This window comes from Paraburkholderia caledonica (assembly GCF_000383275.1).
In the GTDB taxonomy this organism is placed as follows: domain Bacteria; phylum Pseudomonadota; class Gammaproteobacteria; order Burkholderiales; family Burkholderiaceae; genus Paraburkholderia; species Paraburkholderia caledonica.
The window spans coordinates 1-115,343 of record NZ_KB911044.1 but is presented as its reverse complement, the minus strand read 5'-3'; the positions used below and the strand labels follow the sequence as shown (position 1 = coordinate 115,343).

Sequence of the window (115,343 nt, the reverse complement as noted above, 5' to 3'; positions counted from 1 at the left end):
GTGCGGCAGGAGAACGTCATTCTTTTCGGCCTTGCACTCGTCCCGCGCGCGCAGGCGGGACGTACATGTAGGGACGCACTTCGCCAGGATACGCAAGCACGCACGCTGGCATTGCAAAAACAAAAAGCCCACGACATTGCTGCCGTGGGCTTTCTGAACCTCGGCGGATCCTCACGCCGAAGCACGAACCTTAAACCGTCACCGCGCTCAACGCGTCTTCGGTCAGCCAGAGCGACTCCGTCAGATCCTGCTCGTTCAGATTCAGGCCCTCTCCGCCACGATCCACGACAATGAAGTCGCTCACGTCGCCCAACGCAATCAGCGGATGGTGCCACACGCCCTTCGCGTAGTTGACGCCTTGCCAGCCGCTCGTGACGAAGGCACGGATTTTCGATTCGTCGAGCTCGCCGGCCGGCGCGACCACCACCAGATACGGCTTGTCGTTCAGCGGGACGAACGCCTGGCTGCCGAGCGGATGGCGTTCGAGCATCTTCACCTCGAACGGCAGCACGCGCGGCTGTCCACGAAACAGGTTCACGAGCGCGCGGCCGTTCTCGTCGGTCACGTCCACGTTGGCCAGATCGTGATAACGGATCGTCGTGCCGAGGTTGATCGGAATCTGCTTCGCGCCTTCGAGTTCGATCACATCGCCGAAGGCGGCAAACGATTCTTTCGTCAGCGGTTCGATTGCAAGCGTCTTCATGATGCGAGCGTGCCCCACAGGCGCAAACGCGACACGCCGCCGTCCGGAATGATGTTGAAGCGCACGTGTGTGACCGGCCCGAGCGCGGCGATCTCGCTTTCGAAATAATGCTGCTTGTCCATTTGCAGCTTTTGCTCGCCGAGCAGCACAGGCCAGAACATCGCTTGCGTGATCAGCGAACTGTCGGTGCCGCCGGTCACATATGCGGCCTGAATTGAGCAGCGGTCAGGATAATTGCCCTTGAAGTGTGCGGTGTCGACTTCGATCTTCGAAATGACGCCCGGTTGTGCAAGCGCGACGATCGCCCAATCGTTGCCGGGTTCGCGGCGGCGCCGCGTTTCCCAGCCGTCGCCCATGTTGACGCCGCGGCCTGGCATCAGAATGGTCGATGCAGCGCCGAAGTGCTGATTATTCGCCGCGACCAGGTACGCGCCGTTTTCCATCGCGGCGAGGTCGAACTGTTCCGTGCGGCTCGCGCCGGCCCAGTCGACTTGCGGCTGACCGTACACGCGCAGACGCGCAATGCCGCCGTCCGGGTAGATGTTCACGCGCAAGTGCGTATAGGCGTTTGCGTCGCTCACGTCGAGGTAGTGGTGGCTGTTGCCTTGCAAGGTAGTGGACGGAACGATCTCGGTCCATTGCGTCGACTGGTTCGGCACGCCGTCCACCACGCGCGCCGCTTCCACCGACGCCGCCGGCGGAAAGTTACCCGTGAAATGGCTCGTGTCGAGGTCGAGCCCCTTGATCACGCCGGGGCGCGCCAGCTTGACGATGCACCAATCGTAGCCGCTCACGCGTTTGCGGCGTGTTTCCCAACCGTCCATCCACTTGCCGTGTTCGTCGTACTTGCCCGGAATGAAGACGGCCGGCTCCGGGTTCAGCATGCGCTCCTTCGGGGCGAAGAAGTCGTCGCTGGCCTCGAGCGCCTGCGCGCCCAGGCGCGGGTCCGCCAGGTTCACGTAGCGGCGCGTGAATTCGGGTGCGTTGGGGTCGAGAATCGGGAGTGCCATCTGTGTCTTCCTTGATGTTTGTTAGTGCCAGAAATTTCCCGGCGAAGCCGCAGCGCAAAGCTGCAACGTAATGCCGAAGCTCGAAGCGCGGCGGCGATCGTCAGTTCATCACGCGTTCACTGCGCTTTCATTGCGCGTTCGTCACGCGCCAATCAGGTCTTCCAGCCGGAAACGCGCGATACGGTAGATCTGATCGAGGCTCGCGCGTAGCTCGTCGGCGCGGCTATTGTTCACGCGCGCCTCGAAGTTCGCGATGATGCCGTGACGGTCGTAGCCGCGCACCGCGAGAATGAACGGAAAGCCGAACTTCTCGCGATACGCGGCATTCAGCGCGAGCAGCTTGTCGAACTCTTCCTGCGTGCACTGCGATAGACCGGCGCCGCTCTGCTCACGCGTCGATTCCGCCGTGAGTTCGCCGCGGACCGCGGCCTTGCCCGCCAGCTCCGGGTGCGCGTTGATCAACGCAAGCTGCTTCTCTTCGCCCGCCGTCTCGACGATCTTAGACATCTTGCGATGCAGTTCGTCGATGCTCGCAAACGGCCGCTCATGCGCCGCAATTTCCGCGACCCAGGGCGAGTGCTCGAAGATACCCGACAGAGCCGCGACGAACGCGTCGGTCGAAACGGTGTTGAGTTGGTCCAGTGTGTATTGCATCGCCTTCATGCCGCAGCCCCGCGGTTATGTTGCTGATAGGGATGATGTTCGCGCCAGTGCCGCGCGATATCGACGCGCCGGGTCACCCACACGCGATCGTGCTGCTCGATATGATCGAGAAAGCGCTGCAGCGCGCGAAAACGCCCGGGGCGTCCGAGCAGCCGGCAGTGCATGCCGATGGACAGCATTTTCGGCGCTTCGTCGCCTTCTTCGTAAAGCACGTCGAACGCGTCGCGCAGATACGTGAAGAAATGGTCTGCCGTGTTGAAGCCCTGGGGGCTCGCGAAGCGCATGTCGTTCGTGTCGAGCGTGTACGGCACGATCAGTTGAGGCACAGTCGTGCCGCCTGTCACTTCAACGTCCATCCAGAACGGCAGGTCGTCGCCGTAGTAGTCGGAGTCGTACAGAAAGCCGCCATATTCGGCGACCAGCCGATGCGTGTTGGGACTGTCGCGGCCCGTGTACCAGCCAAGCGGCCGCTCACCCGTGACACGTTCGATGGCTTGCATGCCGAGCCGCATATGCTCGGCTTCCTTTTCCGGCGATACGTCCTGATAGTGAATCCAGCGATAGCCGTGACACGCGATCTCATGACCGAGTTCGACGAATGCGCGCGCGAGTTCGGGATGCCGTTCAATCGCCATGCCGACGCCGAAAACCGTAAGCGGCAACCCGCGCTTTTCGAATTCGCGAAGAATGCGCCATACGCCTGCACGCGAGCCATATTCGTAGATCGACTCCATGCTCATGTGACGCGCCGGATACGCCGCTGCGCCGACAATCTCCGACAGGAACTGCTCCGAGCCAGGATCCCCGTGCAGCACGCAGTTCTCACCGCCCTCCTCGTAATTGAGGACGAATTGCACTGCGACGCGCGCTCGCCCTGGCCAGTTCGCTTGCACCGGGTGGCGGCCGTAGCCGATCAGATCGCGTGGATAGTTGGGGTCGAGTGCCATGGTTTGACGAATGCGTAGTGACGATACGTTGTGCTGGCAAGGTGCGTTGTGAAAGCTGCCGGAGGCCGTGCTTCGTGTTATAGCGGCAATAGCCGGGCAGCGTCGGAAAACACGTCGGGCAGCCCGCGCCGAGTTGGACCAGTGTAGCGAAAACGCCCGGGTGCGCCCATACACCCGGGCAGATAGTGCGTGTCAGACTGAATGTATGTGCGGCTCGGATTCGCTGGTGTTTACCCGCAGCGAATCTGCATTGACGACACGCGGCGGCGCAGGATTCGGATCCGACGCGCCAGGACTGAACCATTCGAGCGCGCCGTCATAGCGCTTGGGCAAGGGCCGCGCGTAGTCGCCGCGCTTGGCCGTCGAAAGACGTAGCGAGATCAGCGCCTCGGTCCATTTGACGGCCGCCGTCACGCCTTCGATTACCGGCGCGCCGAGCGCGTCCTCGATCTCCGCGCACAGCTCGGCCATGCCCGCGCAACCAAGCACGATCGCGTCGGAGCCGTCCTCGGCTAGCGCGCGCCGGCACTCGTCGAGAATGATGCGGCGCGCCGCCGAGCCGGGCTTGTCGAGGTCGAGCACCGCGACGTCGGTCGCCCGCACGTTGCGGCAGAAACGCCGCATGCCGTAGCGCTCGGCCAGATGCCACGCCATCCCACAAGTGCGCGCGAGCGTCGTCACCACCGAGAAACCGGGTGCCAGCACGCTCGCCGCGTGCATGGCCGCCTCCGCGATGCCGATCACCGGCCCGCGTGCGAGCTCGCGTGCGGCGTACAGTCCCGGATCACCAAAACAGGCGATCACATAGCCGTCGCAGTGCTCGCGCTCTCCCGCCATCACTTCGGCGAGCAGACCGGGCGTGGCAAGGGCTTCATCGTAATAGCCTTCGATGGACGGCGGCCCCATCGTCGGACTGACCGCAATCACTTCGGTACCCGGCGCGGCTACTTCTCGCGCGCAACGGCCCATTGCGTCGGTCATGCGTTGGGTCGTGTTCGGGTTAATCAGTTTGATGCGCATCTCGTCTCCTTTTCGACTGCAATGACGGCGGCGTCGTCACCGTCGGCCACTACCTGTCACTGCTGTCACAGCATGGCCCGCGCCTTGATGCTCAGCGAGCGAGCACGCGATAGAACAGTGCCCCGAGGCCCGCGCCAATGAACCATGAAAAATTCGCCATACCGTCGAGCGACGGCACCATTACGCACAGCACCGCGATGACCGCAGCCGGCAGCAATGCAGCAACCGCGCGATAGTTCACGCCGTTGCGATACCAGTAAGTTCCCGTCGGCGCCACGGTGTACAGATCGTCGAGGACGATTTTCTGGCGCTTCACCAGGTAGTAATCGACGATCAGGATTCCGTACAAAGGTCCGATGAAGCTGCCGAGCACGTCGAGCGTGTAGTGAATCACTGCCGGGTTGTTGAACAGATTCCACGGCGTGATGAAGATCGAAGCGACCGCCGCGAGCATGCCACCCGCACGCCAGCTGATGAGCTTCGGCGCCACGTTCGAGAAGTCGAAAGCCGGCGACACGAAATTCGCGACGATATTGATGCCGATGGTCGCAATCGTGAACGTCAGCGCGCCGAGAATCACCGCGGTCGGATAGTCGATGCGCCCCACCGTCTCCACCGGGTCCGTAATCAGTTGGCCGAACACCGGCAGCGTGGCCGCGGTCGTGATCACCGTCACGAGCGAAAACGCCAGGAAGTTGACCGGCAGCCCCCAGAAATTGCCGCGCTGTACGCTGCGAAAGCTCTTGCCATAGCGCGAAAAGTCGCCGAAATTCAGCATCGGCCCGGAGAAGTACGAGACGACCAGCGAGGTCGCCGTGATCATCACCGGCAATACCTGCAAGCCGTGATACTTGACGCCGCCCAGGTTGATGCCGATGTTGCGCCAGCCGGCCCGATACACCATGTAGCCGGCCAGAATGAACATCACGACATAAACGGCCGGACCCGCGAAGTCGATGAACTTCTTGATCGTCTCCATGCCGTGCCAGAAGACCAGCGCCTGCAGCACCCACAGCAACATGAAGCCGCACCAGCCAAGCGTAGACAGGCCCATGAAGCCGTGTCGATGAACGTCCGCATAGGGCAGCAACTGCGGGACGAACTTCAGCACGACGATCACCAGCGCGCTCGAGGCCAGGTACGTCTGAATGCCGTACCACGCGACCGCGATCAGACCGCGAATCACCGCGGGAACATTGGCGCCGAGCACACCGAAAGTCGCACGGCACGCAACCGGATACGGCACGCCGTTGGCCTGGCTCGGCTTCGCGATCATGTTGCACAACAGGTTGACGATCCCAATGCCCACCAGCAGCGCAATCAGCACTTGCCAGCTCGTCAACCCGAGGGCGAAGAGACTGCCGGCGAACACATAACCGCCGACGCTGTGCACGTCCGACATCCAGAACGCAAAGATGTTGTAGGCGCCCCAGGTCTGGTGACGAAGCGGCGCCAGGTCCTTGTTGTATAACCGCTCGCTGTAACCGGCCGGCATGGACACATCGCCGGTTGCGTCACCGTCTGCATAAGGGGGGATTGCGGGACTGCCGGGCGCTGCGCTGAACTGAGCCATGATTCCTCCTTGTGATGGAACCGTCGATTGCGAATCGAAGGGCATTGCATTGGCCATGCCAGTCGCGGCTCTGGCGTCTCGCTCGCGCTTCGCGTCGTTCTGGACGAACGAGGCTCGAGCCGCCGCCATGGCCACGCCGCGGTTGTCTCCGTACTGAAGTACTTGTGGTTATCGCATTGCCGCCCTTCCGCGGATGTCCGGCAATGCGTTACTGCATTCGGGGCCCGTCGCGCAGGCGACGGACGTGCGCGCGCATGCCGGCAGCGCCCGCGCAGGGCCGCCTTGCAACGCTCGATCAATCCGTTCAGTTCAGTGCGGTGCGCACCAGCAACGGGCGCACGCCGGCCGCTTGCCTCAGCTTGGCGCGGACCTGGCTTTGAGTGATGCTTTAGATGATGCTTTTGATGACTCTTTAGTTGACTCTTCAGGCGAGTCTTTAGATGACGCCTTGCCGGCGCCGTTAAGCGCGCCGAATACCTCGTGCAGATCGGCTGCGCCACGCGCGGGCCGCTCCAGCATCTTCAACTCGACGCTTTGCAAATGGCGCGACATGAGCGCCGCCGCCTCTTTTGCATCGCCGGCGTCGAGCGCGGCGAGAATCGCTTCATGGTCTTCGAACGAACACGGGCTTCGCCCCAATGACTCGTACAACGCTGAAATCAGCGTGGAGCGCGCCACGAGTCCGTTCAGGCAGTCGCACAGCACCGTGTTGCCGGTCAGCTGAGCGAGTTCCGTGTGAAACTCGCCGGACAGACGAATCCACGACGAAAAGTCGCGTGTTTCGAACGCCTTGCGTTCGCGGCCGATCATGCTGCCGATGCTCTTCAACCGCCGCATGCCATGTCCGCCGCAGATCTTTTCGACGACTGCCAACTCGATGATGCGGCGCATCTCGAACACCTCATGCACCTCCTGAAGCGACGGGCTCGCGACAAACGCGCCGCGGTTCGGTTCGAGATCCACCAGATGATCGGTCGCGAGTTGCGCTAGCGCTTGCCGGATTGGCCCACGCTTCACACCGAACACTTCGCACAACTGCGCTTCGGTCAGCTTCGCGCCCGGCGCCAGCCGATGCTCGAGAATCGCGGCGCGAATGCGCTCGGCAATTGCTTCGGGCTTCGAACTATTTGCGTTGACTGATTCGGTGTCGGACATGATATGTGTCTCGGTATGAAGGTCATAATAGGATGGACATAAAGATTGTCAACAATTTTTGTTGGCATCATCGACAATCTTTGCGGCACGGCGTGCGGCGACGACAGGCTGCCTGGCTGGAAGCCCTGCAGCGACTGGGGAGCTGGATTCGATATGACGATTGGCGTCGCTGGCGCGGCGCATTTTGTCGACAATATAGTCGAGCGCGGTGGTTTTCGGCCTTCACTGAAAAGCCGCAGTTGCCGACCTGGGCTACCCAGAGGGCCGGCGAAAAGGCGGCCTCGCCTGCACCGCTTTGTTAGCGGTCGTTCAACGCAGACAGGGATAATCCGTCAGGGTCAGCTTGAAGCCGTTCGCATCGGCTACCAGGTGCGCGTCGGCGCCCACAGGCAGCGTAAGCATGTCTGGCACGTGACCGAACTGCAAGCCGGTGACGATCGGAATGCCGATCACCGACCTCATCTGATCGATCATGGCTTGCAGGTCATAGCCGTTGTCGTAGTCGTACGACTTACCGCCCGAAAAATCGCCAAGCACGAGCGCCTGCTGCTCGCCGAGAATGCCCGACAGGTGCAGTTGATAAAGCATCCGCTCAATACGAAACGGTTGCTCGTTGACGTCCTCGACAAACAGCACCCCGCCCTGCACCGACGGAATATAAGGCGTGCCGACGAGCGACGTGAGCACCGCCAGATTGCCGCCCCAGAAGGTGCCCGATACGTCCACCGCGTGCGCTTGCGGCACGTTTCTCGCAATGGTTAGCGTCGGCTTTGTCAGCGCGGACCAGAAGTGCTGCATGGTGAAGTCGCTGACATGTTCGGCGCCGAAGTCGCTCATGAGCATCGGGCCGCTGAACGTTTTCAAGCCGGCGCGCGCGAGCAGAGCAAGCTGAATAGCCGTGAAGTCGCTGTGGCCCACCAGCGCAACCGGCTCGCCGCTCAGACGACGTTGCAACCCATCGTAATCGAGGCCATGCAGAATCCGCGCCGCGCCGTACCCGCCGCGCACGGCAAGGACGATGTCCGGCAACGCGCGGGAAGCGTCCGCGAGCCGGTTCAAATCCGCCGCGCGCTCGCCGTCGGTGCCGCCGAAGCGTTGATAACGACGCCGCGTCGCATCTACTCCTTCCACGCGATGCCCTTGTGCGCGCAGGCGCTGCAACGCGCGGTTGAGCACGTCCGCCTCTTGCGGATAGCCGGAAGGCGCAATCAGGTTGAAGGTACGGTGGACGCTCATCGATAGGCTCTGGTCTAAGTGTTCCGCGCGGTTTGGAGAGCGTTGCGATTCAGGGTGTGCCGGACGGGTCTTTTTCCGCGACGACGGCCGCACGTGCCGCCGCGCGTGCTTCGCGGCTCGCGCGCCGCCGCTCCGCAAAGAACGACTTCAGCGCAGCGCCGCATTCGCTTTCGAGCACGCCGCCGGTCACCTGAGTGTGATGATTCAACTGCGGGTTTGCGAATGCGTCGACGACGCTGCCGCATGCGCCCGTTTTCGGATCGCGAGCGCCGAACACCACGCGGGCGATGCGGGCGTGCATGATGGCACCTGCGCACATCAGGCAAGGTTCGAGGGTCACATACAGTTCGCAGCCCGGCAAGCGATAGTTCTGCGCGATCTTTGCCGCGGCACGCAACGCGACCATTTCCGCGTGCGCCGAAGGATCGTGCGCGCCAATCGGATGGTTGAAACCTTTCGCGATCACTTCGTCGCCACGCACGAGCACTGCGCCGACGGGCACTTCACCAGCCGCCCGCGCTTCTTCGGCGGCAGCTTGCGCCAAGGCCATGAACCGGCGGTCGCGGTCGGAGACGGCGGGGTTGGCGGTTGGGTTGGCGGACGGGTTGGCAGCGGCTGCGAGCGGCTCGGGGGGATTCGACGAGGCGATGGGCGACGCGGCAGCGACGCCCGGCTCGCCATTTGCGAAGTCACCGACGATGGTGACAACACCACCGACAGTAACAGGCGGCATTTCCGGCTCCTTTCCTGCCTCGATCCAGTCCAAGTTCGAGCCCAATTTCAAGCCCAAGGCCCCGCGGCCAACGACGGGCTCGCTCACTGTGTCCCCGAGCCGGCGACATTCGCGGGAGAGCCTTCCACCGCGGACATATCGCTGCTGGAAGCCCGCTCGGACAATCGCTCCGCAATCCGGCGGCAATATTCGCGCGGAAGCACCAACGGGCCTCCACGTAACGATTCCAGCGCCATATGGAGCGCCAGCATGCGAGCCTGAAGACGGCACCGCGTAGCCTGATCGCTCACGGCACTCAGTTCGGACTGCAAGTCACGCAACGCGCGCAACTGCTCCATTGCGGGGGGCACAAACCCCGCGTTTTTCAAAATCCGGTTGGCGACGCGCACTTCTTCCGGGACCAAAGCATCGTCGTCCAGGGTGAGCGGCGCGCCTGCGCCCGGCAAATCGTCGAATTCGCCACGTGCGGCGGCGGCGGCAATACGCTGTTCGACTAACGCATCAAGCAATCTCATCTGCAATCCACTACGTTGCGGCCCAAGCATTCTATCAGGGAGCGCACGAGGGTTCCTTCCGCCGGATTCACCCGACCCGCCGGCTTTTCGGATTTTGCGTATTGGAGTCCTGGATGGATGCAAGCTAGCCTTCGACACTTTTTGCGAGTCGCGCTCGCGGCGTGCTTTGGCCGCCTGCTCGGTTCGCTTCGTTTGGCTACCTCGCTCACCTACTTCGCTTCTCTGTTTCCTGCTTTTTTTGCCACCGATCATGCAATTGCAAATGACACACTCACGCGTTGACAACGCAGCACGAATCACTGCTACAAGCACTGCCCCGCAGCCCGCAGTCCGGGCACGCGAGGGCTGCGCTTCAGCGCTCGCGAGCCGCGCCCGCGTTGACAGGCGCTCATTCAATACAACCCTACGCGGTGTATGTGTAGCCGCAGCGATGTCCGCCTTGCTTTCCGGCTGCACAATATTCTGCGGCGGAGCCGGCGGAAGCGGCGGTGGTTTCGGCGGCGTTTGCGCTACTGGTATGCGCTTCTAGACGCACGCCAGATCCCCACAAAATCTAAAGCCACAGATCACGCGTCGCTGCCCACCCTCCTTTCGTGGTCCTGTTCACGACCAACTAATCGTCGCGCCAATGCCACTAGGGCGCGGCCCCTTCAAGCGACCAGCGCGCAAGCACAATATGCCGGGTACGCCCCAATAAGCTGTGTATCAACGCGAAACCACGCACATTCCAGCAAACCGGCTCTACCGGACGCGCGGCGGCCCAAGGCAAGCCGTAAGCCAACGTGACATGCGGCGTATAAGTCACTGCCGCGGAACCGGCGCGGCTTTCAATGCCCTTGACGTGCAGCGCTTCCGCCAATGCGTCATGAAGCCGATGCAGACCCACCACGCCCTCACTCCCCGTCAACACTAACGGGCCCGGCCGCGGTTTCGACGCGAAACTCTCCGCCGTATTGAATTCGACGCTGAACGGCGCCATGCGAACCGCGGCAGCCGCTTGCATTGCGGCCTCCACATGTGTCGGCGGCAGACCGCCCGCGAAATTGCCGAGATGACGCAGCGTGACGTGCAACCGACCGGCGGCAAGCGGCTTACTGCGGGCGCGCGCCTCCCCGCAAAGCTCTTGCGCTAGCTTTGAAATGCTGGCCGCGGTATTCGCATCCGGGAAGACAGCGAAAAAGAGGCCGTCGGTTGGCGTTGGCGGCGCCTCGAGCCCGGGCAACCACAGTTGTTCAGGCATCTTGCTCCTGCGTGCTGAAATCCGGCATCTACACGAATCCCCCTTCACATGAACGAACTGGCGGACGCCAGCGGAAAACCAGCAACGAACAAGCGACGAACAAGCAACCACCAAGCAACCCGGCAGTAACCGCACCGCAAGCCAGCACGCACCCAACCCCGCCGCCGGCCCTGCCAAAAAACGCTTGCGCTTACGAATTGCCCACGTACAATACTGTACATCCATACAGTATCGGCGGCAACGTGGAATTGCAGAAAAAGCTCGAAGTATTGGCCGACGCGGCCAAATACGACGCATCGTGCGCCAGTAGTGGCGCGCCTAAGCGCGCGTCGCGCGGCACGGAAGGTTTGGGCGCCAGCACCGGCGCCGGTATCTGCCATAGCTTCACGCCAGACGGGCGCTGTGTGTCGCTGCTGAAAATCCTGCTCACCAATTTCTGTCTGTATGACTGTCAGTATTGCGTCAACCGGCGTACGAGCAATGTGCCGCGGGCGCGCTTCACGCCTGAGGAGGTCGTGGACCTCACGCTCGACTTTTATCGGCGCAATTACATTGACGGGCTGTTTCTGAGTTCAGGCATCATCCGGTCGTCGAATTACACCATGGAGCAACTGGTGCGGGTAGCGCAGTCGCTGCGCGAAGATCACCAGTTTCGCGGCTACCTTCACCTGAAAACCATCCCCGACGCCGACCCCGAACTCATCGCCAAAGCCGGCCGCTATGCCGACCGTCTGAGCGTGAACATTGAACTGCCGACCGAAGGCAGCCTCGCACGCCTTGCACCGGAGAAAGACGTGCGCACGATCAAGCTCGCCATGGGGTCGATCCGGCTCGCGCAGGAAGAGGCGCTGGGCGACGCAAAAGCGCCCCGGTTCACGCCGGCCGGCCAAAGCACGCAAATGATCGTCGGCGCGGATCAGACGAACGACAGCACCATCCTGCAGACCGCGGAAACGCTGTACGGGTCGTACAAGCTGAAGCGCGTGTATTACTCGGCATTCAGCCCGATCCCTGACAGTCCTTCGGCAGTCCCCGGCGAGGCGCCGCCGCTGCTGCGCGAACATCGTCTGTATCAAGCAGATTTTCTGCTGCGCGGCTACGGTTTCAACGTCGCGGAACTGTTCGAACAGCCAGGCAATCTGCCGCTCGACATGGATCCGAAACTTGCATGGGCGCTCGGGCATCGCGACCAGTTCCCGGTCGACCTGAACCGCGCGCCGCTTCGCATGATCGCGCGGGTGCCGGGCATCGGCATGCGCAATGCCAAGCGGCTGGTCGAGTTGCGACGCTCCCGGCGGGTGCGCTATGAAGATCTGGTGCGCCTGCGGTGTCCGCTGGAAAAGATCAAGCCGTTCGTCGTCACGCAAGACTATCGGGCGGCCATGCACGACGCGTCGTCGGCTCATCTGCGGCGAATCCTGACGCCGCCAATGCAAACGCAGATGCAGTTATGGTGACGTGCCGTGCTTCATTGCATCGAGATCGAAAACCATTTTGCCGCCTGGCGTACAGCCACTCTCGGTGCGCTGGCTCAAGGGCTTGCGCCGGAGTCGATCGAATGGCGCATTAAAGAAGGCGCCGGTGGTCATGGTTCGCTGTCTGGTCAAACGGCGCTCGATTACGGTGACACGTCCGGCAACGCGGCGCTCAGGTCGGACGCCCCGGCAGTCCACGTCTCGAAAGAACTGTCGGCGCTGCTGCATGATGCGGCGCTGTATCGGGAGCCGGACCGGTGGGCATTCCTCTACAAGGTGCTGTGGCGCTGGCAATGCGGTGATCGCGCGGCGGCGTCGCCAGCCGACGTCGACGGCGCCCGGCTCTACCGGATGGCTAAAGCGGTGCGCCGTGCGAAGCACGACATGATTGCGTACGTGCGCTTTCGCAAGCAGAGGCCGGACGCCCAAACCCCAGAGTACGTAGCCTGGTACGAACCGGAGCACGACGTTCTCGCATGGGCCGCGGAACATTTTGCGCAACGCATGGGGCGCTCGTCGTGGATTATCGCGACGCCTCACGGCGCCGCGTTCTGGAACGGCGAGCAACTACATATCGAAGCGCGCCCTGCTCTGCGCCACGAGCATCGCTGCGACACTGAAGACGAGGCCGAGGCGTTGTGGCTCGCGTACTACCGCAGCACATTCAATCCTGCGCGTCTGAACGAAGCTGCGCTCGAACAGCACATGCCGGTGCGGTTCTGGAAAGGGCTGCCTGAAGGCCATCTGATTCCCGCCATGATCAGCGAAGCAAAGAGCGGCGCGCGGCGCGTTGCGCAAGCGAGCGGGGTCGCGGCGCTCGGCGGCAAGTCCATTCCTGTCGAAGCCGAATTCGCTCAGCCTGCCCGCGATCAGCCATCGTCGCTGGACGCCTGCCGGCGCTGCGACCTGTGGCGCAATGCGACGCAAGCCGTGGGCAGTTCGGGGCCTCGTGACGCGCGCATCATGCTGATCGGTGAGCAGCCCGGCGATCAGGAGGATCTGAGCGGCGAACCTTTCATCGGGCCGGCGGGACAGTTGCTAGATCTCGCGATCGTCCGCGCCGACCTGTCGCGTGAGCAGCTTTATTTGACGAACGCGGTCAAGCATTTCAAATGGGAACCTCGCGGCAAGCGCAGGCTGCACAAAACCGCCGCGCAGCGCGAGGTCGAAGCATGTTCGTATTGGCTGGAGCAGGAGTTGCAAACGGTTCGGCCGTCCGTCATCGTCGCGCTGGGCGCAACGGCGCTCAACGCGTTGCTGCGCGAAAAGGCAAGCTTGCGCGACTATATGGGTAAGCCGTTCGAACTCGAAGGCGGTTGGGGAATCGCGACATATCATCCTTCGTTCGCGTTGCGTCAGCAGGACGACGCCGCGCGCGACAAAGTGCTGAGCGCCATCAGCGAGGCACTCGTCGAAGCGCGGAAACTAGCGGCATCGGTGCAAGCGGAACAGCGCAGCGTGCCTTAACTGCTAGACTGCGCCGCACGTTCCGTCATGCGGTTAAGGGGAATCAATGACCGGGGGCAATGACCGGAACGTCAGTGACCGGAAAGTCAAAAGTCAGCGAGCCGGTCCTGAGTGGCGAATCGTCATCGCCCAAACACCCTTGAGACCCTCGCTAGCCAAAAGATATTTGCGACCGCTCGAAGCCCGCGCTCCAGCACGAGGCAAAACGAACAGGACCATTTGATGAAAGACGACGTCGCCCGCGTTCCGCTCTCCACTGCATTCTGGTATTGGCTGCGACTCGGCTTCATGAGCTTTGGCGGTCCGGCCGGGCAGATAGCGCTGATGCACCAGGAACTCGTCGAGAGAAAGCGCTGGATTTCGGAAAAGCGCTTCCTGCATGCGTTGAACTACTGCATGGTGCTTCCCGGGCCCGAGGCGCAGCAACTTGCGACCTACATTGGCTGGCTCATGCATCGCACGTGGGGTGGCGTGATCGCGGGCGGGCTTTTCGTGCTGCCGTCGTTATTTATTCTGATGGGCCTGTCGTGGGTCTATCTGGTGTTCGGCAGCGTGCCGGCTGTGGCCGGCGTGCTGTACGGAATCAAGCCGGCCGTGACTGCGATCGTCGTGTTCGCCGCGTATCGCATTGGCTCGCGCGCGCTTAAGAACGCCTGGCTGTGGTCTATCGCCGCTGCGGCGTTTATTGCCATCTTCGCCGTAAAGGTGCCGTTCCCGTTGATTGTTCTCGTGGCTGGCGTGATCGGTTACGTCGGCGGGAAATATGCGCCCGGCACTTTCGTGATTGGCGGCAAGCACGGCGCCGCTGCGCAGCTTCACGGCCCGGCGCTGATCGACGACGACACGCCGACGCCTCGTCACGCGCTCTTTACCTGGAAGCGCTTTTTCATCGTCCTGGCAAGCTTTGTCCTCATATGGCTGGTGACGATCGGTACGCTAGCCGCTCTTTTCGGATGGAACGGCGCGCTCACGCAAATGGCCTGGTTCTTCACGAAGGCAGCGCTGCTTACATTCGGTGGCGCGTACGCGGTTTTGCCTTACGTCTACCAGGGCGCGGTCGAGCATCAGCATTGGCTCACCGGGCTTCAAATGATCGACGGTCTTGCGCTCGGCGAGACGACGCCCGGCCCGTTGATCATGGTCGTCGCTTTCGTCGGCTTTGTCGGTGGATGGACGCGAGCGATATTCGGTCCGGACGCGCTACTTCTGTCCGCTGTCGTCGCGTCAACGATCGTGACGTTCTTCACGTTTCTGCCTTCGTTCATGTTCATCCTGCTGGGCGGCCCGTTCATCGAGACCACGCACGGCAATCTGAAATTCACCGCGCCGCTCACTGCGATCACGGCCGCGGTCGTCGGCGTAATCGTGAATCTTGCCGTCTTCTTTGCGCTGCACGTTTTATGGCCGCATGGCCTGCATGGAACCTTCGACTGGTTGTCGCTCGTCATCGGGCTGGCGGCTGCGATCGCGCTCTTCCGCTTCAAGGTCGGCGTGATACCAGTAGTGCTGGTGTGCGGCGTGGCAGGGCTTGCGATCCGGTTACTGGTGTGACGCTCAGCAAGTCGTCGGCCTTACCGCGACGCCAGTGAGGACCGTGGTCAGGTATTCGCTATTACCAATTCCTCGGTATTGTTCGGCGGACGCAAGCCATCGCTTCTGTTGGCGAAGTAGCGTTGCGTAAGGTCGGCCGCAGAGACGTGCTGCGCCTGCGCGAAGCCGGCGTCGTGGGCAAGGGCCAGCATCTCGGCCGGCGTGAAGAAACTGAGAAAGGGCGTGCCGTTTTCGCGCGCGCCCTTCTCTGCCATTTTCAGTCCAGGACGCACTTCTGGATCCGCCATGTCTAGCGGCAGCAGAAACGTGGTGGCGAGCGTCGATCCGCGGGCGAAAGCCGCGATCTGGCGCAGCGTGGCCGCATTTGCATCGCGCGTGAGATACATGCTCACGCCCGTCGAGACCACGATTGCCGGCTTCCTGTCGTTGAATCCGTGCGCCATGAGCCGGTCCTGCCATGCTTCGCCAGCCTCGAAATCGACCGCCACAAAGCGCAGCCATGGCGGGATGCCGAAACCAAGCTCGCCGAGCCGCTGACGTTTCCACTCCTGCGGCACCGGCTGATCGACCTCGAATACTGTGAGGCGCGAAGCAATCTCCGGCCTGCGCTGCGCAAAACTGTCGAGCCCCGCCCCAAGAATCACATACTGGCCGATCCCGCGCGCCGTCTGTTCGACCACCAGGTCTTCGATAAAACGTGCGCGTGCCACGATCGACGCACGAAACGGACGCGTGAACAGCGGGTCCATGTCGCCGCGCTGGCGCCAGTCGTCGCCGGGAGCTAGCAGTTCGAGGCCGATCGAGTCGTCGAAAACATGCGGCGCTGCGTCGACTTCCTTGTGCAGCGCCCGCCAGAGTGCAACACGTGCCGCGGTGCTGTCGGGTGCCAGATTTCGCTGATCGTTCATGAGCGCCGGTCCTTGCCGTTCGTGCTGTTTTCAAGCAATGAGGGAAGCGTCGCTGCCTTCGCAAGCACGGAGCAAACGCAAACCAGGCAACGAAAAGAATATCACCGAGCAGACAGACACCGTCAACGGTATCCACGCGGAACACCCCGGATCGGACCGAGCCCGACCACCTGTCCTATGCGATCATCGTATGAACCAGACCAACAACGGAGATCGCCATGAACAGCAAATGGTTTTCGAACTTCGCCAGCTATCTGTCGACAATGACCGGCCGTCCCGGCACTTTCGTCGTGGCTGCGTCGCTCGTGATCGTGTGGGCAATCACGGGGCCGTTCTTTCATTACAGCGACACATGGCAGCTCGTGATCAACACGTCGACCACGATCGTCACGTTCCTGATGGTTTTCCTGATACAAAACACGCAGAACCGCGACACGGCCGCCATGCAGATCAAGCTCGACGAACTGATCCGCGCAATCGAAGGCGCCCATAACGCACTGCTCGATCTGGAAGAACTGGAGGAGAAAGACCTGACGCGCTTTCGCAAGCAGTATGAAAACCTCGCCAAGGAAGCGCGAACCGCGCTGCGCGAAGGCGGCAGCGATACGGATTCACCGTTCGTCGCCAATCGCGAAGTGGGCGACGAAAAACGGCGCGATGCAGACAGCGACGGTGGCGCCCACAACAAGCCGGCAAAACGTGAGCGCAAAGACTAGCTCGGGCCGGTTATCGCTTACAGAGTTTGCAATGATTGGACGCTGGAGTCAGCCGGCAATCGAGGGTGCCATGGCGCGTTGCCGGCCGCCTGGGCAAGTCCGCCAATTCCCTTTAAGATGGAACGGAACGCTCGACGCACTATCCTCGCATCAGCAAGATCCTCGAACCGTTTCCTCAACGCATACGGCCCGCGCATACCGGGAACACGTTGCGGAACACCATACGGGAACACCATGACCATCGATCAAGCCGTTGTCTCGTCGTTCACGCCTGCCGGCAAAGTGCGGGCATCGATCAATCTGGGCAACCCCATTCTCGCTAACCAGGACCCGAAGACGGGCGAGCCGTTCGGCGTATCGGTCGACCTCGCGCGGGCGTTCGCACAAATGCTCGGCGTCGAACTCGAACTGGTGGTGTTCGACGCAGCGGGCAAATCGGTGCAGGCCGTGAGCGAGGAGCGTGCCGACTTCGGCTTCTTCGCTGTCGATCCGTTGCGTGGTGAGACGATTGCATTTACCGCGCCGTACGTGCTGATCGAAGGCTTTTATCTGGTGCGCGACGACTCCCCCGTCCGAACGAACGAGGACGTCGATCAGCCGCATAACCGCGTCGCGGTCGGCAAAGGCAGCGCCTATGACCTCTTCCTCACACGCGAACTGAAGGCCGCCCAGATCGTTCGTGCGCCTACCTCGCCGACGGTCGTGCAGACGTTCCTCGAACAGGGTCTCGAAGTCGCGGCCGGCGTGAAGCAGCAACTCGAAGCCGATGCGCGCAATACATCCGGCTTGCGGCTTCTTGACGAGCGCTTCATGGTCATTCAACAGGCAATGGGCACGCCGAAAAGCCGCGGTGAAGCGGCGGCTTCCGCGCTACGCAGCTTTGTCGAGGAAATGAAGGCGTCCGGGTTCGTGGCCGAATCGCTTGCGCGCCATCGGATTGCGGGCGCATCGGTCGCGCCCGCGGCCTGATCGCGCATGCTCAGCTATACGGGCGGCCTGGTCCTTTTCGCGGCGTTGCTTCACGCAAGCTGGAACGCGTTGCTGCACGGCAATCGCGACCGCTTCCTTTCCATGACGTGGATAAGCATCGCCATCGCGGCGATCGCCACGCTCATCATTCCATTCACGCCGTTGCCGGCGGCCGCGGCATGGCCATATATCGTCGCGTCGGGCCTCGTGCATATCGGCTATAACGCAAGCCTCGTGCGGGCTTACCGCCGTGGCGATCTGGCGCAAGCGTATCCGATCGCCCGCGGCTCGTCACCGCTTCTGGTTACGCTCGGCGCGGCGCTCTTCGCGCACGAGGCGATCGGCCCGTTGCGTGCTATCGGGATCGTGATGATATCCGGCGGCATCATTGCAATCGCGCTCGAAGCGGGAAGCGTGTCGCGCGCCGGCGTGCTGGCCGCGCTCACCACCGGCGCGACGATCGCGCTGTACACCGTGATCGACGGCATCGGCGTGCGCCTGTCGGGCGGCGAAGCGCTTGCCTACACCGCATGGATGTTCCTGTTCTACTGGCTGATGCCCGTGCTGTTCGTCGCGATGCGCGGTGTGTCCGCGCTATGGACGCCGATACGCTCGACGCCAATGGCGGTCGGCTCCTCGCTAATGGGCGGCGTTGTATCGGTCGCGGCATACGGCATCGTCATATGGGCGATGCAGTCGGGCGCGATGGGAACGGTGTCGGCGTTGCGCGAGACCAGCGTGGTGTTCGCGGTGCTGATTGGGCGGATGTTTCTCGGCGAAGCGGTGAGCGGCAAGCGCTGGCTCGCCTGCATGGTCGTGGCGGCCGGCGCGATTTGCCTCGGACTGTGAGCCGGCCCTCGCTGATCGGGCGAGCGGCAATGCGCTTGCGTGGGTGATTCGCCGGGTCGTTTCCCGGAAGTTACCTGCGCTGCTTGCTGGAAGGCCGTACCCGTTGGTGACACACCCAATGCGGCCGGCCCTCCTTACCTGAATGCGCGTTACATCGGCGGTGCAACGCCGTCCTTCTCGACAACCACACGTTGAGCGACATACGTGCCCTGCGACGCCGCCGTTGCCACGATGAACACCTTCTTGCCCGGCGTCAGGTCGGTGCGCGCGGCCGTCGTAAAGGTCACGATAGGTACGTTCGGTGGCACCGTCACCTCGTTATTGCCGCCCTTGTACGACAGCTTCAGGTTCCGGCCGCTCGTGCCCTGAACGACCGTGTCGACGTTCGCATTGGTCATCGTGCTGTTCGGGCCGAGGTCCCAGTCATAGTGGCCTTCGCCCGTGCCGCGCGCGGCTTCCGGGAATACCACCACCTCGGTTGCCGTCAGCTTGCCGTCGGTGCCGGTCGTAGCCGCCGTGCCGACGAACGAACCCGGCTTGATGTCGGAAAGCTGCATCGCCTTGACTGCCGACACGGTAACGGCGGGTTTCAGTTCGATCGACACCGTGTCGCCGCTGCGGCGATGCACCTTGAGGACGTCGCCATCCAGCGCGACGATATCGCCACGGATGCGCGACGGTTTGGCGGCGGGCGTCTGCGCAAGCGCGGCACCGGCAAAAGACAGCGCCGCAAGCGTGACGCCGAGTTTCAGGCGAATAGACATGAATACTCCATGAGAAACGGTTGAGAGGACTGCAAAGCCCTGAACGGGCCAATGAACATCAGGAACCGCCGAACCAGTTGTAGCCCTGGTTCTCCCAGTACCCACCGGGATAATCGTTCGTCACGCTGATCGCGACGATATGCTTCGGATTCTTGTAGCCCAGCTTGGTCGGCATGCGCAGCTTCATGGGGAAGCCGTATTTCGGCGGCAGCGGGCCACCGTCGTAGCCAAGCGTGAGTTGCGTTTGCGGATGAAGCGCCGTCGGCATGTCGATGCTCGTCCAGTAGTTGTCCGCGCAATGCAGCGACACATACTTTGCCGTGATGTCGGCGCCCGCCTGCTTCAGGAACGAGGCAAAGCGCACGCCGTCCCAACGGCCGATCGCACTCCACCCTTCAATGCAGATATGGCGCGTAATCTGGCTTTCCTGCGGCAACGCGTGCAGTTCGTCGAGCGTCCAAACGCGCTTGCCGTTCGCGAGTCCGCTCACCTCCAGCCGGTAGCCGGCGGCGTCGACCTCGGGCACGTCGTCGATATCGTAGAACGCGTTGAACGGGAACGGCCGCGTGATCATCGACTCCGGGTACGTCGGCGCAAGCGTGTTCGGACTGAAGAGCAATGCCTGCACGTCGTCGTTGAAGGACGACATTTTGCGCAGCATCGTATTCACGGATTTGTCGTTGGACAGATCGCAGCCCGACAGCAGCGCAATGCCGCCGAGCGTGAGAATGCGCTGGCCTAGCAGGCGGCGTGTGGGATTCTTGAGTTCGCCGCGCGCATCCTTGATGATCGTCTCTGCATGAGACTGCGCAAACGCGCTGAGTTTTGTGGACTTGTTGCGAAGGGTCATGGTTAGCGTCCCCGAATCATCACGAGCAGCGAGCGCGGCACGAGCGCGACCATCGCAATGTGCACGACGAAGAATGCGACTAGCACACTCATCGCGACGAAATGCACGACTCGTGCGTTGTCGTATCCGCCCATCAGCGTACGCAGCAGCGGAAACTGCACGGACTTCCAGATCGCGAGCCCCGACAGAATGACGAGCGCAATATCGACGATCACCACGAGGTAGGCGAACTTCTGCACCGCGTTGTAGCGTGAAAGGTCTTCATGCTCCAGCTTGCCGCGCAGCGCCGCCGTGAGATCTTTTGCGATCGACCTGATGCTCACCGGCAGCAGTTTGCGACGCAGGCGCCCCGATACGATGTTGAGCCCGACATAGACGAGAAAATTGACGACCAGCAGCCACATGACGGCGAAGTGCCATTGCAAGGCGCCGCCGAGCCAGCCGCCCAAGGTGATCGCGGAAGGAAACTGTAAGCCCGCAAAGATGGGCGATGCGTCATAGATTTGCCAGCCGCTCATCACCATCAGCACGACGGCTAACGCGTTGACCCAGTGTGCGATGCGGACCCAGGCGGGTTGAATCGTGGTGTAACTCAAAGCGGCCTCGTGGTTGGTAGCTGGAAGAAACGAGCGGGTTACCGACGTAAACATCGCCGGCAGGCAGGTATTCCATCGCATGAGAAATTTATTTTTGCGGCGAATGGCTGCCCCGCCCGCCCAAGGCAAGCCAGTGCTTGTGCAGCTACGTCATGGTGAGCGCGCCGTCGGGTTCCTCCGCCACGAAGTCGATGCTGTCGCCCACATTCACCTGAGACAGCATCGCAGGGTCTTTGACCTTGAACACCATGGTCATCGGTCCCATGCCGAGATTCTCGAGGGGCCCATGCCGGATGGTCAGCTTGCCGGCTGCCGCATCCACTTTCCGAACTTCGCCATGCGACATGCTGCTCTTCGCGCCGCTGCGCTCGTGGGCGCCGCCCGTCGTGCTCATGTCGTTCATATCAGGCCGGCGCCACTCAATTCCCTTCCCGACCGACGATGCGCACGAACACACGGACAAAAACTATTGGTTTTCTCTAGAGTTGATGGATCGTCGGCCAATGCGGGCTGACGAAGCCGCGCTGACTCGCAGCGCGGGTCAACCTAAGGAAAATCAAAGGAAAAACAAATGGGAACGTCTCTTTACAACGAAATATCGACCATTGACGACCGGCGCAGCACAACCAGCCTGCCCTCGTCCGGTGCGCCATTGGCGCTCAAACACACGATCCACCCGGAGCAGATTCGCGACAATCTGCCTGCGGGCCAGGGCGGTGTCGGGTTTCTCTTTCACGCTACAGACTGGGATACGCTTTCCTTCTCTTTTCACAACGTAAAAACAAGAAACGAGTCGTTCGAAGAAGAGCTTTGGCGCACCAAGCCGTTCATTGCATCGCCAATCTATTCGGGCTCGCAGATGATCGGCGCGAACATCGCGTGTCCGGTGCCGCTCGAACTCTGGCTGGGCAGCCCTCGCGGCATCAAGCGGTTTCGCGAGACGCAGTTCTTCCCGGCGCTCGAACTGGCGCGTCAGGCAGGCTTGAACATGGTCGCGATGGGAGCGTCGACGCCCTATGCGTGCAACTATGGCGCGCTGCCAAGGCAAACAAAGCCGCCGCATATCACGACCGGCCACGCGGCTACCGCGGCAATGCTCAAAGATTGGGCAATGCACTGCTGCAACGAGCTCGATCTGGAATTTGGCAACACGAAGCTCGCACTCTTCGGCGCGGCCGGACGGCTCGGCACGACGGTCGCCAAGTACCTGCTGTACAAGGAAGCGCCGAAGGAACTCGTGCTGATCGACTTGCCGGACAAGGTCAACCTGCTCGCGGACCAGGCACGCGAGCTGATGGCGGCGGACCTGCTCGGACGCACCAAGGTGTCGGTCCATACGTTCAGCCCCGACACCGCCTTACCGCAGTTCGACGGCGCGATCCTCGCGAGCAGCACCAGCGTGCCGTATCTCACCGCCTCGGACCTCAAGCGGGCGCGCTTCTGGATCGACGACTCGCACCCACGCGCGGCGAGCGTGGAAGCGGAACTCGCGTCTCGCGGACATACGCTATATATTGAATGTTTCGCGCGCGGGCCGGCAGGCCTCGATTCCAGATTCCCGTTCAGGCTGCCGAGCACGCGCGACTGCTATACCTGTTTCGCCGAGGGCTATGCCGCCTGGCAGGAAGGCATCGCTTCCGACTTCATCATCGGCAGCCCGCCTGTGTGGTCGGTCTCCTACACTCACAGCCTGTTGAAAAAGTACGGATTTACGGTCGGACCTTTTCACGGAAAGGACGGCTCGGCGATCAACCTCGATCTCGGTGTGACAGCAACTATGAATTGACGGGCTCGTAAATGTCACTGGAGGCCAGATGCTAATACCGCGCGAAAGCATGCAGGATGTGCTGGAAAGAAGCCGGTTTGCAATTCGATGGGGAGGCGCACTCGGCCTCGTGTGCCACCCCGTCTATTACCTGGTCTGGACTTACATCCTGCCGCAGCCGTACGACAATCTGCCACTGCGTCTGAGCGCGGCGCTCATCTGTGTGCCATTGATCTTTCAGGCGCGCTGGCCGAAGCGGTTCAATCAGTACCTGCTGATCTACTGGCACCTGTGTCTGATCTACGTGCTGCCGTTCGTCTGCACGTTCCTCGCGATCAGGAATTCATTCTCCACCATGTGGATGATGACCGAGGTCATGATGATCTTCATCATGGCGCTGTGCATCGACAATCCATTTCTGCTCATGGGCTGTATCGGCATCGGCATGCTGTCCGGCGGGCTGGCTGCGGTCGCCAGTTCACCGGCTCCAATCGTGCTGAGCACGGCAAATCAGTCGGACCTCGCGGTGCTTCCGGTGGTCGTCCTGTGCAGCATGGCCTTCAGTCATGCGATCAGCAAAGGGCGCATCTTCGTCGAGAAGAACCGCGCATTGCAGGCACTGGCCGGATCCATTGCGCATGAAATGCGCAACCCGCTCAGCCAGTTGAAACACGTTCTGGATCGCGTGGAAGAAACGCTGCCCGCCCTTACCGAACATGGCCGCGCACCCGCGCCGTCGGGTGCGGGCGCAGCGCTGCTTTACCGGCATCTCGCGCACGGGCAGTTGTCGATTGAGCGCGGCCTGCGCGTGATCGCAATGACGCTGGACGAAGTCAGTGCCAAACAGATCCGCTCCGACTCCCTCACTTACCTGAGCGCGGGCGCGACCACGCGCAAGGCGCTCGACGAGTACGGCTTCGCCGACAGGAAGGAACGCGGCAAGGTTCGCCTTGCGGTGCTGGAAGATTTCACCTTCAAGGTCGACGAAACCGTCTACCTGTTCACCCTTTTCAACCTGATCAAGAACGCGCTGCATCACATCGCACCGCTTCCATCTGCCACGCTGACGCTGACGGTGGACCGGCATTGCGTCAGCGTTCGCGATACCGGCAGCGGCATCGCCCCTGAGATACTGCCGCATCTGTTCGAGCCGTTCCGTACCGCCGGCAACTCGGCGGGTACGGGCCTCGGGCTCGCTTACTGTCAGCGTGCCATGCGCGCGTTCGGCGGCAGCATCGCGTGCAGGTCGGAGCTCGGCAAGTTCACGCAGTTCACGCTGCAATTTCCGCCCGTCACCGAGAGCGAGGTAGCGGCGCACGAGCGGGCAATCGTCGAGCGCGCCACGGGCGTGCTCAACGGCAAACGCATCCTTCTCGCCGACGACGACGCCGCTTTGCGCGCCCGCACACGGCGCACGTTGGCAAAAGTGGGCGCCGAGGTGAGCGAAGCCGAAAACGGCGCGGCTGCTCTGGCGATGCTGCGCGAAGCGTCGGCATACGACCTCGTGCTGATGGACGTCAACATGCCGGTGCTCGACGGCTATTCGGCCACCGAGCAACTGCGCGCCGACCGCGATCATCCGAACTGGAATGTGCTGGTTGCCGCCTACACGTCCGAGCCCGGCAACATCGCGCGCGTGCTGGCACGCCGGGCCGGCATGGACGACATGATCAGCAAGTCCTCCAGCGCGATGGAGCTGTTCACGTCGCTGCAGGCGCTTTTCGAGAACGGCAACCGGCGTCATCTGAACCAGCGGTTCGACGACTTTTCCGGTAAGTCGATTCTCGTTGCCGACGACGACAACTACAGCCGGCTCGTTGCCAAGGCCTATCTGGAGCGCTTCGGCGCGAGCGTCGTGGAGGCGGAACATGGTCAGGCCGTGCTGGACCGGCTGGACGAAGAGGTCGTCATCGACGCAATCGTGGTGGACATGAACATGCCGGGAATGGGCGGCCTCGAAACGGCGGCGGCGATTCGCGCCCGCACCGACGGCTACGCGAGCGTGCCGATCATCGCGTTGACGAGCCAGTCGGATATCGGCTCGGTGCAGGCGTGCATCAGCGTGGGCATGAACGAAGTCATGATCAAGCCCGTGCAGGTCGGCGCGCTCTATGCATGCCTGACGAGGCAGTTCGCGCAGCAGCGCAGCGGTAGTGGCATAGGCACCGGCAGTGCGCCGGCCGAGGCGCCGCGCTCGCCGGTGTCGGCAAAGGTGCCATCATCGTCCAGCCCGGCAGGCCCGGCGGCGTCGCCTGCGCAAGCTGCGTCGGCAGGTTCGGGCGGTCTCGCCGCAGTGCGCGAGAACGATCTGCTCGACGCCACTCATCTTGAAGAATTGGCGGCACTCGGCCTGATCGACGAATCGTTCGCAAACGGCATTGAGCAGATCCGCGCGCTGACTTCGCAGCTTCGCGCGAATGCCGCGGACCGCGACATCGACGCCGCGCATGGCGCGTTGCATGTGCTGCTCGGCGCGAGCGGCAACGTCGGAGCGAAGGCGTTGCACCAGTTCACGCGGCACATCTATCCACGCATGCTCGAAGGCGAATGGCCCGCGGAATCGGACTGGCTCGAGCGGATCGATGCGTTGAGCGAGCGTTCGGCTGATGCGCTGTATCGCTATCTGGCGTCTGCAAACGCCGCGCGAGACCAGCCTGAAGGACCGGGCGACACTGCACGTAAGAGCATGAGTACGAGCACAAGCACGACTACACCGACGACCACGCCCGCGAACGGACTCGCCGTGCGCGAGAACTAGCGCTTCCTGCTCACGCGGCGTGACTGTCCGACGCCGCTTCGTTCACGCCGTCATGCACCCGGCCTCTGATGCCGGGAAAACGCATTGTCACGGTAGTGCCCTCACCGACGGTGGATTCGATCCGCAACCCGCCGCCGAACGACTGCATGATGCGGTTGCAAAAGATCATGCCCATGCCGTGGCCGCCACGCCCCGCGTGCGTCGTGACAGGATCGAGCAGCAAGCGCGCCTTGATCTCCGGCGCGATACCCGGGCCATTGTCGTGCAGGCGGATTTCGGGCTCGGGCCCGTTCATCACTTCGATCCGCAACGAAGGCGCCGGGCAACCGTCGAGCGCACGCAACGCATTCGACAGCAGTGAAGAGAGTACGAGCGCCACGCAATTCGGCATAGCGTGAACGACAAAATCGCCTCGCATTTCCAGGCCGATCCATTCGCGCTGCGAACCGGCGAACGGATAGGAGTCGAGTAGCGTGGCGACGAGGCGTGTCGCCCTGACCTCGCGCGCGGCGCTGCCGGTCGCCGGTTGCGGGCCGCCGCTTTTGTGCACCGTCGCCCAGAACGACGAGATCAGCGTCAGGCAATACTGCGCGTTATTGAGCATCGAGGTAGCCGCAGTGCCGATTTCCTGTTGACGCTGCGGGTCGTATTCCTGGGCGACATCGTTTTCGACCGAGCGAGCAAAGAGCGATATCGCCGCCAGCGGCGTGTTGAGTTCGTGAGCGAGGAACGCAAGCGTCTCGTCCATTGCAAGCAGCCTTTGCTGGCGCGTTTCGCGCTCGACGTAGCGCGCCACCGCCTGCTTCAGCACCTCGCGCACCGACTCCATGCGAAGCGGCTTTTCGATGATGCGGAACAGGTCACCGGTATTGAACGTTTGCAGCAGCATGTCCTTGTCGGCATAGGCAGTGACGAGGATGCGCACGGTCTGCGGATACGCCTGTGCAACCTCGCGCAGCAGATGGCCGCCATCGCGCCCCGGCATGCGAAAGTCGGTGACGAGCACGGCGACTTCCGAACCGAATTCCTGCAACAGCGCCATGGCTTCGTCGGCGCCCTGCGCGAGGTGCACGCGGTAATCGTCACGCACGGCGCGCGCAAAGTGGGTGCGCGACATCTCGTCGTCATCAACGAACAGGATGGAAAACGGCGCTTGTATCGTGTCACTCATCGTGTTTCGGGCGGTTCCATTGGCGGACGTCGACAGTCGGGGTTCGCTCGCATTCTACCGTCGCACAAGGCCGGACCGAAACCCGAAAAGCCATCGGCCAGGCGTAAAACGACTAAGTCAATTCGACCGGCATAAAGGCACTCGGCAATAAATCCCATTACAGATTACCGACGCTTCCGCAGACATTCACAATACAATAATTACACTCAACCGACGATTAGCTTCGACCCTGCATTCAGCACGATAATTGCTCCCAGGATTAACACCGACAAAGCTGCGCTCTTTCCTGCAGCCGCTTAACGGTGAGCGTACACTCGCGCTCGAAGCCCATGCCATAGGGCGTACCGGGCACCTCGACATCGACCGCGGGTTATTGGAGACCAGGAGAACATCAATGAACTGGACACGGGAACAGAGAAACGTCACGATTGCCGCCTATCTCGGCTGGACACTCGACGCATTCGATTTCTTTCTAATGGTGTTTGTATTGAAAGATATCGCGGCGGAATTCAATACGAAAATCCCCGAAGTCGCATTCGGCATAATGCTGACGCTGATGATGCGCCCGGTCGGCGCGCTGATTTTCGGCTGGCTCGCGGACCGCTACGGCCGCCGGCCCACGTTGATGGTCAACATCGCGTGCTTCTCTCTACTCGAACTGCTGTCGGGCTTTTCGCCGAACCTGGCCACCCTGCTCGTGTTGCGAGCGCTATTCGGCATCGCGATGGGCGGCGAATGGGGCGTGGGCGGCGCATTGACCATGGAAACCGTGCCGCCGAAATCGCGCGGCATCGTTTCCGGCCTGCTGCAAGCCGGCTATCCGAGCGGCTATCTGCTCGCCTCGGTCGTGTTCGGTGTGTTCTATCAGTACATCGGCTGGCGCGGCATGTTCTTTGTCGGTGTGCTGCCCGCGCTGCTCGTGCTGTACATCCGCGCGCACGTACCGGAATCGCCGGCCTTCAAGACGCTCGAGAAGCAGGCGCGTCCTGGCCTCGTCGCAACGCTGAAGCAGAACGTGAAGCTGTCGCTATACGCAATCGTTCTGATGACCGCGTTCAACTTCTTCTCGCACGGATCACAGGACTTGTATCCGACGTTCCTGCGCGTCCAGCATCAGTTCGACGCACATACGGTGTCGTGGATCACGATCACGCTGAACGTCGGCGCGATCTGCGGCGGGCTCTTTTTCGGCATGTTGTCGGAGAAGATCGGGCGCAAGCGCGCGATCTTCATCGCCGCGCTGATTGCATTTCCGGTGCTCCCGCTGTGGGCTTTTTCGAGCACGCCGGTGCTGCTCGCGCTCGGCGCGTTCCTGATGCAAATCTCGGTGCAAGGCGCATGGGGCGTCATTCCAGTTCATCTGAACGAGATCTCGCCCGACGAAATCCGCGCGACCTTCCCCGGTCTCGTGTATCAGTTGGGCAATCTGATCGCTTCCGTCAACGGTCCGCTGCAGGCGAGCGCCGCCGAAGCGCACGGCAACAACTATGCGCTCGTCATGGCGGTCGTGATCGGCATCGTCGCCGCCGTGATCTGCGCGCTGATTCCGTTTAGCCGGGAGCGCCGCGGCATCGACATGACGCAGTCGGCGAGACATGTCGGCGCCCATCCTGCGCAAGGAAGTGCGGTTGGAGGAGAGGTTTAAGCACTAGAAGCCGACCACAGTTCTTCTTTCACATGAAGCCGTTCCGATTCCTCGGAACGGCTTTTTTATTCCCGTCATGCAAACGCATAGCGAACGCATGACAGGCGCCACGCGTGAAGTCTTCTAGAGGAGTTAATCGACATCCGACCCTTGCCCAACTCGCCCTTCCTTCTTATCCTGAAAAAAACGGCTGTTTCAAATGCCTATTTGAATCGCCTGTTCGCAGAGCGGGCGCCGAGAACTGGGAGACGCAAATGGCAGGTCGCACAACAGGCCGGCACGCCGGCGATACGAAGTCACGCATCCTGGATGCGGCTGAGGCGCTCTTCATCGATTGTGGATACGAGGCCATGTCGCTGCGCCAGATCACTTCGCGCGCCGAGGTCAATCTTGCAGCGGTCAACTATCACTTCGGCAGCAAGGAGTCGTTGATTCACGCGATGCTGTCGCGCCGTCTCGACCGTCTCAACCAGGAGCGTGTGAAGCTGCTCGAACGCTTCGACCGGATGCTCGGCGAACGTCTGACCTGTGAGCATGTGCTCGGCGCGATGTTCATTCCGGCGCTGCGGCTCTCGCGCGATCCGCGCGTCGGCGGCAAAGCTTTTCTGCGCTTGCTCGGGCGCGCCTATACGGACCCCTCTGCTTTCATTCGCGACTTTCTGAGCGCCCACTATGCGTCGGTGGCCGTGCGCTTTTTCGACGCGTTCCAACGCGCGCTGCCGCATCTGCCGCGCGAGGAACTGGGCTGGCGGCTGCACTTCGCCATCGGCGCGCTATCGGGCGTGCTCGCGGGCGCCGACACGGACAGCCTCATTGCCGAGTTCTCGCAAGGCAAGTCGATGAACGATCTGCAACTGATCGCACGGCTTGCCTCGCTAATGGTCGCCGCACTGAAAGCGCCGCTACCCGACGCATCGCAACTGGCGATGTTCGCCGCCGTGCTGGGCGATGCCGACGATACAGGCGCGGACAGCGCGCTCGACGGCAGCACGCATAGCGCAGGCGATGCGCCGAGTGAAGCACACAGCGGCGGCACGATCGAAGCCTGCTCGTTCCAGCAGGCGTTGCACGGCGCGTCGCAAACGTAGCGCAAAGACGCCGGGCCGCTCGCACAACAACGACAACAACGTGAACCGTCCACGCAACGTGGATGCGTTTGCACGCATCATGAAAACAGGGAGGAAACGTCATGCTGTGGTTCATCCTGCTGCTGGTTGCCGGCGCTCTTGCGCTTGTCTACGTAGAGGCGCGCGCATTATCGTGGCTTGCCTTCATGATCGTCTGGGTTGCGGCGGTACGAGTGAGCGGAGCGGCGGGCGTTGCTGCAACCACGCTTTGGGCCATCGTGCTGGTCCTCCCTGCCATCGTGTTCGCCGTCAAGCCGCTGCGCCGCGCATGGCTCACGAAGCCGGTGCTCGACGTGTTTCGCAAGATCCTGCCGGAGATGTCGCCGACCGAGCGCGACGCGATCGAAGCCGGTACGGTCTGGTGGGACGCCGAACTTTTCTCCGGACGGCCTCATTGGGACAAGCTGCTCGGCTACGGCCCCGCGACATTGACGGCGGAAGAACAGGCGTTCCTCGATAACGAATGCGAGCAGTTGTGCGATCTCGCGAACGACTGGGAAACCACCATGGTGTGGCAGGACCTGTCGCCGCAAGCATGGCAGTTCGTCAAGGAGCGCGGCTTTCTCGGCATGATCATTCCGAAGCGATACGGCGGCAAACAGTTCTCCGCATACGCGCATTCGCAGGTCATCATGAAGCTGGCCACGCGCTGCTCCGCGGCAGCCGTTTCGGTGATGGTGCCGAACTCGCTCGGTCCGGCCGAACTGTTGATGCACTACGGCACCGAAGAGCAGAAGAACCACTATCTGCCGCGTCTCGCGCGTGGCGAGGAAATCCCATGCTTTGCGCTGACGAGCCCGTACGCCGGTTCGGACGCCGCCGCGATTCCCGATGTCGGCATCGTTTGCAAGGGCATGTTCGACGGACGCGAGACGCTCGGCTTTCGCGTGACATGGGATAAGCGCTATATCACGCTCGGCCCGATCGCGACCGTGCTCGGCCTTGCGTTCCGGGCGCTCGATCCCGAGCATCTTCTCGGCTCGACCGATGAACCCGGCATTACCTGCGCATTGATTCCAACCGATCATCCGGGCGTGAACATCGGTCGTCGTCATTGGCAGCTTAACGCCGTGTTCCAGAACGGCCCGAACTCCGGCAAGGACGTCTTCATTCCGCTCGACTGGGTGATCGGCGGACGCGCTCAAGTCGGCAACGGTTGGCGCATGCTGATGGAATGCCTCGCGGCGGGCCGCGCGATCTCGCTGCCGTCGTCGAATGTCGGCATGGCGAAGCTCGCCGTGCGCGGCACGGGAGCGTACGCGGCGGTTCGTCGCCAGTTCCGCACGGCTGTGGGCAAATTCGAGGGCGTGCAGGAAGCGCTTGGACGCATGGGCGGCAATCTCTATGTGATGGATGCCGCGCGCCGCCTGTCCGCACATGCGGTCGATCTCGGCGAAAAGCCTTCGGTGATTTCGGCAATCGCCAAGTATCACATCACCGAACGTGCCCGCATGGTGATCAACGACGCGATGGACGTCGCCGCCGGCAAGGGAATCTGCATGGGGCCGTCTAACTTTCTGGCGCGCGCGTATCAGCAGGTGCCGATTGCGATCACCGTGGAAGGCGCGAACATTCTCACGCGCTGCCTGATCATTTTCGGCCAGGGCGCGATTCGCTGCCATCCGTATGTGCTGAAGGAGATGAGCGCGACCCGCGAGACGGACGGCGCTAAAGCGCTGCGCGATTTCGACGACGCGTTCTTCGGCCACGTCGCTTTCACGCTTTCGAACGTGGTACGCAGCTTCGTCTACGGCATCACGGGCGGCGCATTCATTGCGAAGCCCCGCGCCGCGCATGCGCCGCTTCATGCGTATTACCGCGCGGCCACTCGGCTTGCCACCGTTTTCGCGCTGCTCGCGGATGTCTCCATGTTCGTGCTCGGCGGCGACCTGAAGCGCCGTGAACGCATTTCGGCGCGCCTTGGCGACCTGCTCTCGCAGCTCTATCTGATCTCCGCAACGCTCAAGCGTTTCGAGGACGAAGGCCGTCAGGAAGACGATCTGCCGCTCGTGCGCTGGGGCGTCGAAGATTCGCTCTATCGCGCGCAACAGGCGCTCGACGGCGTGCTCGCGAACTACCCGAACCGCTTCGCCGCCGGCCTCGTGCGTGCGCTGGCGTTCCCGTTGGGACTGCCGCATCGCGAACCGTCCGACCGCCTCGGCAGCGAGATCGCCGAATTGATGCAGACGCCTGGCGCCGCGCGCAACCGCCTGGTGTCGGACTCCTACGTGCCGCACCCGGACGTCGACGCGCTCGGCTACGGCGAACTCGTGTTCGAGCTGAATCCGCGCTTTACGCAAATCGAGCAGAAGCTGCGCGAAGCGGTGAAGGCGCGGCGGCTCGAGCCAATGCCGCAGAGCGTCGTGCAACTCGCCGCGTGGGCCGACGCCGCGCTGCAACAAGGCCTGATCGACGCCGACGAGCGGCGTGTACTCGGCGACTACGCGCGCTATGCCGCACAGGTCGTTAAAGTGGACGATTTCCCCGCCGATTTCGACATCCTCGCCAAACTGCAACAACGCAAGGAGACGCTCGAAAAGGTGGTGGAAGCGGCGCTGTGATTCCAATGGACGCCTGTGCGACCGCATGAAAAAACCTCGCTTCGCGACACGCCGATGCACCAAACTCAGTGCACACTGACAGACGTGCGGGCGTGTCCAGCGGAGCAACGAACAATATGAACGACTCTTACCTGAACTTCGTCAATTCGCCGTTCGGCGCGCGCGTTGCGCGTTCTCTGGGCCTTCCGAAGCCCGAGGTGCTGCGCCGTTATCGCGCTGACGAGCCCGAGTTCGGCGGCCTGGTCGCGATTGGCGCCGGGCGCGAGCCGCATCTGCTCGATTCGCTGGCGGACCTGGTGGCGAGCATCGGCGTGACGAGCGTCGCGCATGAAAGCGCCGGACTGTGGATGCCCCTCGCACATCGTCACGGTCTGCTGACGGGGCGCTTCGAACCCGCGGAGTCGGGCTCGGCCGCGCGCGTCGGCGCATTGATCTTCGACGCGAGCGGTATCGACGACAGCACTCAGATGGAACCGCTGCACGCGTTCTTTCACGACACGCTGCGCTCGCTTGGGAAATGCGGGCGTATCGTCGTGTTGGGACGGCCGCCCGAAGCATGCGCGAGTCCGCGTCAATGGACTGCGCAACGTGCGCTGGAAGGACTCGCGCGTTCGCTTGGCAAGGAAGCGCGGCGCGGCATCACGGCGAATCTGGTCTATGTCGGCGAAGGCGCCGAGCATGGGATGGAAGCCACGCTGCGCTTCTTTCTGTCACCGCGTTCGGCGTATGTGTCGGGCCAGGTGGTGCGAATCGCCGCAGACGGTCTGCATGGCGTCGTGAATCGCGTTGCCGTAACCCATGAGGGCGGTAACGCCGCATCGCCGTTCGACTGGAACCTGCCGCTCGCGAACCGGCGCGCGGTCGTGACCGGCGCCGCGCGCGGCATCGGCGCGTCGATTGCAAGCGTGCTCGCGGCGCAGGGCGCGCACGTGATCGGCATCGACATTCCGTCCGCGCGCGACGCGCTCGAAGCCACCATGCGCCAGTTGAACGGCACCGCTCTCGCCTTCGACATTGCGGCGCCCGAAGCGCCCGCGCAGATCGCCGCCGCGCTCGACGATCACGGCGTGGATATCGTCGTGCACAACGCCGGCATCACAAAAGACAAAACCATCGCGAAGATGACAGGCGGCGCGTGGCAAAGCGTGATCGACATCAACCTGTGCGCGCAGGAGCGCATCGACAACGCGCTGCTCGCGGCAGGCATCTTGCGCGACGGCGGGCGGATCGTCGGCGTGTCGTCGATCAGCGGGATCGCGGGCAATCCCGGCCAGACCAATTACGCGACGTCGAAAGCCGGGGTGATTGGCCGCGTGCAAAGCATGGCGCCGCTGCTGCGCCCGCGCGGCATCACGATCAACGCAGTCGCGCCGGGTTTCATCGAAACGCAGATGACCGCGAAGATGCCGCTGACCCTTCGCGAGGCAGGCCGCCGGATGAATTCGCTCGGCCAGGGCGGCCTGCCGGTCGACGTCGCCCAGACCATCGCGTGGCTCGCGCATCCAGGATCGGCCGGCATCAGCGGCCAGGTCGTGCGCGTGTGCGGACAAAGCCTGATCGGAGCATAAGCATGGATGAACCCGGGGATCCGTTTGGCGGGAATCATGCATCGCAGCTCGCGCCGCACAATGCGGTGCGGCCCAGAACTGTCGTCGTCGAAACCTTGCCGACGCCGGCGAAGCTCTATGCGCGAGCTTTGTCGGGCATCGTCAAACGCGCACGCCCGACGCAGTTGCCCGCATTGCGCCTCGTGCGCCCCGCTGTCGCGCTCGACCCCGGGCCCGCGTGGCGTTATGCACGCGTGTGCGGATTCATCCCGGAACATGGCGTGCCTCTCACGTATCCGCATCTGCTCGCGTTCCCCTTGCATCTGCTGATGCTGACCGACCCGGCGTTCCCGTGGCCCGCGGTCGGCCTGCTGCATCTGGCCAATCATGTGCGTCTGCGCCGGCCGCTCGCGTACAAGGACCTGCTGCGCGTGGAGGTCGAGTTCGGCGCGCTGCTGCGTCACGACAAGGGCCAGGCGTTTTTGCTGCATACCCGCATTTACCGGCGCGGCGAAGCGGTGTGGGACGGCGACAGCGTTTATCTGAAGCGCGGCGTGGCCGCGAGCGGCGCGCAACTCGAACCGCTTCAGGTCGATTCGGCAGCGCTGCAACGCATCGCGCGCTGGCAGCTTGCCTCGCAACTCGGCCGCGATTACGCGAGCGTGTCGGGCGACTACAACCCGATCCATCTGAGCGCGCTCTCTGCCAAAGCATTCGGTTTTCCGCGCGCGATCGCACACGGCATGTGGACGCTCGCGCGCGCGGCATCGTCCTTGCAGCCGCCCAAGCCGCTGGCCGAAGCGACGCTCAGTGCCGAATTCAAGCTGCCGATGCTGCTGCCCGGCGAAGCGTCGTTGTGGAGCGCGTCGTCTTCGTTGATCGAACGGGATATCGAGGTGCGCGACATCGCCGGAGAAAAGCCGCATTTGCGCGGCCGCATGCAATGGAGATTGCAATGAAGCGCGCGCCGTTTGCCCGATAACCGCGCGCGCACTCGTTCCACCGACCATGAAACATACGCAACCAGAAGGAGCCAGGCATGTCCCACCCGCTGCCACCCGTGCGCCGCGTCGCGATAATCGGCGGTAACCGGATTCCGTTCGCACGCTCGAACACCGCGTATGCGAGCGCGTCGAATCAGGACATGCTGACCTTCACACTGCAAGGACTGATCGACCGCTTTGGCCTGCACGGCGAACGTCTCGGCGAAGTTGCGGCGGGCGCCGTCATCAAGCATTCGCGCGACTTCAATCTGACGCGCGAATCTGTGCTGTCCACCACACTCGCGAAGGAAACGCCCGCGTACGATGTTCAACAGGCCTGCGGTACGGGGCTCGAAGCCGCCATACTCGTCGCCAACAAGATCGCGTTGGGTCAGATCGAAGCGGGTATCGCGGGCGGCGTCGATACGACATCGGATGCGCCTATCGGCGTCAACGAAAAGATGCGCAAGATTCTGCTCGAAGCGAATCGCGGCAGGAGTACGGGCGAGCGAGTGGGCGCGCTCGCGAAGCTGCGGCCCGCCATGTTTTTCAAGCCGCTCCTGCCGCGCAACGGCGAACCGCGCACCGGCCTTTCGATGGGCGAGCACTGCGAACTGATGGCCAAGCGCTGGAACATCTCGCGCGAAGCGCAGGACGTGCTGGCTTACGAGAGTCACCGCAAGCTGGCCGAAGCTTACGCGCGCGGTTTCGTCAACGATCTGATGACGCCGTATCGCGGCCTCGCGCGCGACAACAATCTGCGCTCGGACCTCACGCTCGACAAGCTCGCCGCGCTCTCGCCCGCCTTCGATCGCGACGCGGGCACGCTGACCGCAGGCAATTCGACACCGCTCACCGACGGCGCCTCCGCGGTACTGCTTGCAAGCGAGGAGTGGGCCGCGCGCCACGGGTTGCCGGTGCTCGCCTATCTGAGCTGGTCGGAAACCGCGGCAGTCGACTTTTTCGACAAGAAAGAAGGCCTTTTGATGGCGCCCGCCTACGCGGTGCCGCGCATGCTCGCGCGAGCCGGACTCACGCTGCGGGACTTCGATTTCTACGAGATCCACGAAGCGTTCGCGGCGCAGGTGCTGTGCACGCTCGCGGCGTGGCAGGATGACGAATACTGCCGCACGCAGCTTGGCCTCGACGGGCCGCTCGGTTCGATCGACAGCGCGAAGCTCAACGTGAACGGCGGATCCCTCGCAACCGGGCATCCGTTCGCGGCGACGGGCGGGCGCATCGTTGCGGGTCTGGCGAAAATGCTCGCTCAACTCGACAAGCCGGCGGGCACGGCGCGAGGACTGATTTCGATCTGCGCGGCGGGCGGCCAGGGCGTGGTGGCGATAATCGAGCGCTGAGATTCATGGTGGCCGTAGCAAATGCAGCAACATGCTGGACCGCTTCAACCAGCACACAAACCATTGAAGCCAAGGCTTCAGGAGACGACCGATGACCCAGCCCACTCAAGCCTCGCTCTCGCCCGCCGCTGCGAATCAGGCAACCGGGCCCGCTCACGCAGATGCGGCGGCAACGCCTCATGCAATGCAAGACGCAACGGGGCACACTAACCACGCCCCCAACACCGACGGCATCTGGTACGCGTCGTATCCCGCCGACGTGCCGCATGAGATCGACGTCGGCAAATACGAATCTGTCGTGCATTTCTTCGACGAATGCATTGCGCAATTCCGTGAGCGCGTTGCGTACGTCAGCGTCGGCGCGAGCATGACCTATGGCGAACTCGGCCGCAAGGCGACCGCCTTCGCCGCGTATCTGCAAAGCATCGGCGTGAAACCGGGCGCGCGCGTCGCGATCATGCTGCCCAATACGTTTCAATACCCGGTGTCGCTGTTCGGCGTACTGAAAGCCGGCGCGGTGGTGGTCAACGTCAATCCGCTTTACACCGTGCGCGAACTCGCGCATCAGTTGAAGGACAGCGGCGCGCAGACCATCATCGTTTTCGAGAACTTTGCGAAGACGGTGCAAGACGCGTTGCCGGGCAGCAAAGTGCAGAACGTGATCGTGACAGGACTCGGCGACCTGCTCGCCGACGGCCTGAATCTGAAGGGACGTGTGCTCAATTTCATGCTGCGCCACGTGAAGAAGATGGTGCCCGCGTACAGTCTGCCCAATGCCGTTCCGTTGCTGAAGGCGCTTGCCATTGGTTATACGCGGCCGCTCACGCCTGTTCGGCCGACGCATCACGATATCGCGTTTCTTCAGTACACCGGCGGAACGACCGGCGTCGCGAAGGGCGCGATGCTCACGCACCGGAACATCATCGCCAATCTGCTGCAGGCAAAGGCATGGGCCGAAGGTCAGTTGAGCGGAGAAGTGGAAACGGTACTCACACCGCTGCCGCTCTATCACATCTATTCGCTGACGGTGAACGCGCTGATTTTCATGGGTCTCGGCGGACGCAACATTCTGATCGCCAATCCGCGCGACATGAAGCGCGTAATGATGATCATCCGTCACGAGAAATTCACCGGCATGACGGCGGTCAACACGCTCTACAACGCGTTTCTCGAGAACGAGGAATTCTGCAAGCGCGATTTCTCCGACCTGAAACTGGCAATGGCGGGCGGCATGGCAACGCAGCGGTCGGTAGCCGAGCGCTTCAAGGCCGTCACCGGCAAGCCGATTATCGAAGGCTACGGCTTGACCGAATGCTCGCCCATCGTGTCGATGAACCCCGTCGACATCTCGAACCTGCGCGACTTCGAAGGCTCGATCGGCCTGCCCGCGCCCTCCACGCAAGTCCGCTTCAGAAAAGACGACGGCAGTTGGGCCAACATCGGCGAAGCGGGCGAATTGTGCGTGAAGGGGCCGCAGGTCATGAAAGGCTACTGGAACCGGCCGGAAGAAACGGCGAAGGTGATCGACGACGAAGGTTGGCTTGCGACCGGCGACATTGGCGTGATGGATTCGCGCGGCTTCATCCGGCTGATCGACCGCAAGAAAGACATGATTCTGGTCTCGGGCTTCAACGTCTATCCGAACGAGATCGAAGATGTCATCGCGGCGCACCCGGACGTGCGCGAGGTGGCTGCAATCGGTGTGCCCGACGACGCCCAGGGCGAACGCGTGAAAGTGTTCATCGTGAAGCGCAATCCGTCGCTGACCGCCGAGCAGGTGATCGCACATTGCCGCAAGAATCTGACGGGCTACAAGGTGCCGAAGGTGGTCGAGTTTCGCGACGAGCTGCCGCAAACCAACGTCGGCAAGATTCTGCGCCGTGCGCTACGGGACGAGGAACTCGCGAAGCAAAAGACTGCCTGAGAGGCAAGGCGCTTGCATGATGTCTTGCGCCACCCTTTCGGAGAGTTCGATGACGCACCGCCTGTTCGCACGTCAGCGCATTGCCCGTTTCGTGCGGCCCGACGCTCACGTTATCGCCGACGGTACCGCGTCGGCGCTCGCAGCGTCTCACAGTGCATCGCACCGGTCCGGTTTTAGCAGGCTGCTGCTGGGCGCGTTGATGGCCGGCGCAGCGAGCACCGCGACAGTGCCCGCGTTCGCGCAAAACGACGACAAGCCGCCGCCGCTCGAAGCCGCGAGCGCTGTCAAGGCGCCATCCACGCCTGCGTCGCAGGTCGGCAAGCTGACGCTCGATCAGCAGGTCAAATGGCTGCGCGCCGCGCAACAAAGCGGCGCGCTCGAAGCGCTCGGCGACGCGCAACTTGTCGCGCTCTTCAAGTCGCTCGATCCGCTCGCGCTGCCGCGCTATATCAAGGAAGGGCCGAACGGCTACGCGTCGTATGAAATGACGATGTCGCGTTCGGAACGCATTCGCGGCCAGTGGCCCGACAAGCCGGACCATATGCTCGTGCGGGTCGCGCACGACCCGCTTCGCATCTACGCGAAGTGGCTGCCCGACGGTGCGCACGCTGGCCAGGAAATCCTCTACGACGAGTCCAAACGCGCGGACGAAATGTACGGACATCTGGGCGGCATCATGAACGTGATGCCGTTATGGACGTCGTTGAACGGCGCCCTCGCCCGCTCGCAATCGAATCACGACGTGCGCGATCTCGGGACCGAATACATTGCAGAGCAATACCTCGCCGAGGGCAAAAAATTTACCGAAGCCGGCCTGCCCCGCTCGACGCAGATCGAAGTGAAGACGATCGACGGTGTGCGTGTAGTCGCGTTCACGTTCGAGACGCCCACCGGCCAGCCGCAGTTCTACGCAAAGCGGGAAACGCTCGGGCTCGATTTGCGGCATCCGTATTTCCGCACTGTCGAGTCCTATGACAACGACGGCCGCATCTTCGAGAAGATCGTGTTCGAAACGATCACGCCGAAAACTTTCGACGATTCCACTTTCGATCCCAAGAACAAGGCATATAAGTTCTAACGCGGCGCAAAGACGAAGCTAACGTGGGCTGACTGCGTGCCTTGCTCGTCGCTCCGTTCGTGGCCGTGCTCAATGCGATGCGTTGCATGCGTGGCGAGTTCTTTGAGCACGAAATAGTCTGATGCGCGCGTTACGCCGATTAGCCACGGCGTCGGCTGCTCGCTAGTCGAGGCCCGCAGCATCGGTGCAAGCGCCGTGTGCCATAACAGGCCGATGTCGTCGCCGGTTTCGAATACCGGCAACTTCATCGCCGCCGCGTAGCGGGCAAACGCAGCGCTGAACGTGAGCGTGGAATCGGCAATCGCCAACGTGTCGCGACGCGCGGCGGCGTGCGTGAGCCATGGCCACGCAGAACCTGCCGTGGTGGAAAGCCATGCGCTCGTCATCATGAAGGTGCGCCGGTCCATGTGCTGGTCCGCCTCCTGGTTTGGTCAGCGAGCGCAATGCTCGCCGGACAGTTGCGCCATGCCCGTCAGACGTCGCCTGACGCTCATGTATAGCCGCGCCGATCGCGCCACGCCGCAGGCCAGATGCCCTGCTTGCCCGGCGCGAGAACGCCGTTCGGGTCGAGCGCGTCCTTGATCGTTTCCGACAGTCGCAGCAATGCGCCGTCGTTGAAGTTGTACTGAGCGGCCGCGAAATCCATATACGCGAGGTGCGTGCGATATTGGCCGTAGCCGGCCGCGCGCGCATCGCTCATCAACGAGCGCAACAAGGCGCCCGCCTGCTCGACCTGGTTCGTATCGTCGCGATCGAAAATCGCCGCAAAGATGTGATGCAGATGACGCACGCCCGCTGTAAAGCCGCCGTAGTAGTCGAAACCGTACTCGGCCGCGCGGGCCTTCACCATCGAGTATTGGCGCAGCGCGTCGCGTCCGGTTGCCGGACACACCGGCGCAAAGTCCACATGCGCGCCCGCGCCGCCGCGCCAGTCGAGCATGCGAAACGCGCTCATTGCGGGAATGCCGGCGAGATTACGGTCACCGCCGGCGGTGGGCGGCGCGTCGCCCGCATAACGCTTCGCCAGGAGCCGCGCGTGAGGCACACGCGCGAACGCGCGCTGCACGATTGCGTAGTGTGCATCGACCACCTCGGGCGTGCCGTACAGCGCAAAATGCAGATTCCAGCGGCCCACATCGAGCTTGTCGAGCATCGCGGCGACCGCGCTTTCGGGCATTGCGCCGGGCCCGTCGTACCATTGCGCGCGCGCCGACAATCCTGCTGCGCGCCGCAAGCCGCCCTCGATCACCGCGTGATTGCGGATAGTTTCATCGAGCCGCAACGGCCGCAATATGTCGACGATGGTCTCCAGATCCGCTTCATCGCGGAACTGGATTTCGCCGAGCAGATACGCGGGCGGCGCGGGCATCAGCCAGACGCCGAGCTTGGTCACGATGCCGTAGTTCGACTGCATGAACATCGCGTCGAACGAAGGTCCGTAACCGGGCTGGTAAAGCTGCCATGCGGTGCTGGTGTCGATTGCGCCCATGCCGGTTCGCAACACGTCGCCGTTTGCCAGCACCACCTCCATTCCGCATTGCGTCGCCGCATGATCGCCGTACGGCGTGTAGCCGAAGCCCCGTTCGAGCGTGTTGCCCACCACGCTGCCCCAGCCGGCAGCCGGCGGATCGACCCACAGCCTGTAGCCCTTATCGCGCAGGTGCGCATGAAGATCGAAGTAGCTCACGCCCGGCTCGACGAGCGCATAGGCGAGTGTCTCGTTCACTTCGACGATGCGGTTCATCCGCTGCAGATCGAGCACGACCGAACCGGTAAGACGCGGCGCGGCGCCGCCGTATGCAAAATTGCGCCCGGTGGAGACGGTCCACAACGGAATGCGATATTGATTCGCCACGCGCAGCACCGCGCGGATTTCATCGACAGATGCGGGCAAGAGCGCGGCGCTCGCCGCGAACGCTTCGCGCTCTCCCGGCGCGAAGGGATCGAGATAGGCGGAGAGTGCGGCCGCCGAATCCACGACATGCGGCTCGCCGACAATCGAGCGCCAGGCGGCGAGCGCCCGGTCGAACTGCGCGGCGGAAACTCCCGGCGGCAAGTGGCGGATCAAGGGTTCTCCTTCAGCGGGGAAGGCTTGCGTGGCGTTCGCCCAGCAACAGCCGCTCTATTGTCACGCTACTGCCACGCTACTGCCACGCTTCGGGCTTGCCACCGAGCGCACTGCAGACGTCGACGGCAATCGAGCGTAGCTTGCCTTCCGCGATCGGCCCTGACAACGCATAACCCATGCCGTCGCTGATCCAGTAGAAGGTGCGCCGGTTGCCGTCGCGTAGCAGGCGGAACGCGGTCTCGTCGCGCGCAGTGCCGGTCACATACAGCGTGAGCCGCGCGCCGGCGCGGTTCTCGTACATGAATTGCGCGGCCGGCCCCGCTTCGCCGGGCAACAGACGGCCGCCCACGAGCGAGTAGCCGTATTCCTGCAGCGACGGCACGGAAAGCGACCGGTTCAGACGCTTGGAAAGCCAGCTGATCAGATGCTCTTCTTCGCTCGCCGCGACTTCTACCGGATGACGCCGCTCAGGCGTATAAACCGCATACGCTACGTCGGCGCGTTCGGCGAAGCTCGGCGCCTGCGCACCGAGACCGTTCCACGCGCCGCCGGTCAGGCGCGGCGCGAGCGGCCCCAACGCCAGCGTGAGCCCGGCGCCCGCCGCGAGCCAGCACGCGGCGATCCCCGCACGCCGCCACCACGGCGTGCGCGGACGCAGGACGATGACGGTGGGCTCATCGGCATCGTCGGTTCTGCGCGCCGCCTCGGCAGCCTGGCTACCCGGCGCGCGACGCGCGTCATCCTGCGGCGCGCCGCACAATACCTGCAGCGCTGCTTTTTGAGCGCGCCATGCGGCGACGCGCGCAGCGGCTTGCGGATGCGCGGCGAGCAGCGTCGCGATGCGTTCGCGTTCCGCATCCGACATTTCACCGTCGACAAACGCCGATAGCGCTTGCAGGTCTACCCCGTCGGGCAAGCTGGAATCGTGGTCGTCATTCATCGCGGGTTTCTCACTACTTTCAGCGGCGGCTTACGCGCCGGCTCCTGAGCGGGTCCTTCCAGCAACCCGCGCAGATGTTCGCGTGCGCGCGACAGTCGCGACATCACCGTGCCGACCGGCACGCCGAGCGCCTTCGACGTCTCCTGATAACTGAGCTCTTCGACGCAGACGAGCAACAGCACCTCGCGCTGCTCGATCGGCAGGCAATACAGCGCGCGTTGCAGATCGCGCAGCACGAGACCGTCGACCTCGCGTTGCGGCGCTTCGAGGTTGCGCCAGGGCGCGCTTTCTTCGTCGACCGCGATCTCGCGGCGACCGCGCAACTGATCGATATAAAGATGCCGCAGAATGGTGAGCAGCCACGCACGCAGATTACTGTTCGGCCGGAACGCCGCCCAGCGCGCAAGCGCACGCTCCGCCGTATCCTGAACCAGGTCGTCGGCCCATGCGCGGTCCCCAGTCAGCGCGCGCGCGTAGCGGCGCAGCTGCGGGAGCCACGAGATCACTTCTGCTTCAAAGCTCACGCGGCGCGTGGCTCTCAGTAGCCGCCGCCGCTACTGTTGCCGCCGCTGGAGCTCGACGCGCTGTTGTCGGCGGTGGAGGAGCAGGCAGTGGTCGCGAGCGACGCCACTGCGAGTGCGAATATCATCGCGACGATGCTGAGAGTTGCTTTCATACGAGTCTCCTTTGTCGACCGGAGTTAGCGCTTCAGCGCTTAGTCCGGTCCCATGCAAAGCGGTCGACCGGAGTTAGCGCTTTAGCGCTTAGTCCGGTCCCATGCACAGCGGTCGACCGGAGTTAGCGCTTCAGCGCTTAGTCCGGTCCCATGCACAGCGGTCGACCGGAGTTGGCGCTTTAGCGCTTGGTCCGGTCCCATGTGAAGCTGTCGACCGGAGTTAGCGCTTTAGCGCTTGGTCCGGTCCCATGTGAAGCTATCGACCGAAGTTAGCGCTTCAGCGTTTACTTCAGCCCCATGCAAAACTGTCTCGACCAGCGTTAGCGCTTTGGCTCCTGCTTCTCAGTGCTTAACCCTGTCCTTGACTAAACGCGTTGGACCCGGAATTTATTCCACCGACGCGCTCACAATGCCGGCATTTTCCGCCATCGACGGGAGCAAACGCGGGCCGTGGCCGAAGAAGCCGGCCAATGGTCGGCGGATTTCGTAACTCAACGTTACAGCCAATAGTTATCAGGTGCTTATGTGAGCGCAAGCCGTTATAGTGGACGCAGTTCGCCCGTCGACGCGTTCTGCCCCCACACAGGGTAGAATCGCGGCGAACAACCGTCTTTCTAACCTGAATTGTCCATGGCTTCCGCAGAATCGCATCCGCAAAACGACTTCATGAACGCTGCGCGCAAAGAAAGAAAGCGCGTTGAGATTTACCTTGTCAATGGCATCCGCCTGACAGGGTGCATCGAGTCGTTCGATCAGTATCTGGTGATGCTGCGCACGCCCGTCGGCTTGCAAGGCATCTACAAGCGCGCCATCTCGACGATCCAGCTCGATACCGGCACCCGTCCGGCTCCGCGCGCGGGCCGTCCGTCGCATGGCGAGCACACCACGCGCGGCCCGCACGGCTCGCGGGAGCCGCGCGAGCATCGGGAACCGCGTGAACCGCGCGAATCGTATGGTGCGCCGTCATCCGACCGCCCTGCGCCAGAGCGCGGCAGCGCGTCAGACGCGCCCGTAGTGGTGACGCGCCGCCGGCGCCTGTTCGGCACGGGCGGCGACGGCGGCAACCACGGCAATCATGGCGGCGGCGGTCACGCGTAAGCGTCGACCGGCCCGCGGTGCGGCGACGGTCACTTCGCGAGAGGACCGAGCCGCTGCAGAATTTTTTCTACCCTCGCCACCTGCTGGTCCGTCAGCTCGAACTTGCTTTTGACCGCCAACACGCGACGCCGCCAGTAGCCGGCGTCCAACATCCGTTGCGCCGGCTGCTTCGTTGCCCAATCCAGATGTTCCAGCTCTGCCTCCACCACGTGTGAAGCGTTGAAACGCTTGGCGCGCACGGGTTTCTTGTCCATGGTGTTTGCTGCCTTGTCGTTCGCTGATCGTGTTTGCGCTCCTCCCGAGCTGAGCATTGCAGGTTTGGCGCAGGCGGTCTGATGGGCCGGTCCACGCGACCGGTCATTGTTCTATTTTTCCGCACTGCATTCCTGCGACACTCGGAAAACGAGCGGGCAGGCTCACGTTTGAAGTTTTTATTTATTCAAATTGGGGCTCACCCGCCGCATGTCGATCCTCGCGTGCTCTGGCAAGTGCGCACGCGCGTCCTATACCGTTCGGCCGATGTCGCCGACGCTCCCTTTGCGTTATGCTCAACCGTCGACTTCGTTCATTGGGAGCCTGTCATGACGAGCAAGAAGCACACTGCGTTGCCCGCTGCCGGAAAGCAGGCGGAACCGTCGATAGACTCGACGGATAGTCGCCTCGACGAGGCGTTGGAAGAGAGCTTTCCCGCGAGCGACCCGATCGCCGTCCACGAGCACGAGCCGCGTCGCGCATCGGAAAACGAGCAGCCGGTGACAGAAAAGAAGCGGCGCTAGCGCGCGCGGCAAGAAGGAAGGCGCATGCTACGAAGACCAGCGCAGCCCGCGCGACTGGGATTGCCGGCGCGTCGCAACGCGTCGTTTCGGCGGGCCGGGCTGCGGTAAAGCACCGCTACGCCCGGCCTTGAGATGGGCCGTTCGACCCAGTCCCGGTTAGTGCGCGGGCAAGCCGCTTTCGAGTTGGCGCTGCAGGTCGCGCACCTGGCGCTGGGCGACGCGCAGCTGCTCTTGCGCGGCAGTCTTCTGCTGAGCCAGTGCCAGTGCTTCCGCGCGCGTTTGCTGCTGCTGGTTCGCAACGATCGTCTGCTGCTGGCGGGCTACGTCAAGATCCGCTTGCAGACGGTTGGCGCGGCCCTGTGACAACGCGATCATGCGTTCGGTGAACGCCTTCTGCGCTTCGAGTTGCGTGCGGCGAATCTCTACGTTCGACAATTGCACAGTCTGGCGCACGAAATCGCGATAGATCATTTCGGCGCGCCCCGCGTCTTGCGTCTTGATCACGCGCCAGAAGTTCTTCTGCTGGAAAAGCGCCACGTAGTACGTCATTTCCTTGCCGTGGAATAGCAAGCTCGTTCCATAGCTGGCGTTGTACGTGGTGCGCAACTCGCTGAGTTCCGAGCCCTTGATCAACTGCTGCAGTTCCGCGACGTTCCCCGCGGCGGATTGCTTGACCTCGTCCGGCGTAAGCGCGGATGTTTGCACTTGCGTCTGCACTTGGGCCTGCGCCGGCAGCAAAGCGGACGCCAGTGCGGTTGTGTTGGCCGGTTCGGCAACCAATCCGGGCGTTGCGCTGATATCGGCCTCCGGCTGAGCCTGTGCGCACGCGACTTGTGCTATCCCCGACGCCATGATCGCGGCGACGGCGATCAGTCGTAGTTTCGACTTTTGGTCCATGTCATTCCTGCTTCGATAGTTTTAATTTTAGTTCCTGATCATCTCATTATTACGCACTTTCGCGAACTTCGGGCTGTTCGTCGAAAATTTGTACCGACCGGTTGTCCCGGGTTATGCCTTCCAGCGGAGGGTGGTCTTGTCAATTGGCGAAGATCCGGCCTCGTCTGGTTCTAGGGACGGCAGACGATAGGAGGTTGCAATCGCTGCGTCAGGAGCGGAGGTCGCCGCGCGGGGCATGCGCTTTCAACGTGGACTGCTGCCTCACCGTGTCGCACGGTTCGGCGCAGATACAGTCGGGCGTTTGATCCAGTCAGCGCCCTACTGTTGGAACTGACGGGCGTCTCGGGTGTGGTGACGGTCGACTCAGTCAGCTCCAGCGGCTCCAGAACTCTTGAACACGTTGACGAGCCGGTTCATGACATCGCCATGCAGCTTTGGAACCCGCAATTGATAAGGATCCCGTATTAACGCGATTAACGGGCGAGGCATCGGGCCACTCGGGCTAAGTCCAATGTCGCAGAGCTGCCCTGCGTTCACACAGGCTTCGCGTGCCTGCGCACAGTGTTACGCCGTCTGTTTCGTTCGATACGACGCACGTTTATTTGCATGCGCGCCCTCACCCGCCGCTGAGAGCTTCGTCGATCACTTCAGCCCTCCGACCGACGATACGAACCACTGCAGTGCTGGACCTTCAGGTGCTACAAGCGTCCGGCGAAACACCCGTCGAAAGCGCGTCGCTCAGGCCGCGTATCGAAGCCATGCTCTGGTATCAGTTCAATACAGCCGCAAAGTGCCGCAGTCTGATTAGAGGTTCCACTATCAAACGACAGCCGCACTTTGACGCACACTTAACGTATTCTGCGCTGACGACATGAAGCGGCCATGCGAAGCCGCAAACCGGGCTAGCGCCGCTGGCGTCAGGAGAACCCGAAGCATCACGCGAGATCGCGAGTCCAACGTCTCGTGATACGGCTTCACGCGATGCCAAAAACGCTGCGCGACCACGATCGCGCCGTCTTTTAACAAGGAGGAAGACAATGATGCAGTTCACTCAACGCGTTCGCGCGGTCGCGCTTCGCACAGCGAAACATGCAGCGTTTGCCGGGGTGCTTCTCGCCAGCGCTGTCACCGCGATGGCGCAAACGGACACTCCGGTAGGCACCTGGCAGACTATCGACGATCACACCGGGCAGCCGAAGGCACTCGTGCAGATTTCCCAGGACGGCAGTGGCACGCTAAGCGGCAAGGTAATCAAGGGTCTCGGTCCGAACGACCAGCCAGATCGCCGCTGTACTGCATGTACCGACGCGCGCAAGGACCAGCCAATTCTCGGCATGACCATCATTAGCGACATGAAAAAGGACGGTGAAGCCTGGGATCACGGGCAGATTCTCGACCCCGAAAACGGCAAGCTATACAAGTGCAAAATGCATCTGGAAGAAGGCGGCAACAAGCTCGTTGTGCGCGGATACATCGGCGTGTCGTTGCTTGGCCGATCGCAAACGTGGGTTCGTCAGCAATAGTGAATGAGCGCGGCCCGCGCTGATCAATCCAAAAGACAAAGACAAACGGCCGACGATATTATCGTGCAGCCGTTTTTACGTGATCTCGCGTAATTGAAGTCGTCATGCAGCGTGTTTGAAGGGCGACGCGAAAGCAAACGGGGAAGACAGCAAGGGCTTGGCCGGTGCCGGCTTTTGCAACGTGGGCGACGTATGCGCCGTGGGCGCTGCCGGCACCGGCGCCTTTTCTACTGCGACCACGCTTTTCTGTTCCGCGCTCAGGTGCGTGCGCATGCGCGCCTCCATCATTGCGCAAAGCTCTTCACTCGCTGTGCCGAACAACTGCTCCATGACGCGCTTTAATACGCCTGATTCGTACCAGGCCTTGAAGCGGCGATGACAGGTTTGATAAGACGGGTATTTGCGCGGCATGGCAGACCAGGTAGCGCCGCTATACATTACCCACAACACGCCGTTCAGAACAGAACGGGTATTGGCAAGCGGGCGTCCGCGTAGTTCAGAGCGCGGGCGCAGTTCGGGCAGCAACGGCGCAATGCGTTGCCACTCTTCGTCGTTCATATCGCGGTATGGGTTCATGGTTTCTCCTTTGTCAGATACTCGACAAAGATAGCCACTCGCCCAAACACGGAACATCAGAGCAATCCGAATCCTGAAAATACGCCTTTCGACCTAGTCCGCTAGGCCGAAGCGGCGTGAGCTATCGCAAAAGGAGCGCCCGCGGGTTTCCAAAAACAGCCCGGGCCCTGCTCAGGTCAGCGACGTATCGACGATCCGGCGCGGTGCATCAAGATACTCTTTGCTCTGCATTTCGACGATCCGGGAGACCGTGCGAGTGAATTCGTTAGCCATGGGGCCATCGACGTAAAGTTCCTCGGGCGGCACCGCAGCCGACATCAGCAGCTTCACCTTGTGGTCGTAGAACACGTCGATCAGCCACGTGAAGCGGCGCGCCTCCGACGCCATGCGCGCCGACATCTGCGGCACCGCTGACAGAATCACCGCGTGGAAACGGCTCGCCAGTTCAAGGTAGTCGTTCTGCGAACGGGGACCGCCGCACAACGTCGCAAAATCGAACCAGACAACGCCGTCTGCCTTGCGCAGCGCCTTCAACTCGCGCTTTTCGATATGCAGGATCGGGCTTTCGTCAGGGACCGCGGCGAGGCGCGCGAACGCGTCGCGCAACGCCTTGTCCGCGGCCGCGCCGAGCGGCGTGTGATACACCTCCACCTGAGCGAGGGTGCGTTGCCGGTAGTCGATGCCTGCATCGACGTTGATCACGTCGAGTTTTTCCTTGATAAGCTCGATGGCCGGCAGCATGCGGTCGCGGTGCAGGCCGTCAGGGTACAGCGTGTCGGGATCGTAGTTGGACGTCATCACGAACTGCACGCCGTTTTCAAAGAGCTTGTCGAGCAGGCGGTACAGGATCATCGCATCGGCAATGTCCGACACGTGGAATTCATCGAAACAGATCAGCCTGTAGCGCTTCGCAACACGTCGTGCGAGTTCGTCGAGCGGATCGGCCTGGCCTTTCAGTTCTTCCAGTTCGCGATGCACTTCGCGCATGAATTCGTGGAAATGCAGCCGCGTTTTGCGCTGCACCGGCACGATCATGTAGAAGCTGTCCATCAGGAAGCTTTTGCCGCGCCCTACTCCGCCCCACATGTACACGCCGCGCGGCGGGTCCGGGCGGTTGATGAGCTTTTTCAATGCATTCGAGCGGCGCGACTTGTACTCGACCCACTCTTCGTAGCACCGCTGCAGACGATCGACCGCCGCGCGTTGCGCCGGGTCGGATTGGTAGCCCCGCGTCTGCAGTTCTTTTTCGTAGTATTCGGTGACGTTCATCGTGTTGCTGCGAAAAGAAAGGCGGGAGGGAGTGAACCCGCCCGCCTTTGTGGTGATGCCAGAGTACGTTCAGTCAGGCGTGCGCGCGATTACATGTTCAGCGCGCGCTTGTCCACGGCGAGTGCCGCTTCGCGCATGACTTCCGAAAGCGACGGGTGCGGATGGCAAATGCGGCCGATGTCTTCCGACGCCGCCTTGAATTCCATCGCCACCACGGCTTCCGCGATCAGGTCCGATGCGTTTGCCGAGATGATGTGCACGCCGAGCAGTTCGTCGGTCTTTGCGTCGGCGATCATCTTGACGAAACCGTCCGCCTTGTTGATGCCCAGCGCGCGGCCGTTCGCCATGAACGGGAACTGGCCCGTCTTGACTTCGCGGCCTTCCGCCTTCAGTTGCTGTTCCGTCTTGCCGACCCACGCAATTTCCGGCTCCGTGTAGATCACCCACGGAATGCAGTTGTAGTCGATATGCGGCTTCTGACCGTCGATGATCTCAGCGACCAGCACGCCTTCGTCTTCGGCCTTGTGCGCGAGCATCGGGCCACGAACCACGTCGCCGATCGCGTAGACGTTCGGCACGGCCGTCGCGCAATGATCGTCGACGTCGATAAAGCCGCGTTCGTTGGCCTTCAGGCCAATCGCTTCGAGACCGAGGTTGTCGGTGTTCGGCACGCGGCCGATCGACACGATCAGGCGGTCGGCTTCGAGCTTCTGCGCGTTGCCGTCCTTGTCCGTGTAATTGATCGTGACGCTGTTCTCCGTGGTCGACACTTCGCCGACCTTCACGCCGACGTGAATGTCGAGACCCTGCTTCTTGAACTGCTTGGCCGCTTCTTTCGCGAGCGCCTGGTCAGCCGCGCCGAGGAATTCCGGCAGCGCTTCGAGCACGGTCACTTCCGCGCCCAGACGGCGCCACACCGAGCCGAGTTCGAGTCCGATCACGCCTGCGCCGATCACGGCGAGCTTCTTCGGTGCCGTGTCGAAAGCGAGTGCGCCTTCGTTGTCGGCGACAATCTTGTTGTCGACCGGAATGTTCGGCAAATGGCGTGCCTTCGAACCCGTGGCGATGATCACGTTCTTCGCCGTGACCACTTCCGTTTCGCCTTCCCCGCTCACCTCGATCTGCACGCCGGCGTCCGTCTTACCGGTGAACTTGCCGTGACCCTTGAGCCACGTGATCTTGTTCTTGCGGAACAGGAATTCGATGCCCTTCGTCATCTTTTCGACGATGCCGTCTTTGCGGGCCATCATCTTCGAGATGTCGACCTTCACGTTTTCCACCGAGATGCCGTGGTCAGCGAGGTGATGCGATGCGTTTTCAAATTCTTCCGACGACGCGAGCAGCGCCTTCGACGGAATGCAACCCACGTTCAGACACGTGCCGCCGAGCTTCAGCGTGCCGGCCGGGTTCTTCCATTTTTCGATACATGCGACGGTCTTGCCGAGCTGCGCTGCGCGGATGGCGGCGATGTAACCGCCAGGGCCTGCGCCGATCACGACGACGTCAAATTCTTTGGACATGACAATCCTTTTGATGACGGAACGGCGCGCGGCCACACTTCGTGGCGCGGGTCGTTCCTGTACTGCGGAATGCGAAAGACGTGGTGCTTGCCTGATGCTTTATATGGCGCCGGCTCGCGCGATCGCAAGCCGGCACCGATAAAAGCGGCGCTTACAGGTCGAGCAGCAGGCGCGCCGGGTCTTCCAGCGCATCCTTCATGGCGACGAGCGACAGCACGGCTTCACGGCCGTCGATGATCCGGTGGTCGTAGGAGAGCGCCAGGTAGTTCATCGGGCGGATCACGATCTGGCCGTTTTCGACCACGGCGCGTTCCTTCGTTGCGTGCACGCCGAGAATCGCGGACTGCGGCGGGTTGATGATCGGCGTCGACAGCATCGAACCGAACACACCGCCGTTCGAGATCGAGAACGTACCGCCCGTCATTTCCTCGATCGACAGCTTGCCGTCTTTCGCCTTCTGGCCAAATTCGGCAATCTTCTTCTCGATTTCGGCAAGGCTCAGCTGATCTGCATTGCGCAGGATCGGCACCACCAGACCGCGCGGCGAACCGACAGCGATACCAATGTCGAAATAGCCGTGATAGACGATGTCGTTACCGTCGATCGACGCGTTCACCAGCGGGAACTTCTTCAGCGCGTGAACAGCCGCCTTCACGAAGAACGACATGAAGCCGAGCTTCACGCCATGTTCCTTTTCGAACTTGTCCTTGTACTTGTTGCGCAAGTCCATCACCGGCGCCATGTTCACTTCGTTGAACGTGGTCAGGATGGCGTTGGTTTGCTGCGACTCGAGCAGACGCTCGGCGATACGCGCACGCAGACGCGACATCGGCACGCGTTGCTCCGGGCGGTCCTTCAGCCACTGGTCGGCCGATGCCGGGCCCTTGACGTCCGGCAGCGACGGCCGGGCGGCCTTCGGTGCGGCAGCCGGTGCAGGCGCGGCGGGCTTCGCAGCCGGAGCGGCCTGGCCTGCCGTCAGCACGTCGCCCTTGGTGATGCGGCCGTCGCGGCCGGTGCCGGCGACGTCGCCCGACGACAAGCCCTTCTCCGCCATGAGCTTGCCGGCAGCCGGCGAAGCAGCGGTGTTCGCACCCGTTGCGGATGCGGCTTGAGCAGCCGGCGCCGGTGCGGCGGCCGGTGCGGGCGTGGCGGCCGGTGCCGGTTTCACTTCCGCTTCGACAGCGGCGGCGCCTGCCTTGCCTTCCGTGTCGATCTTGGCGATGACCTGATCGGCCGTGACGGTGTCGCCGTCGTTCGCGATGACTTGCGCGAGCACGCCGGCCGAGGGTGCCGGCACTTCGAGCACGACCTTGTCGGTCTCGATTTCGATGAGAATTTCGTCCTGGGCAACAGCCTCGCCGGGCTTCTTCTTCCACTGCAGCATCGTGGCTTCCGAGACCGACTCGGACAGCTGGGGAACCTTGACTTCAACAATAGCCATTATGAATATCCTGAATACGTATCGGGTGACGGCGCGGTGAACGACGACCGCCTGCGAACCATGTCTGCCGCGTCTGGACCTTTATGCGGTCGCTGAACGCGGCGCGGGAAAGCGCGCTGCGCTTTCCCGGTTCGTCTGTTCTCTTTATTTAGCGATCGACGCGCTCTTGAGGCGGCCGAAAGCGCCTTCGACCAGCGCTTTCTGCTGCTCGTAGTGCTTCGCGTAGTAACCGACTGCCGGCGAAGCCGAAGCCGGACGGCCGCTGTATGCCAGCTTCTGTCCTTCCTTCATGCCTTCCTTCAGATGGTGCTCGATGTAGAACCACGGTCCCTGATTCTGCGGCTCGTCCTGCACCCAGACCACTTCCGTCGCGTTGTCGTACTTCTTGATCTCCGCTTCGAACTGCTTGTGAGCGAACGGATACAGCTGTTCGATACGCACGATCGCAACGTCGTTCGCCTTCGCTTCACGGCGATGCGCGACGAGGTCGTAGTACACGCGGCCCGAACACACCAGCACGCGCTTGACCTTCTTCGCGTCGATGGTTTCCTCGACTTCGCCGATCACCGGCTGGAACGAACCCTTCGCCAGTTCCGACAGATCGGAGACGGCTTCCTTATGACGCAGCAGCGACTTCGGCGTAGCGACGATCAGCGGCTTGCGGAACAGCCGGATCATCTGACGGCGCAACAGGTGGAAAATCTGCGCCGGCGTGGTCGGCTGGACCACTTGCATGTTGTGGTCTGCGCACAGTTGCAGGAAACGTTCGATACGCGCCGACGAGTGCTCCGGACCCTGGCCTTCATAGCCGTGCGGCAGCAGCATGGTCAGGCCCGAGACGCGGCCCCACTTTACTTCGCCCGACGAAATGAACTGGTCGATCACAACCTGCGCGCCGTTCACGAAGTCGCCGAACTGCGCTTCCCATGCGACGAACGTGTTCGGTTCAGCCGTGGAGTAACCGTATTCGAAGCCGAGCACCGCTTCTTCCGACAGCACCGAGTCGATCACCGTGAACTTCGCCTGACCTTCGGCGATGTTCTGCAGCGGCACGTAAGTGCCGTCGTTCCAGCGCTCGCGGTTCTGATCGTGCAGCACCGCGTGACGGTGCGTGAACGTGCCGCGGCCCGAGTCCTGGCCGGTCAGGCGCACGGCATAGCCGGAGGCGACCAGCGACGCGAACGCGAGGTGCTCGCCCATACCCCAGTCGAGCTTCGCTTCGCCACGGCCCATTGCGCGACGGTCGTTCAGAACGCGCTCGACGAGCGGGTGAACCTTGAAGTTTTCCGGGACGGTGGTGATGCGCTCAGCGAGGCGCTTCAGTTCCGCGAGCGGCACAGCCGTGTCGGCCGCGTCGGTCCACTTGCGGTTCAGGAACGGCACCCAGTCCACCGCGTACTTGCTCTTGTAGTTCGAGAGCACCGGGTCGACCGTGTGATGGCCTTCGTCCATCGCCTTGCGGTAGGCCTTGACGAATTCCTCGCCTTCTTCGGCCGTGATCACGCCTTGTTGCACCAGCTTCTCGGCGTACAACGCGCGCGTGCCCGGATGCTTCGCGATGGTCTTGTACATCAGCGGCTGCGTGACAGCCGGCGTGTCCTGCTCGTTGTGACCCAGCTTACGGAAGCAGACGATGTCGACCACGACGTCCTTGTGGAACTGCATCCGGAAGTCGATAGCCAGTTGCGTGGCCAGAACCACCGCTTCGGGGTCGTCGCCGTTCACGTGCAGCACCGGCGCCTCGATCATCTTGACGACGTCCGAGCAGTACAACGTGGAGCGCGAATCGCGCGGGTCCGACGTCGTGAAGCCGATCTGGTTGTTGATGACGATGTGCAGCGTGCCGTGCGTGCCGTAACCGCGCGTTTGCGCGAGGTTCAGCGTTTCCATCACGACGCCCTGACCGGCAAAAGCCGCGTCGCCGTGAATCTGCACCGGCAGCACTTGCAGGCCGCTGTCGTCGCCGCGACGGTCCATACGCGCCTTCGCCGAACCTTCTACCACCGGGTTGACGATTTCGAGGTGCGACGGGTTGAACGCGAGCGACAGGTGAACCGGGCCGCCTTCGGTCGAGACGTCCGACGAGAAGCCCTTGTGGTACTTCACGTCGCCGGCCGGCAGGTCGTCGACGTGCTTGCCTTCGAATTCGGCGAACAGGTCAGCCGGCATCTTGCCGAGCGTATTGACCAGCACGTTCAGACGGCCACGGTGAGCCATGCCGATGACAATTTCCTGCACGCCGCGGGCGCCGCCGTGACGCACGACTTCGTCCATCGACGCGATGAAGCTTTCGCCGCCCTCGAGCGAGAAGCGTTTCTGGCCGACGTACTTGGTATGGAGGAAGCGCTCGAGGCCTTCAGCGGCCGTCAGGCGATTCAGGATGTGCTTTTTCTTCTCGTTCGAGAAATTCGGCGTGGAGCGGATCGACTCCAGCTTTTCCTTCCACCAGCGCTTCTGTTCCGGATCGCTGATGTACATGTACTCGGCGCCGATCGTGCCGCAGTACGTGTCGCGCAATGCCTTGACGATCTCACGCAGCGAAGCGCGCTCGAATCCGAAATACAGATTCGTGGCGCTGAATTCCTCGTCCATATCGGCTTCGGTGAAGTCGTAGAACGCGGGTTCGAGCTCGGGGATTGCGGGACGTTCGCGGCGCTTCAGGGGATCGAGATTGGCCCATTGCGAGCCGAGGAAGCGATATGCGCCGATGAGGGACTGCACATAGACTTGCTTTCGCGCGGTAGCGAGGTCTTCGCCACCGGTTGCCGTGCGCGGGATGAAGGCGTTGGCCTTGGCCCGTTGTGCAAACGATTCGACGATCGGGCCATGGGCCACGTCGTTGGCATTGGTGCCATCCGATGCAGGTACATTCTGCAACGCGTCGAAATAGCTGCGCCAGTTCTCGGGCACTGACGCCGGGTTGTCGAGATATGCTTCGTACATTTCTTCTACGTACGGAGCATTGCCGCCGAACAGATAAGAGTTCGACTGGAATTGCTTCATCATTTTTACGCTCACCTTTCTTCGAGTTTCTCGAGAAATAGCGGGTTACAGAACCTTCCGCGACACGGCCTGACCGTTTAGCGGATTGCGCGAATCAAGTCTTGCTTGGAAGGACCTAAAACTTTGCACCCGGGGAGCATATCACATAACGGATATCGCAGATAGCAGACGGATCGCCGCCCGGGCCTTCAGCGACGGGCTTCAGCGGCAATTTCCAATAACGCGAATGCGCTCCGGAAATGTAAAAAGCCACCCGAAGGTGGCTTTTCACTAACAGCTCAAGCGAAGGCCAGAGGCCGTTGCGCGCTGCTTAATCTACCGCACCCTTGCGGCTCGCGCTGCGGCGCTCGTGCTCTTTCAGGTAGCGCTTACGCAGACGGATGGATTGCGGCGTGACTTCGACCAGTTCGTCGTCGTCAATGAATTCGACCGCGTATTCCAGCGACATCTGGATCGGCGGCACGAGGCGCACTGCTTCGTCGGTACCCGATGAACGGACGTTGGTAAGTTGCTTGCCCTTGATCGGGTTCACGACCAGGTCGTTGTCACGGCTATGAATGCCGATGATCATGCCTTCGTACAGCGGCTCGCCCGGCGACACGAACATACGGCCGCGGTCCTGCAGCTTCCACAACGCGTAAGCGACTGCTGCGCCGTCGTCCTGAGAAATCAGCACGCCGTTGCGGCGCTCGCCAACCGAGCCTTCCTTGACGGGCTGATACGAGTCGAACGTGTGGCTCATCAGGCCCGTACCGCGCGTGAGCGTGAGGAATTCCGACTGGAAGCCGATCAGGCCGCGCGCCGAAATACGATATTCGAGACGCGTGCGACCACGGCCGTCCGACGCCATGTCGAGCATTTCGCCCTTGCGACGGCCCAGTTCTTCCATGACGCCACCCTGATGCGCGTCTTCCATGTCGACGGTCAGGTTCTCGTACGGCTCGTGCTTCACACCGTCGATTTCCTGCATCACCACGCGCGGACGCGACACGGCCAGCTCGTAACCTTCACGGCGCATGTTTTCCACGAGAATGGTCAGGTGCAGTTCGCCACGGCCGGCCACTTCGAACGTGGTTTCGTCGCCGGTTTCTTTGACGCGCAGCGCGACGTTGTGATTCAGTTCCTTCATCAGGCGGTCACGAATCTGACGGCTCGTGACGAACTTGCCTTCGCGGCCGGCGAGCGGCGACGAGTTGACGAGGAAGTTCATGGTCAGCGTCGGTTCGTCGACGGTGATCATGGGCAGCGCTTCCGGCTGTTCCGGCGAGCAGATGGTCACGCCAATGCCGATTTCTTCGATACCGTTGATCAGCACGATGTCGCCGGCTTCAGCCGACTCGACCTGCACGCGCTCGAGACCCTTGAACGACAGGACCTGATTGATCTTGCGGTTCAGAATGGCGCCATCGGGACCCGAACGCACGGCAACGGCCATGCCCGGCTTGATGCGACCGCGCGTGATACGGCCCACGCCGATACGGCCGACATACGACGAGTAGTCGAGCGAGGTGATCTGCAGTTGCAGCGGGCCTTCCGGGTCGGCCGCGCGAACCGGCACGTGCTCGAGCACGGCTTCGAACAGCGGACGCATATCGCCTTCACGCACGTCCGGGGTCAGACCGGCATAGCCGTTCAGGCCCGACGCGTAGACGATCGGGAAGTCGAGCTGTTCGTCGGTCGCGCCCAGCTTGTCGAACAGGTCGAACGTCTGGTTGATCACCCAGTCGATGCGCGCGCCGGGACGGTCCACCTTGTTGATCACGACGATCGGCTTGAGACCGAGCGCCAGTGCCTTCTTGGTCACGAAGCGCGTTTGCGGCATCGGGCCTTCGACGGCGTCCACCAGCAGCAGCACCGAATCGACCATGGACAGCACGCGCTCCACTTCACCGCCGAAGTCCGCGTGGCCCGGGGTGTCGACGATGTTGATGTGCGTGCCCTCATATTCGACCGCGCAGTTCTTCGAAAGAATCGTGATGCCACGTTCTTTTTCGATGTCGTTCGAGTCCATCACACGCTCGGCAACCTGCTGGTTGTCACGGAACGTGGCGGTCTGGCGGAGGAGCTGGTCGACGAGCGTAGTCTTGCCGTGGTCGACGTGGGCAATGATGGCGATGTTGCGTAGGGCGCGGGTCATAGGAAACCTGGAGACAGTTGAGTGCGCCGCTTGCTCATGCCGCTTCGCTCTTCGTATAAGAGCAATGTGAGGATAAAAACCACGACAAGCCCAATGCGCACTTTTGGGAACCTAACATTATAGCACGCACCGGTGAAGCTTTCTGGTATTCCCTGATAGCAAGCGCTGCGGCACCGACTCCCGCATGAGTAGATCTGACGTCTATTAGTCCTTGCCCCTACGCGAAAACGCGCCGATTCTTGCTTGAGCGCGGATATTTCCTTGCCTAAGCTGTAATAACGCTTGCCGCGTCAATCATCCGACTCTTATAATTGTGCCTAGTCAACCATTGCATTCGCACGAGAATCATGACGGAGCCGTCCACCACCCCAGCGCCTGAGATCAGCGAATACCGGCTAGGCGAAAGTGTCGGCTATCTGCTGTCGCGCGTGAAATCGACCATGTCGAACCTGGTAACCCAGCGCAGCATGGCGGAGCTTGGCATTACCAGTCAGCAAGGCAGCATCCTGTTCATGGTGGCGAGCGGGAAATGCCTGCTGGCGGCCGAACTCGCGCGCGAATACGGCATTGACGCAAGCGCCGTCACGCGCCTGATCGATCGCCTCGAAAAGCGCGGCCTGCTCACGCGGGTGCGCAGCAACGAAGACCGGCGCGTCGTGCGTCTTGCACTCACGCCCGAAGGGCATGCGATCGCGGCCAAAATGCCGAAGATCTTCAACGGTGTACTGGATGACCTGCTCTCCGGCTTTACCCCGGAAGAAGTGGGCTTTCTGAAGAGCATGCTGCGTCGCGTGCTGCTCAATTCTGGCGAACAAACGGGACTGACCCGTGATGCGGCAAGCAATTACGACAGCAAATCGTAAGAAATTGCTTGCAGCGTCCATCATTACATTCCACTCAAAGAGTCGAGCGATGAAATCCCCTTCCCTGTCCGCGCCCGCGTTTTCGAGCCGGGCCGCTGTCGCCGCCGCGGTGGCAGCGCTCGCCCTCACTGGGTGCGCGAACTACTTCGGTGTCAAAAGCGACAAGCAGATTTCGTCGCCGGCGCAATATGAGTCCACCCAGAGTCTCGCGGGCCAGAGCGGCCAGTGGCCGTCGCTCGACTGGGCCAACCAGTTCGGCGATCCGCAGTTGCCCAAGCTGATTGCCGAAGCGCTGGAAGGCAGCCCGTCGATCGCGCAGGCGCAGGCGCGTCTCGCAAAGGCGTCGTCGTACATCGAAACCTCGCGCTCGGCGCTTTACCCGAAAGTCAACGGCAGCTATTCGTGGACACGCGAACTGTTCTCGGGCAACGCGCTCTACCCGCCTCCGTACGGCGGCACCTGGTATAGCGAGAACAACGTGCTCGCGAGCGCTTCGTGGGATCTAGACCTGTGGGGCAAGAACCGTCAGCGCCTCGGCCAGGCTGTGTCGCAGGAAAAAGCGGCCGAGGCCGACATGCAGCAGGCGCGCGTGACGCTCGCGGCGTCCGTGGCGAGCACGTATAACCAGCTTGCCCAGCTCTATGCGCTGCGCGACATCGCCGCACGCGAAATCGCCAACCGCCAGGATATCGGCCGCATCACGAACGGTCGCGTTGCAGCCGGTCTCGATACGAACGTCGAGCGTCAGACCGCAACGGGCAATATCGCGTCGAGCCAGGCGAGCCTGAGCGATCTGGACGGCCAGATCACCGTGGTGCGTTATCAATTGGGCGCGCTGCTCGGCAAGGGCCCGGATCGCGGCCTGCAAATTGCACAGCCTGCGCTCGGCGTCGGCAATACAGTCGCGCTGCCGGACAATCTGCCGGCCGATCTGGTCGCGCGTCGCGCGGATATTGTCGCCGCGCGCTGGCAAGTCGAAGCGGCGATGCATGACGTCAAGGAAGCGAAGGCGGAATTCTTTCCGGACGTGAACCTCGCAGCCGGCTTCGGCTTCGACGCGTTCGGCTGGGGCCGATTCCTGACAGCCGGCAGCCGCCAGATCCAGTTCGGTCCGGCGATTCACCTGCCGATCTTCGACGCAGGCGCGCTGCGCTCGCAATTGAAGGGCCGTTATGCGGATTTCGAGCTGAACGTGGCGAACTACAACCAGACGCTGATCAATGCGTTGTCGGATGTCGCGACGCAGGTGTCGTCGATCCGCTCGATCGACCAGCAAGCGGGCGACGCTCAACGCGCACTCGACGCATCGACGAAGGCATACGAACTGGCCGTGATCCGCTACAAGGCCGGCCTGTCTCCGCAACTGCAGGTGTTGACCGCCGACCAGAACCGCCTTTCCGCCGAACAGACGGTTACCACGCTCAAGATGCGTCGCCGTGACATGCAGATCGGGCTCGTCAAGGCGCTGGGCGGCGGTTTCGACGCGACGCAGACAGGCCTGGTCGTGCCGACTGACGCGCCGGCATCGGCCGCAGCAGCATCCAGCTCGGCGGCACCGGTCTCCACGTCCGCGGCGGGCGTGTCATCCGCCCCGGCTGCGACCGCCGCTGTGAACTGACATGAACTGATCGCGCCGTCACGCAACTGTATCGACCGCAACAGACCACACACGAACATCCGAATAAACGACGACGTTTGAGAGAACCCGGAGCACATCAATGAGCACCCCCCAACAGCCCGCGGCTAACAACCAACCGGCACAGCCGAACAAACCGGCACAACCGGCGAACAGCGGCAAACGCAAGCGCATGATGACGCTGCTCGTCATCGTGATCCTGATCGCCGCGATCGCCTATGGTCTGTACTATTTCCTCGTGGCGCGCTTTCACGAAGACACCGACGACGCGTACGTGAACGGCAATGTCGTGCAGATCACGCCGCAAGTCACGGGCACCGTGGTCGCGGTGAACGCCGACGATACGCAAACGGTCAAGGCCGGCGACCCGGTCGTCGTGCTGGATCCGGCCGACGCCCGCGTCGCGCTCGATCAGGCAGAAGCGAATCTTGCGCAGACGGTGCGCCAGGTGCGCGGTCTCTTCGCCGACGACAACCAGTACCAGGCTCAAGTTGCGCAGCGCCAGTCCGACCTCTCGCGCGCTCAGGACGACTTGAAGCGCCGTCTGACGGTTGCGCAAACCGGCGCCGTGTCGCAGGAAGAAATTTCGCACGCACGTGACGCCGTCAAGAGCGCGCAAGCCGCCGTCGAAGCCGCTCAGCAGCAACTGGCATCGAACCGCGCGCTGACCGCCAACACCACGATCGCGAATCACCCGAACGTGCAGGCCTCCGCCGCGAAGGTCCGCGACGCGTATCTGAACAATGCGCGCAACACGCTGCCGGCACCGGTCACCGGCTATGTCGCGAAACGCTCGGTCCAGGTCGGACAGCGCGTCTCGCCGGGCACGCCGCTCATGGCTATCGTGCCGCTCGGCGCCGTCTGGGTCGACGCCAATTTCAAGGAAGTGCAGCTCAAGCACATGCGCATCGGCCAGCCGGTCGAACTGACGGCCGACGTCTACGGTTCGTCGGTCGTCTATCACGGCAAGGTGGTGGGTTTCTCGGCAGGCACGGGTTCGGCGTTCTCGCTGCTGCCCGCGCAGAACGCCACCGGCAACTGGATCAAGGTGGTGCAGCGTCTGCCGGTGCGAATCGCGCTCGATCCGCAGGAACTGGAAAAGCATCCGCTGCGTATCGGCCTGTCGATGCAAGCCGACGTGAGCATCAAGGACGAGAACGGCGGCCAGCTGGGCAACGCACAGAACACCGTCTATCAGACGGACGTGTTTGCTAAATATGGCGACGAAGCCGACGCGGAAATTGCTCGCATCATCGCGGAAAACGCCGGTCCGAACGCAGGCACGCATAAAGCCGCGCAGTCCGGATCCAGCAAGCCCGCATCTGCAAAACTGATGTAAGCCGCGCGGCGACTCATACAAGGCTTTCTGAATGGCTCAGGCTCAGGCGCAAGCCCCTCACCCGCCGCTCGAGGGCGCGCAACTGGTGATCGGCACCATCGCGGTGTCGCTCGCCGTTTTCATGAACGTGCTCGACACGTCGATCGCGAACGTTTCGATTCCGTCCATATCGGGCGACCTCGGCGTGTCGGCCGATCAGGGCACGTGGGTGATCACGTCGTTCGCGGTCGCCAACGCGATCTCCGTGCCGCTCACGGGCTGGCTCACTGACCGCATCGGCCAGGTGCGCCTCTTCATGGCGTCGATCGTGCTGTTCGTGATTTCGTCATGGATGTGCGGCCTCGCGCCGACTCTGCCCTTCCTGCTCGCCTCGCGCGTGCTGCAAGGCGCGGTGGCCGGCCCGATGATTCCGCTGTCGCAAACGCTGCTGCTCGCGAGTTATCCGCGCGCCAAGGCGCCGATGGCGTTATCGATGTGGGCGATGACCACGCTGATCGCGCCGGTCGCCGGCCCCATCCTGGGCGGCTGGATTTCGGACAACATCTCGTGGCCCTGGATCTTCTACGTCAATATTCCGGTCGGCGCGATCGCCGCGCTCGCGACGTGGATGATCTTTCGCAACCGCGATTCCGTCGTCAGAAAGGCGCCGATCGACGGTGTCGGTCTCGGCCTGCTGATCGTCTGGGTCGGCTCGTTGCAGGTCATGCTCGACAAGGGCAAGGACCTCGACTGGTTTTCGTCTACGACTATTGTCGTGTTGACGCTGGTCGCGGTGATAGCGCTTGCGTTCTTCATTGTGTGGGAACTGACGGCCGAGCATCCGGTGGTCGACCTGTCGCTCTTCAGCAAACGAAACTTCACGGGCGGCACCATTGCGCTGTCGGTCGGCTACGGGCTCTACTTCGGCAATCTGGTTCTGCTGCCGCTGTGGCTGCAAACCGATATCGGCTACACGGCCACCGAGGCCGGTCTCGTCATGGCGCCGGTTGGTCTCTTCGCCGTGCTGCTGTCGCCAATCACAGGCAAGGTCCTGCCGCGCACCGATCCGCGTTATATCGCGACGTTGTCGTTTCTCGTATTTGCGCTGTGCTTCTGGATGCGTTCGCGTTATACGACTGGCGTGGATACCTACTCGCTGCTACTGCCCACGCTGATTCAAGGCATCGGCATGGCCGGCTTCTTTATTCCGCTGGTTTCGATCACATTGTCCGGTTTGCCGGGTAATCGCATACCGGCGGCATCGGGTTTGTCGAACTTCGTGCGGATTATGTGCGGCGGCATTGGCACGTCGATTTTCCAGACGGCTTGGGACCATCGGACGATCATGCATCACGCGCAATTGACCGAGCGCGCCAACGCCTACAACCCGGTGTTCGACGAGTCGATCCGCCAGATGGGCGCTGCGGGTTTCAGTCAGCCGCAAGCGTATGGGCTATTCAATTCGATGGCCACGCAACAGGCCGCGCAACTCGGCGTGAACGACATCTTCTTCATTTCCGCCGGTATCTTCGTGGCGCTGATCGCGCTGATCTGGGTCACGAAACCGGAGAAGGCCGGCGGCGACGCCGGTGCCGCTGCCGCGGCGGCGCATTGATCTCGCGTTTCATTCCCTGATAGACGAGATGCAAAAAAGGCGGGGCCGCTTTATAACGGTCCCGCCTTTTTCATTGCAGCGGCGCAATCAGCTCGATTGAGTTGCCTGGCGAAAGGCGGATCTGACGCGCTTTCGGTTTGCGTGGCGGGACTAGTTCGCCGTCGTCACGACGAGGCGTTCAGGCGCGAGCACGCCCTCACCTTGTTTTGCGACGCCCAGCAGGCGCCCTTGCGCGGCGTAGACCCTCACGCGCTGCGCATTCGCCGCTTCACTGCTCAGACTCAGTTCGGACAGCTTCAGCCGTTGACCGTGCAAAAAGCGCCGCGTCGCGTCTTCGTCCAGATACACCGAGGGGAACGTCGACAGCAAGGCGTCGACCGGCTGCAACCACGCGTCACGCTCGCTTTCCGTTGCATCCGAAAGCGCGTCGAGCGTCACCGCATGCTCAAGCGTCAGCGCGCCGACGCCGGTGCGCCGCAGGGCAACTAGATGAGCCCCACAACCCAACGCCTCGCCGATGTCCTCTGCCAGCGTGCGCACATACGTGCCTTTGCTACAAGTGACGCGGAACGTCACATCGGGCAGCGCGCAAGCGAGCAACTGGAGCGAGTGAATCGTCACCTGGCGCCCTTCCCGCTCGACTGTCTGCCCGGCCCGCGCGTATTCGTAGAGCGGCTTGCCGTCTCGCTTGAGCGCCGAGTACATCGGCGGTACCTGAACGATTTCGCCGACAAATGCCGGCAGCGCCGCAAGAACCGCCGCCTCGTCGCACGTCACCGCGCGCGTGTCGACCGGCTCCCCTTCGGCGTCGCCAGTGGTGGTGCGAACGCCGAGGCGCATGGTGGCCTCGTAGGTCTTGTCGGCCTCGAGCAGATCTTGCGAAAACTTGGTGGCCTCGCCAAAACACAGCGGCAGCAGGCCGGTCGCGAGCGGATCCAGCGTGCCGGTATGTCCAGCCTTTTTAGCCAGATATAGGCGCTTCGCGCGAATCAGTGCGTCGTTGCTCGACAGGCCGAGCGGCTTGTCGAGCAGCAGCACGCCGTCGAGCGCGCGGCGCGGCACGCGGGGGCGTTGAGGTGCGGTCATGTGGGAAGACGGGTTTCTATGGAATCCGGAACAGCATATTGCGCCTTGACGACCCAAGCCTTGCAGCATGCAGCGTAGCGCGGCTCGGGATGCGTGCGCCGACTGCGCTTAGTCGTCTTTCGCGCGATTGGCGTTCGCCTCGTCAATCAGACGGGACATTTCAACGGCGCGCTCGATCGTCTGGTCGTAATGGAAATGCAGCGTCGGCACCGTGTGAATGTGCAGGCGCTTGAACAGCTGATTATGCAGATGACCCGCCGCATGCGTGAGCGCTGCGAGCGTCTGTTGAGGGTCGCCCGTCAACGTCGTGAAATAGACCTTCGCGTGTGCGTAGTCCGGCGTCAGTTCGACGCTCTGAATCGTGACGATGCCGATGCGCGGATCCTTGACCTCGCGCAGCAGTTCCGACAGATCGCGCTGGATCTGATCGGCGATCTGCACGTTGCGATTGGGTGAAGAACGTTTTTTAGGCATGGTGTTGTGTGATCCGTTTTGGCGGATGCAAAAAATTGGTTCGCGGCCGCGAAACTCGAAAAATCGCGGCATTCGCGCGGCGCGACGGCCGCGGACAGGCGAAACGGCGGCTCCAAAAAACAACGGGCGGAGTGGGCGTTGATGCCCGCTCCGCCCCTTGGAACCGTGCCGCGTGACTTACAGCGTACGCGCGACTTCGGTGACCTCGAAGACTTCGAACTGGTCGCCTTCGACGATGTCGTTGAAATTCTTGATCGACATACCGCACTCGAAGCCCTGGCGGACTTCCTTCACGTCGTCCTTGAAACGCTTGAGCGAATCCAGCTCGCCCGTGAAGATGACGACGTTGTTGCGCAACACGCGCACCGACGACGAGCGCTTGACGTAGCCGTCCGTGACCATACAGCCGGCCACCGCGCCGATCTTCGGCACCTTGAAGACCTGACGCACTTCGACCGTCCCGGTGACGACTTCGCGCTTCTCCGGAGCCAGCATGCCGGACATCGCGGCCTTCACCTCATCCACTGCGTCGTAAATGATGTTGTAGTAGCGAATGTCGACACCGTTGGCTTCCGCCAGCTTGCGAGCCTGCGCGTCCGCACGGGTGTTGAAGCCGATGATGACCGCCTTCGAAGCCGTTGCCAGGTTGACGTCGGACTCGCTGATGCCGCCCACGGCGCCGTGCACGATCTGCACGCGCACTTCGTCGGTGGAAAGCTTGAGCAGCGACTGCACCAACGCTTCCTGCGAACCTTGCACGTCGGCCTTGACGATGAGCGGCATGTACGCCACTTCGCCTTCGCCCATCTGCTCCAGCATGTTCTCGAGCTTCGCGGCCTGCTGCTTGGCCAGCTTGACGTCGCGGAACTTGCCTTGACGGAACAGCGCCACTTCACGCGCCTTGCGGTCGTCCGGCATGACGATGACTTCTTCGCCCGCCTGCGGGACTTCCGACAGACCCTGGATTTCGACCGGGATCGACGGACCGGCGGACTTGGTCGGCTTGCCGGTTTCGTCGAGCATGGCTCGCACACGACCGTAAGCGCTACCTGCCAGCACCACGTCACCGCGGTTCAACGTACCCGACTGGACGAGGATCGTTGCAACAGGACCCTTACCCTTGTCGAGCTTCGCTTCGATAACCAGACCCTTGGCCGGGGCTTCGACCGGTGCCTTCAGTTCCAGCACTTCGGCCTGGAGCAACACGTTTTCCAGCAGGTCGTCGATGCCCGCGCCGGTCTTGGCCGACACCGACACGAACGGCGAATCGCCACCGTATTCTTCCGGCACGACGCCTTCTGCGACGAGTTCCTGCTTGACGCGGTCCGGATTCGCATCTGGCTTGTCGATCTTGTTGATCGCGACGACGAGCGGTACGCCGCCTGCCTTCGCGTGGGCGATCGCTTCCTTCGTTTGCGGCATCACGCCGTCGTCGGCGGCGACCACCAGAATGACGATGTCCGTTGCCTTCGCACCGCGGGCACGCATGGCCGTAAAGGCCTCGTGGCCCGGCGTGTCGAGGAACGTGATCACGCCACGCGGCGTTTCGACGTGATAAGCGCCGATGTGCTGCGTAATGCCGCCGGCTTCGCCCGCTGCGACCTTTGCGCGGCGGATGTAGTCGAGCAGCGAGGTCTTGCCGTGGTCGACGTGACCCATGACCGTGACGACCGGCGGACGCGGCAATGCTTCGGCATCCGACACTTCGCCTTCGACCAGCATGGCTTCCGGATCGTCCAGCTTGGCCGCAACCGCGTGATGGCCCAGTTCTTCGACGATGATCATCGCCGTTTCCTGGTCCAGCATCTGGTTGATGGTGACCATCTGGCCGAGCTTCATCATCGACTTGATGACTTCAGACGCCTTCACTGCCATCTTGTGCGCCAGATCGGCCACGGTGATGGTTTCCGGCACGTGCACTTCACGAACGATCGGTTCAGTCGGCGCCTGGAACGTAGTGTTCTGGTCCTGATGCTTGCCCCGACCCTTCGGGCCGCCGCGCCAGCCGCGGTCGACGCCGCCGCTCGTATCGCCGCGCGTCTTGATTCCACGGCGCTTGGCTGCGTCGTCCTGCCAGCCGCCCTTGCCGCCCGGCTTCTTCTTGTCGCCAACGGACGGCGTGGTCGTGGCGGCCGGAGCCGCGGCAGCCGACTTCCTGGCAGCCGGACGTGCCGGCGCTTCGCCAGCCGGACGCGCCGGCTTGTGCAGCGTGCCCTTGGCTTCAGCAGCCTTGGCCGGCTCTGCGGGTTTCGGTGCCGGTTCCGGCGCCTTGACCTGCGCCTTGCGCGGCGTGTTCATCATTTCGCGAATCGCGCGCGCTTCGGCTTCGGCCGCCGCGCGGCGCTTGGCGATTTCTTCCTGTTCGGCACGCGCCTTTTCCGCAGCTTGACGCGCTGCATCTTCCGCCTTCTTGGCGGCTTCGCGTTGCGCGGCGCGCTCCGCAGCGGCTCGCTCGTCGTCCTGCTCAGTGTCTTTCGCGACGACCGGCTCCGCCGGTTTGGCAGGCGCCGTTTGGACCTTCGCAACTTGCGGTGCCGGCTGCGCCTTCTCGCGAGCTGCCGCCTCGGCCGCAGCCGCTGCGCGCTTCTTCGCCGCCTCTTCTTCGGCGCGACGGCGCTCGGCTTCCGCAGCCTGCTCGCGTGCCTGGCGCTCGGCCTCTTCGCGTTCGAGCTGCTCCTGACGCGCCTTCAGCTCCTGAGCCTGCTGCTCGAGCAACTCGGCTGCGTGCCGCGCTTCTTCTTCACGACGCTGAAGTTCCAGATCGTCAACTTCGGCGGCCTCGGCCACATGATTCGATGCATCTCCGCCATCAGCGGAGGTTTCGTCGCGGCGGACGAAAGTGCGCTTCTTGCGCACCTCGACCTGAATGGTGCGAGCTTTGCCCGTCGCATCGGACTGCTTGATCTCCGACGTATGCCGTTTCGTCAGCGTGATCTTGCGCTTGTCTGCATCAGTCGAGCCGTGAGACTTGCGCAAGTGGTCGAGCAGACGCGCCTTGTCCGTTTCGGACAAGGAGTCGGCTTCGCTCGCTTTTGTGACGCCTGCCGCCTGCAGCTGCTCGAGCAGCACGCCTGCAGGCATTTTCAGTTCCGCGGCAAATTGGGCTACGTTGTTACTCGCCATTCATTCCTCTTAATGCAAGGACCGATTCCTTGCGGTTAGCATCGGGTCATGCGGCCTGACGGCCGCGTTCAATTTAGTGCGCCATGGTCATTTCTCACTGGAACCAATGTTCACGTGCTTTCATGATCAACGCCTTAGCGGCATCCTCTTCCATTCCGGTCATCTCGACCAGTTCATCTACAGCCAGCTCCGCGAGTTCGTCGCGCGTCTGGATCTGATGTTCGGCCAGCTTCGCGAGCAGGTCGGCGTCCATACCGTCCAGGCTCTTCAGGTCGAGCGCCACATTTTCGACCTTTTCTTCATTCGCGATTGCCATCGTCAACAGCGCGTCGCGCGAGCGGTTACGCAGTTCGTGGACGGTGTCTTCGTCGAACGCTTCGATTTCGAGCATTTCGTTGAGCGGCACATAGGCAATCTCTTCGAGGCTCGTGAAGCCTTCGTCGATCAGGATGTCGGCAACTTCCTCGTCGACATCGAGACGCGCCATGAACAGGTCACGCAAAACGCCACGTTCCTGATTCTGCTTTTGTGCAGATTCGTCCGGCGTCATGATGTTGATCTGCCAGCCGGTGAGTTCGCTGGCAAGACGCACGTTCTGGCCGCTGCGGCCGATCGCGACCGCCAGTTCGTTTTCGTCCACGACGACGTCCATCGAATGCTTTTCTTCGTCGACGACGATCGATTGGACGGCTGCCGGCGCGAGCGCGCCGATCACGAACTGAGCGGGATCCTCCGACCATAGCACGATGTCGACGTTTTCGCCACCGAGCTCGTTACGCACGGCCTGCACTCGCGAACCGCGAATACCGACGCAGGTGCCGATCGGATCGATGCGCTTGTCATAAGCGACCACACCGATCTTCGCGCGCACGCCTGGATCGCGCGCCGCCGCCTTGATTTCGAGAAGGCCCTGTTCGATTTCCGGCACTTCCATCTCGAACAGCTTCATCAGGAATTCGGGCGCCGTACGCGACAGTTCGATCTGCGGACCGCGGGCGGTGCGATCGACCTTGGCAATATAGGCACGCACGCGGTCGCCCACGCGCAGGTTTTCCTTCGGGATCAGCTGGTCACGGCGCAGCAGTGCTTCCACACGGCCGGTTTCGACGATGAAGTTGCCCTTGTCGAGACGCTTCACCGAGCCGGTCATGATGTGCTCGCCGCGCTCGAGAAAGTCGTTCAGGATCTGTTCACGCTCAGCGTCGCGCACCTTCTGCAGGATCACCTGCTTGGCTGCCTGCGCGCCGATACGACCGAATTCGATCGACGGCACCGGTTCTTCGATGTATTCGTCGAGCTGGATTTCGGGCTTCTGCTCGCGTGCTTCGAACAGCAGGATTTCCTGATCGGGCTCTTGCAGACCGGCTTCGTCAGGCACCACTTTCCAGCGACGAAACGTTTCGTGCTCGCCGCTTTCACGGTCGATATGGACGCGAATATCCGCGTCTTCGTCGAAGAGTTTCTTGGAGGCCGAAGCGAGGGCCGCTTCGAGCGCGGCAAATACCACGTCTTTATCGACGTTCTTCTCGCGCGCCAGCGCATCCACCAGCATCAACACTTCGCGACTCATTGTTTGCGGCTCCTAAAGTCAACTTTCGGAACGAGGCGTGCTTTGTCCATGTCCGCGAGCGTGAAATCGAGCATCGCGGCGCCTTCCTTCCCTTCAAATTCCAGACCGATGGTCTCGCCTTGCGGAGCATGCAAAATACCCCGGTACGATTTCCGTCCGTCCAATGGCTTTTTCAATGTGATTACCACTTCGCTGCCTGCGAAGCGTTCAAAATCCGCCAGTTTTTTTAGCGGACGGTCGAGCCCCGGCGACGATACTTCGAGCCGCTCATAATCGATATTTTCGACCGTCAGTACGTGCTGGAGCTGACGCGTGACTTTCTCGCAGTCTTCGATCGCGATGCCGGCCGGCTGGTCGATATAAATACACAGCATGCCGCGCCCGGTGCGCTCGAGATCGACGAGCTCGTAGCCGAGTCCCACGACCGTGGTTTCAATCAGTTCCGTCAGTTGCACAGTGCCCTCTTAGATGTTCGCGCAGCGAGCCTGCCGCTTGTTCTGCAAACAACCAATGCGGGCCGCGCGCCTGGCCGGCGCACGTTCGTGCTACCCGAGATGACGAACCACGATGAACTGAGCGGCAAAAAAAAATGGGCTAAACGCCCATCATCTTATTACCGGTGGTCGCACCTGAGCCGCACATGAAAAGCCGCACGCCCAGCGACTTCGCGATTGTAGCCATTTTTCAGGACAAACGCAAACCGCAGAACGCCGTGCCAAGCGCATTTCCGCCTGATTTCATGGGGATCTTTGGACGATATGGCGACGCCTCGCGACTTTTGCAAGCTGGGGCGAGACAACCTGCCCCTACTTCCGCCTGCACAGCCCTCGTGCGTTACGTGTCCAAGCGTTTCCAGGCAACCGAAGACGTACACCGAGTCATGACGGCGAGCGTTGCGGCTCGTTATAACGCATGCGCAACGCCAGCCGATGCCAGGCGATTATCGCCCGCGCGAACGGCCGCGAGGCGCGCCGCCACCTCGGTTCGCACCGCCCGAGTTGGCGTTGCCGCCACCCGCGCGGTTGCCGCCGCCCGAATTCGGGCGATTGCCGCCCGGCGCACGATTGCCGCCGCCGGGGTTCGGGCCGTTGCCGCCGGCTCGCTTGCCGCCGCCCGCCGCCCGATTGCCGCCGCCGGAAGGCGCGCGATTACCGTCGACGTCACGGCCGCCACGCGCACCACCGGCACCACCGGCACCACCCGCGCCGCCGCCGGGACCGCCGAAGCCACCAGCGCCACGACCAGCACCGCGATTGCCGTAACCGCCGCCGAAACCCGCCCCCGCGCCGCCGCCAAAGCCGCCGCCCGCCGCACCGCGCCGGCCTTGACCGCGCGGCTGTTGTTCGAAGCGGCTATGCGACATCAGCACCGGTTCGCGGCTGATGAAGCCCATCGACGTCTGCATCGGATCGGGCTGCTTGCGCTCCGGCGCGGAGCCGCGGCTACCGCGCTCCTCGCTCGGCGCCTTGAGTCCCACCGACGCCATCAGCGCACGCACCTGGTTGTCTTCGAGTTCTTCCCAACGGCCGCGCTTCAAGCCCTTCGGCAGCGAAATCGGGCCGTGGCGTGTACGGATCAGGCGGCTGACCATCAGGCCCGCGGCTTCGAACATACGACGCACTTCGCGATTACGCCCTTCAGCAAGCGCAACGTGATACCAGTGATTCGTGCCTTCGCCGCCGCCATCGCGGATACGCAGGAAGTTGGCCGGACCGTCTTCGAGTTCGACGCCGTGCAGCAGCTTCTGACGCATGCCTTCGGCGAGCTCGCCGACCACGCGCACCGCATACTCACGCTCGACGCTGTAGCGCGGGTGCATGAAGCGGTTCGCGAGATCGCCCGAAGTGGTCAGCATCAGCAGACCTTCGGTATTGAAGTCGAGGCGGCCGACCGCGAGCCACTTGGCGGTCTTCATGGGCGGCAGCTTGTCGAACACCGACGGCCGGCCTTCCGGATCGGCGTGGCTCACGATCTCGCCGGTCGGCTTGTGATACAGCAGCACGCGCGGCGGCTTGTTGGGGAGCTTGCGCTTGACCGGCTTGCCGTTGATGCGGACCTGATCGGTCGGCATGATGCGCTGGCCGATGTGAGCCGGCTCGCCGTTGACCGATACACGGCCTGCGACGATCAACTCTTCCATATCGCGTCGTGAACCCATGCCGGCTTCGGCCAGGACCTTGTGGAGCTTCGGCGCGTCATCGTCGGCAGCGAGCACGCGCTTGGGCGCGGCCGGCTTGCCACCGCGCAGCATGGGTGCGCGCACGCCGCCCGTCGTGCTGTTGTCGGCGTCGAATGCCGGCGACGTCACATACGAGAACAAGTCGTCCTGAGTCGCGTCGGCCGCTGCCGTCGGGGCTTCGCCACCTCGCCGGTTCTGGCGCTGACCGCCTGCACGCGGCTGGCGCTCGCGCTGACCTTCGCGAGCAGCGGTCTCGCGGGTGCCGCCCTCGCGAGGCGCGCCTTCGCGCTGGCCTTCGCGTTTCTGACCGCCCGCATTGCGGCGCGGCCCTTGACCTTTCGCACCCGCCTCTTTACGCGGCATGCGCACCTTCGCCACGACTTCGCCGTCCGGCGGAGCCTCGGCGACGACCGGCGCGGCCTGCCCAGGCGCACCTTCCGCGGCTTTCGTCTTGGCTCCGGCGCGGCGCCGGGCGATCAGGCTGCGCGGTCCGCGACGCAGGCCGCGGCGCGGACGGTCCTCACCGTCTGCTTCCGTGGTCTGCGCCGGGCGCTCGCTCTCGCCTGCCGACGCTTGCGTGGTGCGCGTTTCGTCAGCGCGCGCCGACGGCACGGCGCGCTCGGATTCGGACGAATCGGTGTCGTGGGTATGTGTCAAAACAACCTCAAAATGTCAGGTCGCGCGCGCCCATTGCGGGCGCGGCAAAAAAAGTTCGGTTACGTCAGGCGCTGCGCGACTCGGGTTCGTCGTCGGTCAGAATGCCTGCGTCCTGTGCAGCATCGCGACGATCTTCCTGATCGCCGCGCGCCGCCGTGGTCGAGTTCGGTTCGGCGGCGTGCTCCGTATCGCGGAGTACGCCCAAACCGTGCGCGGGTATTGCCGGATCGGCCTGGGAGACCGGATCTTGATTCACTTCAGACTCTGCGGCGCCGGATAGCGGTGCAACGTTTGCCGCTTCGGTAGGCGTCGGCGTAGCCGCCTCGCCCGGTTCGCCCGCCGTCTCAGGCGCTGCCTTTAATTCGGGTGTGACTTGTTCAACGCTCTCGTGGCTGTCGACGCTCGCGGCTCTCTCAGCCGCTGCTTCCAGCCGCTCAGCGGGCTCGAGCTGCACGCCATCGACATGCTGCGCCTCGTGTGCCTCACCCTCGTGTGTCTCGCCCTTTTCCGCAGCGATTTCCGTTCCTGCCGCCTGCTCAGCGTCGCTTGGTGCTACTGCGCCGGTCGCCTCAGGCTGTTCGAGCGCGATGTGCTCGCTCGCTTCGTTCGACGCCGGTGTCTCCGCGGATTCGACGTCGGAAAACTCGATTGCATGCTGGCCCAGCAGATCCGCATTCAGTTGCGCCGACGGGTCGGCGAGCGGTGGCAACTCGTCTAGCGCCCGCAGACCGAGGTCGTCGAGAAACTGGCGCGTTGTCGCGTACAGCGCGGGACGTCCCGGCACGTCGCGATGCCCGATCACTTCGATCCAGCCGCGATCTTCGAGCTGCTTCACGACCTGCGTGTTCACCGTGACGCCGCGAATCTCTTCGATGTCGCCGCGCGTAACCGGTTGCCTGTACGCAATGATCGCGAGCGTTTCGAGCACCGCGCGCGAGTATTTCGGCGGTTTCTCGGGATGCAAACGATCCAGATACGAACGCATCGCGGGCTTGCTTTGAAACCGCCAGCCCGACGCCAGCCCGACCAACTCCACACCGCGCCCCGACCAATCCTGTTTCAGGTCTTCGAGCAATGTCCTAACGGTGTCTGCCGACACGCCGTCGGCAAAGAGCTTGCGCAAATCGCCGAGTTTTAACGGCTCCTGCGCGCAGATCAAGGCTGTCTCGAGGACGATCTTCGCCTCTTGGGTATTCATGCAGCTAGGTCAGACCCTGTGGTCAAAGAACCGGATCAAACAGACGATGTGGAACTGAAGACGCGCTCGCCCGATTCTGATCGGTCATATTGATGGGAGCACGCACCGGGGGGAGGCGAAACAGACTATCGAGCCAAACCCAGCCGGACGGAGCAGCGATATTCCGGACAGGAATCGCGTGACTGAGCGCCATATTACGCAAAAACAATCGGTGCGTAAAGCCGAACCCAAGGACAAAATGCCCGCCGCATCGGCGCGTAATGCGTGAGCCGACGCCTGCCTGCGCAACGCGCCTGCATTTGCCGGAGTGCGCTTGTCATCGAGGTTCTTCCGCGCGCCACGCGCGAACTACGACGTTCGATGCAATGTTAGAAACCGCTTCAGGCGCTCGACGCCCGCGTCGAGCCGCGCCACGTCGCACGCGTAGCACCAGCGCAGGAACCCCTCGCCCTGCGGACCGAATGCACTGCCCGGCGCGAGCCCCAAGCCCACTTCCAGCACCATGGCTTTGCAGAGCTCCAGGCTGCGCGAAGCGCCCGTCATCGAGAAAAAGAGATACATGGCGCCGGCGGGCGCCTTGACGTCGATGCCGGGTACGGCCGACAACGCCCGCACGAGATGGTCGCGCGACGCCTTCAATTCGCGCACCAGTTCCTGCGTGAAGCGCTCGCCCTGCTCGACTGCAGCGATTCCCGCCTGCTGCACGAAGGCCGGCGCGCACGACGTGTTGTACTCCACCAGCTTGCCCAGATCGTCCATCAGGCTCACCGGTGCGACGATCCAGCCGAGCCGCCAGCCGGTCATCAGCCACGCCTTTGAAAACGAGTTCACGCAGATCACGCGCTCGTCGCGCGTGGCGAGATCGAGAAACGACGGTGCGGTGCGTGCGCCCACTGCGCTTTCGCCGTCGTCGGAATGGTCCGGATAATAGAGACGCTCGTAGACTTCGTCCGCGACGATCCAGATACCGTGCTGTCGGCAATGTGCGAGCACCGCCTGCTGCTGCTCACGGGTCATCACCCAGCCGGTCGGGTTGTTCGGCGAGTTGACGAGCAGCATGCGGGTGTCGGGCGTAAGCGCTGCCAGCAATTGCTCCACGTCGAGCTGCCAGCCATGTTCGCCGTAGTCGAGTGAGACTGTTTCGACATGCGCACCGAGAATTTTCGGAATTTCGACGAGATTCGGCCACAGCGGCGTGACGGCAACCACACGGTCACCCGCGCCCACTACCAGTTGCGCCGCAAGCATCAGCGCGTTCACGCCCGCGCTCGTCACGGCGATATGGTCCGGCGTCGTCTTGCCGTGAAGTTCGCTCACGTAGTCCGCGAGCGCCGAGCGCAGCGGCGCAATGCCGAGATTGTGCGTATAGAACGTCGCGCCCGCGGACAGCGCGGCGCTTGCGGCGTCGCGGATGAAGGCCGGCGTCACGCGGTCGGATTCTCCGAACCAGAAAGGCAGCACGTCGGCGACGCCAAAGCCGGCGTTGGCCACTTCGCGGATCTGCGAGGGACGCAGCGCGCGCACCGCATCGCGCGCGTTAGGGACGGATGGCACGGAGAATTCCGATTCGCTCATCGAGGCTTCCAGGTGATGTCGAGATAGAAAAATGGCTAAGCAAAGGGCTAAGCGTCAACGGGAATGTCAGATAGAGCGCTCCGGGCGGGCACAACCGGCAGCGAGCGCAGACGGGAGTTTAGCCTGGCGTCCAGCGTCCAGATGGCGAGCCACGCACACGCCGCGGGCACGGAGCCACGAAGGCGACGGTCAGGAGCATCCGACATTCGTGCCGCCGCAAGCCCCGAAAGGGTGCTATCCGTTGATCGAATCAGGTCAGATCCTCGGCCCGCGCCGGTAATTCGCGGATCAAATCCCATACTGCCTCAGCTGCCGGCGACAACGAGCGATCGCGACGCCGCACCAGTTCGACCGTGCGCTCAGCCCGCGGCACCAAGGGCCGCGCGGCCAGTGCGGCGCCCGCAGGCAACGGCAACGCGAGCCACGGCAGCACGCTCACGCCAATGCCCGCCTCGACGAGCCCAAAAACCGTCGCGGAATGCCCCAGTTCCTGCACCACGTTGGCGTTCACACCGTACTCGTGCATGACGGCGTCGATGATCGGCCGGCTGCCGGACGCGTAATCAAGCATGACGAGCGGCTGGCCCTCGAGATCGGCCCAGCCTAGTTCCTTCTGCCGCGCGAGCGGATGATCGTCGCGACACACGAGGCAGAAAGAGTCGGTCATGAGCGATTCGCTCAACAGATCGTCGGCGGAAAACGGGCCGATGACCATGCCGAAATCCACCTCTCCGGATTTGACCTTGCGCACGACGTCGCTTTGCACGTCGTCGCGCAAGCCGAGCGCAATGTGCGGAAAGCGCTCGCCACACGAGGCCAGCACGCCAGGCATCAGCCGGCACGCGACAGTCGGACTTGCGGCCACGACGACGCGCCCACGACGCTGCTCGCCGATTTCGCGAATTTCGCGCAATGCGTCGTCCAGGTCGATCAGAAGGCGCGACACGCTCGCGACGAGATTGCCGCCCACGTCGGTGAGCTGCACCTCGCGGGTTGTCCGGTCGATCAGTTTCAGGCCGATTTCCCCTTCCAGTTCACGCACACAACGGCTCACCGCGGATTGCGTCAAGCCGATCTCATCGCCCGCGCGACTAAAGCTCTGCAGGCGCGCGACCTCGATGAAAACCCTTAGCTGGCGCAGCGTGACATTCATTTAGTCGGCTCATCAATGGCATTGTTTGATGCACATTGTACCCGTCCGTGGCCGCCCAGCACCGCATTTCACGACGCCGCTGCAATGCAGCAATAAGGCGCAAACGCACGCGCTGCGGGCCTGGCTGCACAAGATTGGTGATTGTCCCGATTTGCGAGATGGGTTTTTTGGATTCTCATACGGCCCTAGCTAGCGCCCGCGCTGGCCCGCTGTCACGGGGCTTTCAGGCGGTTGGACTCAACTTGGCACACATCCTGCATTTACATGCTCACAGGGTCGGCGCCATGACTTCTGACTGCATAGCAGACCGTGGCAAACCCGACCCCCTTGGCACTCGCCTATCGAGTGCGTGGAGAGTGCGCGGCGCGGGGCAGCGCACCGGAGTTAGCTTCGCTGAGGTGAAACATGATGCTGTTCGACGATTTGAGAGACAACGAGTGGGCGCTGGTCGAGGCGTTGTTCTGTGCGGAGCCTGCACGGAGCGAGCGTCGCGGTCGACCGCGCGTCGAAGCGCGCGCCGTCGTCAACGCCGTGCTGTGGGTGCTGTCGACAGGCGAAGGCTGGTCCAAACTGCCGGGCCGCTATCCGTCGCCGCCGACCTGCCGCCGCCGTTTCGACGAGTGGCAAGCCGATGGTACGCTCGCCGAAATAGTTAAGCGACTGGGCACGAGCGGACGCGAAATCTCGCTGCGCGGACGCATTGGCGCGACCGCGGCGAAGCCGCCGGCACCGCCGAGCCGTGACCGTCTGCGCGGCGCATTCTGGACCAATCCGGAATCGTGGCGCGCGCCGGTCAAGATGGCTTAAGCGAAATCGTCTGTCTCCGGGCGCCTGCGGGCGCCCGAAGCATATCTGGAACCGCCCGGCGACTGCCCGGCGGGTTTCTTCGACGGCCTCGGTTCGGCGGCTTTATTCGACGGGAGCGCTTCGGACGGTTTGCGTTCCGGTAGCTTCGTTGCGGGGACTTCTGTTCCGACGGCTTCATTGCCGGCAGGCTGACTGCCGATAATGCATTTAGGACGGCTTTCGAGCCGGCCTGGTCCCACGGCTTCACTTCGTGCGGCGTCGCTCGACTCCGCGTTTCAGCGACTTCCCCCGCCGACCGTTTTCGCACGCCTCTTCACGGCAGCTGCGACAGCCCCCCATCCCCTTGGCAAAACACTAACGCGACGAGCGAGCTTCCACTGCCGGTGCGACCACCTGTTCGACTCCGCCTGCGCCTGCCTCAGACGTCCGAAGCAACCCGAGAGTTGCGGATGAAACATCCATTTACCATTACTTACAGCGTGCTTTCGTCTGCAGACATACCTTATGGGTATGCAAACATGCCTGGTATGCACGGGGCTTGGACGGGAGCTCAGCATGAAACCAATGTCACTGCTTTTGTGCGGCATTGTGCTTTCATCAATGGCCGCATCGACGCTCGCGCAAGAACGCCCGCAAGGTTGGAATTGGCGCCCTGATCGAACGGCTTCGATGGAGGCATGGCAGCAAAGCGCTGCGCGTAGCCGCGAGTTCACGCCGCCCACGCCGCGGGGCGACTTGCGCGGCGATATCGCGAGCAATGTCCGCGCGCGGCCTGAAGCGCCGCACGGTGAGCCGTCGCGCCGCCGTTAGGTCGCGGCGTGCGCGGCGCGCCAGCGAGCGCACAAGTGAAAGCGAAGGCGCCGCGAATGGACAGCGAATATCGGGGAACCACGGCTCGCGTCACCGGTCTGACTTAACGCCATTAGCACAGCGTGGCAGCAGTAATTCCGGTACGCCCGTATCTTCGTGATACGGGCTTTTTTTTGCTCGCGCCGGATCTGCGCTTGCAAGCCGGGTGGGTTGAGGATTCAAGGAAGACGTGACAGGTCTCCGTCCGCGTGGCGCGGCCGGAGACCGGAAGCATAGGAGGCCGACTAGAGCGTGTAGCCGCGCAGGCCAGCAAGCCATTCGGTCAACAGGGACGTTCTGGCCATGAAGGATTGTAAAGGCCTGCTCCAGCTGCGCTGAACAGCTACGGGCGAGCTTCGAGCGGCATCGGTGAACGGCTCTCTACTGCAGCGAGAACATAGTCGTTCATGCGCTGCGCGGTCCAGGTGAGAAGGCCCTCGTCGTGTGAGAGCCGGGCGAATTCTGCGCGGCCTCGTTCTGTGAGGACGGCAATGTCGACAGGGGCATGAAAGCCCGGCGCCGGCGCGACAGTGCGCTGCCGAACTGTGTCCATGAGGCCTAGCGCGCGAAGATATTGGAAGACGCCGGGCCGTCTGGCCCATGGCACCTGGCGATATTGCGCTCGCCGCAGCGCTTCGAGTACCGCTTCGTTGGAATACGTGGTCATCTCACTTCTTTCTTAAAGTGCAGCTATGACACATCTATGCCAACACGTCACCGCGCCACCAGTGACGCGCCTGGCACCCGCCCGTGGCTGGAAGCTGGCCGCAAGTGCTACGGCCGAATTCCGCCAGGTGCTGCCTTGGTCTTGATTCGGAACCCCCGTCAGAACGGCATGTTAGCGTTCTACCTGCGAGCCGACGATGCAACCGCTGCGGCGCGATAGCAGGCTCGAAGATTTAATCCCGAAAGACATACGTTACCCCATCTAAATTGATTCTATTCATTTTATTAGCGCTTTTTTTTGCAGCAATCGTGATATGGAAGCGCGCTCGACGCCCTCTCGCCTTTTGCACAATTGCCTTCTTCTGGCTGGTTTCGGCCGGGTGGCTAACAGCACCCTTACTGCGCCTTGCCCAGCCGCAGGCGCAAACCAGCACGCCCGCACAGTTCGCCCCGCGCACCGCGATCATCCTGCTCGGCGGCGGCACCGTGTACAACCGCGACAAGGTGCTCGTGCCGCCGCGCGACGTGATGACGCGCATCGACGTCAGCGCTAAGAACTACGCGGCGTGCAAGCGCGCCGCAAGCGTCTGCAGCGTGATTATTAGCGGCGGCAATCCGCAGCGGCATCCCGCGACGGAAGCCGACACCTACCTGCCGTACCTGCTACGCGAACAGGTGCCGCGCTCTGACATCGTGCTGGAAAACCGTAGCCGGACGACCTACGAAAATGCGCGCAACGTATCCGCTATTGTCGGCCAGTCACGTTACGATTCCTTGATACTCGTCACTTCGGCGTACCACATGCCGCGCGCGATGCTCGACTTCCAGCATTTCGGCCTCTTTCCACAGCCGCTGATCTCCAGCTCGCGCCGCGCCCATCTCGGCCTGCTGCCGCGCTACTCCAACCTGGTGAACGCGGAGATCGCGCTACACGAGCTTATCGGCATTGCGCAATATCACGTGTACAGCGCCATTGGTCTCTTCTGACGCGAGGTGCTACCCGCCGATCTGCCCCGCGATGAGAACACCGTGAATCGTCGAGCGCATATCAAGGCGCTATGCATACGCGTCAAGTAACAAGATGTAAGCCCGCGCGGTCGCGGTTACAAAGCACCCCGCTGGAGCGCATATTGCTGACTAGAATGAACTGTCCTTCCCATGGACAGACACGTACCTGGGTCCACAACCACTCTGCGGAGGTAGCAATGAAGAAAGTGTCCCTCGCGATCCTGATTTCCCTCGGTGCCGTAACCGGCGCGGCTTACGCGCAGGAAAGCGGCGTGACGATGAGCACCGACCCGGCACGGGCAGCCGACGTCGAGCAGCGCGCGCAGGAATTGCAAAATCGCCCGCAAACCATGGAAAGCGCGCCTGCACCCATGAAGCATCACAAGAGCTCGCCGCATCACAAGAAAGGCATGAAGTCCGACGCGTCGAGTTCGTAAGCGGTCGTCAGACACGCCGGCAGCCGGCGCTTTCTGGCGCACGGGGTGAGTGCACCTGCGGCCTCGCCGCGAAGGTGAAAAAGCCGAAGCCGGCATCGCTGGTTTCGGCTTTTTTATTGTCTTATGCACCGGCCGGCGCGCGATGCCCGGTATGCTAAAGTCGCGCACCGACCGGCGCCCTGCCGGAATCTAACCGTGCGCACCCTGGTGCGGAGGACAGCATGAGCAACATCCAGCTTGATATCGAATGGACCGAAGCAGCATCCCGCAAAATTGAAAAACTGATGCCGCGCGGCGGTCAGGAAGCGTTCCTTGCGCTGCCTCCCGTCGAATGCCTGCCGATGGAAGGCGACGTGCTGTTTCTCGGCCCGGACGGCAAGCAGCAACCGTTTATCGTCGCCGAGCGCCAATATCATCACGACGGCGAAGCGGACTGGACCATCATCCTGATTCTCGACGTGCCGCAAGCCACGCATTAACGTCGACGGCGAGCGTCGCTCGGGCCGGCAGCGGCCCGGCAATCACTCGCCGTACGAACGTGTCGCGCCCTGACAATCTGCGGGTGCGCGGAAGACTTACAGAATCTTCGTCACAACGCGAATTTCCGCGTGTTCCACCCAGTCCGCCACTGCCGCCTTGTAGGCCGTGATGTGCGCGGATCTGGCGTGCGCGGCCAGCGCCTCCTGACTTTCCCAACGCTCGAAAAACACGAACCGGCGCGGCTCCTGAACGTCGCGATGCAAGTCGTACTGAAGCGCGCCCTGCTCGTTGCGCGTCGGTCCGACAATACCTTCGAGCGCCTCGCGCAACTGCTCTTCATAGCCAGGTTTCGCCACTGAAATTGCGACCACCGCGATTTCCGACATCCTTTCTCTCCATCTCACGAAAAGCAGCAGCATACCCGCCGCTCGCCGGTGCTGCAGGCGACCCCGCAACGTGCACCGCGTGCGATCAAGGAACAGCCCAGGAACAGCCGCGCCCGAATCGGTTCAATATGCAATAAGCATCAGGAACTGAAGTTTGGCGGGCATACACGGCCCGCCCTGCTACCCTCGGCTCATGCAAGCTCACGAATGCCGGATGGCCGTCGGTCCGGATTAACGCGAGGCGGCACAGCCCGGAACGGCGGCGAGCCAAACCCGGCGCCGCGGCCTGCGTCATCGGCGAGTGGCCACGTGATCTCACAGGTGGCCTGGCTGGTTCGCTTCTCTGTGACAGCCCGCACATTCATGCAATTTGCAAGCTGCTAGACTCATTTTGACCACTCTGCGGAGTTCGCATGGCTGGCACTGCTCTCAGCGTTCCAGGGTTCGTCCCACTGCGCGGTGCGGGCGTCCGCGTTGAGTATTACGTTGCGCATCCGCTGTGCGCCGAGTCTGCGTGCGCACCCCGTCACCCGATTGCCGCGATGCCACCATGTCCGCTCTCTCGCCCGTATTTATGCCATCCGTCAGCGACGTCAGTCTGAGCGGCCTGCTTCCTCATCTGGTCCGGGACGAATCGGGCTGGACCGCAACGTGGCGCGCGCTCACGCTGCATAGCGTGTTTCAGCCGGTGCTGTCGGTCACGCATCAGTGCGTGGTCGGCTACGAGGCACTGCTGCGCGCATTCGATCCGGTCGGCCTGCCCGTTTCGCCCGAGGTTCTCTTTTCGGGCACCCGCTCGGCGGCCGACGCCCGCGAACTCGACCGCATCGCGCGTTGCCTGCACGTCGCCAATTTCATGGAGCAAGGCATCAGTAGCGGATGGCTGTTCCTCAATACGCGGCCGCAGGTGTTCGAGACCGGCTGGCCGCAGCGCACCTTCATCGACGAGTTGTCCGCGCACTTCGGCCTGCCGCAGGAACGTATCGTGATCGAAGTGCTCGAGCAGCCCGCCGACGACGAGTCCGCCGTCGCCAGCATGCTGGCCGCCTCGCAGCCTCGCGACTTTCTGATCGCGATCGACGACTTCGGCACCGGCTTCTCGAACTTCGACCGCGTGTGGCGCTTCCGGCCGGACATCGTCAAGCTCGACCGCTCGCTCGTTGCGCGCGCCGGCAAACGCGAAGGCGACGACTCGATGATCGGCCATCTGATCGCGATGCTGCATCAGTCCGGCACGCTGGTGCTCGCCGAAGGCGTCGAAACGGACGAGGAACTGATGATCCTGATGCAGGCCGACGTCGATTTCGTCCAGGGTTTCTGGCTCGGCCAGCCCAATGGTTCGGTCGAGGCGGCCATTGCGAGAGTGCCGGCGCAGATCGAGTCGATGTGGGGCAAGTTCGCGGAATACGAGCGCGCGCATGCGCGTCACAAGCAACTCGGCTTCGAAGGCTTCGCCGAAGCGGTCATGGCCGCCGCCGAGGCTTACCGGACGACGGGCGACCTGCAGCAGGCCGCGCACAACGTGTGGCACCTGGGCGAGGCGCGCCGGGTGTTCATCACCGACGAGCACGGTCAGCAGACCCAGGCATCCGTCACCGCCGCCTTCGTACCGCCGCCGCCCCAGCGGCTCGCACCGATCGCGAGCAGCGCTTGCAGCAACTGGTCGCGGCGCGCCTATCTCAAGCACGCGCTGGCCGCACGCGGACGCGTCGCGATGATGGGTCCGCACTACTCGCTCGCGGACGGCGAAGACTGCTATACCGCGGCGCTCGCCTTCGACCGCGACGGCAAGACGCACGTGCTGTGCGTCGACTTCGTGCCGACGATGCCGGCCGGTCCCGCAATAGGGTTGCGCGCGGGCGGACGGCCTCGCTAGTCGTCCACGCGGCTGCGGCCCGATTTGATCTCGCTGCGCCTTAGCTTGCTCTCGAGACGCCGTACATTCGATGCGCGTGTCGGCCGCGTCGCAACGCGCGGCTTGCGCGTCACGCTGACGCTTTCCACGAGTTCATCGAGCCGCGCGAGCGCCGCCGCACGATTCAGTTCCTGAGTCCGGTGTTCCTGCGCCTTGATGACCACCACGCCCTCACGCGTGATGCGGCGATCGGACAACGCGAGGAGGCGCATCTTGAGCACTTCGGGCAACGACGAAGCGCGCACGTCGAAGCGCAGCTGGATCGCGCTCGACACCTTGTTGACGTTCTGACCGCCCGCTCCTTGCGCACGCACTGCGGTCAGTTCGATCTCGTTCGGCGGAATGAAATAGCGGGATGTCATGACGCTAGATTGAAGAAAACATTCGAATGTAGATGGCGGGGAGCGGCGCACCCTTTGCGCTCTGGCGCGCGCGATTCGGGAGGTGCCGGGGCATCTGCAGCATCGGCTGGCGCAGCCCGAACGGTGCGGCGTGAACGGACAGACGCATGTCCCGCGCCTGGCTGGCGATGCAGCAGTCGCCGGCAGTATCGCGATTCATCGGCTAACGGCCGCGCGATGCCTCCTCGATTCTCGCAGCAAGGCCGGAGTCTCGCTGAGTGGGCGTGGCGATGGCCTGAGCCAGCACCGCGCTAGCGCCGATCACTTCGACGCGCTCGCGAGCGCGGGTGATCGCCGTATAAACCAGCTCGCGCGACAACACCCTGCTGAACGTGGACGGCAGCATCAACACCGCATGCTCGAACTCCGAGCCTTGCGACTTGTGCACGGTCAGCGCGAACGCGGTGTCATGTGGGGGCAGCGCGGCCGGCGACACCGCGCGCAGACCGCCGTCGGCGGTCCTGAAATAGACGCGCAGCGCGCCGCCCGCACCGGGCAACGCGATTCCGATGTCGCCATTGAAGAGCCCCAGCGCGTAGTCGTTGCGTGTGACCATCACCGGCCGCCCGGCGAACCACTGGGCGCCGACTGCAAGCGTCACGCCGGCCGAGCGCCGCACCTGCGCCGCCATTAGCGCGTTCACCTGATCGACGCCGCGCGGTCCCAGGCGGGTCGCGCATAGAACCCGGAAGCGATTCAACGCGTCGAATAACGGCAGCGGGTCCGGAGTTTCCGCGGCGAGCGCTGCGGCAAGCGCGTTGGCATAAGGCGCGAACCCGGCCGCGAGGCGCTCGACAGTGCGTTCGGCCAGCGCCACGTGGGCGTCTTCGTAAAGCGACGCCGAGTGTTGGGTGGCGTCGTCGAGCAGCACATCGAGCGCCGCGCTCGCCGCGCCGTTGCGAATCGCCAGCGACAAACGGCCAATCGGAGATTCCAGTCCGAATCGATAGTTGCGCTCCAGCCAGACGACGCAATCCGCGAGTGGGCTTTGCGACTCGTGGCCCGCCGTTCCGGATCGCGCACTGGCGGCTGATGCGTCGGCGCCGTGCGGATCTGCGCTGCGAGGGTCGCCGACGTTGCTGACTGAGTTGCTGACTGAGTTGCTGACTGAGTTGCTCGCTGAGTTGCTGGCGACGTTGCTGGCCGCGTCGGGCGCGGCGAACAGGTCGTCGGGCGGGGCATCGAAAAGATCCGACGCGTAATCCGCCGAACGACCGGTTTGCCAAAAGCGTTCTGGCTGTTCGTCGACGTCTTCGGCCAGTCGTGGCAGCGCCTGCGCGAGTCGCGCCTCTCCGATGCCGAGCGCACCGGCGATTCGCTTCACGCCCTGCGCGCTGAACGCCGGCCGCGCGCTGAGTTCGGCGAACACAGCGCCGGCCTCTACCGCTGCGAGCTGATCTTTATCGCCAAGCATCACGAGCCGCGTGTGCGGTGCAATGGCGTCGAGCAGATGGGCTGCCATCGCAACGTCGATCATGGATGCTTCATCGATCACGACCACGTCATAAGGCAGAGGATTATCCCGATGATGCCGGAAGCGCCCGCTGGGCCCTGAGCCGAGCAGACGATGCAGCGTGTACGAAGTTTGCGGCAAACGCGCGGCGAGTTCAGGCGGCAAATCCCCGGCGCGCGCCAGCAGCGCTTCCTGCATGCGTTGCGCCGCCTTGCCGGTGGGCGCCGCGAGCGCGATTCGCAGATCGGCGCGCGCGTCGAGCAGGCACGCGAGCACGCCGACCACCGTTGTAGTCTTGCCTGTGCCCGGACCGCCGCTAACGATGGTGAGACGCCCCGACAACGCCATGACAGCGGCCACGCGCTGCCAGTCGACTTCATCGTCTTTCGGGGGGCCGAAGTAGCGCACGAGCCGTTGATGGAGGGTTTGGGTTGTGTCGGCGTTCGCGCTCGTATCGACGGCGGCCTCACTATCGAAGGCCGTGCCCTTTTCCCCGCCGGCTCGGCCGCGAGCGCTTGCTGGCAACGTTCCGGCGGCATGCTCCGCAAACCGCTCCCCCGCGTCGCCAAGGCCCCGTGCGCTCTCCAACACAGTCGCGCGCATCGGTGCACCCGCATGCGCGACCAGCGCCCGCGCGAGACGCCGCTCGTACTCGTAGTAACGCGCGAGGTACAACCGCCCTTGCGCGTCGATCACCAAAGGACGTAGTGCGGACGCCGCTTGCGACCCGTCGCTCGCCATGCCGCTCGCAAACAAAGCCATCCGCACTTCGGCCGTGGACGCCTCGAACCGACGCGCGAGCGCGGCCAGTGGTACGCACACGTGCCCTTCCGCGGTCGCGCGGCTCGCCGCGAACGCCGCGCGCGCTGCCCATCTGACGGCTTCCGTCGACGCCCCGCCGCGTCGTGCCAGGACACCGATGCGCCGGGCGAAGCCTTCCGCCAGGGCAATGCTGAAGTCCGCGGGCGCGGGCAGATTGACACCGAGATCGTCGAGTTGAAGCGGCGCCGACACGGTCTGATTGAACGTGCTCATGCGGCACCTCCGATCATCGCCGCATCGAGCAGCGCAACGAGTTCGAACGCAGGCCGCCTCACGTGCACACCGGCTTGGGCTTCCGCGTCGCGCCAATGCGGACGAACGCCCCGCACGAACAGATACAGATAGCCGCCGATATGCGTCTCGTACGAATAATCGCGCACGCGAGTCTTCAGATAACGATGCAGCGCGACCGTATAAAGCAGCGCCTGCAGGTGATAGGCATGGCTCGCCATCGCCGCTTCGACCGGTGCGGCGGCGTAATCCTGCTCGGTATCGCCGAGATGGTTGGATTTCCAGTCGACAATCCAGAACCGTCCGTCGTGCTCGACGATCATGTCGATGAATCCTTTGACGAAACCTCGCAGCACACCGGGCTCGAGCGCGACGTCCGGATAGCCGTGTGCGACCAGCAATTCGCGCAGCACGGCGAAGTCGAGCGACGGTGCCGCGAACAGGAATTCGAGTTCGTTCAGGCGCCGCCGCGGATCGAGTCGCGCCAGCGTCATGCCAGGCACGAGTTCGGTGCTGACGACATCAGCGAGAAGTTTGTGCATCATCGCCGGCAAACGCGGAGCAAGCTCTGGCGACGCCGGTGCGGGACGCTCGTGCAACGCGCCGCGTATCGCATCCGGCCAGCTTTGCGGATCGCTGAAATCCGCGAGTTCGAACATGCGATGCAGGCATTCGCCCGCCGCGGCTCCGCGCGGAAACGCGAGAATGTCATCGGCGGCAAGGGACTGCGCCTCCAGCGCCGGCTCGGACACCGTGACCGGCGTGGCGACGAGCGCATCGGCGATTTCATCGTGATCGGGCCGCACTTCTTCCACCGGCGGCTGCGCGTCTTCGGCCTTACTGCCCGCGACAATCAGACCGCTGAAGCTCGCCATGCGCCACTGATCTCGCAAGGGCCGGCGATTACTGCGCGCCCGCTTGTCAGCGCTGCTTTCATGCATGCTTTCGAGCGGCGCGCGGCGCTCGACCTTCGGCAACGGTTGCAATGCGATCGGATGACCCGCCAGCGCTTGCCAGCGCGCGGACAATGCGGCCTCGTCGGGCGGCTCGGCGAGCCAGCCGTCGAACTCGTAGCCACCGCCCGCCACCAGCCAGTTCAGCACGCTGCGTCGCGACTCTTTCGTGGAGCGCGACGACAGGTACGTGCCCGCGACGAGATAACAGCGGTACACGGCGCGAGTCAGCGCAACGTAGACGAGCCGCGCCCGTTCGGCCGCCTGCTCGCGCGCCGCGTGACGGGTCGCGCGTTCGGCCTCGTCGTCGTCACAACCGTAGTGCAGCACCGCGTCGCCGCTGGCATCGTGATACTCGCGTGCGTCCGGTAAGCCCGACGACGGCGGCTCGCGCAAGCCGCCGTCGTTCAGGAACGGACAGAACACGACCGCGTATTCCAGCCCCTTCGACTTGTGCACGGTAACGATCTGCACGAGATTGCGGTCCGACTCCAGCCGCAGTTGCGCCTCCTCGCCGCCGCCCTGGGTGCGCTGCGCGGCGAGCCAGCGCAACGTCGGCGCAATACCCGGCTGCGAGGCCGCCCGCGCCTGCACGAGTTCGGCAAGGTGATTGACGTTGGTCAGACGCCGCTCGCCGTCCGGCGCTGCCACGAGCCGTTGCGCGACGCGCAGTTCGCGCATCAGGGTGCGCCACATGACGGCAAAGCCGCGCTCATGCCAGAGCGTGCGGTAGCGCGAAAAACGTTCGACCCAGCCCATTGCGTCCGCCGCGTGCGCGGGATCGTCGGCGACAGCGGGTGCGTCGGCGACCTGTTCCAGACGCCACAGCGCCGCGGCGTCCAGACCAAGCCAATCGGTCGCAAGCGCGGCGCGCAAGCGGCGCAGGTCGCCAGGCGTATCGACGGCTGCGAGAACCCGCTCGATCTGCTCTGCGTCAAGCGTCGCGAACACCGAGGCCTGCGCGAGTTCCACACTGCCGACGCCCCATGCCGCCAGCACGCGTTTGATCAGACTGCCCTGCTTGTGCGTCTGCACGAGCACCGCAATGTTGCCGGGCGCGAGGGGCGCGTCGCCGATCGTGACGGTGCCCTCGCGAGCACCGCGCAGGAGCCGCACGATTTCGGCCGCGCACGCTTCACTCGCCTCGCGCTGGGCCTGGCGTTTGGTCAATGCGCTCTCGCCTTGCGGCAACGTCCAGACGCGGAAATCGCCAGCCTCGGCGTCCGGGTCCGTCAACGGCGGCCTGCGCCGTTCGCCGGCTCGCACCGGTTGATAGTCGAGGCCGTCGAGCACGAACGCCTGTGGGTTTGCCTCGAAGACCCGATTGCAAGCTTCGACGATCGGCGCCGTCGAGCGCTGGTTGACGGCAAGCGTGTAGCGCGCCGAAGCCGACGCGCGCGCTGCCAGATAAGTATGCAAATCCGCCGCGCGAAAACTGTAGATGGCCTGCTTTGGATCGCCGACCAGAAAGAGCGGACCTGCGGGCGCAAAAATGCGGCTGAAAATTGCGAACTGCAGCGGATCGGTGTCCTGGAACTCGTCGATCAACGCAGCGGGATAACGTGCTCGCAGCGCATCGGCGAGCCACGGATGTGCTGCGAGCGCGCGGTAGAGATTGGACAGCAGATCGTCGAACGAAACGACGCGGCGCGTGCGCTTGCGCGCCACCAGTTCGGCGGGCGCATAGTCGAGCCAGGTCTGCATCAACGCGAGCCAGCGCGCGCGTTGCGCCGCTTCGGCCGCAACAACGGCTGCCGCCAGCGCTTCTGCATGCTCGAAGAACACATGCTCCGGCGGTTCGAACTTGACCTTGGTGGCTTTCTTCAACGCGGAAGCCGTCAATTTGAGCGCAGCCCGTGGCGGCGGCGCATGGCAATCGCCCTGCGCGAAGTACTCGGTCCAGGCGGCGATCGCGGCGCTCACATGATCGGGCTTGTGCGTGGTCTTGCTCAACCGGTCTTGCGCCTGTTCGAGCAGCGCCATGATCGCATCGCGCTCCGCATGCCACAGTTCGCATGCAGCGTCGAAGCCGGCTCGCGGATCGGCGCTCGCCTCGGCGTCTATCACGCCCCAACGCAGTTGCGCCAACGGCTTTTTGAGGCGCCGCGCGAGTTGTTCGTCGAGCGACGCCGGGCCGGCTCTCTTCGCGACCAGCCAGGCCGCGAACGCCGGATGCGCATGCGCGACGGGCTCAACCTGCTCGCGCCAGAAATCGGTCGCCAATTCGAAGCGCAAAGCGGCGTCGTCGGCTTCCATTTCGAACGCGAACGGCATTGCGGCGGCGAACGGCGCTTCCTGCAACGCCCGTTGGCAAAACGCGTGGATCGTGTGGATCGCCGCCTGATCGAATGTGCGCAGCGCTCGACGCACCACCTTCAACGCCGCTTCACGGTCAATGCCACGCTCCGGCGCGAGCGTCGTTTCGAAGAGGCGGCGAATGAACGGATCGCCGCCGTCGTCGTCCACTTCAATCGCGCGGTGCAGCTCGGCGAGGCGCCCGCGAATGCGCTCGTGCAGTTCTGCGGTCGCAGCCTTCGTAAAGGTCACGACGAGAATCTGGTCAGCGTTCAGATTCTTCTCAAGCAGCAACCTCACGTAGAGTGCGCAGATGTTCCACGTCTTGCCCGTACCTGCCGACGCCTCTATCTGATTAACGCCGTCGAGCGAACACGCGAATACATCGAGCTCTTCAGCGGCTAGCGCATGACGATGCAGCGCGCCGCTCATGACACGCTCCGCAGATGCTGCAGCAACGGCTTGAAAACGATCGCTGCGAGGCTGCCAAACGGTTCGTCGAGCGTAAGCGGCGTACCTCGCAGGGCGATGCGCAATGCGGGGTCGTCGGACTCGCCGCGCACGCGGTCGTTGATCCATACGCCCTGCGCCGCCGAATCGCTTTCGCTCACCTTCGCCCACGCGCTCTTCGGGAAAAAACGCAGCGGCAGCCTGCGCCCCGACCTGAACAGCGCGGCGAGCGGCGCGAGTTCTTCGAGCGGGGCAGCGACGGGCGCGAGCTCGAAGCTCTCACCGCTGCCGTGCCAGACAGTGCGACGCGGACCGTCGGGCAGCGCCGCGCAATAGGCGAGATGCGCGAGCCATGCAGAAAGGTAGTCGCGTGCAGTAGGTTTGGCGTAGCGAAAAATCACTTGTCCGGTTTCAGTCAGCAGATTCAACGTGCCGTGCAGTTGCAGCGGCGTCAGCGCGGCCTCGCGAAGCTCCGCGTCATGAACGCCGAACAGCTCGCCCGCAATGTCCGCGTTATCGGGCCAACGCGGCGCGATGTCGAGCACGAACGGCAAGCGTTCGACGCCCGATGCCACCTCGCGGCGCACACTATCGGCGAGCTGGCGCAACGCGCCCAGTTCTCGCGCGCGCCACACGGCGCCGGTCGCGCCGCCGGGCAACTCGGGACTCGCCTCGGCCACGCGCCGAACGCGGTCGAACATGAGATCGTCATCTTCTATGTCGGCGTCGAGCAGCACGGGCAACAAGCGGCCGGCCAATGCATCGCGTCCTGTGTAATCGAGTTCGAACGGCTCGGTGTCGAGCAATTCACCCTGGGCGTCCGACAACACAATGCCGAGGCGGTCACGCAGCAGCGCGCGCGCCGGATGACGCCAGAAGCGCACGAATTCGTCGAATCCGACGGGCGCGGCATCTTCAGCGGGCAACGGGTGATCGAAAAATGGCGCGGCTGCTTGCTGCTGCGGCGCCGCAAGCAAGGTGGCAAGTTCCGCGCGATCGGCGTCGTAGGTAAATAGATCGGGCTGCGCGGTGAAGTACTCCGACGCAAACGCCTGCAACGGGTGATCGACGATGAACGCCTGGCGCGCTTCTTCAAGCTGCGCGGGACTTGCGCCCTCGCCCGCCGACACCTGCGCGAGGTGGTCGAGCAGTTCGTCGACGAGCGCGGCCGGCGGCAACGGCGCATTGTCGCGGATGCTGCGGCCGGTATAAGCGATAAAGAGCCGGCTGCGCGCGGCGAGCAGCAGATCGAGAAAGAGATTGCGCTCGTCGTCGCGGCGCTGCCGGTCGCCGGCTTTGCCGAACGCGGCCATCAGATCGAATTCGTCCGCACGGGCGAGGCTCGGCAACACGCCGTCGTCCATGCCGAGCAGACAGACCACGCGGTACGGCAAACCGCGCAAGCTCGTCAGCGACGAAAACGTCACGCTGCCCCAAGGCACGCCGCCGCGCGCGGGGTCGTCGAGTGCTTCGGTGAGCGCAACGCGCACGACTGCCGCGGGCATCGCGACCTCATGCGCGCCCGCCTGCATGGCGTCGCTCATCTTGTCGATCGCGTCGCGCACGGCGGCGAGCGACTCCGCGAATTCGACGCCGCCGTCGAAACACTGAGCAAGCGTTTCGAGCAGCAATTGCGTCCATTCGGCCGGCGTCTGCTCCGTCGCGCAACGCACCGCGAAACTGTCTATGTCGTCGACGAAACGCGACAGGCGGCCGAGCAACTCCGCGTCTGAACCGTCGGCGCCCTCGACAGGCAGCCACGCGTCGACCGGCTCCCCGCCCTCCGGCATCGCATAGCCGAGATACAGACGGGTCAGCGCATCCGCGAAGGTATGTCGCGCGACCGGCACGTGTTCGCCGCTCGGCTCCGCTGGCGATAGGCCGCGCCGCGCGCCGGCCGCCGCGAGCCATTCCTGCGCGGCTTCGAGCGAGCTCGCGTCGATGCCGTAACGCACGGCGACCGCGTCGACGCGCAACCATTCGATCAGGTCCGGTGCGCCGACGCTGCGCTCGGGCAAAGCCAGCCAGTCGAGCACGAGGCGCGCGACCGGATTGGCCTGCGAAGGCGGTAAGCCGGTGATCCGATATGGAATGCGGCGCGTAGCGCCACTGGGTGTAGTGCCGAACACCGCGTCGATCAACGGACCGGCAGCGCCCAGATCGGACACGGCGACGAGCACGTCGGACGGTTGCAGATCGTCGAATTCGTCGAACCAGCCGAGCAGACGGTCGTGCAGCACTTCGAGCTGCCGCGACAGGCTGTGACACACGTGAACTTCAATGCCGCGCTCGTACGGCAACTCGTCGGCTTCGGTCTCCGGGCGCAGATCGAGAATGCCGTTTTGCACGGCGGCAAGCCAGCTCGGTTCCGGATTCTCAGAGAACTCGCCGGTCTCGCCGGAAGCCGCGCTTTCGGTGAGTTCGTGCAGCATATGCAACTGCGCCTGAGTCTGACGACCCCACTCCGCAAGCAGCGGATGACCGACCTCCTGATAGTCGAGCTGTCCTGCCGCGTCGAGCGCCTGAACGCGGCCTTCGCTCACCACGTCGAACCAGAATTCGCGGCACGGGTTCATGACGTAGAGACGCACGTCGACCCAACGCGACAGCGCACGCAGCAAGGCGACGTGCAGCGGCGGCATGGTGGGCAGCGCGAAAACGCTCACCGCTTCCGGCCAATTTGCTTTTGCAATGGCGTCCAGGTCGAGCGTTCCGATCTCATCGAGAAAACGGTATGCGGGCGGCAACGCGGCGTCGGGCGTTTGTTCGTTGCCGGCAAGCTCGGTCAGCACAGCGCGCCACAATGCGGCTTGCCAACGTTCGTCCTCGCGCGCCGCGTCACTCGCGCCGACGAGTCGCGGGCCTGTGTCGTCCGCCCCGCCGCCTGCGAAGATGGAGCCGCCCTTCTGCCATTGCAGCAGCCATTCCGGACGATAGGTCAGATAGTGGTCGAGCACGGTTGCCACACGCCGCGCCAGTTCGTAGCGCATCGACGGATCCGCGGCATCGAGATAGGTGCGAAGACGCGGCGACGCATTCCACGGCAGAGACTCGTGCGCATCGCCCAGCAGACGATAACAGCGCCACACAAGCCTGTCCGGCGCGAACGGCGAATGGCGCGGCACTTCGATCACGCCACCGATTTGCGCCCACAACCATTGCGCGAGATAGCCGAAGCTCACGTTCGCGCAGACGCCCTGGCGCGCGGCGATATCGAGCTCGAGCCTGCGCCGCACGGCGGCGCTCGGGACGATCACCGGCTGCGCGGTCCAGGCGTCGGACGGCGCTTGCGCGAGGTCGTCGAGCAGCGCGCCGACAAGCGTTTCATAGCGGTTCGAGTAGAAGAGCTGGAGCATGGATCCCGGACAAGGCGGTGTGGCGTTGCCGCATTTGCGACAAGCGCGCGAACCGCGGCAGACATTGAAGCGACAGCATAACAAAGCCGCTCGCCGCGCAGAACCTGGCCGAATGGACGAGGTCAGATCAGGTGCAAAATCAGTTAGACTCGTCGGCAGTTTTGGGCTGTCCCTGGGCTCGTGCCTTCAACCGCTTCTTGTCAGTGAATGGGAATCAGGCAGTCGATGCGCTATTCGGTTGAAATAAAAAAATTCCTTTATAGCCAGTACTTTTATGGCGGCCTGCGCATCGCGGTCGGCGTGTCCCTGCCGGCGATGCTGTGCCTGATCGTGTTCCACAACCGCGAGTTGGGCTTCACGATTGCAACGGGCGCGCTCGGCGCCTGTGTGGTCGATATGCCGGGCCCACTGAAGTACAAGCACAACGAAATGCTGGCGTGCTCGGTAATCGGTTTTCTGTCCGCGCTTGCCACCGGTCTTGCCACCGTGAACCCGGTGGCGCTGTGGTGCACGGTGGTGCCGCTCACGTTCGTGCTGTCGTTGATCGTGGTGTACGGCAACCGCTGGCCGCAGATCAGCTTTGCCACGCTGTTCATGATGATCATGACGCTGGAAGAGCATTTCACGCCGATGCAGGCGCTCGTCAACGCGTCGTGGATTCTTCTCGGCGGTCTCTGGTACACGTACTGGTCGACTGCCGTCAGCCGCTGGATGATGCATCGCATCGAACAGCAGGCGCTGGCGGAGAGCGTCTTCGCCTGCGCCGATTATCTGCTCGCGCGTGCCGCGTTCTACGACCTCGACAACGACCTGGACGAGTGTTATCGCAATCTCATCGACAAGCAGATCGCCGCGGTAGAGCGGCAGGATGCGGCGCGCGACATCGTGTTGCGTAATCTGCCGAAGTTAAAGAGCGGCAAGCTGGAGCCGCGCCGGGCAATGCTGTTCAATCTGTTCATCAATACGGTCGACCTGCACGAGTTGTTCGTCGGCGCGCATACGGACTACCCGCTCGTGCGCAATACCTTCGGCGGCACCGACCTGCTGGTGTTCTACCGCGACCTGATTCGCAAGGCCGCGAGCGATCTCGAAGAGATTGGACTCGCTGTCCTGCAAAACCATGCGCCGAGGGCGCGCGTCAACGTGAAGGCGGAGCTGCGCGCGATCGAGTTCGAGATCGAACTGATGCGCAAGCAGGAACTGCCGGCGAAGAATCCCGAGGCGTATTCAGCGGTGTCGTCCACGTTTCGCCGTGTCTGGAGCGCTACGCGTCTGATCGACAAGATGCGCAGGAGTCTGTCGAGCGATCCGAGCACGACGGAAACCGAACTGCGCCTCGACCAGGCGCTGAACCGTTTCGTGTCGAGCCGCCGCGTGCCGTTCGGCCAGATCTTCTCGAACCTGACCATGGCCTCGCCGAGCTTCCGTCACGCGCTGCGCGTGACGATCGCGGTGGCGGTCGGCTTCTGGCTCGGCCGCCTGCTGCCGCTCACCAACGCGTACTGGATCGTGATGACCACCGTCATCATTCTGAAGCCGGGCTACTCGCTGACCAAACAGCGCAACGGACAGCGGATCGTAGGAACGTTGATCGGCTGCACGGCGAGCATCGCGCTCATGATCTTCGTGAAGGAGCCGCACATTCTGCTGGTGGTGATGTTCGCGTCGATGGTGATGAGCTATAGCCTGCTGCTGTTCAACTACACGGCGAGCGTGGTGTTCACTTCGTCGTATGTGCTGCTGATGTTCCATCTGCTCGCGCCGGGCAGCATGCGCATCATCGGTGAACGCGCGATCGACACCGTGGTGGGTTGCGCGATTGCGATTGCCGCGAGCCACCTGTTCCCGTACTGGGAATATCGGCTGATGGGCAAGCTGGTCAACAACATGATCGGCGCCACGCGCCAGTTTCTCGAAGCAAGCTGGTGGTGGAGCGGCAAGCCGGCCGCCGCCTCGGTCGCCACGGTGACAGAAGCCGGCGCGCGGGCGCCGGCCGCGGCAATGGCCGATCCCGCCATCGAATTCGGCAAGCCGATGCTGGCGGTTGCCGGCCAGGTACTGGAAGGCGCCGGTCAAGCGAGTTTGCAGACCGGGGAACCGGCCGGCACTCCCGCAAACACGGGCAAGGAATCAAACGGGTTGGCCGGCTCGGGCGTTTCGACGCTCGGCAACACGACGGCAAAACCCGTCGCAGGCGCGTCGCCAGCGGCCGCGGCTGCGGCAACCGCACTCGATCGCGATTACCGTTATCGACTCGCGCGCAAGAACGTCCACGTGGCATTTGCGAATCTGGGGCAGGCGTTCCAGCGCATGATGCTCGAACCGAAATCGGCGCAGAAGTTCGTGCCCGAACTGAACGACCTGCTCGTGCGCAGCCATGTGCTCGCTTCGCAGATCACGGCGGCCGCGCCGCTGCTGCGCACGTCCGCGCAACAGGCCGACGGCGTGTCGCTACAACCGCTGCAACGGGCGTTGAGCCTCGTGCGCGACAATCTCACCGAAGCCGAGGCCGGCACTGCGCCGCCCCCGGATCAGGCCGAGCAGATCAGGCAACTCACCCGCGAGCTCGACACGATGGTGGTCGAAGCGGAGAAATCGAAGGAATACTCGGCGGAAGCAGTGCACGACATGAAGCTGCTCGTGCATCAATGCAAGCAGATGCTGGCAGCGGCGGCGCTGATTCGCAAGGATGCAAGTGTGATTCGCCTGCCCGATGAGTGACGCGGCCGACTGAAGTTCGACCTTGGCTCGCGCCGGGTTCGGCACGGCTTCGCCATGACTCCGACGATGCCTACGAGACGCGAACCGTGGCTTTTCCGTCTCGCGCGACTTGCCGCGCCATAGCCAGACCGGCGCTCAGACACGCTGAGCGCCCTAACCTCACTGTGCTGTGCCGCTCGCAGGCTTCATTGCGGTGGCCGCCGCGCTCGTTGCCGTCGCTGCAGCCGCGCCCGATGAAATAGACACCGCCGGCGCATTGCTGCTGTCGAACTCGCGCTTTTCCTTGATCGCGTTGTAGAACAGCGTGGCAATCACCAGCAGCACCGCGACCACGATGAATACGGCAATGCCTAACGTCGGATTTTTCTTGCGCGGCGGTTTGTTCATGAGACGGCTCGGACCGCGAGGCGAATCGCGGAAGATAGCGGAGAAGGCGGCATTCTACGCCGACCCACCTTGCACTCGCCTTGCAGCCGACAGCGCGGAAAGAGTGAGCGAGCCGCCACGGCCCGTACGCGGATAACGCGCACTTCGCCCGATGCTCGCCTTACACGACTGCGGCGGGCCGCACCGGCAGCGCCGTCGAATACTTGATCTGCTCCATCGCGAAACTCGAACTCACGTCGTACAGCGGTACCGCCGCAATCAACTGCTTGTACACGCGGTCATAGTCGTCGATATCCGAGACCACCACGCGCAGCAGGTAGTCCGTCTCGCCGCTCATCCGGTACACCTCGACGACCTCGGGAATGTCCTGCACCGCCTGCGTGAAGCTTTGCGCCCACGCCTGCGTGTGCTGATTCGTGCGCACCGCGACGAATACTGTCGTGCCGACCCCGAGCTTGCGCGCATCGCACAGCGCCACCTGCGCGCGAATCACGCCGGTCTCCTTCAGACGCTGCAGCCGCTTCCAGCAAGGCGTTTGCGACAGATTCACGCGCTGTGCCAGTTCGGCAATCGGCATGGTCGCGTCTTCCTGCAACAGCTCCAGCAACTTCCGGTCGATGATATCCATTCCCACCGTCTCGCCCCTTTAGGAAATTATTCTACTTTTCAAACTGCACGGGGAATTATATGGAAACTCTTTCTCCGGGCAAAACGGTATAAATGTTCCAACCTGAAAAACGTCGGCAAGCCACGCCGCTCAACGAACTTGGACCACGACCTCCGTTCCCCCGCCCGCCTCCCCGATCAGTTCGCGCAGCCTCACGGACACCATGCTTCGCGGCACGCCGGGCATCACGAGCCTCTCGCACGACTGTGCAATGCACTCGACGCGATGTTCGACGCCTGCGCGACTTCTGCGGAGCCTTCGCATTCCAGTTCCTTCGCACGCAGCATGCGAATCGCGCTCGCGCAAGCCGCGGCCGACCCCGCGATGCTGAAGCCAGGGCAGCGTGAGGCATCGCTGGACAACTACCGCCGGCATCTGCTCGCCGCCGATCCGCAAGGCCGCTACGCCATCGCCGCACTCGTCTGGTTGCCGCATCAGGCGAGTCCAGTGCATGCGCATCACACGTGGTGTGGATACGCGGTGCTCGACGGCACGTTGAACGAAACTGTTTTCGAATGGAACGGCCCGGAGGACATCGCCATCGCGACGCGCTCGCATGCTCGCCCGCGCGGCGCGATTTCCTTTGTGCGCAGCGGCCGGGGCAACATTCATCGGCTGGGCAATTGCAGCAATGCCCCCGCGGTGTCGTTGCACGTGTATGGCGTGCCGGGTGCGTGTATCGGAACGCATGTCAACGATGTAGTGCGCGTCGCACCCGCGCTTGTCTAGCGCCTGAGAATCAAGCCTTGCCCTCGCCCGCCGTGGGAATCTGCGGCGGAATCGGCGCGGTCTGTCCCGTCGGCGGCGGCGCCGGCCGCGGCTCATGCGACACATCGCGCGCGACGACAGCCGGATGCGCGCCGCGTATTGGCGGCGATTTCTCCTGATGCCCAACTGCATGCTCGTGCTGACCCGCACGTGCTTCCGCGTGGGCATCAGCCCGGGCATCCGCATGCTCATGCGGCCTGGCCCCGAGCACGTCTTCGTCGTGCAAAGGCTGCCCCTCGCTGTCTTTAGACGACGTGAACAAGCGCATTTGCGGCACCGGGATCTCGATGCCGGCCTCGTCCATCTTGCGCTTGAGCCGCAGATTGAACGCCCGCGCCACACTCCATTGTTGCAGCGGCCTCGTCTTGATCTGCCCTTTGACCACCATCCAGTTCGGGTCGAAGCGGTCGAGCCCCCACACCTCGATCGGCCCCAGCATCTCGCGACGGTAACGGAAGTCGGCCATCAGATCGGCACCGACTTCGCGAATCAATTGAGTGATTTCATCGACGTCGGTCGAGAACGACATCCGCACTTCGAACACTGCGTAGGCAAAGTCGCGCGACAAATTCTTGACGATCTTGATCTGCGAAAACGGAATGGCGTGAATCGCGCCCTGGCCGTCGCGTAACCGCACGGTGCGGATCGACAAATGCTCGACCGTGCCTGCATGGCCGCCGTCCACGTCGATCCAGTCACCCACCGAAATCGTATCTTCGATGATGATGAAAAGCCCCGTGATCAGGTCGGTCACGAGCGACTGCGCGCCGAAACCGATCGCGAGGCCGATCACGCCGGCGCCCGCGAGCAGCGGTGTCACGTTGATGCCGAGATTTGCCGCCGTAACGATGCCCGCTATCGTCATGATGCTGACGAGCAGCACGTTGCGCACGAGCGGCAACATCGTTCGCGCCCGCATGCTCGGACCGCGCGACTTGTTGCGTGCACTGCCGGGGTTGAGCGCCTCGGTGATCGCGGTGTCGACGAGAATCCACAGCAGCCACGCAATGAACACGGTGGCCACGATCGCCGTCACCGCATGCGCGATACCGCGCGCGGCCACGTTTTCCTCGACGACCGCCGCAAGCGAAACGCCCCACAAGCGGGCCGCCAGCTCGAAGAAAAACAGCCAGATGAAAAGCGTCAGCAAAGTGCCGCAAAAACGCAGCAACCGCGTCAGATACGGAGAGCGTCGCCGCGCGCGTGCGCTGCGTGGACGCGTCATGCGTAAAACGATGGCCGACAGGAAAAACGCCAGCACCAGCAGCAGTGCAGTCACCACCGAGATTTGCAGCACGTTCTCGCTCGAACCGGAGCCGCCGAGCGTGGCGACGACCGAGGCCGTCGCCAGCACGAGAACGGGCACGTGCCAGAGCGCGGCGAGCACGTCGAAAGCATCAGTCGCGGCTTTATGATCGTTGCGTTGGTCGTAAGGCCGGTTGCGGATCAGATGAGCGACCGGCCGGCGAAACGCGAGCGCGAAATAGCCGGTCAACACGGCGGCCGTCATGTTGGCGGCGGTCGAAACCAGCGCGGCCAGATTCGAGCCCATCTGATGCGCGACGTCGTAATTCACGGCCGCATCGCCGAGCGCGCCGCAGACGCCGACCGCAAACAGCAGGCGCCGCGCATGATCGATCAGCAAACGTACTGCGGTTCGCCGGTGTCCCGAGCCGAACAGCGAAAACATGATCAGGCAGATCGCCGAAAACACGGCGCCCGCGACAATCGCATACGCGACGACCATGCCGAGCGTGCGGCCGAGCGCATCGGGCATCGCGCGCACGAACAGCAGCGCGGCGACGAACGCAATGACCCACGGCCCGACGCGCCGCAACGCGAAGATCAGCAACTCTCGCGTGGTGGGATTCGGATTGAGGCCGATCACGATGCCAAGTCGCCGGTAGAGCCTGTGCTGCAGATAGATCAGCGCGGCTGCGCATGCGCCCCAGCCGGCCAGCATCGCGAACATCGAAAAGAGGATGCGGCCGAGGCTTTCCTGGCCCTGGCCCGAAATGATCGTGTAGAGCTCGTTGCCGGCCGCGTTGAAGCGTCCGCCCCAGTAGCGCACGGGCGTGCGGCCTTCATGCACGTCCGATTCGAACGACGCAATGCCCGACGCAATCGCGCCGAGCAGACCAGGGCTCTGCTGCGCTGGCGCGGGCGCTAGCGGGCCGACGGTTCGGGAGACGTCGCGCAGCTTCTTCAACTGGGCGACGAGCGCGCTGCGCTGCCGGTCGTTGTCGAGCGTGGCGATCACGCTGTCGAGCGAACGCGCGATTTCCGCCTGGCTAGCGGGCGACGGCGCCGACGCGGCTTCCGCAGCCGACGCGCCGGACGCCGACGAGGCGGGCGCCACGGTCGCACTGTTGATCAGGCTTTGCAACGCCGGGATGACGGGCGTGCCGGCGCCCGCGTCGGCTGCATGCGCGCTGGTGGGGAGCCACGCGGTCCAAAGAAAAAGCGCAACGAGGAGCGCGACCGGCCATACGCCGAACCGGCTCGCGCCGGGCGGGCACGCGCCGCGACGGATCAGGAATCCGATCCGGGCAAAAAGACGAGGAAATGCAGCGTGAATCGCGAAAAGCCCGCCGTTTGACGGCGCAGCCTCAGACTCACGCCGCGACGGGCATGACTGCATGGCAATCCGTGAGAAAACGGGAGACGCCAGTGTAGCCCCAGTTTGCCTGCCTGCAACCGGACATGCGTAACCGATTGTTAGGACGCTTGCATGCGTTCTTGTGTGCCGCGTGCGCGGCGCCGGTCGGGCTGACGCGCGTTGCGGTCGTTGCAGGCGGCACCGAACCGCCTATCGCCTGCTGTGCGGCGTGCGTTTGTTGCGCAATGCCGCCGGTGCCGCGCTACAAAACTCACGCCCACGCTCAATACGCGACAGTTGCGATCTGGTGGACGAAACGGCCCTGCTCCACTTCATCGACGAACGCGATTGCGTAATCCTCGGCGGAAATCCGGCTGTTGCCCTGGGCGTCGGCAATCAGCGAGTCAGTGCCGGTGCGGAACGTGCCGGTGCGCTCGCCGGGAGCGATGATCGCGGCTGGCGAGAAGAACGTCCAGTCGAGATCCGCGACGCTGCGGTAGTAGTTCAGCGCCTCGCGGTGAGCCAGCGCGACAGCTTTATAGGCGTCCGGGAAACCCTCGGCGTCTACGAGTTGCTTGCCCGGAGCGACTTCGAGCGAGCCTGCGCCGCCCACCACGACGAGACGCTTGAGCCCCGCCGCGCGCACACCTTCGACAAGCGCACGGGTCGCCTTGTCCAGCGAGCCGACATCGGTTTGCGGCGGCGCATACGCGCTCGCCACCACGTCGTGACCGCGCACCGCCGCGCCGACGCTCGCCGCGTCGAGCAGATCCGCTTGTGCCGCTTTCAGGTTCGGCACGTCGGCCGGCACGCGCGCCGGGTTGCGCGACAGCGCCGTCACCTGATGCCCGCGACGCGCTGCTTCAGCCGCGATACGCGAACCGATCATGCCGGTGGCGCCGAACAACGCGATCTTCAACTGTTTGCTCATTTCAACTGCTCCTGTCATGGTTTATATGTAACTGTCTTGATTACATATACATCGGAAAAAACAGGGGCTTGGCCCCCGGGGTTCCTGCAAAACATTTATTGAAAATTCCGAATCGACGCTCGCCGCAGCAGAAAGCGCCCGCGTCACGCAGGCGGTCGCCGCTTGCGCTCCCTCGTACGCTCGGCACGCAACAGGTCCGCTGTCGCATCGGCCAACGTTCGTTGTGCGAGCGACGCCTCCATGGCCTGCTGCGCTTCGTCGATGATTCCACGCAGCACGACCTGAATATTGCGCCCCACCATGCAGGCCGGATTCGGCTCCTCGCGGTGAAGCGCGAACAGCTGCGCGTCGTCCACCGCGCGGTACACGTCGAGCAAGGAAATCTGCTCGGGCGCGCGAGCCAGCAGCGCGCCGCCGCCCGCGCCGAGTTGCGACGTGGTGAGGCCCGCCTCGGCAAGCATGGTCAGAAGCCGCCGGATGAGCGCGGGATTCGTATTCACGCTGCCCGCGATCATTTCCGACGAAAGCGGAGCGCCCTCCTGAAGCGACAGCAACGCGAGCACATGCACCGCAAACGCAAACCGGCTACTCGTGTTCACAACAACCCGTCCTGCGACGACAATGTGTAACCATGGTAATTACATTTATGGACGCTGTCAAACGCGCTGCTGAACGCATGGTTATCGCGGCCGAGCAGGCGCACGCGATTCAGCGTGCTCATGCGCATCTCACTTGTCCATCTGCTTTTGCGCGTCGCCGCCATAGTTCGAACCGGACGACGAAGCAGCGGCGTTCGTCGACGAAGCCGTGCTTTGCGCCGACCACTCCTGCAGCTTGCGCCCGGCGTTCTCCAGGCTCTGGCCCGTCAGCGACGCCGCTTTACCGAGTTGCAGGTTGGCTGTACTGGCCGCGTTTTGCAGATTGGCTTGCGCGCTCGAAGCGAGCGCATTGGGGTCGATGGTGACCGTCGGCGCCGAGGCCGATTCGAGGTTCTGCTGCGCGGCGGATTTCGTCTCGTCGACCTTCTGGCCGACGTAGCTCGCCGCCTGATCGAGCTTCTGGCCGGCGGCCTGCGCCGCGTCGTTGAGCTTGCCGGCGACCTGCCCCGCCGACGCATCGTTCTTCTGGCAAGCCGCGAGACCGCCGAATACGAAGAGGACCACGGCGGCACGGCGCAGCAACGGAGAACGGAAAGATGAAGTCATGTGTATTTTGAACCGCAGGAGGCGGCGTAGCTGACGAAAACGCGCCCATCATACGCCGTTGCCGCGAAGCGCCCCACAAGCAGTCATGCAGGACGGATCGACGCGGCTCGCGGGCCGCGGCAGTCGCGGTTCTGTCAAACGTTGTGCGGTAGACTGGCTGCGGGCAATCAAGGTCCGTCCAGGGTTAGCTGTGTTCCATTGATCAATCGGAGGCATACGATGGCGGCAAAGAAAATTCTGTTTCTCACCGGCGATTTCGCCGAGGATTACGAGACGATGGTGCCGTTTCAGGCACTGCAGGCGGTCGGCCATGTGGTCGACGCCGTGTGCCCCGACAAGAAAGCAGGCGATCGGATCAAGACCGCGATTCATGATTTCGAAGGCGATCAGACGTACACGGAAAAACCGGGCCATCTGTTCGCGCTGAACGCGTCGTTCGAAGACGCCGATCCGCGTCAATACGATGCACTCGCTATCGCCGGCGGGCGCGCACCCGAGTATCTGCGGCTCAATCCCAAAGTGATCGAACTCGTGCGGCAGTTCGCGGAAGCCGGCAAACCGATCGCCGCCATCTGTCACGCCGCGCAACTGCTGGCCGCCGCCGACGTGATCCGAGGCAAGCGCATTTCCGCTTACCCGGCCTGCGCGCCCGAGGTCAAACTCGCTGGCGGCGAGTTCGCCGACATTCCGGTCGACGCCGCCATCACCGACGGCAACTTCGTGACCGCTCCCGCGTGGCCTGCTCATCCCGAATGGCTTCGCCAGTTCCTGGTTTTGCTGGGCACGCGTATCGAGCTTTGAGCCAGTTCAAGCGCCGCGCGGCTATCGCTGGTAAGCGCGGCATTTGAGAGTCGTCCTATAGTTCGCGTTGGAGGGCCTTCCTATAGTCACGGGCTGACTTGGGAGCGCTCTTCGATGGAACTAACCGACTGGATTGTGATTCTCGCCATCACGCTGATGACGATTGCTTTTCGCTGCGCGCACACGCCGGCCGGCTGGTCGCGAGAGAACCGCGCGCGGCGCCTCGCGGGAACGAGGATGCTGGTGCAAGCCGCCTGCTCCGTGTGGGCAGCTTTGCTGATCGTGGCGCGTTGTGTGTTTGCGCTCGACGGTTTGCTCGGGCTGCGTCCAACGTTTCAGGAAGTGCTCGCCGTCGTCGCAATTCTGCTTGCGTGCGGCTGCTACTGGTCGGTGCGCGGCCGGCGGCTCCTGAAACCGCGCCGTCTGTTTATCTCCTGCTAACCGGCAACGGCGCTCGAATTGCGCCACACGCCACACGCCACACGCCGCGCTCACGGGCTACGGGCTTCACGACGAAACCTGCCAGTCCGCCTCACCGCCCCATCCCCAGATTCCCTTGTTCATCGGCCATCGCCTGATCGTTCGCGGCATGCGCCCCGGCACGGACTTGGGCAGCCGCCAATGCCGACCGTGCGCCGGCTTCGGGCAGCGACAGGTAGAACGTCGTGCCCGCACCTTCCGTTGACTCCGCCCACACGCGTCCACCATGCCGCTCCACGACGCGCCGCACGAGCGCGAGGCCGATGCCCTCTCCCGCCACCGCCGTGCCGTGCAATCTCTGAAAGGCGTTGAATAGCCGGGGCAGCGCGATCGCCGGAATGCCCAGCCCGTTGTCGCGCACGTAGAAAATCCGCAGCGATTGCACGCCGGGCGGCGCAGGCGTCGTACCGATCTCGATCCGGCCTTCGCGCGACTGATCGAGATAATTCACCGCATTCCCGATCAGATTGGCGAACACCTGTTCGAGCGCGGTCGGGTCGCCCCACACAGCCGGCAATTCGCCTACATGCACTTGCGCGTTGCGAGCGCGAATCGAGCCTTGCATTGCGTCAATCACGCGCTGCACGATATCGCACACTTCGACTTTCTGCTGCCGGTATTCGACGCGGCCAATGCGAGAGAGCCGCAACAACGCATCGATGATGTGCGACGCGCGCAGCACCGCCGTCTGCAAATAGTGGAGCGCTTCCCCGATATCCTCGTCGACTATCCGTTCGATGCGCTGCCGCGTCTGCGCCGGGAGCGACGAGTCGCTGACGGCCGCTCGCAGTTCCTCGCAAGCGCGGATCAGTTCCTTTGAAAAGCCTTGCAGGTTGACAAGCGGCACGCGCAAGTCATGCGACACGCTGTAAATGAACATCTCGTTTTCCTGCGTCTGCTGCCGCAAGCTTTCGTTGATGCGCGACAGTTCGTCCGCACGGCGCGCAAGGTCGGCCTGAAAGCGCGCCTGGATTCGCTCCGCTTCCAACAGACGTCGACTGGTCTCATGCAGCGTCAGATCGAGGCGCGCGATTTCATCGTGGCCCGGCTCGATGGGCGCAAGCGGCTCGTTGCCTGCAAGGCGCCCGGCGTTGTCGGACAGAAGCGCAAGCCGTCCGCGCACCCCACGCGTGAAAAGCCACACGGAGAGCGCCACGAACAGCAACGAACCGAACACTGCCGCTACCACGAGCGTCTGCTGCCGTTCGCGGGCGGCATCGGCGTCGCTCGCACGCTGAGCCTCCAGACGCCGTTCCTCCGTCTGAAAGGCGGCCAACTGCTGACGAAAGCGATCGAGCACGTCGGCCTGAGCCAGCTCGCTGAACCGGTTGACAACGTCCTTGCGACGCCCCGAACGCAACATGTCCTGCGTGCGATCGGACCATTGCCGATAGGCCTGCACCGCCTGACGCACCTGGACCACGCGTTCGACCTGCGCCGGATTGTCCGACACGAGTTCGGCGAGTTGATCTATGCGTCGATCGACGTCGACCCATACGGACAGCGGCGTCACGAACCGGTTGTCGGCGGCGAGCACCGCGCCGCGCAGCGCGACGGACTCGCCCAGCACCGGATCCAGAATCGCCGTGGTCTGGCGCATCACCTCCTGGCCGTGGGCGGCCCTGCGCTCGGCTTCGGCCGCGTCGGACTGCGCCTTGACCAGGCCGGACAGAAGGGCCAGTTCGAAGACAGCAGGAATCGCAATCAGCAGCAGGCCTTTAGTGGTAAGTCGCATGCGCACGCGTTGGAGGTGTGGGCCGGCAGATGTGCGCGGTACGGCACATTATGTCGGCGTTTGCTTACGAAACAAAGCGGCGCACCACCGGCTGAGCGTCACCTGCTAAGGCATCGAGGAGCCGGTAAAGAGACGTGGGGGCGCCTCGACATTCTGCAGCATCCGTAAGCAAGACGAAAAATTACGAACCAACTTGGTTCATGCATTGCCAAAACAGAACGCTTACGCACATATATTGTGCTTTCAATGTGCGCCAGAGGTGCGGAGCGAGAAGGCAAACGACGCAACCGCGTGCGTGCAGCTCCCTCACAGTGCTCACTGCACCGGCAGAGCGCTAAATAGCACCGTTTTGGCCCGTTTCTTGCATTCTTGCGCGGCTTTTTGGCACAAGCGGAAATAATCGATGGAAAGCTTCAAATCCGGGACCGATACCCTCTTTCTCCTGCTCGGAGCCGCAATGGTGCTCGCGATGCACGCAGGATTTGCGTTCCTTGAACTGGGCACGGTGCGCAAGAAAAACCAGGTCAACGCGCTGGTGAAGATTCTGGTGGACTTTTCCGTCTCGACGATCGCCTATTTTTTCATCGGTTATACGATCGCGTACGGCGTGCAGTTCTTCGGCAACGCCGAATCGCTTGCGGTTCACAACGGCTACGCGCTGGTGCGCTTCTTCTTCCTGTTGACGTTCGCCGCCGCCATTCCGGCAATCGTCTCCGGCGGCATCGCCGAGCGTTCGAAATTCAATCCGCAACTCTTCGCGACGTTCGTTCTGGTCGGCTTCGTCTATCCATTCTTCGAGGGCATTGCCTGGAACGAGCGCTTCGGCGTGCAGAACTGGATCAGCCAGACGTTCGGTGCGCCGTTCCACGACTTCGCGGGCTCCGTCGTCGTTCACGCGTTTGGCGGCTGGGTCGCGCTGCCCGCGGTGTTGCTGCTCGGTGCGCGCCACGGCCGCTATCACCGCGATGGCGGTATTGCCGCGCATCCGCCATCGAATATTCCATTTCTCGCGCTCGGCGCGTGGGTGCTGGCCGTCGGCTGGTTCGGCTTTAACGTGATGAGCGCGCAGACGGTCGACAAGATCAGCGGCCTCGTCGCCGTCAATTCGTTGATGGCGATGGTCGGCGGCACGTTGACCGCCTGGCTCGCGGGACGCAACGACCCCGGCTTCACGTACAACGGGCCGCTCGCCGGGCTCGTCGCCGTGTGCGCCGGCTCGGACCTGATGCATCCGCTCGGCGCGCTCGTCACGGGCGGCATCGCCGGCGCGCTGTTCGTCTACATGTTCACGTGCGTGCAGAACCGCTGGCGCATCGACGACGTACTCGGCGTCTGGCCGCTACACGGTCTGTGCGGCGCGTGGGGCGGCATCGCAGCAGGCATCTTCGGTTTGCGGGCGCTCGGCGGCCTGGGCGGCGTCTCGTTCGGCGCACAGGTGCTCGGCACGCTGGGCGGTATCGTCGTGGCTTCACTCGGCGGCACGCTCGTCTACGGCGCCATCCGCCTGACGGTGGGCCTGCGCCTCGATCAGGAGGACGAGTACAACGGCGCTGACCTGTCGATCCACAAAATCTCTGCTACGCCGGAGCGCGAAAGCCTGGGCTGATGGCATGCGTCGGCCGCGCCGGGCCGGCTCGCGCGACCTGTCCCCATGGAATGGCGAATGTTAGACTTGCGCGCTGCAGGCTGAACACTCGAAAGGGTTGCCATGCGCTCGGCATGGCATGCCGATCATGGCCCCCTTCCGAACGATGCCTGCTTCCCCGGAACAGAGCCGAATCGACATGGCGTCCCGCTCCGCCCGGTTTGTTGAATCCCACGTTTCGCCTGGCACTCTCATGTATTGGTCGATACTCGCGGTCGCCGTCGGCGGCGCACTTGGCTCGTTATTTCGCTGGTTTCTCGGCCTGCGTCTGAATGCGCTCTTTCCGTCGTTGCCGCTCGGCACCTTCGCGTCAAATGTGATCGCAGGCTACATCATCGGCGTGGCCGTCGCGGGCTTCGCGCGCGCGCCGCAAATTGCGCCCGAGTGGCGGCTTTTCGTGATCACCGGAATGATGGGCGGACTGTCCACCTTCTCCACCTTCTCGGCCGAAGTGGTGCAGCACCTGCAGGACGGCCGCCTCGGCTGGGCCGCCGGCGAAGTCGCGATACATGTGGGCGCGTCGCTCGTCATGACGATTCTCGGCATTGCCACGGTTACGCTGCTGTCGCGTTAAGTATCGCTCGCCACAGCCCGCTATCTCGTTTCTTTCATCTCTTCCTGGTGCTGGCTTTGCCCCTGCGGGCCGCAGTTCACGCGCTCTTCAGCGGGCACACCGCTTGCGCGTTTCAAAGCGCACCCTTTCCATAAAGGAGGTGAAAGATGGGCTCAATCAATCCGCAAGGCGCCTCTAGCGGCGGAGCGAAAATTGTCGGCGGCGGTATCGGCGAAGGTCCGGGGCCCGACGTCATGGCTGCGGCCACGCTCGACGGCACGAAGGTGATGTCGTCGGATGGTGAGCATGTCGGCAAGATTTCCGACATCATGCTGGACGTCCGCAATGGACGCATCGCGTACGCGGTGCTGTCCGAAGGCGGGTTCCTCGGCATGGGAGCGAATCTGCACGCCATTCCCTGGAGCGCGCTGACTCTCGATACCGACCAGAAGTGCTTCTTCGTCGATATTACGGCGCAACGTCTGAAGGACGACCCGGGCTTCGACCCCGACCACTGGCCGTCAATGGCCGACCCGACATGGGGCGAATCGACCTATAGCTACTACAACCGGCAGCCGTACTGGACGGCGACCCGCGAAGTCGTCGAGGAAGACCCCGCCATCCGGCCCAGTGAGCACTGACGCGAGCCAGCGCTCAAGCCGTAGCAGACCTGTGAGTGCCCATGTCACCGCGTTGTACTGCGGTGACACGGGCCACATTTCGTAAAACGCGCGTTATCGAGCCGCCAGCATCCCGATGATCAGGCCGCCGATCAACGCCATCGTTACCGCTTTCCACGGACTGTCGTGGACGAAGTCGTCGGTAGATTCAGACACGACGCGGTATTTCGTTTTGACAACGTCCTGCGCGTCGGCAAGTCTGTCCTTCAATTCGGAAAGTTTCTGTGCGCTGCGGGCACGCAGTTCGTCGCTGCCGTTCGGCCTTGACGCGAGGCTGTCGTCGCGCGATGCATCGGCGTAACCCGAACTGGTGGCTTGAGTAGACTCGGCCATTTGACCCTCCCTGTCTCCGTTAAGTGGACAAGGTTCAGCAAACCGCGTGCCTCGCCGAATGCTCCCGATAAAGTCCCGTTCGAACCGACGTTATTAATTAGGATGGCGATGTAGATCACTGCACCAATGCAAATCAGAAGTATGACGAGTGACATGACACAGGCTTGCTTGTGAGGTCAGTAAGTCCGCACAGGCACGAGCGTTGCGCGCCCCATACGCCGGCCGCAGTGACCGGCGCGAACCAGGAGCGATAAATGAGCATTTTTTCGACGATCCTCAACAAGATCTTCCCGCATGATCATCCGGCGAACACGGGCTCGGGCGGCACCGCCGGACCGGCAGCCGCGGCGACGGCGGCACCGGGCAGCGCAACTGCGCCGGCTGGAACGCCAGCAACACCTTCCACTGCCGCCGCCGGTAATTCACAGCCTCCCGTTACCCCTATGCCGACGGTCGACGTCGAAGCGGTTCTGATAAAAATGCAGGAAAGCAGCGGCGAAACATTGAACTGGCGTACGTCCATTGTCGATCTGCTGAAGCTGCTTGGACTCGACAGCAGTCTCGCGGCCCGCAAGGAACTCGCATCCGAGTTGCACTACACAGGCAATACGGAAGATTCAGCTTCGATGAACATCTGGCTGCACAAGCAGGTGATGACGAAGCTCGCTGAAAACGGTGGCAAGGTGCCCGATGACCTGAAGAACTGACACGGTCGCTCGCAGCAATCTGGCCGTGGCAAGGCGCGCGGCTTCCTCGTCGAGCCTCGTAGACTGAAGAGACCCGAGCGCCAGCGCCTTGTCGACAGCATCTTCCAGGCGGCGTGCACTACGATGACGCTTTAAGCGTTTCGCGGTCAATCTCCGAACGGGTTGCCCGTGTCTTTCACTTCAGTACTGAGGTTGTATTCGGCGCGCACGGCTTTTAGCACGCTCTCGATGTCGCGCTCAAAGCCGATCGCGTTGCCGAAATTGATCATCGTCCAGTTGCAGCCTGTCTTGTCGGCCTCCTGCAACTGCGGTCGCGGCACGCGAATCTTGACGCCGTCTTCGACGATTTCCGGCAGCCGATGGAGTCGCCGGTTGACCTCCTGCTGAAGCTGCGACGCATTGAGCATTTTTCGTATCATGCAAGTCTCCTTCCGATTGTTCGAGCCATCTGGCGCAAATGACGCCACATCGGTCCGGGCTGGTTGATGGCGACCCCAAGCAGGAACAATTGGGCGCGTCACCGCTATGCCGCCAACCTATGCTCATAGTACGGCCGGTCCCTGTCATCGAGAATTGCGTACATTGCCTCCAGATTGTTCGGGTTTGGGTTGAGCCATGCATCTACGTTTTCCGGCTTGATAGGAATGATGCAGCGGTCGTGACCGGTCGCCGCGACTTCCGGTGGCGGCTCGTCTGTTATCGCCGCAAATGACAGCAGGTCCGGCTCGCCCGGTGCGGACCACCGCGACCACAAGCAGGCAACATGCATCAACTCCCCGTTGCCCGGACGAAACTCCAGCACGACGTTCTCGTCCCGCTCGTGAGTTTCCAGTAACGTGCCTTCGTACTTCGCCCGGCTGACGTTCTCATAGAAAACTTCGACAAGCAGCACGGCATGCGTGTACCCAAAGCACGGAGCCCAGAAACCTTCAAGGCTATCCCGGCGCGCATTGTATGTTCCGGGATACTTCGTATCGTACGACGCAGGTTTTCCAGCAATGCGGCATTGATACCGCATAGGCTTGACGACCCGTTGCCCGCCTTCCATCACCATGACCGGCGCGTAGTTACCGGGAAAGATGCGCGAGTCCCGCGGCTGTAATGCGGTTCGCTGCAGGTCTTCAAGTTTTCCCTTGACCCATGCAATTTTGTCGGTGGCAATGCGCTGACTTTCCGTTGCCGCTTTCGTGACCTTCGTCTGCAGCGCGCGTTCGGCGTCTGCAAGCCGTGTGCGCTGTTTGAAAAGATCCTGTTCCAACTTCGTCACTTGCGCCGACGTGAAGCGCGCTATAAGAGCATTGATCTCACGCGTTGCTTCGTCCTGTGGATCGGCAAAGGCGTCTTCCATGGCTTTGGGTATCTTCGCTTTGCCGATGCCCTCCGTTCGTTCAAAAAACAAACGCGCAAACTCGTGGATGTCGATGATTGCGCCAAAGGTACGCACGAATTTTCGATAGTCCGCCACGACTTGAGCCGAGTAGCACATGGTGCCTCCAGTTTGATGTGGTCATGATATGCGAGCCGGCTTTGACTTTGCGATCCGCATGACCTGCTTTGTCGGCTTTGATGGTGCGCGGCGGCAAGATGGGCGGATAATCGCAAGTTCGACGATTCGGCGCGACCAGCCTTGGCCCCCCATTTCGAAGCGGCCTTCAGCATGTCTTCATGGCGCTCAATGCCTGGTAGTCGCCATTCTGCTGAGAACAATATCCGTGCGCATTGACCCATACAGTCTTGAACTTTTTGTTGCGGTGGTCGAGGAAGGTTCGATAGCCCGAGCGGCCGCACGAGGTCACATATCGTCGTCGGCTATCAGCCGGCGGATTGCTGACCTGGAGACCTCGCTTGGCGCGCTTTTACTGACGCGTTCACCGTCCGGTGTCGAACTGACGGAGGCCGGTGCCCATGTTTTTTCTCGGGCCCGCGCACTGAACGACCAGTTGCAGTCATTGGTGGGCGAGGTACATTCGCTGGCAGGTCAGGTTTCGGGAACCGTCCGGCTGTATGCAAATGCGTCCGCCATCGTCGGATTTCTCCCTGAACTACTGACCACTTTCAAGGCGGAGTATCCGCTGGTTGAGATTGCTCTCATCGAGCAGATCAGCAGCGACGTACTGCGCGCATGTGTGGACGGCCGCGCAGATGTGGGAATCTCGTCGGCAGTTGTCGCGCCGGACAGCCTCGACTCCTGGCACTTTGCAGACGACCCCTTGCTGGTTGTCGTTCCACGGCAGCACGAACTCGCATCGGTGACCGCCCCAACCTTTAGTGACGTGTTGGACTTCTCACTCGTTGCACTACAGGCCGGAGGAACGCTCGACCAGGAATTGCGCGAGCGCGCGGCAGCCATGGGAAAGCCGCTCCAAGTATCGGTTACGGTCAATAGCTTTGACGCCCAGTGCCGAATGATAGAGGCTGGCTTAGGCATTGGCATCGTGCCGACCAGCGCGGCTTCGGCGTTCGCCGGGTCGGGAAACTTCATTCGTCACCCGCTCGACGCGCCGTGGGCGGCGAGCAGGACGCTGCGGGTGCATGCCTTCAAAAGGTCAGCGCGCCGCCAAGCGGTTGCGGCCTTGATATTTCATCTAAGTTCACATAGCCACCAGGGTTAATGCGGACGTCGTGATTGGTAATGCCCCCCCTGCGATTCCAGCACTTCGTCCCGGTGCCGAAGACAGTCTAGATTTCCCGCAAGGAGACTAGACATGCCGATTTTGAAGCTCGATGGCCGGGTGCTCTTTCTTTCCGCAGACCCGGACATCATCGACCGACAGTTGAGCGGCGAAGACCTGACCGAGACCACGGCCGGCACGCTGAGAGACGACGTGTCGACCGATGAAATCACACCAATGAGCGTGCTCACCCGCTTCGACGAGCGGCTTGCGCGTGTTCCGTATGTTGGGTTCAGAGCAGGTGAACGCACGCCCATTGGTCTGGACGCTGTTCGCGCCGGAGGCTTTTGTGTGACGGTTGCCGGCAACCGGTACGGCAAGGGGTCGTCTCGCGAGCACAGCCCGGTAGCGGAATATCGTGCGGGCATCCGGCTTGTTATCGCCAGAAGCTTCGAGCGCATTTACCGGCAAAATGCCGACAACGTCGGACTCTTCACGTCGACAGACTTTGGACTGCTCGAACGTATGGAGCGTGGTGAAGCAATCGACATCGACGAACTGGTCGCATCTCGCGACGCGCTTGCGTCAGCGATTCTCCGCAGCGGGGGCCTTCTGCGGTACGGCGCTGCGCACATGCAGCACGTCAGGACGACCACTCAGGCCAGCGACAGCCGCCCACGCACGCTCGTTCAAAAGATCATCGAGAGGCACGCGTTGGAAACCGAAGCCACGGGGGACTCACAGAACCCTGGAGAAGGAGCTTTTGTCCGCGCGGACTGGCGTTTCATTCATGAGTACTACACCGGCATGGCGAGTCACATGCTGCATGCTACGTTCGGTCGCCCACTGAAACTGCATTCGCCTGAGACGATTTTGATGTTCGAGGACCACCTGTCCTACTCGCACAAAAGCGAGCTGCACATCCGCAACGGGCTAATTCCGGATGTGCGCGCGCTGTCTGAAGCGCACCGTGCTTTCGCCCGAGATTACGGTCTACGCAATCATGGCTACCTCGGCGAAAACGGCAGTGGCATTAGCGAAGGTTCGGAAGGCATTTCGCACGCAATGATGGCGGAGAGGTACGCGCTGCCAGGCCAACTGGTGGTAGGCACCGATTCGCACACACCGCACAGCGGAGCGCTTGGCTGCGTTGCATTTGGGGTTGGCACGACGGACATGTCCAATGCGTTCATCACCGGCGCGGTACGGATGACCGTTCCCGAGTCGCTGCGAATCGATCTCCGCGGACCGATTCCAGCCGGAGTGACAGCGAAAGACTTAACGCTCCACCTTCTTGCGGACCCCCGCATCCGTGCCGGCGCGGGCGTCGGCAAGGTGTTCGAGTTTGCTGGCTCGGCCATTTCACAGCTGACGACCGACGAGCGCACCACGCTCACCAACATGACCGCAGAGCTTGGCGGTTTCACAGGGATCGTCGCTCCCGATCAAGAGACGGTCCGGTTTCTGAAGGAACGTCGCGGTGTGGACTTCGAAATCGAGCCTTGGATGCGAAGTGACGACGGCGCTCCTTACGCAGCCACCATTGAGATCGACTGCACTCAGCTCTCCCCTATGCTCGCGGCACCCGGAGACCCTGGAAACGGCATCGCGCTGAATCAGTTGAGCAACCGGCCGCAGATTGATATTGCGTACGGCGGCTCATGTACTGCCGGCAAGCGCGAAGATTTCGACCATTATCATGAGGTTCTCGCCTGGGCTGCCGACCGGGGAATCCGGGTCCCTGAACACGTGCAATTGTTTCTACAGTTCGGCACGTCAGACGTGCGGGACTACTGCATCGAGCGCGGATATCTCGATGCTTTCGAACGCGTTGGCGCAGTTCTGCTTCAGCCCTCATGCGGCGCATGCGCCAACTGCGGTCCTGGTGCATCCACTGATGCGTCGCAGGTCACCATCAGCGCAATCAACCGGAATTTCTCGGGTCGTTCTGGGCCAGGAAAGGTCTGGCTCGCCAGCCCACCAACTGTCGTGGCAAGCGCACTGGCCGGCAGGATCGTCTCCTTCGCCGAACTCAAGGAGCAACGCCAGTGAGGATTGCTGTTAATAGCTGTGGTTAGCTGACTTTTGCCCGGCAGCATCAAAAGCAAATACTAGACGGAGACAACCATGACCACTTTGGAAGGCGCCTCATCCTTAGGCGCCAAAGAAACCAGCGTGCCCGGTGAGGATTCGCTCGTCGATAAAGCCGCAATATCTGCACGTCTTGACCGACTTCCCGCCACGCGGAGCGTCTGGAAACTGATCGTGTTGCTTAGCCTCGGCTTCTTCTTCGAACTGTACGATTTGCTCTTCACCGGGTACATCGCACCTGGTCTCGTGAAGGCAGGCATTCTCACTGCGACGACGCACGGGCTTTTCGGAACGTCGGGTGTCGCCAGCTTTATCGCATCTCTCTTTAGCGGTCTGTTCGTCGGAACCATCGCCTGCGGATTCCTCGCTGACCGTTTTGGCCGGCGTGCAATCTTCACGTATTCATTGCTCTGGTACGTAGCGGCCAATACGATAATGGCCTTCCAGGATACAGCGACAGGACTGAACTTCTGGCGCTTCGTTTCCGGTCTTGGTATCGGCGTCGAACTCATCACCATTGGCACTTACATGTCCGAGCTCGCACCGAAGCATATGCGCGGGCGTGCGTTTGCAGTCTGCCAGGCAATCGGCTTTTCCGCGGTCCCGGTCGTAGCCTTCCTGTCTTACCTGCTCGTACCGAAATCCTATCTGGGATTGGACGGTTGGCGGTGGGTCGTATTGATTGGCGGCATCAGTGCGGCGTTCGTATGGTATTTCCGTCGAAACCTGCCGGAAAGCCCGCGTTGGCTCGCCAGCAAGCAGCGATTCGCAGAGGCCGACGCCGTGCTCTCCCGACTCGAAGCGCAAGTTGAAAGCCAATACGGAAGGCCTCTTCCTCCGCCAGGACCATCCGAGCCGATCGCAATTAAAGGCGGCTTCTCTGATATGTGGAGGGCGCCGTACCGCAAGCGAACCGTCATGCTGATTGTCTTTCACATATTCCAGACGGTCGGCTTTTACGGTTTTGCTAACTGGGTACCCACGCTGCTTGTGAAGCAGGGAATCACCGTGACGTCGAGCCTGCTCTACACGACAGTCATCGGGTTGGCGGCGCCTCTTGGACCTTTGCTCGGCTATCTCATTGCTGACCGCTTCGAGCGAAAGCACGTCATTGTTTGCATGGCGGCGCTCAACATCGTGGCCGGACTTCTCTTTAGCCAAACAACGTCGGCCGTGGCGATCGTGATGCTCGGCGTTTGTCTAACGCTGGCGGGCAACATCATATCGTTCACCTACCATGCCTATCAGCAGGAGCTGTACCCCACGACGATTCGCGCACGGGCGGTAGGCTTCGTTTACTCATGGAGTCGTGCATCCGCGGTGTTCAGCTCGTTCATCATTGCGTTCATGCTGAAGGACTTCGGCGTGACTGGCGTGTTCGTTTTCATCGCCGGCGCGATGATGCTGGTCATCCTCGCAATCGGACTGATGGGGCCTCGGACGCTTGGAAAGTCGCTGGAGGACATTTCTCGCTGAACTTTTTGCAGAGGCGTCTAACTCCAAGCGGCGGCACAGACTACAGTGGGGACGAACGATTGTATGACGCCGCGGAGGCGATAACTTCAGTCGCGGCCGCGCCGTCCGACGAGCGGAAGTCGAGAGTTCGCCTCGCTGACGGACGGGAAGAAAACAGTCCGTCAGACGGTCAGGGCTGGACCTTGAGCGACATCGACCCACTCTGCCCTAACCAGTTCGATAAGGCGCTGGGGCGCGATACGGAGTGCCGCGTTCGTTGCGCCCGCTGCAGGCAACACAACGTCGAACTTCTTCAACGTCACATCCGCAAAGACCTTCATTTCGCGCGGCAGTCCGAACGGACACACCCCGCCCACCGGGTGACTGGTCCATTCAACCACCTCCTCGGCATTGAGCATCCTGGCCTTGCCTTTGAACTGGTCCTTGAACTTGCGGTTGTCAATCTTCGCGTCACCTCCAAGCACCAGCAGGATGGCCTCGTCCTTCAGCCACAAAGACAGCGTCTTCGCGATTTGCCCCGGGGACACGCCGTGGGCATTGGCGGCTTCCGCGACAGTGGCGGTGCTTGTCTGCTTTTCCAGAATTTCGAGGTCGGGAGCATGCTGTGAAAGAAATGTACGGACGGATTGCAAACTCATGTTCGGACTCGCTGATATGACATTGTGAAGTTGATGTGGACTGGATCGGTCTACGCTTTAAGACGGTTCATCAAACTGCCAAGGCGTACTGACGGCGGCTAATGCCCGTGAGGGCGATCGATAAAGTGGTCAAAGCTTAGGAGACTCATCCAACCGTTTGTACCCGACGACGCTTGCTATAGCGATCGCCCTCGTTCTCATCGGCAGACCGGGATACCGGTCTGTCTTTGCTACGTGAGCAGGCCAGACCAACGACGATCGCGGCCATGCCGATCGCGTGATAAACGTGCAGCGTCTCGCCCAGAAACGCGATTGACATCGACGCGCCGTAGAGCGGAATCAGGTGAATGAAGAGCCCCGCCCGAGCTGGACCTACGCGCGCAATGCCAAACATATACAGGAGGTTGGCGATCAGGGATGGTGCGAGCCCTACGTACATGATTTCTCCAAGAGACGCGCTGTTCCAGGTTGCACGTTCCCCCGCGATGTACTCCCACATGAACAGCGGAAAGAGCACCACTACCGCGATGACGAGTTGCGCGCCAAGTAGCCCGAGACGGTCCATGTCCGCCGGAAA

Annotated in this window: 97 protein-coding genes and 1 pseudogene; 40 read left to right on the top strand and 58 right to left on the bottom strand. The window is 62.8% G+C overall.

The features are described 5' to 3' along the window. Window positions 1–190: 190 nt before the first annotated feature. The 11 genes from H281_RS0126540 to H281_RS0126485 form a co-directional block, all read right to left on the bottom strand. On the bottom strand, window positions 191–703 hold the full coding sequence (locus tag H281_RS0126540) for an ureidoglycolate lyase (protein ID WP_020070172.1): 513 nt from the start codon (window positions 701–703) through the stop codon (window positions 191–193). After that, window positions 700–1,713: an allantoicase gene (alc, locus tag H281_RS0126535; RefSeq protein WP_020070171.1), complete on the bottom strand. Its 1,014-nt coding sequence runs from the start codon at window positions 1,711–1,713 to the stop codon at window positions 700–702. Before alc ends, H281_RS0126540 begins: the two co-directional genes overlap by 4 nt. A 141-nt stretch (window positions 1,714–1,854) precedes the next feature. Then, entirely contained in the window at window positions 1,855–2,376 is a 522-nt protein-coding gene (gene uraD, locus H281_RS0126530; protein WP_020070170.1) for a 2-oxo-4-hydroxy-4-carboxy-5-ureidoimidazoline decarboxylase, read from the bottom strand. After that, on the bottom strand, window positions 2,373–3,323 hold the full coding sequence (gene puuE, locus H281_RS0126525; protein ID WP_020070169.1) for an allantoinase PuuE: 951 nt from the start codon (window positions 3,321–3,323) through the stop codon (window positions 2,373–2,375). The genes uraD and puuE overlap by 4 nt, the downstream gene beginning before the upstream one ends. 192 nt (window positions 3,324–3,515) lie before the next feature. Next, the gene (locus tag H281_RS0126520; RefSeq protein WP_020070168.1) at window positions 3,516–4,343 is read right to left on the bottom strand and encodes an aspartate/glutamate racemase family protein; all 828 of its coding nucleotides are present in this window, start codon (window positions 4,341–4,343) and stop codon (window positions 3,516–3,518) included. A 91-nt stretch (window positions 4,344–4,434) separates the two neighbouring features. Beyond that, window positions 4,435–5,916: an NCS1 family nucleobase:cation symporter-1 gene (locus H281_RS0126515; protein WP_027804966.1), complete on the bottom strand. Its 1,482-nt coding sequence runs from the start codon at window positions 5,914–5,916 to the stop codon at window positions 4,435–4,437. Window positions 5,917–6,270: 354 nt separating this feature from the next. After that, window positions 6,271–7,071 carry a GntR family transcriptional regulator gene (locus H281_RS0126510; protein WP_020070166.1) on the bottom strand — a complete coding sequence of 267 codons (801 nt, stop codon included), beginning with the start codon at window positions 7,069–7,071 and terminating at the stop codon, window positions 6,271–6,273. A 309-nt stretch (window positions 7,072–7,380) separates the two neighbouring features. Further along, window positions 7,381–8,307 (bottom strand): muramoyltetrapeptide carboxypeptidase, encoded by a 927-nt coding sequence (gene ldcA / locus H281_RS0126505; RefSeq protein ID WP_020070165.1) that lies wholly within the window; start codon window positions 8,305–8,307, stop codon window positions 7,381–7,383. Between the two features lie 49 nt (window positions 8,308–8,356). After that, window positions 8,357–9,040 carry a tRNA adenosine(34) deaminase TadA gene (tadA, locus tag H281_RS34900; RefSeq protein WP_020070164.1) on the bottom strand — a complete coding sequence of 228 codons (684 nt, stop codon included), beginning with the start codon at window positions 9,038–9,040 and terminating at the stop codon, window positions 8,357–8,359. 83 nt (window positions 9,041–9,123) lie between these two features. Beyond that, a complete protein-coding gene (locus H281_RS0126495; protein WP_020070163.1) occupies window positions 9,124–9,555 on the bottom strand; it encodes a DnaJ family domain-containing protein in 432 nt (143 codons plus the stop codon). A 634-nt stretch (window positions 9,556–10,189) separates the two neighbouring features. Then, window positions 10,190–10,795, bottom strand: coding sequence for a 2'-5' RNA ligase family protein (locus tag H281_RS0126485; RefSeq protein ID WP_020070161.1), 606 nt, complete (start codon window positions 10,793–10,795; stop codon window positions 10,190–10,192). Window positions 10,796–11,037: 242 nt separating this feature from the next. Here H281_RS0126485 and H281_RS0126480 point away from each other — a divergent pair, with 242 nt between their 5' ends. From H281_RS0126480 to chrA, 3 genes are all read left to right on the top strand, one after another. Then, window positions 11,038–12,252 (top strand): putative DNA modification/repair radical SAM protein, encoded by a 1,215-nt coding sequence (locus H281_RS0126480; RefSeq protein ID WP_020070160.1) that lies wholly within the window; start codon window positions 11,038–11,040, stop codon window positions 12,250–12,252. 6 nt (window positions 12,253–12,258) lie between these two features. Further along, window positions 12,259–13,737 carry a UdgX family uracil-DNA binding protein gene (locus H281_RS0126475; RefSeq protein ID WP_020070159.1) on the top strand — a complete coding sequence of 493 codons (1,479 nt, stop codon included), beginning with the start codon at window positions 12,259–12,261 and terminating at the stop codon, window positions 13,735–13,737. Window positions 13,738–13,959: 222 nt separating this feature from the next. Further along, entirely contained in the window at window positions 13,960–15,288 is a 1,329-nt protein-coding gene (chrA, locus tag H281_RS0126470) for a chromate efflux transporter (RefSeq protein ID WP_020070158.1), read from the top strand. A 47-nt stretch (window positions 15,289–15,335) separates the two neighbouring features. On the opposite strand, the gene H281_RS0126465 is transcribed toward chrA, so the two are convergent. Beyond that, window positions 15,336–16,196: a class I SAM-dependent methyltransferase gene (locus tag H281_RS0126465; RefSeq protein WP_020070157.1), complete on the bottom strand. Its 861-nt coding sequence runs from the start codon at window positions 16,194–16,196 to the stop codon at window positions 15,336–15,338. Between the two features lie 218 nt (window positions 16,197–16,414). On the opposite strand from H281_RS0126465, the gene H281_RS0126460 reads away from it, so the two are divergent. The 3 genes from H281_RS0126460 (at window position 16,415) to H281_RS0126450 (ending at window position 18,730) form a co-directional block, all read left to right on the top strand. Then, window positions 16,415–16,912, top strand: a complete 498-nt coding sequence (locus tag H281_RS0126460; protein WP_020070156.1) for a low affinity iron permease family protein — start codon at window positions 16,415–16,417, stop codon at window positions 16,910–16,912. A gap of 234 nt (window positions 16,913–17,146) precedes the next feature. Then, entirely contained in the window at window positions 17,147–17,881 is a 735-nt protein-coding gene (locus H281_RS0126455; RefSeq protein ID WP_020070155.1) for an ABC transporter substrate-binding protein, read from the top strand. A 6-nt stretch (window positions 17,882–17,887) separates the two neighbouring features. Beyond that, window positions 17,888–18,730, top strand: coding sequence for a DMT family transporter (locus tag H281_RS0126450; protein WP_020070154.1), 843 nt, complete (start codon window positions 17,888–17,890; stop codon window positions 18,728–18,730). Window positions 18,731–18,879: 149 nt separating this feature from the next. Here H281_RS0126450 and H281_RS0126445 read toward each other — a convergent pair whose 3' ends face one another. The 4 genes from H281_RS0126445 to H281_RS0126430 form a co-directional block, all read right to left on the bottom strand. Further along, window positions 18,880–19,494: a hypothetical protein gene (locus H281_RS0126445; RefSeq protein WP_020070153.1), complete on the bottom strand. Its 615-nt coding sequence runs from the start codon at window positions 19,492–19,494 to the stop codon at window positions 18,880–18,882. 58 nt (window positions 19,495–19,552) lie between these two features. Further along, window positions 19,553–20,344 carry a molybdopterin-dependent oxidoreductase gene (locus H281_RS0126440; protein WP_020070152.1) on the bottom strand — a complete coding sequence of 264 codons (792 nt, stop codon included), beginning with the start codon at window positions 20,342–20,344 and terminating at the stop codon, window positions 19,553–19,555. Between the two features lie 2 nt (window positions 20,345–20,346). Beyond that, a complete protein-coding gene (locus H281_RS0126435) occupies window positions 20,347–20,940 on the bottom strand; it encodes a cytochrome b/b6 domain-containing protein (RefSeq protein ID WP_027804965.1) in 594 nt (197 codons plus the stop codon). 145 nt (window positions 20,941–21,085) lie between these two features. Next, the gene (locus H281_RS0126430; protein ID WP_408735248.1) at window positions 21,086–21,364 is read right to left on the bottom strand and encodes a copper-binding protein; all 279 of its coding nucleotides are present in this window, start codon (window positions 21,362–21,364) and stop codon (window positions 21,086–21,088) included. A 147-nt stretch (window positions 21,365–21,511) separates the two neighbouring features. Between H281_RS0126430 and H281_RS0126425 the strand changes: the two genes are divergently transcribed. Continuing rightward, entirely contained in the window at window positions 21,512–22,726 is a 1,215-nt protein-coding gene (locus H281_RS0126425) for a hypothetical protein (RefSeq protein WP_020070149.1), read from the top strand. A 28-nt stretch (window positions 22,727–22,754) separates the two neighbouring features. Continuing rightward, complete coding sequence (locus H281_RS0126420; RefSeq protein WP_020070148.1) at window positions 22,755–25,463, top strand: ATP-binding response regulator; 2,709 nt, start codon at window positions 22,755–22,757, stop codon at window positions 25,461–25,463. Window positions 25,464–25,473: 10 nt separating this feature from the next. Here H281_RS0126420 and H281_RS0126415 read toward each other — a convergent pair whose 3' ends face one another. Further along, window positions 25,474–26,634 carry a hybrid sensor histidine kinase/response regulator gene (locus H281_RS0126415; protein ID WP_020070147.1) on the bottom strand — a complete coding sequence of 387 codons (1,161 nt, stop codon included), beginning with the start codon at window positions 26,632–26,634 and terminating at the stop codon, window positions 25,474–25,476. A 394-nt stretch (window positions 26,635–27,028) separates the two neighbouring features. Between H281_RS0126415 and H281_RS0126410 the strand changes: the two genes are divergently transcribed. From H281_RS0126410 to H281_RS0126375, 8 genes are all read left to right on the top strand, one after another. Further along, the gene (locus H281_RS0126410) at window positions 27,029–28,279 is read left to right on the top strand and encodes an MFS transporter (protein WP_020070146.1); all 1,251 of its coding nucleotides are present in this window, start codon (window positions 27,029–27,031) and stop codon (window positions 28,277–28,279) included. A gap of 254 nt (window positions 28,280–28,533) precedes the next feature. Continuing rightward, entirely contained in the window at window positions 28,534–29,367 is an 834-nt protein-coding gene (locus H281_RS0126405) for a TetR/AcrR family transcriptional regulator (RefSeq protein WP_020070145.1), read from the top strand. Between the two features lie 101 nt (window positions 29,368–29,468). After that, a complete protein-coding gene (locus tag H281_RS0126400; RefSeq protein WP_020070144.1) occupies window positions 29,469–31,967 on the top strand; it encodes an acyl-CoA dehydrogenase in 2,499 nt (832 codons plus the stop codon). A gap of 116 nt (window positions 31,968–32,083) precedes the next feature. After that, entirely contained in the window at window positions 32,084–33,535 is a 1,452-nt protein-coding gene (locus H281_RS0126395) for a 3-oxoacyl-ACP reductase (RefSeq protein ID WP_020070143.1), read from the top strand. 2 nt (window positions 33,536–33,537) lie between these two features. Then, entirely contained in the window at window positions 33,538–34,473 is a 936-nt protein-coding gene (locus H281_RS0126390) for a MaoC/PaaZ C-terminal domain-containing protein (RefSeq protein WP_020070142.1), read from the top strand. An 80-nt stretch (window positions 34,474–34,553) separates the two neighbouring features. After that, entirely contained in the window at window positions 34,554–35,855 is a 1,302-nt protein-coding gene (locus tag H281_RS0126385) for an acetyl-CoA C-acetyltransferase (protein WP_020070141.1), read from the top strand. A 91-nt stretch (window positions 35,856–35,946) separates the two neighbouring features. Further along, a complete protein-coding gene (locus H281_RS0126380; RefSeq protein ID WP_020070140.1) occupies window positions 35,947–37,779 on the top strand; it encodes an AMP-binding protein in 1,833 nt (610 codons plus the stop codon). 49 nt (window positions 37,780–37,828) lie between these two features. Next, window positions 37,829–38,857, top strand: a complete 1,029-nt coding sequence (locus H281_RS0126375) for a DUF1571 domain-containing protein (protein ID WP_020070139.1) — start codon at window positions 37,829–37,831, stop codon at window positions 38,855–38,857. On the opposite strand, the gene H281_RS0126370 is transcribed toward H281_RS0126375, so the two are convergent. From H281_RS0126370 to H281_RS37010, 5 genes are all read right to left on the bottom strand, one after another. Further along, the gene (locus H281_RS0126370; protein WP_020070138.1) at window positions 38,854–39,264 is read right to left on the bottom strand and encodes a hypothetical protein; all 411 of its coding nucleotides are present in this window, start codon (window positions 39,262–39,264) and stop codon (window positions 38,854–38,856) included. The genes H281_RS0126375 and H281_RS0126370 overlap by 4 nt on opposite strands. Window positions 39,265–39,347: 83 nt before the next feature. Further along, window positions 39,348–40,925 carry an FAD-binding protein gene (locus H281_RS0126365; protein WP_020070137.1) on the bottom strand — a complete coding sequence of 526 codons (1,578 nt, stop codon included), beginning with the start codon at window positions 40,923–40,925 and terminating at the stop codon, window positions 39,348–39,350. A gap of 76 nt (window positions 40,926–41,001) precedes the next feature. Further along, a complete protein-coding gene (locus H281_RS0126360; protein WP_020070136.1) occupies window positions 41,002–41,865 on the bottom strand; it encodes an anti-sigma factor in 864 nt (287 codons plus the stop codon). After that, on the bottom strand, window positions 41,862–42,389 hold the full coding sequence (locus tag H281_RS0126355) for a sigma-70 family RNA polymerase sigma factor (RefSeq protein ID WP_020070135.1): 528 nt from the start codon (window positions 42,387–42,389) through the stop codon (window positions 41,862–41,864). Before H281_RS0126355 ends, H281_RS0126360 begins: the two co-directional genes overlap by 4 nt. A gap of 14 nt (window positions 42,390–42,403) precedes the next feature. Beyond that, window positions 42,404–42,541 carry a hypothetical protein gene (locus tag H281_RS37010; protein WP_020070134.1) on the bottom strand — a complete coding sequence of 46 codons (138 nt, stop codon included), beginning with the start codon at window positions 42,539–42,541 and terminating at the stop codon, window positions 42,404–42,406. A gap of 630 nt (window positions 42,542–43,171) precedes the next feature. On the opposite strand from H281_RS37010, the gene hfq reads away from it, so the two are divergent. Next, window positions 43,172–43,639, top strand: a complete 468-nt coding sequence (hfq, locus tag H281_RS0126340) for an RNA chaperone Hfq (protein WP_020070133.1) — start codon at window positions 43,172–43,174, stop codon at window positions 43,637–43,639. A 29-nt stretch (window positions 43,640–43,668) separates the two neighbouring features. On the opposite strand, the gene H281_RS0126335 is transcribed toward hfq, so the two are convergent. After that, on the bottom strand, window positions 43,669–43,893 hold the full coding sequence (locus H281_RS0126335) for a hypothetical protein (RefSeq protein ID WP_020070132.1): 225 nt from the start codon (window positions 43,891–43,893) through the stop codon (window positions 43,669–43,671). Between the two features lie 81 nt (window positions 43,894–43,974). On the opposite strand from H281_RS0126335, the gene H281_RS37370 reads away from it, so the two are divergent. After that, window positions 43,975–44,415 carry a hypothetical protein gene (locus H281_RS37370; RefSeq protein WP_020070131.1) on the top strand — a complete coding sequence of 147 codons (441 nt, stop codon included), beginning with the start codon at window positions 43,975–43,977 and terminating at the stop codon, window positions 44,413–44,415. Window positions 44,416–44,571: 156 nt separating this feature from the next. Here the strand turns inward: H281_RS37370 and H281_RS0126325 are convergent, their stop codons facing one another. Continuing rightward, on the bottom strand, window positions 44,572–45,312 hold the full coding sequence (locus H281_RS0126325) for a DUF2968 domain-containing protein (RefSeq protein ID WP_020070130.1): 741 nt from the start codon (window positions 45,310–45,312) through the stop codon (window positions 44,572–44,574). Between the two features lie 1,037 nt (window positions 45,313–46,349). On the opposite strand from H281_RS0126325, the gene H281_RS0126320 reads away from it, so the two are divergent. Further along, window positions 46,350–46,835, top strand: coding sequence for a DUF2147 domain-containing protein (locus H281_RS0126320; RefSeq protein WP_020070129.1), 486 nt, complete (start codon window positions 46,350–46,352; stop codon window positions 46,833–46,835). A gap of 102 nt (window positions 46,836–46,937) precedes the next feature. Here H281_RS0126320 and H281_RS0126315 read toward each other — a convergent pair whose 3' ends face one another. The 6 genes from H281_RS0126315 to typA form a co-directional block, all read right to left on the bottom strand. After that, complete coding sequence (locus H281_RS0126315) at window positions 46,938–47,411, bottom strand: transposase (protein WP_020070128.1); 474 nt, start codon at window positions 47,409–47,411, stop codon at window positions 46,938–46,940. Window positions 47,412–47,582: 171 nt separating this feature from the next. Beyond that, entirely contained in the window at window positions 47,583–48,680 is a 1,098-nt protein-coding gene (zapE, locus tag H281_RS0126310) for a cell division protein ZapE (RefSeq protein WP_020070127.1), read from the bottom strand. A gap of 89 nt (window positions 48,681–48,769) precedes the next feature. Next, window positions 48,770–50,200, bottom strand: coding sequence for a dihydrolipoyl dehydrogenase (lpdA, locus tag H281_RS0126305; RefSeq protein WP_027804962.1), 1,431 nt, complete (start codon window positions 50,198–50,200; stop codon window positions 48,770–48,772). 151 nt (window positions 50,201–50,351) lie between these two features. Beyond that, a complete protein-coding gene (odhB, locus tag H281_RS0126300) occupies window positions 50,352–51,641 on the bottom strand; it encodes a 2-oxoglutarate dehydrogenase complex dihydrolipoyllysine-residue succinyltransferase (protein ID WP_020070125.1) in 1,290 nt (429 codons plus the stop codon). A gap of 144 nt (window positions 51,642–51,785) precedes the next feature. Then, complete coding sequence (locus H281_RS0126295) at window positions 51,786–54,647, bottom strand: 2-oxoglutarate dehydrogenase E1 component (protein ID WP_020070124.1); 2,862 nt, start codon at window positions 54,645–54,647, stop codon at window positions 51,786–51,788. 307 nt (window positions 54,648–54,954) lie between these two features. Continuing rightward, complete coding sequence (typA, locus tag H281_RS0126290; RefSeq protein WP_020070123.1) at window positions 54,955–56,781, bottom strand: translational GTPase TypA; 1,827 nt, start codon at window positions 56,779–56,781, stop codon at window positions 54,955–54,957. 347 nt (window positions 56,782–57,128) lie between these two features. On the opposite strand from typA, the gene H281_RS0126285 reads away from it, so the two are divergent. From H281_RS0126285 to H281_RS0126270, 4 genes are all read left to right on the top strand, one after another. After that, entirely contained in the window at window positions 57,129–57,644 is a 516-nt protein-coding gene (locus H281_RS0126285) for a MarR family winged helix-turn-helix transcriptional regulator (RefSeq protein ID WP_020070122.1), read from the top strand. A 49-nt stretch (window positions 57,645–57,693) separates the two neighbouring features. Next, entirely contained in the window at window positions 57,694–59,262 is a 1,569-nt protein-coding gene (locus H281_RS0126280) for an efflux transporter outer membrane subunit (RefSeq protein ID WP_020070121.1), read from the top strand. 100 nt (window positions 59,263–59,362) lie between these two features. Further along, window positions 59,363–60,619, top strand: coding sequence for an EmrA/EmrK family multidrug efflux transporter periplasmic adaptor subunit (locus H281_RS0126275; RefSeq protein ID WP_020070120.1), 1,257 nt, complete (start codon window positions 59,363–59,365; stop codon window positions 60,617–60,619). 31 nt (window positions 60,620–60,650) lie between these two features. Next, window positions 60,651–62,213 (top strand): DHA2 family efflux MFS transporter permease subunit, encoded by a 1,563-nt coding sequence (locus H281_RS0126270; protein WP_020070119.1) that lies wholly within the window; start codon window positions 60,651–60,653, stop codon window positions 62,211–62,213. Between the two features lie 150 nt (window positions 62,214–62,363). Here the strand turns inward: H281_RS0126270 and truB are convergent, their stop codons facing one another. From truB to H281_RS0126225, 9 genes are all read right to left on the bottom strand, one after another. Then, on the bottom strand, window positions 62,364–63,299 hold the full coding sequence (gene truB, locus H281_RS0126265) for a tRNA pseudouridine(55) synthase TruB (protein WP_020070118.1): 936 nt from the start codon (window positions 63,297–63,299) through the stop codon (window positions 62,364–62,366). A gap of 108 nt (window positions 63,300–63,407) precedes the next feature. After that, a complete protein-coding gene (gene rbfA, locus H281_RS0126260) occupies window positions 63,408–63,773 on the bottom strand; it encodes a 30S ribosome-binding factor RbfA (protein WP_027777275.1) in 366 nt (121 codons plus the stop codon). A gap of 177 nt (window positions 63,774–63,950) precedes the next feature. Next, window positions 63,951–66,896, bottom strand: coding sequence for a translation initiation factor IF-2 (gene infB / locus H281_RS0126255; protein ID WP_020070116.1), 2,946 nt, complete (start codon window positions 66,894–66,896; stop codon window positions 63,951–63,953). Window positions 66,897–66,990: 94 nt separating this feature from the next. After that, window positions 66,991–68,466, bottom strand: coding sequence for a transcription termination factor NusA (nusA, locus tag H281_RS0126250; RefSeq protein ID WP_020070115.1), 1,476 nt, complete (start codon window positions 68,464–68,466; stop codon window positions 66,991–66,993). Continuing rightward, window positions 68,463–68,921: a ribosome maturation factor RimP gene (gene rimP, locus H281_RS0126245; protein WP_007182297.1), complete on the bottom strand. Its 459-nt coding sequence runs from the start codon at window positions 68,919–68,921 to the stop codon at window positions 68,463–68,465. The genes nusA and rimP overlap by 4 nt, the downstream gene beginning before the upstream one ends. A gap of 485 nt (window positions 68,922–69,406) precedes the next feature. Next, the gene (gene rluB, locus H281_RS0126240) at window positions 69,407–71,302 is read right to left on the bottom strand and encodes a 23S rRNA pseudouridine(2605) synthase RluB (RefSeq protein WP_020070114.1); all 1,896 of its coding nucleotides are present in this window, start codon (window positions 71,300–71,302) and stop codon (window positions 69,407–69,409) included. 64 nt (window positions 71,303–71,366) lie between these two features. Beyond that, window positions 71,367–72,500, bottom strand: a complete 1,134-nt coding sequence (scpB, locus tag H281_RS0126235; RefSeq protein WP_020070113.1) for an SMC-Scp complex subunit ScpB — start codon at window positions 72,498–72,500, stop codon at window positions 71,367–71,369. A gap of 348 nt (window positions 72,501–72,848) precedes the next feature. Next, window positions 72,849–74,075 carry a pyridoxal phosphate-dependent aminotransferase gene (locus tag H281_RS0126230; protein WP_020070112.1) on the bottom strand — a complete coding sequence of 409 codons (1,227 nt, stop codon included), beginning with the start codon at window positions 74,073–74,075 and terminating at the stop codon, window positions 72,849–72,851. Between the two features lie 250 nt (window positions 74,076–74,325). Then, complete coding sequence (locus tag H281_RS0126225) at window positions 74,326–75,228, bottom strand: LysR family transcriptional regulator (RefSeq protein ID WP_020070111.1); 903 nt, start codon at window positions 75,226–75,228, stop codon at window positions 74,326–74,328. A gap of 408 nt (window positions 75,229–75,636) precedes the next feature. On the opposite strand from H281_RS0126225, the pseudogene H281_RS0126220 reads away from it, so the two are divergent. Both H281_RS0126220 and H281_RS37365 read left to right on the top strand, forming a co-directional pair. Next, a pseudogene (locus H281_RS0126220) lies at window positions 75,637–76,032 on the top strand (transposase); the annotation flags it as partial. Window positions 76,033–76,590: 558 nt separating this feature from the next. After that, window positions 76,591–76,845, top strand: coding sequence for a hypothetical protein (locus tag H281_RS37365; protein ID WP_027777281.1), 255 nt, complete (start codon window positions 76,591–76,593; stop codon window positions 76,843–76,845). A gap of 382 nt (window positions 76,846–77,227) precedes the next feature. Here H281_RS37365 and H281_RS0126210 read toward each other — a convergent pair whose 3' ends face one another. After that, window positions 77,228–77,551 (bottom strand): hypothetical protein, encoded by a 324-nt coding sequence (locus H281_RS0126210; RefSeq protein WP_020070109.1) that lies wholly within the window; start codon window positions 77,549–77,551, stop codon window positions 77,228–77,230. A gap of 308 nt (window positions 77,552–77,859) precedes the next feature. Here H281_RS0126210 and H281_RS0126205 point away from each other — a divergent pair, with 308 nt between their 5' ends. From H281_RS0126205 to H281_RS0126190, 3 genes are all read left to right on the top strand, one after another. Further along, window positions 77,860–78,537: a YdcF family protein gene (locus H281_RS0126205; RefSeq protein WP_027804961.1), complete on the top strand. Its 678-nt coding sequence runs from the start codon at window positions 77,860–77,862 to the stop codon at window positions 78,535–78,537. Between the two features lie 218 nt (window positions 78,538–78,755). After that, entirely contained in the window at window positions 78,756–78,995 is a 240-nt protein-coding gene (locus H281_RS0126200) for a hypothetical protein (protein ID WP_020070107.1), read from the top strand. 221 nt (window positions 78,996–79,216) lie between these two features. Further along, window positions 79,217–79,474, top strand: a complete 258-nt coding sequence (locus tag H281_RS0126190; RefSeq protein ID WP_006052974.1) for a hypothetical protein — start codon at window positions 79,217–79,219, stop codon at window positions 79,472–79,474. A gap of 96 nt (window positions 79,475–79,570) precedes the next feature. On the opposite strand, the gene H281_RS0126185 is transcribed toward H281_RS0126190, so the two are convergent. After that, window positions 79,571–79,861, bottom strand: a complete 291-nt coding sequence (locus H281_RS0126185) for a putative quinol monooxygenase (RefSeq protein WP_020070105.1) — start codon at window positions 79,859–79,861, stop codon at window positions 79,571–79,573. Window positions 79,862–80,411: 550 nt separating this feature from the next. On the opposite strand from H281_RS0126185, the gene H281_RS0126180 reads away from it, so the two are divergent. After that, the gene (locus H281_RS0126180; protein WP_020070104.1) at window positions 80,412–81,737 is read left to right on the top strand and encodes an EAL domain-containing protein; all 1,326 of its coding nucleotides are present in this window, start codon (window positions 80,412–80,414) and stop codon (window positions 81,735–81,737) included. Here H281_RS0126180 and arfB read toward each other — a convergent pair. The 4 genes from arfB to recC all read right to left on the bottom strand — a co-directional run bounded on the left by arfB (window position 81,734) and on the right by recC (window position 91,737). Next, on the bottom strand, window positions 81,734–82,138 hold the full coding sequence (arfB, locus tag H281_RS0126175) for an alternative ribosome rescue aminoacyl-tRNA hydrolase ArfB (protein ID WP_020070103.1): 405 nt from the start codon (window positions 82,136–82,138) through the stop codon (window positions 81,734–81,736). The genes H281_RS0126180 and arfB overlap by 4 nt on opposite strands. A 202-nt stretch (window positions 82,139–82,340) precedes the next feature. Then, the gene (locus H281_RS0126165) at window positions 82,341–84,665 is read right to left on the bottom strand and encodes an AAA family ATPase (RefSeq protein ID WP_020070101.1); all 2,325 of its coding nucleotides are present in this window, start codon (window positions 84,663–84,665) and stop codon (window positions 82,341–82,343) included. Further along, a complete protein-coding gene (recB, locus tag H281_RS0126160; RefSeq protein ID WP_020070100.1) occupies window positions 84,662–88,363 on the bottom strand; it encodes an exodeoxyribonuclease V subunit beta in 3,702 nt (1,233 codons plus the stop codon). Before recB ends, H281_RS0126165 begins: the two co-directional genes overlap by 4 nt. Beyond that, a complete protein-coding gene (gene recC, locus H281_RS0126155; protein ID WP_020070099.1) occupies window positions 88,360–91,737 on the bottom strand; it encodes an exodeoxyribonuclease V subunit gamma in 3,378 nt (1,125 codons plus the stop codon). The genes recB and recC overlap by 4 nt, the downstream gene beginning before the upstream one ends. A 225-nt stretch (window positions 91,738–91,962) precedes the next feature. Here recC and H281_RS0126150 point away from each other — a divergent pair, with 225 nt between their 5' ends. After that, the gene (locus tag H281_RS0126150; protein ID WP_020070098.1) at window positions 91,963–94,458 is read left to right on the top strand and encodes an FUSC family protein; all 2,496 of its coding nucleotides are present in this window, start codon (window positions 91,963–91,965) and stop codon (window positions 94,456–94,458) included. A gap of 159 nt (window positions 94,459–94,617) precedes the next feature. Here the strand turns inward: H281_RS0126150 and H281_RS0126145 are convergent, their stop codons facing one another. Next, window positions 94,618–94,845 (bottom strand): hypothetical protein, encoded by a 228-nt coding sequence (locus tag H281_RS0126145; protein WP_020070097.1) that lies wholly within the window; start codon window positions 94,843–94,845, stop codon window positions 94,618–94,620. A gap of 160 nt (window positions 94,846–95,005) precedes the next feature. Continuing rightward, window positions 95,006–95,473 carry an Lrp/AsnC family transcriptional regulator gene (locus H281_RS0126140; protein ID WP_020070096.1) on the bottom strand — a complete coding sequence of 156 codons (468 nt, stop codon included), beginning with the start codon at window positions 95,471–95,473 and terminating at the stop codon, window positions 95,006–95,008. Window positions 95,474–95,611: 138 nt separating this feature from the next. On the opposite strand from H281_RS0126140, the gene H281_RS0126135 reads away from it, so the two are divergent. Continuing rightward, window positions 95,612–96,241 carry a cysteine dioxygenase family protein gene (locus tag H281_RS0126135; RefSeq protein ID WP_027804959.1) on the top strand — a complete coding sequence of 210 codons (630 nt, stop codon included), beginning with the start codon at window positions 95,612–95,614 and terminating at the stop codon, window positions 96,239–96,241. A 10-nt stretch (window positions 96,242–96,251) separates the two neighbouring features. On the opposite strand, the gene H281_RS0126130 is transcribed toward H281_RS0126135, so the two are convergent. The 5 genes from H281_RS0126130 to H281_RS0126110 all read right to left on the bottom strand — a co-directional run bounded on the left by H281_RS0126130 (window position 96,252) and on the right by H281_RS0126110 (window position 101,015). Continuing rightward, window positions 96,252–98,921, bottom strand: a complete 2,670-nt coding sequence (locus tag H281_RS0126130) for a mechanosensitive ion channel family protein (protein WP_020070093.1) — start codon at window positions 98,919–98,921, stop codon at window positions 96,252–96,254. Between the two features lie 241 nt (window positions 98,922–99,162). Beyond that, window positions 99,163–99,810, bottom strand: coding sequence for an NAD(P)-dependent oxidoreductase (locus H281_RS0126125; RefSeq protein WP_020070092.1), 648 nt, complete (start codon window positions 99,808–99,810; stop codon window positions 99,163–99,165). A gap of 143 nt (window positions 99,811–99,953) precedes the next feature. After that, a complete protein-coding gene (locus H281_RS0126120) occupies window positions 99,954–100,409 on the bottom strand; it encodes an Rrf2 family transcriptional regulator (protein WP_020070091.1) in 456 nt (151 codons plus the stop codon). Next, window positions 100,406–100,531: a hypothetical protein gene (locus H281_RS37500; protein WP_277394743.1), complete on the bottom strand. Its 126-nt coding sequence runs from the start codon at window positions 100,529–100,531 to the stop codon at window positions 100,406–100,408. The genes H281_RS0126120 and H281_RS37500 overlap by 4 nt, the downstream gene beginning before the upstream one ends. A 7-nt stretch (window positions 100,532–100,538) precedes the next feature. Next, on the bottom strand, window positions 100,539–101,015 hold the full coding sequence (locus tag H281_RS0126110) for a hypothetical protein (RefSeq protein ID WP_020070089.1): 477 nt from the start codon (window positions 101,013–101,015) through the stop codon (window positions 100,539–100,541). A 219-nt stretch (window positions 101,016–101,234) separates the two neighbouring features. On the opposite strand from H281_RS0126110, the gene H281_RS0126105 reads away from it, so the two are divergent. Together H281_RS0126105 and H281_RS0126100 are read left to right on the top strand one after the other, a co-directional pair. Further along, window positions 101,235–101,816, top strand: coding sequence for a DJ-1/PfpI family protein (locus tag H281_RS0126105; RefSeq protein WP_020070088.1), 582 nt, complete (start codon window positions 101,235–101,237; stop codon window positions 101,814–101,816). 114 nt (window positions 101,817–101,930) lie between these two features. Further along, a complete protein-coding gene (locus tag H281_RS0126100; RefSeq protein WP_020070087.1) occupies window positions 101,931–102,257 on the top strand; it encodes a hypothetical protein in 327 nt (108 codons plus the stop codon). A gap of 91 nt (window positions 102,258–102,348) precedes the next feature. On the opposite strand, the gene H281_RS0126095 is transcribed toward H281_RS0126100, so the two are convergent. Next, a complete protein-coding gene (locus H281_RS0126095) occupies window positions 102,349–104,031 on the bottom strand; it encodes a sensor histidine kinase (protein ID WP_020070086.1) in 1,683 nt (560 codons plus the stop codon). 403 nt (window positions 104,032–104,434) lie between these two features. On the opposite strand from H281_RS0126095, the gene H281_RS0126090 reads away from it, so the two are divergent. The 3 genes from H281_RS0126090 (at window position 104,435) to H281_RS0126080 (ending at window position 106,870) form a co-directional block, all read left to right on the top strand. After that, window positions 104,435–105,637: an ammonium transporter gene (locus H281_RS0126090; protein ID WP_020070085.1), complete on the top strand. Its 1,203-nt coding sequence runs from the start codon at window positions 104,435–104,437 to the stop codon at window positions 105,635–105,637. Window positions 105,638–105,869: 232 nt separating this feature from the next. Then, window positions 105,870–106,250, top strand: coding sequence for a fluoride efflux transporter CrcB (gene crcB, locus H281_RS0126085; protein WP_020070084.1), 381 nt, complete (start codon window positions 105,870–105,872; stop codon window positions 106,248–106,250). 146 nt (window positions 106,251–106,396) lie between these two features. After that, complete coding sequence (locus H281_RS0126080) at window positions 106,397–106,870, top strand: PRC-barrel domain-containing protein (RefSeq protein ID WP_020070083.1); 474 nt, start codon at window positions 106,397–106,399, stop codon at window positions 106,868–106,870. Window positions 106,871–106,963: 93 nt separating this feature from the next. On the opposite strand, the gene H281_RS0126075 is transcribed toward H281_RS0126080, so the two are convergent. Beyond that, window positions 106,964–107,242 carry a DUF883 family protein gene (locus tag H281_RS0126075; protein WP_020070082.1) on the bottom strand — a complete coding sequence of 93 codons (279 nt, stop codon included), beginning with the start codon at window positions 107,240–107,242 and terminating at the stop codon, window positions 106,964–106,966. 254 nt (window positions 107,243–107,496) lie between these two features. Between H281_RS0126075 and H281_RS0126070 the strand changes: the two genes are divergently transcribed. Further along, window positions 107,497–107,949, top strand: a complete 453-nt coding sequence (locus H281_RS0126070) for a DUF3597 domain-containing protein (protein WP_020070081.1) — start codon at window positions 107,497–107,499, stop codon at window positions 107,947–107,949. Between the two features lie 146 nt (window positions 107,950–108,095). On the opposite strand, the gene H281_RS0126065 is transcribed toward H281_RS0126070, so the two are convergent. Beyond that, complete coding sequence (locus H281_RS0126065; RefSeq protein ID WP_020070080.1) at window positions 108,096–108,368, bottom strand: hypothetical protein; 273 nt, start codon at window positions 108,366–108,368, stop codon at window positions 108,096–108,098. A gap of 104 nt (window positions 108,369–108,472) precedes the next feature. Further along, window positions 108,473–109,435 (bottom strand): SOS response-associated peptidase family protein, encoded by a 963-nt coding sequence (locus tag H281_RS0126060; RefSeq protein ID WP_020070079.1) that lies wholly within the window; start codon window positions 109,433–109,435, stop codon window positions 108,473–108,475. Window positions 109,436–109,661: 226 nt separating this feature from the next. Here H281_RS0126060 and H281_RS0126055 point away from each other — a divergent pair, with 226 nt between their 5' ends. The 3 genes from H281_RS0126055 to H281_RS0126045 all read left to right on the top strand — a co-directional run bounded on the left by H281_RS0126055 (window position 109,662) and on the right by H281_RS0126045 (window position 114,128). Beyond that, window positions 109,662–110,561, top strand: a complete 900-nt coding sequence (locus tag H281_RS0126055) for a LysR family transcriptional regulator (RefSeq protein WP_020070078.1) — start codon at window positions 109,662–109,664, stop codon at window positions 110,559–110,561. Between the two features lie 93 nt (window positions 110,562–110,654). Beyond that, window positions 110,655–112,613 (top strand): aconitase family protein, encoded by a 1,959-nt coding sequence (locus H281_RS0126050; RefSeq protein WP_020070077.1) that lies wholly within the window; start codon window positions 110,655–110,657, stop codon window positions 112,611–112,613. 75 nt (window positions 112,614–112,688) lie between these two features. Next, on the top strand, window positions 112,689–114,128 hold the full coding sequence (locus H281_RS0126045) for an MFS transporter (RefSeq protein ID WP_020070076.1): 1,440 nt from the start codon (window positions 112,689–112,691) through the stop codon (window positions 114,126–114,128). Window positions 114,129–114,289: 161 nt separating this feature from the next. Here H281_RS0126045 and H281_RS0126040 read toward each other — a convergent pair whose 3' ends face one another. Continuing rightward, a complete protein-coding gene (locus H281_RS0126040) occupies window positions 114,290–114,766 on the bottom strand; it encodes a YbaK/EbsC family protein (protein WP_020070075.1) in 477 nt (158 codons plus the stop codon). 145 nt (window positions 114,767–114,911) lie between these two features. Continuing rightward, window positions 114,912–115,343 (bottom strand): DMT family transporter (locus tag H281_RS34895; protein WP_020070074.1); only part of this gene is annotated, 432 nt, incomplete at its 5' end.

What these genes read in the sequence shown, in the direction of transcription:
- H281_RS0126540 (WP_020070172.1), bottom strand. Translation starts at nt 703, where the DNA reads ATGAAGACGCTTGCAATCGAACCGCTGACGAAAGAATCGTTTGCCGCC.
- alc (WP_020070171.1), bottom strand. Translation starts at nt 1,713, where the DNA reads ATGGCACTCCCGATTCTCGACCCCAACGCACCCGAATTCACGCGCCGC.
- uraD (WP_020070170.1), bottom strand. Translation starts at nt 2,376, where the DNA reads ATGAAGGCGATGCAATACACACTGGACCAACTCAACACCGTTTCGACC.
- puuE (WP_020070169.1), bottom strand. Translation starts at nt 3,323, where the DNA reads ATGGCACTCGACCCCAACTATCCACGCGATCTGATCGGCTACGGCCGC.
- H281_RS0126520 (WP_020070168.1), bottom strand. Translation starts at nt 4,343, where the DNA reads ATGCGCATCAAACTGATTAACCCGAACACGACCCAACGCATGACCGAC.
- H281_RS0126515 (WP_027804966.1), bottom strand. Translation starts at nt 5,916, where the DNA reads ATGGCTCAGTTCAGCGCAGCGCCCGGCAGTCCCGCAATCCCCCCTTAT.
- H281_RS0126510 (WP_020070166.1), bottom strand. Translation starts at nt 7,071, where the DNA reads ATGTCCGACACCGAATCAGTCAACGCAAATAGTTCGAAGCCCGAAGCA.
- ldcA (WP_020070165.1), bottom strand. Translation starts at nt 8,307, where the DNA reads ATGAGCGTCCACCGTACCTTCAACCTGATTGCGCCTTCCGGCTATCCG.
- tadA (WP_020070164.1), bottom strand. Translation starts at nt 9,040, where the DNA reads ATGCCGCCTGTTACTGTCGGTGGTGTTGTCACCATCGTCGGTGACTTC.
- H281_RS0126495 (WP_020070163.1), bottom strand. Translation starts at nt 9,555, where the DNA reads ATGAGATTGCTTGATGCGTTAGTCGAACAGCGTATTGCCGCCGCCGCC.
- H281_RS0126485 (WP_020070161.1), bottom strand. Translation starts at nt 10,795, where the DNA reads ATGCCTGAACAACTGTGGTTGCCCGGGCTCGAGGCGCCGCCAACGCCA.
- chrA (WP_020070158.1), top strand. Translation starts at nt 13,960, where the DNA reads ATGAAAGACGACGTCGCCCGCGTTCCGCTCTCCACTGCATTCTGGTAT.
- H281_RS0126465 (WP_020070157.1), bottom strand. Translation starts at nt 16,196, where the DNA reads ATGAACGATCAGCGAAATCTGGCACCCGACAGCACCGCGGCACGTGTT.
- H281_RS0126460 (WP_020070156.1), top strand. Translation starts at nt 16,415, where the DNA reads ATGAACAGCAAATGGTTTTCGAACTTCGCCAGCTATCTGTCGACAATG.
- H281_RS0126455 (WP_020070155.1), top strand. Translation starts at nt 17,147, where the DNA reads ATGACCATCGATCAAGCCGTTGTCTCGTCGTTCACGCCTGCCGGCAAA.
- H281_RS0126450 (WP_020070154.1), top strand. Translation starts at nt 17,888, where the DNA reads ATGCTCAGCTATACGGGCGGCCTGGTCCTTTTCGCGGCGTTGCTTCAC.
- H281_RS0126445 (WP_020070153.1), bottom strand. Translation starts at nt 19,494, where the DNA reads ATGTCTATTCGCCTGAAACTCGGCGTCACGCTTGCGGCGCTGTCTTTT.
- H281_RS0126440 (WP_020070152.1), bottom strand. Translation starts at nt 20,344, where the DNA reads ATGACCCTTCGCAACAAGTCCACAAAACTCAGCGCGTTTGCGCAGTCT.
- H281_RS0126425 (WP_020070149.1), top strand. Translation starts at nt 21,512, where the DNA reads ATGGGAACGTCTCTTTACAACGAAATATCGACCATTGACGACCGGCGC.
- H281_RS0126420 (WP_020070148.1), top strand. Translation starts at nt 22,755, where the DNA reads ATGCTAATACCGCGCGAAAGCATGCAGGATGTGCTGGAAAGAAGCCGG.
- H281_RS0126415 (WP_020070147.1), bottom strand. Translation starts at nt 26,634, where the DNA reads ATGAGTGACACGATACAAGCGCCGTTTTCCATCCTGTTCGTTGATGAC.
- H281_RS0126410 (WP_020070146.1), top strand. Translation starts at nt 27,029, where the DNA reads ATGAACTGGACACGGGAACAGAGAAACGTCACGATTGCCGCCTATCTC.
- H281_RS0126405 (WP_020070145.1), top strand. Translation starts at nt 28,534, where the DNA reads ATGGCAGGTCGCACAACAGGCCGGCACGCCGGCGATACGAAGTCACGC.
- H281_RS0126400 (WP_020070144.1), top strand. Translation starts at nt 29,469, where the DNA reads ATGCTGTGGTTCATCCTGCTGCTGGTTGCCGGCGCTCTTGCGCTTGTC.
- H281_RS0126395 (WP_020070143.1), top strand. Translation starts at nt 32,084, where the DNA reads ATGAACGACTCTTACCTGAACTTCGTCAATTCGCCGTTCGGCGCGCGC.
- H281_RS0126390 (WP_020070142.1), top strand. Translation starts at nt 33,538, where the DNA reads ATGGATGAACCCGGGGATCCGTTTGGCGGGAATCATGCATCGCAGCTC.
- H281_RS0126385 (WP_020070141.1), top strand. Translation starts at nt 34,554, where the DNA reads ATGTCCCACCCGCTGCCACCCGTGCGCCGCGTCGCGATAATCGGCGGT.
- H281_RS0126380 (WP_020070140.1), top strand. Translation starts at nt 35,947, where the DNA reads ATGACCCAGCCCACTCAAGCCTCGCTCTCGCCCGCCGCTGCGAATCAG.
- H281_RS0126375 (WP_020070139.1), top strand. Translation starts at nt 37,829, where the DNA reads ATGACGCACCGCCTGTTCGCACGTCAGCGCATTGCCCGTTTCGTGCGG.
- H281_RS0126370 (WP_020070138.1), bottom strand. Translation starts at nt 39,264, where the DNA reads ATGGACCGGCGCACCTTCATGATGACGAGCGCATGGCTTTCCACCACG.
- H281_RS0126360 (WP_020070136.1), bottom strand. Translation starts at nt 41,865, where the DNA reads ATGAATGACGACCACGATTCCAGCTTGCCCGACGGGGTAGACCTGCAA.
- H281_RS37010 (WP_020070134.1), bottom strand. Translation starts at nt 42,541, where the DNA reads ATGAAAGCAACTCTCAGCATCGTCGCGATGATATTCGCACTCGCAGTG.
- hfq (WP_020070133.1), top strand. Translation starts at nt 43,172, where the DNA reads ATGGCTTCCGCAGAATCGCATCCGCAAAACGACTTCATGAACGCTGCG.
- H281_RS0126335 (WP_020070132.1), bottom strand. Translation starts at nt 43,893, where the DNA reads ATGGACAAGAAACCCGTGCGCGCCAAGCGTTTCAACGCTTCACACGTG.
- H281_RS37370 (WP_020070131.1), top strand. Translation starts at nt 43,975, where the DNA reads ATGGGCCGGTCCACGCGACCGGTCATTGTTCTATTTTTCCGCACTGCA.
- H281_RS0126325 (WP_020070130.1), bottom strand. Translation starts at nt 45,312, where the DNA reads ATGGACCAAAAGTCGAAACTACGACTGATCGCCGTCGCCGCGATCATG.
- H281_RS0126320 (WP_020070129.1), top strand. Translation starts at nt 46,350, where the DNA reads ATGATGCAGTTCACTCAACGCGTTCGCGCGGTCGCGCTTCGCACAGCG.
- H281_RS0126315 (WP_020070128.1), bottom strand. Translation starts at nt 47,411, where the DNA reads ATGAACCCATACCGCGATATGAACGACGAAGAGTGGCAACGCATTGCG.
- zapE (WP_020070127.1), bottom strand. Translation starts at nt 48,680, where the DNA reads ATGAACGTCACCGAATACTACGAAAAAGAACTGCAGACGCGGGGCTAC.
- lpdA (WP_027804962.1), bottom strand. Translation starts at nt 50,200, where the DNA reads ATGTCCAAAGAATTTGACGTCGTCGTGATCGGCGCAGGCCCTGGCGGT.
- odhB (WP_020070125.1), bottom strand. Translation starts at nt 51,641, where the DNA reads ATGGCTATTGTTGAAGTCAAGGTTCCCCAGCTGTCCGAGTCGGTCTCG.
- H281_RS0126295 (WP_020070124.1), bottom strand. Translation starts at nt 54,647, where the DNA reads ATGATGAAGCAATTCCAGTCGAACTCTTATCTGTTCGGCGGCAATGCT.
- typA (WP_020070123.1), bottom strand. Translation starts at nt 56,781, where the DNA reads ATGACCCGCGCCCTACGCAACATCGCCATCATTGCCCACGTCGACCAC.
- H281_RS0126285 (WP_020070122.1), top strand. Translation starts at nt 57,129, where the DNA reads ATGACGGAGCCGTCCACCACCCCAGCGCCTGAGATCAGCGAATACCGG.
- H281_RS0126280 (WP_020070121.1), top strand. Translation starts at nt 57,694, where the DNA reads ATGAAATCCCCTTCCCTGTCCGCGCCCGCGTTTTCGAGCCGGGCCGCT.
- H281_RS0126275 (WP_020070120.1), top strand. Translation starts at nt 59,363, where the DNA reads ATGAGCACCCCCCAACAGCCCGCGGCTAACAACCAACCGGCACAGCCG.
- H281_RS0126270 (WP_020070119.1), top strand. Translation starts at nt 60,651, where the DNA reads ATGGCTCAGGCTCAGGCGCAAGCCCCTCACCCGCCGCTCGAGGGCGCG.
- truB (WP_020070118.1), bottom strand. Translation starts at nt 63,299, where the DNA reads ATGACCGCACCTCAACGCCCCCGCGTGCCGCGCCGCGCGCTCGACGGC.
- rbfA (WP_027777275.1), bottom strand. Translation starts at nt 63,773, where the DNA reads ATGCCTAAAAAACGTTCTTCACCCAATCGCAACGTGCAGATCGCCGAT.
- infB (WP_020070116.1), bottom strand. Translation starts at nt 66,896, where the DNA reads ATGGCGAGTAACAACGTAGCCCAATTTGCCGCGGAACTGAAAATGCCT.
- nusA (WP_020070115.1), bottom strand. Translation starts at nt 68,466, where the DNA reads ATGAGTCGCGAAGTGTTGATGCTGGTGGATGCGCTGGCGCGCGAGAAG.
- scpB (WP_020070113.1), bottom strand. Translation starts at nt 72,500, where the DNA reads ATGAATACCCAAGAGGCGAAGATCGTCCTCGAGACAGCCTTGATCTGC.
- H281_RS0126230 (WP_020070112.1), bottom strand. Translation starts at nt 74,075, where the DNA reads ATGAGCGAATCGGAATTCTCCGTGCCATCCGTCCCTAACGCGCGCGAT.
- H281_RS0126225 (WP_020070111.1), bottom strand. Translation starts at nt 75,228, where the DNA reads ATGAATGTCACGCTGCGCCAGCTAAGGGTTTTCATCGAGGTCGCGCGC.
- H281_RS37365 (WP_027777281.1), top strand. Translation starts at nt 76,591, where the DNA reads ATGAAACCAATGTCACTGCTTTTGTGCGGCATTGTGCTTTCATCAATG.
- H281_RS0126210 (WP_020070109.1), bottom strand. Translation starts at nt 77,551, where the DNA reads ATGACCACGTATTCCAACGAAGCGGTACTCGAAGCGCTGCGGCGAGCG.
- H281_RS0126200 (WP_020070107.1), top strand. Translation starts at nt 78,756, where the DNA reads ATGAAGAAAGTGTCCCTCGCGATCCTGATTTCCCTCGGTGCCGTAACC.
- H281_RS0126190 (WP_006052974.1), top strand. Translation starts at nt 79,217, where the DNA reads ATGAGCAACATCCAGCTTGATATCGAATGGACCGAAGCAGCATCCCGC.
- H281_RS0126185 (WP_020070105.1), bottom strand. Translation starts at nt 79,861, where the DNA reads ATGTCGGAAATCGCGGTGGTCGCAATTTCAGTGGCGAAACCTGGCTAT.
- H281_RS0126180 (WP_020070104.1), top strand. Translation starts at nt 80,412, where the DNA reads ATGTCCGCTCTCTCGCCCGTATTTATGCCATCCGTCAGCGACGTCAGT.
- arfB (WP_020070103.1), bottom strand. Translation starts at nt 82,138, where the DNA reads ATGACATCCCGCTATTTCATTCCGCCGAACGAGATCGAACTGACCGCA.
- H281_RS0126165 (WP_020070101.1), bottom strand. Translation starts at nt 84,665, where the DNA reads ATGAGCACGTTCAATCAGACCGTGTCGGCGCCGCTTCAACTCGACGAT.
- recB (WP_020070100.1), bottom strand. Translation starts at nt 88,363, where the DNA reads ATGAGCGGCGCGCTGCATCGTCATGCGCTAGCCGCTGAAGAGCTCGAT.
- recC (WP_020070099.1), bottom strand. Translation starts at nt 91,737, where the DNA reads ATGCTCCAGCTCTTCTACTCGAACCGCTATGAAACGCTTGTCGGCGCG.
- H281_RS0126150 (WP_020070098.1), top strand. Translation starts at nt 91,963, where the DNA reads ATGCGCTATTCGGTTGAAATAAAAAAATTCCTTTATAGCCAGTACTTT.
- H281_RS0126145 (WP_020070097.1), bottom strand. Translation starts at nt 94,845, where the DNA reads ATGAACAAACCGCCGCGCAAGAAAAATCCGACGTTAGGCATTGCCGTA.
- H281_RS0126140 (WP_020070096.1), bottom strand. Translation starts at nt 95,473, where the DNA reads ATGGATATCATCGACCGGAAGTTGCTGGAGCTGTTGCAGGAAGACGCG.
- H281_RS0126130 (WP_020070093.1), bottom strand. Translation starts at nt 98,921, where the DNA reads ATGCAGTCATGCCCGTCGCGGCGTGAGTCTGAGGCTGCGCCGTCAAAC.
- H281_RS0126125 (WP_020070092.1), bottom strand. Translation starts at nt 99,810, where the DNA reads ATGAGCAAACAGTTGAAGATCGCGTTGTTCGGCGCCACCGGCATGATC.
- H281_RS37500 (WP_277394743.1), bottom strand. Translation starts at nt 100,531, where the DNA reads ATGAGCACGCTGAATCGCGTGCGCCTGCTCGGCCGCGATAACCATGCG.
- H281_RS0126110 (WP_020070089.1), bottom strand. Translation starts at nt 101,015, where the DNA reads ATGACTTCATCTTTCCGTTCTCCGTTGCTGCGCCGTGCCGCCGTGGTC.
- H281_RS0126105 (WP_020070088.1), top strand. Translation starts at nt 101,235, where the DNA reads ATGGCGGCAAAGAAAATTCTGTTTCTCACCGGCGATTTCGCCGAGGAT.
- H281_RS0126100 (WP_020070087.1), top strand. Translation starts at nt 101,931, where the DNA reads ATGGAACTAACCGACTGGATTGTGATTCTCGCCATCACGCTGATGACG.
- H281_RS0126095 (WP_020070086.1), bottom strand. Translation starts at nt 104,031, where the DNA reads ATGCGACTTACCACTAAAGGCCTGCTGCTGATTGCGATTCCTGCTGTC.
- H281_RS0126090 (WP_020070085.1), top strand. Translation starts at nt 104,435, where the DNA reads ATGGAAAGCTTCAAATCCGGGACCGATACCCTCTTTCTCCTGCTCGGA.
- crcB (WP_020070084.1), top strand. Translation starts at nt 105,870, where the DNA reads ATGTATTGGTCGATACTCGCGGTCGCCGTCGGCGGCGCACTTGGCTCG.
- H281_RS0126080 (WP_020070083.1), top strand. Translation starts at nt 106,397, where the DNA reads ATGGGCTCAATCAATCCGCAAGGCGCCTCTAGCGGCGGAGCGAAAATT.
- H281_RS0126075 (WP_020070082.1), bottom strand. Translation starts at nt 107,242, where the DNA reads ATGGCCGAGTCTACTCAAGCCACCAGTTCGGGTTACGCCGATGCATCG.
- H281_RS0126070 (WP_020070081.1), top strand. Translation starts at nt 107,497, where the DNA reads ATGAGCATTTTTTCGACGATCCTCAACAAGATCTTCCCGCATGATCAT.
- H281_RS0126065 (WP_020070080.1), bottom strand. Translation starts at nt 108,368, where the DNA reads ATGATACGAAAAATGCTCAATGCGTCGCAGCTTCAGCAGGAGGTCAAC.
- H281_RS0126060 (WP_020070079.1), bottom strand. Translation starts at nt 109,435, where the DNA reads ATGTGCTACTCGGCTCAAGTCGTGGCGGACTATCGAAAATTCGTGCGT.
- H281_RS0126050 (WP_020070077.1), top strand. Translation starts at nt 110,655, where the DNA reads ATGCCGATTTTGAAGCTCGATGGCCGGGTGCTCTTTCTTTCCGCAGAC.
- H281_RS0126045 (WP_020070076.1), top strand. Translation starts at nt 112,689, where the DNA reads ATGACCACTTTGGAAGGCGCCTCATCCTTAGGCGCCAAAGAAACCAGC.
- H281_RS0126040 (WP_020070075.1), bottom strand. Translation starts at nt 114,766, where the DNA reads ATGAGTTTGCAATCCGTCCGTACATTTCTTTCACAGCATGCTCCCGAC.